This window comes from Cupriavidus sp. a3, from assembly GCF_051015765.1.
GTDB classification, from domain to species: domain Bacteria; phylum Pseudomonadota; class Gammaproteobacteria; order Burkholderiales; family Burkholderiaceae; genus Cupriavidus; species Cupriavidus oxalaticus_A.
Genome location: NZ_CP170643.1, coordinates 2,047,386 through 2,154,504 on the forward strand (window position 1 = coordinate 2,047,386; position 107,119 = coordinate 2,154,504).

103 protein-coding genes and 3 pseudogenes are annotated in these 107,119 nt (G+C 63.5%); 58 read left to right on the forward strand and 48 right to left on the reverse strand.

Annotated elements, in window-relative coordinates:
• Positions 1-80: 80 nt before the first annotated feature.
• Positions 81-1,103, reverse strand: a complete 1,023-nt coding sequence (locus ACAD63_RS09985; protein WP_240746059.1) for a helix-turn-helix transcriptional regulator — start codon at positions 1,101-1,103, stop codon at positions 81-83.
• A 116-nt stretch (positions 1,104-1,219) separates the two neighbouring features.
• Between ACAD63_RS09985 and ACAD63_RS09990 the strand changes: the two genes are divergently transcribed.
• From ACAD63_RS09990 to ACAD63_RS10020, 7 genes are all read left to right on the forward strand, one after another.
• Entirely contained in the window at positions 1,220-1,906 is a 687-nt protein-coding gene (locus ACAD63_RS09990) for a fumarylacetoacetate hydrolase family protein (RefSeq protein ID WP_434033858.1), read from the forward strand.
• Between the two features lie 24 nt (positions 1,907-1,930).
• Positions 1,931-2,809 carry a polysaccharide deacetylase family protein gene (locus tag ACAD63_RS09995; protein ID WP_434033859.1) on the forward strand — a complete coding sequence of 293 codons (879 nt, stop codon included), beginning with the start codon at positions 1,931-1,933 and terminating at the stop codon, positions 2,807-2,809.
• A gap of 62 nt (positions 2,810-2,871) precedes the next feature.
• Positions 2,872-4,122 (forward strand): MFS transporter, encoded by a 1,251-nt coding sequence (locus ACAD63_RS10000; RefSeq protein ID WP_010812571.1) that lies wholly within the window; start codon positions 2,872-2,874, stop codon positions 4,120-4,122.
• On the forward strand, positions 4,119-4,874 hold the full coding sequence (locus ACAD63_RS10005; RefSeq protein ID WP_434033860.1) for a sulfite exporter TauE/SafE family protein: 756 nt from the start codon (positions 4,119-4,121) through the stop codon (positions 4,872-4,874). The genes ACAD63_RS10000 and ACAD63_RS10005 overlap by 4 nt, the downstream gene beginning before the upstream one ends.
• Positions 4,875-4,917: 43 nt before the next feature.
• Positions 4,918-6,381: an amidohydrolase family protein gene (locus ACAD63_RS10010; protein WP_167884626.1), complete on the forward strand. Its 1,464-nt coding sequence runs from the start codon at positions 4,918-4,920 to the stop codon at positions 6,379-6,381.
• 235 nt (positions 6,382-6,616) lie between these two features.
• The gene (locus tag ACAD63_RS10015; protein WP_434033861.1) at positions 6,617-7,171 is read left to right on the forward strand and encodes a RidA family protein; all 555 of its coding nucleotides are present in this window, start codon (positions 6,617-6,619) and stop codon (positions 7,169-7,171) included.
• 254 nt (positions 7,172-7,425) lie between these two features.
• Complete coding sequence (locus ACAD63_RS10020) at positions 7,426-7,809, forward strand: c-type cytochrome (RefSeq protein ID WP_434033862.1); 384 nt, start codon at positions 7,426-7,428, stop codon at positions 7,807-7,809.
• A gap of 445 nt (positions 7,810-8,254) precedes the next feature.
• On the opposite strand, the gene ACAD63_RS10025 is transcribed toward ACAD63_RS10020, so the two are convergent.
• On the reverse strand, positions 8,255-8,593 hold the full coding sequence (locus tag ACAD63_RS10025) for a winged helix-turn-helix transcriptional regulator (protein WP_133098024.1): 339 nt from the start codon (positions 8,591-8,593) through the stop codon (positions 8,255-8,257).
• A gap of 90 nt (positions 8,594-8,683) precedes the next feature.
• Between ACAD63_RS10025 and ACAD63_RS10030 the strand changes: the two genes are divergently transcribed.
• Together ACAD63_RS10030 and ACAD63_RS10035 are read left to right on the forward strand one after the other, a co-directional pair.
• On the forward strand, positions 8,684-9,010 hold the full coding sequence (locus ACAD63_RS10030) for a nuclear transport factor 2 family protein (RefSeq protein ID WP_133098025.1): 327 nt from the start codon (positions 8,684-8,686) through the stop codon (positions 9,008-9,010).
• Positions 9,010-9,789 (forward strand): SDR family oxidoreductase, encoded by a 780-nt coding sequence (locus ACAD63_RS10035; RefSeq protein ID WP_434033863.1) that lies wholly within the window; start codon positions 9,010-9,012, stop codon positions 9,787-9,789. The genes ACAD63_RS10030 and ACAD63_RS10035 overlap by 1 nt, the downstream gene beginning before the upstream one ends.
• A 257-nt stretch (positions 9,790-10,046) precedes the next feature.
• Here ACAD63_RS10035 and ACAD63_RS10040 read toward each other — a convergent pair.
• The 3 genes and pseudogenes from ACAD63_RS10040 to ACAD63_RS10050 all read right to left on the reverse strand — a co-directional run.
• Positions 10,047-10,410, reverse strand: a pseudogene (locus ACAD63_RS10040) (DUF308 domain-containing protein); the annotation flags it as partial.
• Positions 10,411-10,484: 74 nt separating this feature from the next.
• On the reverse strand, positions 10,485-11,915 hold the full coding sequence (locus ACAD63_RS10045) for an amidase family protein (RefSeq protein WP_135706389.1): 1,431 nt from the start codon (positions 11,913-11,915) through the stop codon (positions 10,485-10,487).
• A 76-nt stretch (positions 11,916-11,991) separates the two neighbouring features.
• Positions 11,992-13,005: a Bug family tripartite tricarboxylate transporter substrate binding protein gene (locus tag ACAD63_RS10050; RefSeq protein WP_240746063.1), complete on the reverse strand. Its 1,014-nt coding sequence runs from the start codon at positions 13,003-13,005 to the stop codon at positions 11,992-11,994.
• Positions 13,006-13,178: 173 nt separating this feature from the next.
• Here ACAD63_RS10050 and ACAD63_RS10055 point away from each other — a divergent pair, with 173 nt between their 5' ends.
• Positions 13,179-14,093, forward strand: coding sequence for a LysR substrate-binding domain-containing protein (locus ACAD63_RS10055; RefSeq protein ID WP_133098028.1), 915 nt, complete (start codon positions 13,179-13,181; stop codon positions 14,091-14,093).
• Positions 14,094-14,823: 730 nt separating this feature from the next.
• Here the strand turns inward: ACAD63_RS10055 and ACAD63_RS10060 are convergent.
• Entirely contained in the window at positions 14,824-15,765 is a 942-nt protein-coding gene (locus tag ACAD63_RS10060; protein WP_133098030.1) for an AraC family transcriptional regulator, read from the reverse strand.
• A 187-nt stretch (positions 15,766-15,952) separates the two neighbouring features.
• On the opposite strand from ACAD63_RS10060, the gene ACAD63_RS10065 reads away from it, so the two are divergent.
• The 6 genes from ACAD63_RS10065 to ACAD63_RS10090 all read left to right on the forward strand — a co-directional run bounded on the left by ACAD63_RS10065 (position 15,953) and on the right by ACAD63_RS10090 (position 20,110).
• A complete protein-coding gene (locus ACAD63_RS10065; RefSeq protein WP_434033864.1) occupies positions 15,953-16,549 on the forward strand; it encodes a cysteine hydrolase in 597 nt (198 codons plus the stop codon).
• 114 nt (positions 16,550-16,663) lie between these two features.
• Complete coding sequence (locus tag ACAD63_RS10070) at positions 16,664-17,224, forward strand: cysteine hydrolase family protein (protein ID WP_135706392.1); 561 nt, start codon at positions 16,664-16,666, stop codon at positions 17,222-17,224.
• 195 nt (positions 17,225-17,419) lie between these two features.
• Positions 17,420-18,244, forward strand: a complete 825-nt coding sequence (locus ACAD63_RS10075; protein ID WP_133098105.1) for an alpha/beta fold hydrolase — start codon at positions 17,420-17,422, stop codon at positions 18,242-18,244.
• A gap of 80 nt (positions 18,245-18,324) precedes the next feature.
• Positions 18,325-18,822 (forward strand): hypothetical protein, encoded by a 498-nt coding sequence (locus ACAD63_RS10080; protein WP_434033865.1) that lies wholly within the window; start codon positions 18,325-18,327, stop codon positions 18,820-18,822.
• 18 nt (positions 18,823-18,840) lie between these two features.
• Entirely contained in the window at positions 18,841-19,143 is a 303-nt protein-coding gene (locus tag ACAD63_RS10085; RefSeq protein ID WP_135706394.1) for a hypothetical protein, read from the forward strand.
• Between the two features lie 31 nt (positions 19,144-19,174).
• Complete coding sequence (locus tag ACAD63_RS10090; protein ID WP_135706395.1) at positions 19,175-20,110, forward strand: alpha/beta fold hydrolase; 936 nt, start codon at positions 19,175-19,177, stop codon at positions 20,108-20,110.
• A 163-nt stretch (positions 20,111-20,273) separates the two neighbouring features.
• Here the strand turns inward: ACAD63_RS10090 and ACAD63_RS10095 are convergent, their stop codons facing one another.
• Both ACAD63_RS10095 and ACAD63_RS10100 read right to left on the reverse strand, forming a co-directional pair.
• Positions 20,274-21,704, reverse strand: a complete 1,431-nt coding sequence (locus ACAD63_RS10095; protein WP_135706396.1) for a catalase — start codon at positions 21,702-21,704, stop codon at positions 20,274-20,276.
• A 135-nt stretch (positions 21,705-21,839) separates the two neighbouring features.
• Positions 21,840-22,670, reverse strand: a complete 831-nt coding sequence (locus ACAD63_RS10100) for an alpha/beta fold hydrolase (protein ID WP_135706397.1) — start codon at positions 22,668-22,670, stop codon at positions 21,840-21,842.
• Positions 22,671-23,200: 530 nt separating this feature from the next.
• Between ACAD63_RS10100 and ACAD63_RS10105 the strand changes: the two genes are divergently transcribed.
• Entirely contained in the window at positions 23,201-24,064 is an 864-nt protein-coding gene (locus ACAD63_RS10105; protein WP_135706398.1) for an isochorismatase family cysteine hydrolase, read from the forward strand.
• On the opposite strand, the gene ACAD63_RS10110 is transcribed toward ACAD63_RS10105, so the two are convergent.
• Both ACAD63_RS10110 and ACAD63_RS10115 read right to left on the reverse strand, forming a co-directional pair.
• Positions 23,995-24,192: an integrase core domain-containing protein gene (locus tag ACAD63_RS10110; protein WP_434033866.1), complete on the reverse strand. Its 198-nt coding sequence runs from the start codon at positions 24,190-24,192 to the stop codon at positions 23,995-23,997. The two genes, ACAD63_RS10105 and ACAD63_RS10110, sit on opposite strands and share 70 nt — an antisense overlap.
• 58 nt (positions 24,193-24,250) lie before the next feature.
• Positions 24,251-26,065 carry a LysR substrate-binding domain-containing protein gene (locus tag ACAD63_RS10115; RefSeq protein ID WP_434033867.1) on the reverse strand — a complete coding sequence of 605 codons (1,815 nt, stop codon included), beginning with the start codon at positions 26,063-26,065 and terminating at the stop codon, positions 24,251-24,253.
• A gap of 235 nt (positions 26,066-26,300) precedes the next feature.
• Between ACAD63_RS10115 and ACAD63_RS10120 the strand changes: the two genes are divergently transcribed.
• Entirely contained in the window at positions 26,301-27,848 is a 1,548-nt protein-coding gene (locus ACAD63_RS10120) for a winged helix-turn-helix domain-containing tetratricopeptide repeat protein (protein ID WP_434033868.1), read from the forward strand.
• Between the two features lie 276 nt (positions 27,849-28,124).
• On the opposite strand, the gene ACAD63_RS10125 is transcribed toward ACAD63_RS10120, so the two are convergent.
• From ACAD63_RS10125 to ACAD63_RS10150, 6 genes are read right to left on the reverse strand one after another with little or no spacing between them, the layout of a single operon-like run.
• Positions 28,125-29,792: an acyl-CoA synthetase gene (locus ACAD63_RS10125; RefSeq protein WP_434033869.1), complete on the reverse strand. Its 1,668-nt coding sequence runs from the start codon at positions 29,790-29,792 to the stop codon at positions 28,125-28,127.
• Between the two features lie 28 nt (positions 29,793-29,820).
• The gene (locus tag ACAD63_RS10130; protein ID WP_135706402.1) at positions 29,821-30,963 is read right to left on the reverse strand and encodes an acyl-CoA dehydrogenase family protein; all 1,143 of its coding nucleotides are present in this window, start codon (positions 30,961-30,963) and stop codon (positions 29,821-29,823) included.
• 11 nt (positions 30,964-30,974) lie between these two features.
• Positions 30,975-32,105, reverse strand: coding sequence for an iron-containing alcohol dehydrogenase (locus ACAD63_RS10135; protein ID WP_434033870.1), 1,131 nt, complete (start codon positions 32,103-32,105; stop codon positions 30,975-30,977).
• Positions 32,106-32,131: 26 nt separating this feature from the next.
• Positions 32,132-33,700 carry an acyl CoA:acetate/3-ketoacid CoA transferase gene (locus ACAD63_RS10140; RefSeq protein WP_434033871.1) on the reverse strand — a complete coding sequence of 523 codons (1,569 nt, stop codon included), beginning with the start codon at positions 33,698-33,700 and terminating at the stop codon, positions 32,132-32,134.
• A 37-nt stretch (positions 33,701-33,737) separates the two neighbouring features.
• A complete protein-coding gene (locus ACAD63_RS10145) occupies positions 33,738-34,178 on the reverse strand; it encodes a MaoC family dehydratase (RefSeq protein ID WP_022538176.1) in 441 nt (146 codons plus the stop codon).
• A gap of 27 nt (positions 34,179-34,205) precedes the next feature.
• On the reverse strand, positions 34,206-35,327 hold the full coding sequence (locus tag ACAD63_RS10150; protein WP_135706405.1) for a glycoside hydrolase family 88 protein: 1,122 nt from the start codon (positions 35,325-35,327) through the stop codon (positions 34,206-34,208).
• A gap of 161 nt (positions 35,328-35,488) precedes the next feature.
• Here ACAD63_RS10150 and ACAD63_RS10155 point away from each other — a divergent pair, with 161 nt between their 5' ends.
• On the forward strand, positions 35,489-36,385 hold the full coding sequence (locus ACAD63_RS10155; protein ID WP_133098045.1) for a LysR family transcriptional regulator: 897 nt from the start codon (positions 35,489-35,491) through the stop codon (positions 36,383-36,385).
• Positions 36,386-36,417: 32 nt separating this feature from the next.
• On the opposite strand, the gene ACAD63_RS10160 is transcribed toward ACAD63_RS10155, so the two are convergent.
• The 8 genes from ACAD63_RS10160 to ACAD63_RS10195 form a co-directional block, all read right to left on the reverse strand.
• The gene (locus ACAD63_RS10160) at positions 36,418-36,651 is read right to left on the reverse strand and encodes a hypothetical protein (protein WP_133098046.1); all 234 of its coding nucleotides are present in this window, start codon (positions 36,649-36,651) and stop codon (positions 36,418-36,420) included.
• Positions 36,648-37,868, reverse strand: a complete 1,221-nt coding sequence (locus tag ACAD63_RS10165) for an ABC transporter substrate-binding protein (RefSeq protein WP_434033872.1) — start codon at positions 37,866-37,868, stop codon at positions 36,648-36,650. The genes ACAD63_RS10160 and ACAD63_RS10165 overlap by 4 nt, the downstream gene beginning before the upstream one ends.
• A 56-nt stretch (positions 37,869-37,924) precedes the next feature.
• On the reverse strand, positions 37,925-38,953 hold the full coding sequence (locus tag ACAD63_RS10170) for a branched-chain amino acid ABC transporter permease (RefSeq protein WP_434033975.1): 1,029 nt from the start codon (positions 38,951-38,953) through the stop codon (positions 37,925-37,927).
• A 14-nt stretch (positions 38,954-38,967) separates the two neighbouring features.
• Positions 38,968-39,855: a branched-chain amino acid ABC transporter permease gene (locus ACAD63_RS10175; protein WP_135706407.1), complete on the reverse strand. Its 888-nt coding sequence runs from the start codon at positions 39,853-39,855 to the stop codon at positions 38,968-38,970.
• Between the two features lie 21 nt (positions 39,856-39,876).
• Positions 39,877-40,581 carry an ABC transporter ATP-binding protein gene (locus ACAD63_RS10180; protein ID WP_434033873.1) on the reverse strand — a complete coding sequence of 235 codons (705 nt, stop codon included), beginning with the start codon at positions 40,579-40,581 and terminating at the stop codon, positions 39,877-39,879.
• Between the two features lie 2 nt (positions 40,582-40,583).
• A complete protein-coding gene (locus tag ACAD63_RS10185) occupies positions 40,584-41,363 on the reverse strand; it encodes an ABC transporter ATP-binding protein (protein WP_434033874.1) in 780 nt (259 codons plus the stop codon).
• A 315-nt stretch (positions 41,364-41,678) separates the two neighbouring features.
• A complete protein-coding gene (locus tag ACAD63_RS10190; RefSeq protein WP_434033875.1) occupies positions 41,679-43,670 on the reverse strand; it encodes a thioredoxin domain-containing protein in 1,992 nt (663 codons plus the stop codon).
• Between the two features lie 321 nt (positions 43,671-43,991).
• A complete protein-coding gene (locus ACAD63_RS10195) occupies positions 43,992-44,702 on the reverse strand; it encodes an SDR family oxidoreductase (RefSeq protein ID WP_133098053.1) in 711 nt (236 codons plus the stop codon).
• A 179-nt stretch (positions 44,703-44,881) separates the two neighbouring features.
• Between ACAD63_RS10195 and ACAD63_RS10200 the strand changes: the two genes are divergently transcribed.
• The 10 genes from ACAD63_RS10200 to ACAD63_RS10245 all read left to right on the forward strand — a co-directional run bounded on the left by ACAD63_RS10200 (position 44,882) and on the right by ACAD63_RS10245 (position 52,353).
• Complete coding sequence (locus ACAD63_RS10200) at positions 44,882-45,352, forward strand: SUF system Fe-S cluster assembly regulator (RefSeq protein ID WP_133098108.1); 471 nt, start codon at positions 44,882-44,884, stop codon at positions 45,350-45,352.
• 30 nt (positions 45,353-45,382) lie between these two features.
• Positions 45,383-46,831 carry a Fe-S cluster assembly protein SufB gene (gene sufB / locus ACAD63_RS10205; RefSeq protein WP_434033876.1) on the forward strand — a complete coding sequence of 483 codons (1,449 nt, stop codon included), beginning with the start codon at positions 45,383-45,385 and terminating at the stop codon, positions 46,829-46,831.
• A gap of 51 nt (positions 46,832-46,882) precedes the next feature.
• Complete coding sequence (sufC, locus tag ACAD63_RS10210) at positions 46,883-47,653, forward strand: Fe-S cluster assembly ATPase SufC (protein ID WP_133098055.1); 771 nt, start codon at positions 46,883-46,885, stop codon at positions 47,651-47,653.
• Positions 47,650-48,981, forward strand: a complete 1,332-nt coding sequence (sufD, locus tag ACAD63_RS10215) for a Fe-S cluster assembly protein SufD (RefSeq protein ID WP_434033877.1) — start codon at positions 47,650-47,652, stop codon at positions 48,979-48,981. Before sufC ends, sufD begins: the two co-directional genes overlap by 4 nt.
• Positions 48,978-50,246 carry a SufS family cysteine desulfurase gene (locus ACAD63_RS10220; protein WP_434033878.1) on the forward strand — a complete coding sequence of 423 codons (1,269 nt, stop codon included), beginning with the start codon at positions 48,978-48,980 and terminating at the stop codon, positions 50,244-50,246. The genes sufD and ACAD63_RS10220 overlap by 4 nt, the downstream gene beginning before the upstream one ends.
• On the forward strand, positions 50,246-50,692 hold the full coding sequence (gene sufU, locus ACAD63_RS10225; RefSeq protein ID WP_135706413.1) for a Fe-S cluster assembly sulfur transfer protein SufU: 447 nt from the start codon (positions 50,246-50,248) through the stop codon (positions 50,690-50,692). Before ACAD63_RS10220 ends, sufU begins: the two co-directional genes overlap by 1 nt.
• Before the next feature lie 4 nt (positions 50,693-50,696).
• Entirely contained in the window at positions 50,697-51,065 is a 369-nt protein-coding gene (locus tag ACAD63_RS10230; RefSeq protein WP_135706414.1) for an SUF system Fe-S cluster assembly protein, read from the forward strand.
• A gap of 1 nt (position 51,066) precedes the next feature.
• Entirely contained in the window at positions 51,067-51,381 is a 315-nt protein-coding gene (locus ACAD63_RS10235; protein WP_133098060.1) for a Rieske (2Fe-2S) protein, read from the forward strand.
• A 224-nt stretch (positions 51,382-51,605) separates the two neighbouring features.
• The gene (locus ACAD63_RS10240) at positions 51,606-51,896 is read left to right on the forward strand and encodes a hypothetical protein (RefSeq protein WP_135706415.1); all 291 of its coding nucleotides are present in this window, start codon (positions 51,606-51,608) and stop codon (positions 51,894-51,896) included.
• A 148-nt stretch (positions 51,897-52,044) separates the two neighbouring features.
• Entirely contained in the window at positions 52,045-52,353 is a 309-nt protein-coding gene (locus ACAD63_RS10245; RefSeq protein ID WP_434033879.1) for an EthD family reductase, read from the forward strand.
• Between the two features lie 29 nt (positions 52,354-52,382).
• Here the strand turns inward: ACAD63_RS10245 and ACAD63_RS10250 are convergent, their stop codons facing one another.
• A complete protein-coding gene (locus tag ACAD63_RS10250; RefSeq protein ID WP_434033880.1) occupies positions 52,383-53,291 on the reverse strand; it encodes a LysR family transcriptional regulator in 909 nt (302 codons plus the stop codon).
• Between the two features lie 128 nt (positions 53,292-53,419).
• Here ACAD63_RS10250 and ACAD63_RS10255 point away from each other — a divergent pair, with 128 nt between their 5' ends.
• From ACAD63_RS10255 to ACAD63_RS10275, 5 genes are read left to right on the forward strand one after another with little or no spacing between them, the layout of a single operon-like run.
• On the forward strand, positions 53,420-54,424 hold the full coding sequence (locus tag ACAD63_RS10255) for a Bug family tripartite tricarboxylate transporter substrate binding protein (RefSeq protein ID WP_434033881.1): 1,005 nt from the start codon (positions 53,420-53,422) through the stop codon (positions 54,422-54,424).
• On the forward strand, positions 54,369-56,498 hold the full coding sequence (locus ACAD63_RS10260; RefSeq protein ID WP_434033882.1) for an acetate--CoA ligase family protein: 2,130 nt from the start codon (positions 54,369-54,371) through the stop codon (positions 56,496-56,498). Before ACAD63_RS10255 ends, ACAD63_RS10260 begins: the two co-directional genes overlap by 56 nt.
• Positions 56,499-56,502: 4 nt before the next feature.
• Entirely contained in the window at positions 56,503-57,273 is a 771-nt protein-coding gene (locus ACAD63_RS10265; protein ID WP_434033883.1) for an enoyl-CoA hydratase/isomerase family protein, read from the forward strand.
• Positions 57,270-58,685: an aldehyde dehydrogenase family protein gene (locus ACAD63_RS10270; RefSeq protein ID WP_434033884.1), complete on the forward strand. Its 1,416-nt coding sequence runs from the start codon at positions 57,270-57,272 to the stop codon at positions 58,683-58,685. Before ACAD63_RS10265 ends, ACAD63_RS10270 begins: the two co-directional genes overlap by 4 nt.
• Positions 58,686-58,716: 31 nt before the next feature.
• Positions 58,717-59,535, forward strand: a complete 819-nt coding sequence (locus tag ACAD63_RS10275) for an enoyl-CoA hydratase (RefSeq protein ID WP_434033885.1) — start codon at positions 58,717-58,719, stop codon at positions 59,533-59,535.
• A 390-nt stretch (positions 59,536-59,925) separates the two neighbouring features.
• Here the strand turns inward: ACAD63_RS10275 and ACAD63_RS10280 are convergent, their stop codons facing one another.
• Positions 59,926-60,375 carry an HU family DNA-binding protein gene (locus ACAD63_RS10280; RefSeq protein WP_133098069.1) on the reverse strand — a complete coding sequence of 150 codons (450 nt, stop codon included), beginning with the start codon at positions 60,373-60,375 and terminating at the stop codon, positions 59,926-59,928.
• Positions 60,376-60,779: 404 nt separating this feature from the next.
• Here ACAD63_RS10280 and ACAD63_RS10285 point away from each other — a divergent pair.
• The 5 genes and pseudogenes from ACAD63_RS10285 to ACAD63_RS10305 all read left to right on the forward strand — a co-directional run.
• A pseudogene (locus ACAD63_RS10285) lies at positions 60,780-60,896 on the forward strand (transcriptional regulator); the annotation flags it as partial.
• Between the two features lie 188 nt (positions 60,897-61,084).
• Positions 61,085-64,345 carry an AAA family ATPase gene (locus ACAD63_RS10290; protein WP_434033886.1) on the forward strand — a complete coding sequence of 1,087 codons (3,261 nt, stop codon included), beginning with the start codon at positions 61,085-61,087 and terminating at the stop codon, positions 64,343-64,345.
• A gap of 121 nt (positions 64,346-64,466) precedes the next feature.
• The gene (locus ACAD63_RS10295) at positions 64,467-65,852 is read left to right on the forward strand and encodes an FAD-binding oxidoreductase (RefSeq protein WP_195429440.1); all 1,386 of its coding nucleotides are present in this window, start codon (positions 64,467-64,469) and stop codon (positions 65,850-65,852) included.
• A gap of 226 nt (positions 65,853-66,078) precedes the next feature.
• Positions 66,079-66,432: a hypothetical protein gene (locus ACAD63_RS10300; RefSeq protein ID WP_135706425.1), complete on the forward strand. Its 354-nt coding sequence runs from the start codon at positions 66,079-66,081 to the stop codon at positions 66,430-66,432.
• Positions 66,433-67,072: 640 nt separating this feature from the next.
• Positions 67,073-67,918 carry an SDR family NAD(P)-dependent oxidoreductase gene (locus ACAD63_RS10305; protein ID WP_240746064.1) on the forward strand — a complete coding sequence of 282 codons (846 nt, stop codon included), beginning with the start codon at positions 67,073-67,075 and terminating at the stop codon, positions 67,916-67,918.
• Between the two features lie 69 nt (positions 67,919-67,987).
• On the opposite strand, the gene ACAD63_RS10310 is transcribed toward ACAD63_RS10305, so the two are convergent.
• Entirely contained in the window at positions 67,988-68,746 is a 759-nt protein-coding gene (locus ACAD63_RS10310) for an SDR family NAD(P)-dependent oxidoreductase (protein ID WP_135706426.1), read from the reverse strand.
• A 199-nt stretch (positions 68,747-68,945) separates the two neighbouring features.
• The gene (locus tag ACAD63_RS10315; RefSeq protein WP_434033887.1) at positions 68,946-70,055 is read right to left on the reverse strand and encodes an AraC family transcriptional regulator; all 1,110 of its coding nucleotides are present in this window, start codon (positions 70,053-70,055) and stop codon (positions 68,946-68,948) included.
• A gap of 126 nt (positions 70,056-70,181) precedes the next feature.
• On the opposite strand from ACAD63_RS10315, the gene ACAD63_RS10320 reads away from it, so the two are divergent.
• Both ACAD63_RS10320 and ACAD63_RS10325 read left to right on the forward strand, forming a co-directional pair.
• The gene (locus ACAD63_RS10320) at positions 70,182-70,910 is read left to right on the forward strand and encodes an SDR family NAD(P)-dependent oxidoreductase (RefSeq protein WP_434033888.1); all 729 of its coding nucleotides are present in this window, start codon (positions 70,182-70,184) and stop codon (positions 70,908-70,910) included.
• A 94-nt stretch (positions 70,911-71,004) separates the two neighbouring features.
• Positions 71,005-72,063: an AraC family transcriptional regulator gene (locus ACAD63_RS10325; protein WP_434033889.1), complete on the forward strand. Its 1,059-nt coding sequence runs from the start codon at positions 71,005-71,007 to the stop codon at positions 72,061-72,063.
• A 128-nt stretch (positions 72,064-72,191) separates the two neighbouring features.
• On the opposite strand, the gene ACAD63_RS10330 is transcribed toward ACAD63_RS10325, so the two are convergent.
• From ACAD63_RS10330 to ACAD63_RS10350, 5 genes are all read right to left on the reverse strand, one after another.
• Positions 72,192-73,052 carry an SDR family NAD(P)-dependent oxidoreductase gene (locus ACAD63_RS10330; RefSeq protein ID WP_434033890.1) on the reverse strand — a complete coding sequence of 287 codons (861 nt, stop codon included), beginning with the start codon at positions 73,050-73,052 and terminating at the stop codon, positions 72,192-72,194.
• A gap of 35 nt (positions 73,053-73,087) precedes the next feature.
• Positions 73,088-74,107 carry an NADP-dependent oxidoreductase gene (locus tag ACAD63_RS10335; protein WP_135706429.1) on the reverse strand — a complete coding sequence of 340 codons (1,020 nt, stop codon included), beginning with the start codon at positions 74,105-74,107 and terminating at the stop codon, positions 73,088-73,090.
• A gap of 77 nt (positions 74,108-74,184) precedes the next feature.
• Positions 74,185-75,447 carry a serine hydrolase domain-containing protein gene (locus ACAD63_RS10340; protein WP_434033891.1) on the reverse strand — a complete coding sequence of 421 codons (1,263 nt, stop codon included), beginning with the start codon at positions 75,445-75,447 and terminating at the stop codon, positions 74,185-74,187.
• Positions 75,448-75,705: 258 nt separating this feature from the next.
• Positions 75,706-76,683 (reverse strand): tripartite tricarboxylate transporter substrate binding protein, encoded by a 978-nt coding sequence (locus tag ACAD63_RS10345; RefSeq protein WP_434033892.1) that lies wholly within the window; start codon positions 76,681-76,683, stop codon positions 75,706-75,708.
• A 259-nt stretch (positions 76,684-76,942) separates the two neighbouring features.
• Positions 76,943-77,953 (reverse strand): AraC family transcriptional regulator, encoded by a 1,011-nt coding sequence (locus ACAD63_RS10350; protein ID WP_135706432.1) that lies wholly within the window; start codon positions 77,951-77,953, stop codon positions 76,943-76,945.
• A gap of 167 nt (positions 77,954-78,120) precedes the next feature.
• On the opposite strand from ACAD63_RS10350, the gene ACAD63_RS10355 reads away from it, so the two are divergent.
• The 8 genes from ACAD63_RS10355 (at position 78,121) to ACAD63_RS10390 (ending at position 85,621) form a co-directional block, all read left to right on the forward strand.
• Positions 78,121-79,179 (forward strand): 3-keto-5-aminohexanoate cleavage protein, encoded by a 1,059-nt coding sequence (locus ACAD63_RS10355; protein ID WP_133098082.1) that lies wholly within the window; start codon positions 78,121-78,123, stop codon positions 79,177-79,179.
• A 110-nt stretch (positions 79,180-79,289) separates the two neighbouring features.
• Positions 79,290-80,036, forward strand: coding sequence for an SDR family NAD(P)-dependent oxidoreductase (locus tag ACAD63_RS10360; protein ID WP_434033893.1), 747 nt, complete (start codon positions 79,290-79,292; stop codon positions 80,034-80,036).
• Between the two features lie 76 nt (positions 80,037-80,112).
• Positions 80,113-81,084, forward strand: coding sequence for a quinone oxidoreductase family protein (locus ACAD63_RS10365; RefSeq protein WP_133098084.1), 972 nt, complete (start codon positions 80,113-80,115; stop codon positions 81,082-81,084).
• Between the two features lie 124 nt (positions 81,085-81,208).
• Positions 81,209-82,189: a tripartite tricarboxylate transporter substrate binding protein gene (locus tag ACAD63_RS10370; RefSeq protein ID WP_135706433.1), complete on the forward strand. Its 981-nt coding sequence runs from the start codon at positions 81,209-81,211 to the stop codon at positions 82,187-82,189.
• A 12-nt stretch (positions 82,190-82,201) separates the two neighbouring features.
• A complete protein-coding gene (locus ACAD63_RS10375; protein WP_135706434.1) occupies positions 82,202-83,050 on the forward strand; it encodes a TauD/TfdA dioxygenase family protein in 849 nt (282 codons plus the stop codon).
• Positions 83,051-83,222: 172 nt separating this feature from the next.
• Positions 83,223-84,380, forward strand: a complete 1,158-nt coding sequence (locus ACAD63_RS10380; RefSeq protein WP_434033894.1) for a porin — start codon at positions 83,223-83,225, stop codon at positions 84,378-84,380.
• A gap of 68 nt (positions 84,381-84,448) precedes the next feature.
• On the forward strand, positions 84,449-85,018 hold the full coding sequence (locus tag ACAD63_RS10385) for an RBBP9/YdeN family alpha/beta hydrolase (RefSeq protein ID WP_434033895.1): 570 nt from the start codon (positions 84,449-84,451) through the stop codon (positions 85,016-85,018).
• A gap of 99 nt (positions 85,019-85,117) precedes the next feature.
• Positions 85,118-85,621 (forward strand): hypothetical protein, encoded by a 504-nt coding sequence (locus ACAD63_RS10390; protein ID WP_240746066.1) that lies wholly within the window; start codon positions 85,118-85,120, stop codon positions 85,619-85,621.
• A gap of 29 nt (positions 85,622-85,650) precedes the next feature.
• On the opposite strand, the gene ACAD63_RS10395 is transcribed toward ACAD63_RS10390, so the two are convergent.
• The 8 genes from ACAD63_RS10395 to ACAD63_RS10430 form a co-directional block, all read right to left on the reverse strand.
• Positions 85,651-85,986, reverse strand: a complete 336-nt coding sequence (locus ACAD63_RS10395; protein WP_434033896.1) for a type II toxin-antitoxin system RelE/ParE family toxin — start codon at positions 85,984-85,986, stop codon at positions 85,651-85,653.
• Positions 85,986-86,270 (reverse strand): type II toxin-antitoxin system Phd/YefM family antitoxin, encoded by a 285-nt coding sequence (locus ACAD63_RS10400; RefSeq protein ID WP_133098090.1) that lies wholly within the window; start codon positions 86,268-86,270, stop codon positions 85,986-85,988. The genes ACAD63_RS10395 and ACAD63_RS10400 overlap by 1 nt, the downstream gene beginning before the upstream one ends.
• 225 nt (positions 86,271-86,495) lie before the next feature.
• On the reverse strand, positions 86,496-87,557 hold the full coding sequence (locus ACAD63_RS10405; protein ID WP_434033897.1) for a patatin-like phospholipase family protein: 1,062 nt from the start codon (positions 87,555-87,557) through the stop codon (positions 86,496-86,498).
• A 53-nt stretch (positions 87,558-87,610) separates the two neighbouring features.
• A complete protein-coding gene (locus tag ACAD63_RS10410) occupies positions 87,611-87,841 on the reverse strand; it encodes a hypothetical protein (RefSeq protein ID WP_207951294.1) in 231 nt (76 codons plus the stop codon).
• Positions 87,834-88,448, reverse strand: a complete 615-nt coding sequence (locus tag ACAD63_RS10415; protein ID WP_434033898.1) for an NAD(P)/FAD-dependent oxidoreductase — start codon at positions 88,446-88,448, stop codon at positions 87,834-87,836. The genes ACAD63_RS10410 and ACAD63_RS10415 overlap by 8 nt, the downstream gene beginning before the upstream one ends.
• Positions 88,445-88,585, reverse strand: coding sequence for a hypothetical protein (locus ACAD63_RS10420; protein WP_167884620.1), 141 nt, complete (start codon positions 88,583-88,585; stop codon positions 88,445-88,447). The genes ACAD63_RS10415 and ACAD63_RS10420 overlap by 4 nt, the downstream gene beginning before the upstream one ends.
• Positions 88,586-88,629: 44 nt before the next feature.
• Complete coding sequence (locus ACAD63_RS10425) at positions 88,630-89,139, reverse strand: DoxX family protein (RefSeq protein WP_207951295.1); 510 nt, start codon at positions 89,137-89,139, stop codon at positions 88,630-88,632.
• Between the two features lie 98 nt (positions 89,140-89,237).
• Positions 89,238-89,564 carry a BufA1 family periplasmic bufferin-type metallophore gene (locus ACAD63_RS10430; protein WP_133098092.1) on the reverse strand — a complete coding sequence of 109 codons (327 nt, stop codon included), beginning with the start codon at positions 89,562-89,564 and terminating at the stop codon, positions 89,238-89,240.
• Positions 89,565-89,905: 341 nt separating this feature from the next.
• Here ACAD63_RS10430 and ACAD63_RS10435 point away from each other — a divergent pair, with 341 nt between their 5' ends.
• Together ACAD63_RS10435 and ACAD63_RS10440 are read left to right on the forward strand one after the other, a co-directional pair.
• Positions 89,906-90,604, forward strand: coding sequence for a response regulator transcription factor (locus tag ACAD63_RS10435; RefSeq protein WP_133098093.1), 699 nt, complete (start codon positions 89,906-89,908; stop codon positions 90,602-90,604).
• A 54-nt stretch (positions 90,605-90,658) separates the two neighbouring features.
• A complete protein-coding gene (locus ACAD63_RS10440) occupies positions 90,659-91,672 on the forward strand; it encodes a sensor histidine kinase (RefSeq protein ID WP_240746104.1) in 1,014 nt (337 codons plus the stop codon).
• A gap of 2 nt (positions 91,673-91,674) precedes the next feature.
• On the opposite strand, the gene ACAD63_RS10445 is transcribed toward ACAD63_RS10440, so the two are convergent.
• Together ACAD63_RS10445 and bufB are read right to left on the reverse strand one after the other, a co-directional pair.
• On the reverse strand, positions 91,675-92,463 hold the full coding sequence (locus tag ACAD63_RS10445; protein ID WP_434033976.1) for an HvfC/BufC N-terminal domain-containing protein: 789 nt from the start codon (positions 92,461-92,463) through the stop codon (positions 91,675-91,677).
• Positions 92,447-93,307 carry an MNIO family bufferin maturase gene (bufB, locus tag ACAD63_RS10450; RefSeq protein ID WP_434033899.1) on the reverse strand — a complete coding sequence of 287 codons (861 nt, stop codon included), beginning with the start codon at positions 93,305-93,307 and terminating at the stop codon, positions 92,447-92,449. The genes ACAD63_RS10445 and bufB overlap by 17 nt, the downstream gene beginning before the upstream one ends.
• A gap of 296 nt (positions 93,308-93,603) precedes the next feature.
• Here bufB and ACAD63_RS10455 point away from each other — a divergent pair, with 296 nt between their 5' ends.
• Both ACAD63_RS10455 and ACAD63_RS10460 read left to right on the forward strand, forming a co-directional pair.
• Positions 93,604-94,866 carry a PAS domain-containing protein gene (locus ACAD63_RS10455; protein ID WP_434033900.1) on the forward strand — a complete coding sequence of 421 codons (1,263 nt, stop codon included), beginning with the start codon at positions 93,604-93,606 and terminating at the stop codon, positions 94,864-94,866.
• A 384-nt stretch (positions 94,867-95,250) separates the two neighbouring features.
• Entirely contained in the window at positions 95,251-95,481 is a 231-nt protein-coding gene (locus tag ACAD63_RS10460; protein ID WP_133098098.1) for a hypothetical protein, read from the forward strand.
• A gap of 65 nt (positions 95,482-95,546) precedes the next feature.
• Here ACAD63_RS10460 and ACAD63_RS10465 read toward each other — a convergent pair whose 3' ends face one another.
• Positions 95,547-96,404: a LysR family transcriptional regulator gene (locus tag ACAD63_RS10465; protein ID WP_240746068.1), complete on the reverse strand. Its 858-nt coding sequence runs from the start codon at positions 96,402-96,404 to the stop codon at positions 95,547-95,549.
• A 154-nt stretch (positions 96,405-96,558) separates the two neighbouring features.
• On the opposite strand from ACAD63_RS10465, the gene ACAD63_RS10470 reads away from it, so the two are divergent.
• Positions 96,559-97,731, forward strand: a complete 1,173-nt coding sequence (locus ACAD63_RS10470; protein ID WP_434033901.1) for a pyridoxal-phosphate dependent enzyme — start codon at positions 96,559-96,561, stop codon at positions 97,729-97,731.
• A 26-nt stretch (positions 97,732-97,757) separates the two neighbouring features.
• Positions 97,758-98,726 carry a tripartite tricarboxylate transporter substrate binding protein gene (locus ACAD63_RS10475; protein WP_434033977.1) on the forward strand — a complete coding sequence of 323 codons (969 nt, stop codon included), beginning with the start codon at positions 97,758-97,760 and terminating at the stop codon, positions 98,724-98,726.
• Between the two features lie 838 nt (positions 98,727-99,564).
• Here the strand turns inward: ACAD63_RS10475 and ACAD63_RS10480 are convergent.
• The 4 genes from ACAD63_RS10480 to ACAD63_RS10495 all read right to left on the reverse strand — a co-directional run bounded on the left by ACAD63_RS10480 (position 99,565) and on the right by ACAD63_RS10495 (position 104,160).
• Positions 99,565-99,849, reverse strand: a complete 285-nt coding sequence (locus ACAD63_RS10480) for a type II toxin-antitoxin system RelE/ParE family toxin (RefSeq protein ID WP_135706445.1) — start codon at positions 99,847-99,849, stop codon at positions 99,565-99,567.
• On the reverse strand, positions 99,836-100,132 hold the full coding sequence (gene relB / locus ACAD63_RS10485; RefSeq protein WP_022540171.1) for a type II toxin-antitoxin system RelB family antitoxin: 297 nt from the start codon (positions 100,130-100,132) through the stop codon (positions 99,836-99,838). The genes ACAD63_RS10480 and relB overlap by 14 nt, the downstream gene beginning before the upstream one ends.
• A gap of 480 nt (positions 100,133-100,612) precedes the next feature.
• Positions 100,613-102,076, reverse strand: a complete 1,464-nt coding sequence (locus ACAD63_RS10490) for a patatin-like phospholipase family protein (protein WP_434033902.1) — start codon at positions 102,074-102,076, stop codon at positions 100,613-100,615.
• Between the two features lie 281 nt (positions 102,077-102,357).
• A complete protein-coding gene (locus ACAD63_RS10495) occupies positions 102,358-104,160 on the reverse strand; it encodes a sulfatase-like hydrolase/transferase (RefSeq protein WP_434033903.1) in 1,803 nt (600 codons plus the stop codon).
• 229 nt (positions 104,161-104,389) lie between these two features.
• On the opposite strand from ACAD63_RS10495, the gene ACAD63_RS10500 reads away from it, so the two are divergent.
• The 3 genes and pseudogenes from ACAD63_RS10500 to ACAD63_RS10510 all read left to right on the forward strand — a co-directional run.
• Positions 104,390-105,088, forward strand: a complete 699-nt coding sequence (locus ACAD63_RS10500) for a hypothetical protein (RefSeq protein ID WP_434033904.1) — start codon at positions 104,390-104,392, stop codon at positions 105,086-105,088.
• On the forward strand, positions 105,066-106,493 hold the full coding sequence (locus ACAD63_RS10505) for a DUF2252 domain-containing protein (protein ID WP_135706449.1): 1,428 nt from the start codon (positions 105,066-105,068) through the stop codon (positions 106,491-106,493). The genes ACAD63_RS10500 and ACAD63_RS10505 overlap by 23 nt, the downstream gene beginning before the upstream one ends.
• A 130-nt stretch (positions 106,494-106,623) precedes the next feature.
• Positions 106,624-107,043, forward strand: a pseudogene (locus ACAD63_RS10510) (IS3 family transposase); the annotation flags it as partial.
• Positions 107,044-107,119: the final 76 nt, after the last annotated feature.

Sequence of the window (107,119 nt, forward strand, 5' to 3'; positions counted from 1 at the left end):
AAGAAGCTTGAAATAAAGAATAGTGGAAAGCCCCAACAATGCCAGTCTCATCGGCTAGCCCTCAGCTCACCACCGTGGTCTTACTCAACCCAAGTTCGCGCGCCCACGTCCTGGAATTGGCGTCGATATGCCAAAGGTGTCGAACCCACGATCTGCCGAAACCGCCTAGCAAAGTTATTTGGTTCACCGAATCCCGTGCTTTGCCCGATTTCTGCGGCCGAGGCGGATGTGAAAGCCAGCAAAGTCTTTGCCCGCTCGATCCGCCTTTCAGTCACGATCTCCAGAAAGGTCTTTCCGGTTTCACTTTTCAGCAGGTGGGCCAGGTGTGTTGCTGATACATGACTGGCCTGCGCAGCGTCGCCCAAGGTCAGTTCCCGCGAAAGGTTTTGGGTGATATACCGAATGCAGCGCAGCACGGACTGCTTGTACGACTGCAGCAACATCCCGTTGCTCTCGCAAAGACGAATCTTGTCACCGTGGCGTCGCCACACCATGCCAATCAGGTTTAGCAAGTGGCTGCGGATCAGCAAGTTGCTGGCCGTATCGTCACTGGGCGATTGCTGGGATTCTTGCGCCATGCGCTCGCATAGCTCCTGAAGGTACTCGGTGTCCAGTTCATCGAACTGAAAATCCAGACAATGCTGAAAGCGGAAGGGACCAAGCTCTGGCGCGCGCGCGAGCGGCACTTCCGACAACTCGAAGACATCAAGGTTAAGCGACGGTAGCAGATACTCTTTGCTGATGTTGATTACGTGGAACTTGCCGTCCGCTACGTTCGGAATGTAGTGAACCAGAAACGGCAGGACGAAGCTTACGGTGCCGGGGCGAATAGGCCGCTGCTGGCCCCCAATGTAGTGAGTGGTTTCGCCTAGTGTGTTGACGTAAATCTGGAAGTACTCGTGACGGTGCGGCACCGGGTTCGGCAGACAGTTGCTCTGATCGTGGATGCCAAAGTAGGCGCTCTGCGCCCGGGCCGCCATGGTGTAGTTCCGGATGACAGCGCCCTTTTTGCCCTCGTAGTCGAGGGGCGTCAGTGGGGCGTTCGAGGGATTCGCTCTGTGCATGGAAACGGTGAGGAGCAAAGGATCGTAAGGATTGCGCATCTTTTCGCAAGCCTGTGCGTTGAGGCCGAACGGCCGCGTCTCTAAACTCTAGCCACTCCGTTCAATAATCTTACACAGAGACAATCCTTATGCCTAGAGACAGTGCGGACAGCGTCGTGCAATCGACCAAGGTCCTGAGCGTTACCCCCGCCGTCATTGATATCGTTGACAGCGCTCAACGCTTCCCGGTACGGCGCGTCTATTGCGTGGGGCGTAACTATCTTGCCCATATCCGGGAAATGGGGGAGGGTGACGAACGCGACCCGCCATTCTTCTTCCAGAAGCCGGCCGATGCCATCGTGACCGATGGGCGCGTACCCTATCCGACGTTTACCGACGACTTTCAGTTCGAGTTTGAACTCGTCGTTGCCATCGGCAGCGAAGCGGCGGACGTGCCGCCGGACACGGCACTGGATCATGTCTTCGGCTATGCCGCAGGGCTTGACATGACTCGGCGGGACCGCCAACGAGAGTGCAACAAGCGCGGCCTGCCGTGGGAACTGGGCAAGTCTTTCGACCATTCAGCGCCATGCGGTCCCATCCATCCCGTGGCGAAGGTCGGCCATCTCCGCTCGGGCACACTTAGCCTGGCGGTAAACGGTGACGTACGACAGAACTCGGTCCTGGAGAAGATGATCTGGAACGTCCATGAAATCGTCAGCGAGCTGTCCAAACAGTACCGCCTGCTCCCTGGCGACCTGATCTTTACCGGCACGCCAGAAGGTGTTGGTCCGGTGCAGCGCGGTGACAGGCTGACCGGCTGTATTGAAGGACTCGATCCTTTGCAGGTCGAGATCGTCTGAGTCCCGGGTCAAAGGAAACACGCCATGAAACCACTCGAACGCATCTCATATTCGGCCATTTCCGAACGTCCCGCCCTGACGCTGCCGGCCAGCAAGCGCCTGGCTGTCTGGGTCATCGTCAACGTTGAGGAATGGGATATCAACGAGACCATGCCGCGCACGGTTCTCACGCCTCCAGCGGGCGGTTCACCTATGCCAGACATCCCGAACTGGGCTTGGCACGAGTATGGCAACCGCGTCGGCTTTTGGCGCATGCTGGACGTCATCGACGAACTCGGGATCAGTGCAACGCTCGCCATCAACGGCGCCGCCATCGATGCCTACGAGCCTATCGCCAAGGCGGCGAAGGCGCGTAACTGGGAGTTCATCGGCCATGGCTTTGGACAGCGCAACATGCAGAAGGTGCCCGACGAAGCGGTCGACATCGCAAAGACCACCGAGGCCATTCGCGCCTACACCGGGAAGCGCCCCCGCGGCTGGCTCGGACCGGGGCTCACCGAGACCTGGAACACACCCGACATCCTCGCGGAGCAAGGCTACGAGTACGTGTGCGACTGGGTGCTCGACGATCAGCCCGTGGAACTGAGGACGCGAGATGGCGGCTGTATCGTGAACGTGCCCTACACACAGGAGTGCAACGATGTAGCGATGATGCTGATCCAGCATCACAAGGCCAGCGAGTATCGCGACCGCGCTATCGACCAGTTCGAGCAACTCTACGCCGATGCGAAGGACTCAGCCCGCGTGATGGCGCTGGTCGTGCATCCGTACATCATGGGCGCGCCACACCGCCTGCGCTATTTCCGGGAGGCGCTGGCGCACATTCGGGCACATGACGACGTTGCCTTCCTGACGGGAGAACAGATCCTCGATTGGTATAAGGCAGCGCGCGCGGCCTCATAGCCGGATCCGTACATCGCCAGAAACTCGAACAAATCTCTCGCTTGACGAGAAGGAGACAACACGTGAATTCCTCGACTTCGGCCGGCCCGCTGACCGGAGACGTGCGCAGCGATGCGCCCGTCACGGCATTGGAGATTGGCATGTTTCTTGTGCTGCTTGCCTCCTATGCGCTCAACGCGATGGACCGGCAGATCTTTCCGCTGATCGCCGCAGATGTGCGAAGGGAGTTTGGGTTCGGCCTCGCCGACACCGGCCTGCTTTCGACCATCTTTACGCTCGGCATGGCACTAGCGGGGGTGCCGACAGGCTACCTGCTTGCGCGGTGGTCGCGCAAGGCCGTGCTCCAGATCGGCATCGCGATCTTCTCGCTTGGCACGCTGTTGACTGCCTACTCGAGCGGCTTTGCCGACATGATCCTCTACCGCGCCGCTACTGGCATCGGCGAAGCGATGCAGCTGACTGTGGTGATCGCCATCGCGGCGAGCTATTTCGCTCGCTTCCGCGCGACGGCCGTTGGGGCCATCAACTTCTCCTTCGGTGTCGGCGCCATCGTGGGACCGCTGCTCGGTGGGCACCTGATCGGCATTGAGCGAAACTGGCGCTTGCCGCTGGTGGTGTTCGGCCTGACCGGATTTGTCGCAATGGCGCTGATCGCGGCTACCGTGAGCAAGCGCATGACCGAAAAGGCCAGCGCGATCGCCACGCACATCGACACGCGCGGTGCAACCACGATGTGGAACCGCAACACGGCTCTCTTGACTGTGATGAGCATCATTGGCGGGTTGTGCATCTATGGCTACCTCGGCATGTACCCCACGTTCCTGCGCGAGCATCTGCACTACACGCCGTCGGACACTGGTCGCGTCATGAGTATCTTCGGGTGCGGCGTGTTCGCCTCCATCTTTGGCGGCTGGCTTGGCGACCGCTTCCACCCCAAGCTTGTGTTGTCGCTGAGCTTTGCGGGGACCGGGCTGCTCGGCTTCCTTCTGTTCTCGGGGCCGACGGGCATGTTGGTCCAATCGGTGCTGTCATTCGTGTGGGGGCTGGTGGTAAGTGGCGTGCTGTACGTGAACCTGGCCGGCTACCATATCAAGTCCGTGCGCTCTTCGCTCACGAATCGGGCCACCGGTGTCTTTGTCACGACGCTCTACGGCGCGGGCGCTTTCGCGGGCTACATCATCGGCGGCATCGCGGCGCGCTTTGGCTGGAGCACCGCCGGCTTTGCGCAGATCACCTTGCTATCGGTCTTCGGAATAGTACTCACCGTGCTACTGCGGACCGACCGGATGTCCTTGCCTGTGCGTAAGCCATGACGCCGGCCGAATGGGTGCTGCTCGGTGGCGCTGCGACTTTCGCCGGGACGCTGAATGCGGTGGCAGGCGGCGGTAGTTTCCTGACACTGCCGGCCTTGGCGATGGTCGGCGTGCCGCTGGTATCTGCCAACGCCACCGGGACCGCCGCGCTCCTGCCTGGCTATATGGCGGGTGCCTGGGCACAGCGCAAGGATCTGTCGGGGCCGATGGCACCCTCGCTTCTTCGGCTAAGCGTGCTGTCGGTGCTGGGCGGTGCGGCAGGCGCCACGTTGCTGCTGTCGACCTCGAACAGCGACTTCGGGCGCATTGTGCCATGGTTGCTGTTGGCCGCGACCCTTCTCTTTGCCTGTGGGCCAAGGCTTCTGCGCAAAGGAGCCGTTGCATCGCAGTCCCCCAGTGAATGGATCACGGACATCTGCATCGCTGCGGTCGCGATCTACGGTGGCTATTTCAACGGCGGTCTCGGCATCTTGCTGCTGGCGGTTCTCGCTGCGCTCGGGCACACCGACATGAGCCGGATGAACGGCATCAAGAACTTCGTCTCCGTGATCCTGACGGTGATAGCTGTCGCCATTTATGCGGCCAGCGGCGCCATCGCCTGGACGCATGCACTATGGATGGCGATCGGCGCCACAGCCGGCGGGTATTTCGGCGGCGTCATGGCTCGGCGACTTAAACCGGCCCTGGTGCGTGGCTTCGTCGTCCTGACAGGGCTGGCAATGACCGCAGCATTCTTTCTCGAGACGAGTTGACCACAACCGTCTTCCTGCAATCCAAATCGCATCGGAAAGGAACATGAGAACAACCAGAAGAGAATTCACCAAGGTCGCCGGCGCAATGATGGTCGCGGCAACCGGGATCCCCTCGCTTGTCGCTTCGGCATCGGCTTCGGCGGGAGGCGGCATGCCATCCGCAGCGTCCGGAGCCCGTCGAGGCACCTACCTGATCAAGAACGGCATGGTCATCACGGTCGACCGGAAGAATGGCGTCATGCCACGCGCCGACATCTTGATTCGAAACGGCGTGATCGAGAAGATCGGTCGGGGTCTGAGCACGTCCGGCGCGCAGACGATCGATGCCGCGGACATGATCGTCATGCCCGGCTTCGTCAACTCTCACTACCATATGTGGAGCGCGATCGGACGCAGCTTCACCGCGCGGAACGGCGGCTTCTCTTACTACCCGGCCAAGAGCGCCACATCCGCCTTGTACACGCCGGAGGACTTCTACAACAGCGTGCTCCTTGCGTGCGCCGAACTAGCGAACGGCGGGACCACTACCGTGCACAACTGGTCGCATAACACCCGCTCCGCGGCCCATGCGGATGCCGAACTTCGCGCGCACCAGCACTCTCTGCTGAGGGCCCGTTACTCGTATGGCCACATTGACAAGCTCCCGGTAGACGAGGTGAACAGGTTCGGCGACCTTGCGCGCGTCCAGCGCAAATGGTTCGGTGCAAACTCCCCATTCGAAGGTTTGGTGCACCTGGGACTGAATCTGCGTGGTCCGCAACAGAGCACCGATGCTGTCTTTCACGAGGAAATGAAGTTCGTCAAGAAGAGTGGGCTTCCCGTAGCGATCCACGCGCCGCAGGAGTCGCCCAACAATGTCGATGCTGTCGACTACGAGAGGCGCGGTTACCTCGGCCCCGATTTTATGATCGCGCATTACGTCCCGGCGACGACCGAGGACTTGATGGCGATGGCGCGCACGAAGACACCGCTCTCCTTTGCGACACATTCCGAGCTCCGGCTCAGCAGCACGGGCGATGCCCGGGCTGCGCTGTTCGCGATGCGTGCCGCGGGGCTGACTATCTCATTGTCGAGCGACGCGACGTCCATTGCCCCACCGGACATGTTCGAAATGATGCGTTTCACCTGGAACCTCGGGGTGCCCTGGGTTGGCACCCCCAGCGAGCGGGCAAGGGCGGTCAGCGTGCAAGAGGTGATCGAGATGGCGACGATCAATGGAGCCATCGCGATGGGGATCGGCGACATCACTGGATCGATCACTGAAGGCAAGCGCGCAGACATCATTCTGGTGCGGGCCAAGGATCTGAACATCTGGCCAATAGGCAATATCGAAACGGCGATTGTGCAGAGCGGCAGCGCCAGCAACGTCGACACGGTGTTAGTCGATGGCCGAATAATAAAGAGAAGCGGTCGCTTGCTAGCCTACAACGTGGACAGCATTGTTCGCGGTGCTCAGCAGTCCTCCAACCGGATTCTCAATGCGGCTGATGAGATGATGAAGTTATGAGTAGTCTAAAGAGTGAGTGGGACGAACGCCGCCTTCTGTTCGAGATGAAATGCACACCGAACTCCCTCCGTGGACCAGGCAGCGGGAGTCATTTGTCCGCCCAAGGGGCGACCACTCGATTTAGTCGAGACGAACGCGAGTACGTTCTTCGCATATGCGTTCTTCGTTTTGTACGGTCCGGCAAGGCAACGCCGCGTTGTCCGGACCTTCATCCTTTACTTCACAGGCCCTGCCCATGCGCACAGCACGCTTGCTATCATGTAGTTCTATCGCGGCCCTTGCCACCCTCGTTGTGCCGGCGCTCTGCATCGCCAATGCCAACGCCGCCGAGCAGATCGTCAGGCATCGCAACCCGGCGCACATGACCGAACCGTGGGCGCGTGAGTTCGCGGAGGTGATCGAGATTCCCGCCAATGCGCAGCTGCTTGTGCTCAGCGGCGTGGGGCCCACGGTGGCGAATGCCTCGGCGCCGCCCGATACGGCGGCCTCCTATGGCGACACCGCAACCCAGACCCGCAGCGTGCTTGGCCAGATCGAGCGCATCCTCCAGGATCGCGGCTATCGCATGGGCGACATCGTCTCCATGCAGGCGTTGATTGTGGCAGACCCGGCCACGGGCAAGCCAGACTTTACCGGCTTCTCGAGCGCCTATAAGCAATACTTCGGAACAGACAAGCAGCCCAACGTGCCGGTGCGCACGCGAGCCGAAGTCTTGCGGCTGGTGCCGCCAGGATGGCTAGTCGAAGTCACCGTCATGGCGAGCCGTGTGCCGTCGCGGCTGGCACGGTAGAAGACATAGGCTAACTAGCGGTGCGCCGCAACCGGGAGGGCGGAGCTTGAGTGGCCGGGCGCAGATAGTGGGACAGCGCACCTAACTCTCGGTGGAACATGACTGAGTGCGCCGAGCCGCCGCCTGCGAGGCGGGTTGCCCAGGAATCGGCTTGGCGGCCCGACGAGCTGTCGCGTGTCGTGGCCCTCATGTGTTGCAGTGGTGCTCCCCGGTATTTGCTCTCGATTATGATCTGATTTATACAATAAGGCTAAATGAAAGTAAGAGAGTTATGTATCGCTTCGCTAGGAGTTGTAGTGCTAACTCAAACATCACTATCCTGGGCGCAAAGTTTTAATGGGAAAAATCTCTTTACGCAGAGATGTGCCATGTGCCATGGAGCAGACCTCAAAGGCACAGGGCCATTGGCAAAGAAAAGCACTCCTCCCACACCTGATCTGACAACCGCCGCTTTCAAAAGACGACTCAATGATTATCCTGGTGTTATTGTTTCATCGGTGATACTTCGTCCAAATGGAGACTTGATTCCAAGAACTTTGCAAGAGAATGGTGTAAGACTGGCGCCGCACTCTTGGACTGTTCAAGATTTTCGAGATTTAAATAAATACATGAGTGGTTTGATTTCAAATAGCCGATGATCTTGAGGTACAAGCCGATACGAAAGTTCGATGATCGCGGCCACTTATCCTTGGGGCCGGCCGTTAGCCAGACGACATTCGTCTGGCGTGAAGGGCAGCCAGATTCAAAGTGACTGCTCTGGATTTGAACCGTCGTCTGCGCCGGTTCGTAGGCAGTTCAACTATGGATTGCGCGTTGACTGACTGTCTGCAAGGGGCCAACTCAGCGGTCGGTCGCCGGAAGGTTGGGCGGCCGAGAATGGCGGGACTTAGCCATCGGGCGGGTCAGGTGCAAGGGGCGTGGTAACAGGGCCGCTTCCGACCCAGTGCTGCCCCTGAAATAGGATTGACGACCGTCAGGTTCCGGCCCGACATGAGACGATCGCGGATGAGGCCACGTCGATGACTTGCGAAATCGGAGTTCTGGATGACAGGCTTCTTCTCACGCACGCAAGCTCGGCGCAGCCTACGGAAAGTCTTCACGGCGCTCCGCCCATGTCAGGATCGCATCCAGTGCCGGACACAACGCCTGGCCCCAATCAGTCAGGCGGTAGTCCACCTTCGGCGGCACCTGATGATAGACCGTACGCATCACGATGCCGTCCGCTTCGAGGCGGCGTAGCTGCTGGGCAAGCATCTTCTGTGTGATGCCGGGGATCAGTCTCTCGAGGTCCGAAAAGCGCTGTACCTGACCACCGAAAAGGTGAAACAAGATCACCAGCTTCCAGCGGCCTTCCAGCAGTTTGAATGCGGCTTCAACATCGATTGCGGCAGTCGCGGGAGTGTAGTTTTTTCGGTTAGCCAAGGGTTACTTACTTTCTTGTGCGTTCTTGCGATACGGTAACTGTAGCGCCATGATTGGGGCATGAAAACCTTCACGTTGAGGTGAACCCCGATGAACATGATGCTGCCCCCGCCACTGGATGCCTATCTACTCGCGGAAACCGTCACCGACTCCGCCCCTCTCTCGAACTGCTTTGCCGCCGATGCCGTCGTGCGGGACGAAGGCCGCACGATCAAGGGGCTGGAAGCCATCCAGGCCTGGAAGAAGGACAGCAAATCCAGGTACCAGTACAGCATTGAGCCGTTGGACGTATCCCAGGACGGCGCCACTGTGACGATGCACGCACGGCTCACGGGCACCTTTCCCGGTAGCCCAGTCGTGCTGACATATACGTTCGTCCTGGCTGGCGGCAGGATTGCGTCGCTGGAGATTCGCTAATGAACTCCGCACCCGAACTTCTGGGGCTTCGGGCGCTCGTTACGGGCGGAACCAAAGGCATCGGCAAGGCCGTTGTCGCACGCCTTTGCGAGGCAGGTGCGAACGTTCTGACGACTGCGCGTTCCCGTCCCGATGAACTTGCCGAAGAACGGTTCATCGGGGCGGACATCACAACGGCCGAGGGCTGTAACGCCATCGTCGACGCAGTGCACGAGCGGTTCGGTGGCGTCGATATAGTCGTGCACGTCGTGGGCGGATCATCTGCACCGGCCGGTGGCTTCAGCGTGCTAGATGACGATGAATGGAACAAGGCATTGAGCCTGAACCTATTCCCGGCAGTGCGCATCGATCGCGCGCTGTTGCCCTCGATGGTCGAGCAGCGTTCGGGCGTCATTATCCACGTCACGTCGATCCAGCGGCAATTACCGTTGCCGCAGGCGACGATTGCCTATGCCGCCGCCAAGGCTGCCCTGTCAAACTACAGCAAAGCCTTGTCCAAGGAGGTCAGTCCGAAGGGCGTTCGCGTCGTGCGTGTCTCCCCGGGCTGGGTCGAGACGGATGCCGCCGCAGGTCTCGTTGCCGAGATCGCCCGACAAGGCGGCATCGACACGGAAGGCGCCCGCAAGATCATCATGGATTCGCTCGGCGGCATTCCTCTTGGCCGGCCGTGCTCACCCCGGGAAGTGGCAGAACTCATTGGTTTCCTCGTCTCTGGCCGCGCCAGTGCCATCACCGGCACTGAGTACGTCATCGACGGAGGAACTGTTCCGACTGCGTGATCTGAGCCGCTTGCCCGGCCGCCCTGGTGTCGAACGTGTCTGCCTACGGACAGGCAGCCACGACCAAGCCTCTTCTGCGAGACAGGGCATCTGTTCGCGACCGCCGCAACGGTCTACGAGCCGAAGGTCACAGCATCATTGACGACCGTCTCTTCTCGGTCCGGGAGCGGGCAGTCGTGAAATTTCTTTGAGCGACTCAAGCTGGCCGACAACTGCCGTCCAAGCAAATCGGGCCGCCCCCAGCCGGCCACGGCTCCTTAGCGCGACTCCTGCGCCGACCCCTGCGAAGACCCACGCCCATCCCTGCCGTGAAACACCCACCCCCACGCAAACGGCCTCGGATCGACCAACGTGCTCATTGCCCGCGCGTAGTCGAGCATCAGCCCCGGCGTCCACGCCATCGTCGCCGCACGCTTGCGTAAGTGCGCAGCTACCCAGAGGTCAGTCGTCCAGCAGGCGGAACAGTGGCCACCAGCCGATGAGGCATGCCCACACGCGCGCGGCGCCGCCTTCCAGCGCGGCGTCGAGCGCGTGCGCCACAGTGCTGGAGCAGTTGCGGTGCATGAGGTTGTAGGTGGCATTCTGGCGACACTCGTCCCAGAATGCACGCTCACGGCAGGGCCAAGCGCCCGGTCACCGCTGCGCCGCATGCCCATAAGCTTCCGATGCGGCTCGAACACGGGGCGCTCCCTCAGTCAGGACCGGTTAGCCCGCATCTCGGCCAGCCCCGACCAGCCGGCGCACCGTTCGATGGCCTCGCCAGCCGCCAGGCAAAGCGCCTCCTGGAAGCGCCCCGCCACCAATTGCACACCCATCGGCGTGCTGCCTGCCATGCCGGTCGGCACCGACAAGCCCGGCAGGCCGAGCATGGCCGGCGCCAGCAGCGGGCTTTGCGCGTCCAGGATCTCGCGCATGGCGGCATCGCCCTGCTGGTCCGCGTCGACCGCAAACGGGCGCTGCCATGAAACCGGCATCAGCAGCAGCGGATATTGCGCAAGAAAGAGCTGCCAGTCGCGCAGCAGGTTGGAGCGCAGGGCCAGGGCGTCCATATAGCCCACGAGATCCAGATCCGGGGCCAGCCGGTACATGCTGCCGAAGGCGCGGCGGATTGCGTCATCGCCGTCGGTCTCTACGGCTTGCCGTACGCTGGCTTTGGTCTCGTTCATGGTGAGTGCCAGCCACAGCTCCGCTGCCTCGGTGAAGCGCGGCGGTGCGGCTTCCTCGACCGTATAGCCGGCCTGTTCCAACCATCGTGCCGCCTGCGCGACCGCAGCGACAACCTCGGGGTCGGCGCGGTAGCCCGGCAGCGAGGTACATACGGCCACTCTTGTACCAGGCTTGTAGGCATTGGCCGGCTGGGCAGCATCCAGCGGCGCGGGCGTCCACCACGGATCCCTGGCATCGGCCGCGGACATCGCCGCCAGCGCCAGGCGCAGGTCCGCCACGCTGCGCGCGAGCGGCCCCTGCACCGAGGTCATGTGCATGCCGATGGTGCGCTCCCGCGACTGGGACGGATTGAACGCCGGCACCCGACCGAAGCTCGGCCGCAGGCCTGCCACGCCGCAGGCATAGGCCGGATAGCGGATCGACCCGCCCTGGTCGTTGCCGTGCGCCAGCGGGCCGATGCCGGCCGCAACCGCTGCCGCCGCGCCGCCGCTGGAGCCACCGGGTGTACGCGTGGCGTCGTAGGGATTGAGCGTGCGGCCGTGCGGGGCGTTGTCGGTGAACCAGCGCATCGAGAACGCCGGCGTATTGTTGCGGCCGATGATGATGGCGCCCGCCTTGCGCAGGTTGGCGACCGCTGGGCTGTCGGCAGTGGCCACGGTGCTGCGGTAGGCCGCTACGCCATTGGTAGTGGCGCGCCCCGCCTGGTCCACGTTCACCTTGATCGTCACGGGCACGCCGTGTAGCGGGCCCACCGGCTCGCCGCGTGCCAGCATGGCATCGGCTTCGGCGGCAGTGTGCAGGGCCTCGTCGGCCAGCACCTCGACCACCGCGTTGAGGCGGGGGTTGACGTCGTCCAGCCGGGCCAGGCAGCTTGCCGCCGCCTCGCGGCACGAGATTTCCCGGGAGGCGATATGCCGCGCGAGATCGACGGCGCTCAGGCGCCACAGTTCGTTGCTCATGGATGGTCCGTTGTGGTTGTGGATGCGATGCAATCGGTGATGCGCACGGCTGCCCGGCGCGGCGGCAAGCGCGCGATCAGTCGGCCTTGATGCCGGCGCGCCTGACGGTGGCGCCCCAGCGGGGCACCTCGCTGCGGATCAGGCTGGCAAACGCCTCGGGCGTGGAGGGCATGGCCTCGATCGACAGCGCGGCATTCGCCTTGACCACGGCGGGATCTGCCAGGGCCTTGTTGAGCGCAGCGTTGAGTTTGCGGATGACGGGCATGGGCGTACCCGCCGGCGCTACCAGCCCGCCCCAGGCCACCACCTCGAAGCCCTTGATGCCGCTCTCGTCCACGGTGGGCACCTGCGGCAGCACCGGCACGCGCTGCAGGCTGGTCACGGCCAGCGCCTTGATCTGCTTGCCGGCAATGAACTGCTGGATGCCCGAGACGTTGTCGAACATCACATCGACCTGGCCGTTGACCATGTCGCCCAGCGCCTGCGCGCCGCTCTTGTAGGGCACATGCAGCATCCTGATGCCGGTGCTGCCCTGTACCAGCTCACCCGCCAGGTGAGCGCCCGAGCCGATGCCCAGCGACCCCATCACCACCTTGCCGGGGTGCTGCTTCGCGTACGCGACCAGCTCGGCAAGGTTGTTGGCCGGCAGGTCCTTGCGCGCCACCAGCACATAGGCGTTGCCAATTGCCAGACCAATCGGCGCGAGATCCTTTTCCGGGTCGTAGGGCAGCCTGGTGTAGAAGGTGCGGTTGACGGCCAGCGTGACCATATTGCCGTAGCCGATGGTGTAGCCGTCGGCGGCGGAGGTGGCCACCAGTTGGGTCCCGACGATGCCGCCGGCGCTGGGCCGGTTGTCGATCACCACCGGCTTGCCCAGTTCGCGGCCCATCGCCTCTGCGATCGGGCGCAGCGCCACGTCCACGCCCGCACCGGCCGCATAGGGCACCACCATCTTGAGTGGCCGCTCCGGCCACTCGGCCCGCGCCAGCAGTGGCGCGGTGCATAGGGCTGTTATCGCCAGGGCGGCCATTGCCCGCACGGCGAAACGGGTGACGACCGGTCGTTCTGTCGGGGTGCGCGTCTTCTCCATGTGTCTCCTCGCTGTTTTCTTTGCATTGGCATGGGGTTCGCAACAAGGCTACGCAGATAGAATGAAAGCCAAAAGACGCTAAATTCTTTGTGATGACAACTCAGGGTTGTCGTCATTATCGCCAGCAAGCGCAAGACATCCCGGCCCATGGACCGGGAAGCGAGGGAGACAACGTGAAGGACCATCACCTGAAGGCCTGGCTGAGCCTGGTGGAGACCGGCAGCATCCGCGGCGCGGCACGCGGCCTGCACCTGAGTCAAGCCGCCATTACCAAGGCCATCCGCGAACTGGAACAGGACCTGGATGCGCCGCTGATCGTGCGCAGCTCGCGCGGCGTGACGCTGACCGAATGCGGCCACCAGCTCACCCTGCGGGCGCGGCTGGCGCAGGCGCAGCTTGCACTGGCACGGCAGGACATCCGCCAGTTGCAGGGCGGCAAGCAGGCGCACGTATCGGTAGCGGTCACGCCGATGGTCTTCCTGAGCCTGCTGCCCGACGTAATCCGCGCCTTCCGCAAGCGCATGCCGCTGGCCGAGCTCACGCTGGAAGAAGGCATGATGCCGCTGGTGCTGCCCGCACTGCGCGACGGCACCGTCGACTTTGCCGTCGCCGCGCCGGGACAGCAGGCCATTGGCAGCGAGTTCGTCTTCGAGCCGCTGCAGACGCTGGAGATCATGGTCGCCTGCCGCCGTGGCCATCCGCTGGAACACGCGACCGAGTGGGAACAACTGCTTGAATGCGAATGGCTGATGCATCTGTCGCCAGGCAGTCACCACACCTATATGCTCGACCAGTTGCGGGAGGCTGGTATTCCCGTGCCGGCACGGATCATCAAGGCCAATACCTTTGGCGTGAGCTGGAACCTGATGACGCGCAGCGATGCGCTGCTTTCATGTCCGGCCGGGCTGCTCGGCGTGGAACCGTATGCGCAGCAGGTTAGCCGGGTCCCGTTGCGGATGCCGTTGCCGCCGATCACGCTGGGGATTCTGACGCTGCGGGATACGCCGCTGTCGTTGGCGGCGGAGACTATGGCGGAATTGTTCAGGAGGGAAATTGCGGTGAATGGAGAGAAGCTGGCGACGGGATGACGGGTTCAGGACTCGGCTGCAACAGCATCGAGCGAACCATCGGCAGTGCGGATTGTGCCGACGGTTCGAGCTGCCAAATCAGTCAGCGAAGCAAACTTTGGCTGAGAGCTGATCGAGCTGGGATTTGACCATTACCAGCAGGCAGTGGGTGCCGTGGATTTCTTCCGAGTGATCGCTTTGGGATTCCAGGAGGAAGAGGATGCCGGAGAGGCTGGCGCTGAGGTGGTGCAGGGCTGATGGAGGGCGTCGATAGGATGTTTCGCACTGTGCAATTTGCGAATGAAGTCCCAAGAGTGGAAGGCGCACCTCTCCGCTAGCGGATCTTGATAGCTTCCGGGCGCAAGACCGGCTTATCGCCAGAGAATGGTGACTGTAGAGCGCCACGAAGAGCCGTATGGCAATCATTCGCGAAGAATTGGCATATGGCGGCTTGCGACCCTTCTGAGCCGTTCGACTCCTCCACAACTCGGTGGCGGCTATCCGAGTCCAACAGTCATCCGCTTCCACTGTCGCTTTGGCAGTTGATCGGCCGACGCGGGCGATCGCTTGTCGACGGCTGCTCCGCATAGCCAATCCAGAGCATGATAAAGAGATCGCCGTTGTCCAGGCCCACGGTCCGCTCTATGTCAGGTTCGCCATATACCACGGCGTATTGGAGACGTTTGCGCCTGCTATCTCGCATTGCAGTCGCCCGTCCGCTGGTGCCCCCAACCTATCCACATTCTCCCCCTCATCCACGCCGGCGCTGTCGAAGCGTCTGCGATGGGAGAACGCCAAAGTGGGCGCGATAGAGCGCGGCGAACCGGCCAAAGTCCCAGACGCCAAATCGTCCGCAGATCGCGGATACCGTATCGCCCGGCCTCGCATTGCAGAGGGCTGCGCGAATGGCATGCATGCGGTACAGCGCTAGGTAGCGATGCGGTCCCATGCCCAGGTATCGATGAAACACGTTGCGAACCGTGCGTTCGGATGCATCGGCAGCCGCGCAGAGGTCGTCCACAAGGACCGTCGTTTCCCCAACGCACTTGAGGTAGCCCAGCGCCCTGCTCAGGATCTGACGATGACGTGGCTTGAGCCGGAGATGGGTCGCGCCATCGTCGACCGTCAGCACGGCGCGAAACACGAGGTTGATCAGTTCGGCGCGAGCCGTGAGCGTGGCGGCCGGATGGCGCAATTGGTCAGGGTCGTCGCGCTCGACGCGCAAGATGCGCCGAATCGTTGCCAGCAGTTGCGGCACGCCGTTTCGACCGGTGCAGACCAGATTGTTGGAGAGCAGCGTGGCGTCAAACTCGTCGACGTGCGTGTGGACCCAGTGCAGGACCAATGGCGCCGATATCGCCACCGTCAGCCAGCTTGCCGCCCGCTCCGCAACGATGTGGAACATCTGGTCGGGCGCCATCCAGCCGACCGTGCGCTCGTCGAAGGCATGGCCATCGACAATGGTGCATTGTTGTGCACTCAACGGCACGAAGATATTGAAGTAGTCGGGCATGCCGATACCCGAATAGGCCGTGGAGGCGCCCTCCCGGCCCATCATGATCGCCACGCCATCGAGGTCGATCACCTTGAGCTGCCAGTCTCGCTGCGGCCGGGACCGCAAGACATACCTTCCCTGGACGCCGTAAAGCGCCGCCTCGAATTCGTCGAACTCCGGGCAGACCAGCTTCGTCAATGGATTGCTCCCTGGGCGGCCCTTCACGGCGGGTTGCCATGCAAGTCCAGGCGACATTTGCCGATTTTACGTAGCCGGGGACCAAGGTTTCAAGAAATGATTAGCAGCAAATGGATGCGAAGGGGAGACCATGACGGAATCAAGCCAACCGGGGACGTATCCCGCGGCGTCCACAGGATTGCTGCTTGTGGATCCCTACAACGATTTCCTCAGTGAGGGCGGCAAGCTCAACGGCCGGGCAAAGCCGGTAGCCGACCAGGTCGGTACACTGGCCAACCTGAAAAGGACGGTAACCATCGTACGCGCAAGGGGCATCCAGGTGTTCTATGTGCCACATCATCGCGCGAGGTCTGGTGACTTCTCCACGTGGAGGCATCCCAGCCCGTACCAGTTGGGCGCCAGCCGTGCGCAGGTTTTTGCCGCGGGAAGCTGGGGAGGCCAGTGGCATCCGGATTTCGAGCCGCTTCCCGGAGACATCATGATTCACGAACATTGGGGCGGCAGCGGCTTTGCCAACACCGACCTTGACTTGCAACTTAAGCAGCATGGTATCCAGAAGGTCATTCTGGTCGGGATGCTGGCCAATACCTGCATCGAGGCGACAGGACGCTTTGCGACGGAACTCGGCTATCACGTGACGCTGGTGCGCGATGCCACGGCAGCGTTCTCGGCGGAGGCCATGCATGCCGCGCATGAGATCAACGGACCAACGTTCGCCCACGCCATCGTCACGACCGCGGAGTTGTGTTCGGCGCTGGGTGACGCGGGCGGCGTGCCACGGTAAGCAATCCTGAGATCGCCGCTTGCGGGGGAGCGGTGATTTTCTCCCTAACCTACGGGCAGGTGCCACTTGCACCGATCGCCGGAGCGACAGAAGACGTTCATAGCGAGGAATACTATGTCCAGGCGCGCACTTATCGTCATCGATATTCAGAACGACTACTTCCCGGGTGGCCGGTGGACGCTCTCGCAAATGGATCGGGCGGCCGACAACGCGGCTGCACTGATCGCGGCGATGCGCGAAGCCGGCGAAACGGTGATCCATATCCGCCATGAATTTCCCACTTCCGATGCGCCGTTCTTTACGCCAGGCTCGGCTGGCGCCGAGATCCATGCCAAGGCCAGTCCAAAGGAAGGCGAGGCGATCGTCCTCAAGCATCACATCAATTCCTATCGGGATACGCATCTAAAGCAAATCCTGGACGAACGCGGCGTCAATGAAGTCGTCATCTGCGGCGCCATGAGTCATATGTGCGTGGATGCCGCGACACGTGCGTCGAATGACTTCGGCTACCAATGCACCGTCGTCCATGACGCATGCGCGTCGCGCGATCTGGAGTTCGAAGGCGTCGAGGTGCCCGCCGCGCAGGCCCACGCGGCGTTCATGGCCGCGCTCAGGTTTGCCTATGCTCGTGTCATCTCGACAAGGGAATGGCTGGATGAGCAGCACCCTCGATAGGGGACCGTACTGACCGGACGCAAGGGGAAGCGCAAAATGAACGACGAAAATGGGTCGGTGATGACAGCGACGCGCCGTGGCGTCCTGAAGGCCGTCGCGTCAGTGGCGGCATTGTTCACGATGTCTCGCGCGGCGGACGCCGCCACCAACGCGACCGCCCCGGCGAGCAGGGGCAAACAACAAGGAGGGAATGCCATGCAAACAGTCAGGACGAAGGATGGTGTCGACATCTTTTACAAGGACTGGGGCAGTGGCCAGCCCATCGTCTTTTCCCACGGATGGCCGCTGAGCGCGGACGACTGGGACGCGCAGATGATGTTTTTCCTGAACCATGGATTCCGTGTAATTGCGCATGACCGGCGTGGCCACGGCCGGTCCACGCAGATCGCCAGCGGCCACGACATGAATCACTATGCCGACGACCTGGCAATGCTGACTGCCCATCTGGACCTGAAAAACGCCATCCACATTGGCCACTCCACCGGCGGCGGTGAAGTCGTGCGCTATCTAGCGCGACACGGCGATAGCCGCGTGGCGAAGGCAGTCCTGATCGCCGCTGTGCCGCCGTTGATGGTGAAGACGCAAGCCAATCCGGGCGGATTGCCAAAGGAAGTCTTCGACGGCTTCCAGGCGCAGGTTGCAAACAACCGGGCACAGTTCTACCGCGATATCCCTGCTGGTCCCTTCTATGGCTTCAACCGGCCGGGCATCAAGCCGGACGAAGGGGTGATTGGAAACTGGTGGCGCCAGGGCATGCAGGGTGGCGCCAAGGCGCACTACGACGGCATCGTCGCCTTTTCACAGACCGATTTCACGGAGGACCTGAAGAAGATCACTGTGCCGACGCTGGTAATGCATGGCGACGACGACCAGATTGTGCCCTATGCCGACTCCGCACCCCTTTCGGCAAAGCTGTTGCGCAATGGCATCCTGAAGACATACAAGGGATTCCCACATGGCATGCCTACCACGCATGCCGAGACGATTAACGCCGACCTGTTGGCTTTCGTTCGCTCCTGATTATTCCCCCCGCTCGCGCAGACGTGCTGCCGATACGGATCCTCCACGGCGTCTAAGCAGGCGAATCCCGGAGTGCCATCATGCTCAACCTCAGTCCGCTCGGAATACTCCACACCTCGATTGCCCTGGTGGCAGTGGCGTGTGGTCTGGTGGCGTTGTTTAAGCACGGCGAGATCGAGATGAGGACGCGATCCGGCCGGCTCTATATATGGCTGACGGCAGCGACGGCATTCACCGGGCTCTTTATTTTCCGCCATGGCGGATTCGGGCCGCCCCATGCACTGTCAATCCTGACGTTGGCAGTGCTCGCCATTGCCAGTGCCTGCGAGCGACATAGGGAAGCGGGCGTAGCACGCTACCTGGCCGTACTGGGCTACTCGCTTACGCTGTTCTTCCATCTGATCCCAGGATTGACGGAGACCGGCACGCGCATCCCGCTCGGCAATCCGGCCTTCAGCGGTCCGGAAGATCCGACACTGAAGGCGATGGTTGGCATCGGCTTCCTCGTCTATCTGACTTGCGCGACGGTCCAGGCGATGCGTATCCGCCGCGCCCACCGACAGACGGTCACCCCCTGAATCTCTGTTGCCCTTGTGATGAGCCAGCCAGAAGAAGGACAGCCGGGGCTATCTGCCCAACTGCCGCTGCTCGACGGCATTCTTGAACAGCATAGGGTGCAACTCGGCGCCGGCACCGAAGGCGACTTGGTCGATATGTTCCGGCAGGCCGACTGGGTAGACGTGACCGGCGGAGTCATCACCGCGTCGATTCCGAAAGGATTTCTGGCCGACGTATTCGCGCTGTTTCCCAACGCCGGTTTCCACCGCTGTCTTCTTCGACTGACATGCCGGCACGCCGTCCTGCACCCGCTCAAGCCACTCCCAATGATCCGGTGGTGAGATAGCCACCAACTTTCCAGGAGATGCAGTCATGAAGCGTTTGTTCGCCCAACGCATGCCGGCCTTCGGTGTTCTCCCCACTGCGGGCCACGCGGCTGCCGCCGATGCCGCGGTCTCCGCGGGGACCGCCCCGACCTCCTACGTGACGGTCGAGGGCGACAGCATTGCCTACCGCAAGATAGGGCAGGGACCGACGATCATTCTCGCCAACCGCTTACGCGGGACGCTCGATACATGGGATCCGTTGTTTCTTGACGGACTAGCGTCGCGGTACACCGTCGTCACCGTCGATTATCCCGGCATCGGTTACTCGACTGGCAAACTGCCCGACTCCATGGCATCGGCGTCGAAGTTCATCGATGAGTTCGCCAACGCAATCGAGGCCGATCGTTTCGTCATCCTCGGCTGGTCGTGGGGAGGACTTGTGGCTCAGACCTATCTTCTGGACCACGCGCAACGCGTTACTCAGGCGATCCTCATCGGAACCAACCCACCCGGACATAACGATATCCCACTGCAGCAGGTGTTTCTCGATCGTGCATTCAAGCCTGTGAACGATCTGGCGGATGAGGAGGTTTTGTTTTTCGAGCCCGCCTCCCAGGCAAGCCGTGCGCAGGCCAAGGCATCTCACGAACGCATCTACGCAAGGGCTGACGTTACCTCCAGGATACCCTCCAGGCCCGACGAGTTGGCGCCGTACTTTACGGCGGCAGAGGGCTTCCGCAAGGATGAGGAGCACCGGCGCGATCGCATGGGGCAGGTGAATGTGCCGATCCTGGTAATCGCAGGAGACCACGATACGAGCACCGCTGGGCAGAACTGGTTTCCTTTGATCGGGAAGATGCGACAAGCACAATTCATCTTCTTCTCCGAAGCGGGGCACGCACCACAGCACCAACACCCCGAACTTATTTCCGACTACATTCACGATTTTCTCGTTAGGACCTCTCGCGACGGCGAGAGATGAACTCTGCGCCGGGCGGCCTTCTTCCGCGACAGTCGTCGACCATGGCTGACGTGAGGTCAACTGTCAGTGTCAGGTCGGCCGTAGCGGCCGATCGGACGAAGCCGCTCGCGCGGTAGGAGGCTCAGTTCCAGTTTGAAGGGGTGTTGGAGGTTCCGGTCCCTGACTAGCGGTTCTTCAGCGCCTCGGCAACCCCTGCGCCATAGGCGCGATCGGCCATCGTGCAATTGCGGATATGCCGTTGCTGCACGTCCTCGCTCGCGCCGCCGAGCGCGCGCGCCGTGTTGTCGAAGAGCTGCAGCTTCTGCTCGGGCGACATCAGTCGGAACAGCGCCCCCGGCTGCGAGTAGTAGTCCTCGTCCGCGCGATGGTCCCAGTGCGCGGCTGCGCCCGAGAGCGGCAGTGGCGGCTCCGCCAGCCGCGGGCTGTCGGCCCACTCGCCGCGGCTGTTGGGCACGATGCCGGGCAGCCCGCCCTGGTTGCCGTCCACGCGCATCGCGCCGTCGCGGTGATAGCTGTGCACCGGGCAGCGCGGGGCGTTCACCGGAATCTGGTGCGCGTTCACGCCTAGCCGGTAGCGGACCGCATCGCCGTAGCTGAACAGCCGCCCCTGCAGCATCTTGTCCGGCGAGAAGCCAATGCCCGGCACGATGTTGGCGGGCGAGAACGCCGCCTGCTCCACATCGGCGAAGTAGTTGTCGGGGTTCCGGTTGAGCTCCAGCACACCCACCTCGATTAGCGGGTAGTCGCCGTGCGGCCAGACCTTGGTGAGGTCGAAGGGATTGAACGGGCAGACCTGCGCCTGCTGCTCGCTCATCACCTGGATGCACAACGTCCAGCGCGGGAAGTCGCCGCCGTCGATCGCCTCGAGCAGGTCGCGCTGCGCGCTCTCGCGGTCGTTGGCGACGATCGCGGCGGCCTGTGCGTCGGTGAGGTTACGGATGCCTTGCCGGCTGCGCAGGTGAAACTTGACCCAGCGCCGCTCGTTGTCCGCGTTGATGAGGCTGAACGTGTGGCTGCCGAAACCGTGCATGTGGCGATAGCCATCGGGCAGGCCGCGATCGCTCATCACGATGGTCACCTGGTGCAGCGCCTCGGGTAGCAGCGTCCAGAAGTCCCAGTTGTTCTGGGCGCTGCGCAGGTTGCTGCGCGGGTCGCGCTTGACTGCGTGGTTCAGGTCGGGAAATCGCAGTGGGTCGCGCAGGAAGAACACGGGCGTGTTGTTGCCCACCAGGTCCCAATTTCCTTCCTCGGTATAGAACTTCACCGCGAAGCCGCGGATGTCTCGCTCGGCATCCGCCGCGCCTCGCTCGCCGGCCACCGTGGAGAAGCGCACGAAGACGTCGGTCTTCTTGCCGACGCCGGAAAAGAGCCTGGCCTTCGAGTACGCCGTGATGTCGTGCGTCACCGTGAAGTGGCCGAAAGCGCCGGAGCCCTTGGCGTGCATGCGCCGCTCGGGGATCACCTCGCGGTCGAAGTGGGCGAGCTTCTCGAGCAGCCAGATGTCCTGCAGCAGCGCGGGGCCGCGCGCACCGGCGGTCTCGATGTTGAAGTTGTCGACAACGGGGGCGCCGTTGGCATGAGTCAGTTTGGTCATGGCAATTTGGGCAAAAAGAGGGATTCAGCGGAGCCACTTCTGGAGGGAGGACTGGACGTGCAGAGTGGGAGTCGCGTCGATGGCCCCCACTTAAAGGTGGACCGGCCATCGACGGTGCCGACTGATTCGACGCAATCAGGCCTTGATAAAAGCCAGCAGGTCCGCGTTGATGAGGTCCGCGTGCGTTGTTGGCATGCCGTGCGGGAAGCCCTTGTAGGTCTTCAACTTGCCGTTCTTCAGCAGCTTGACCGACAGCGGCGCGGAATCGGCGTAGGGGACGATCTGGTCGTCGTCGCCGTGCATCACCAGCACCGGCAGTCCGATCTTCTTCAGGTCGTCGGTGAAGTCGGTCTGGGAGAACGCGACGACGCCGTCGTAGTGCGCCTTGGCGCTGCCCATCATCCCTTGTCGCCACCAGTTCTGGATGATGCCTTCCTGCGGCTTCACGCCCGGCCGGTTGAAGCCGTAGAACGGCCCGGCGGGAATATCGCGGTAGAACTGCGCCCGGTTCGTGGCCGTCTGCACTTGCAGGCCGTCAAACACGTCCTTCGGCAGGCCGCCGGGATTCGACGCGGTCTTGACCATCAGCGGCGGCACGGCGTTAATGAGGCAGGCCTTCGCGGCCCGCTTCTCGCCGTGGCGAGCCAGATAGCGCACGACCTCGCCGCCGCCGGTGGAGTGGCCGATGTGGATCGCGCCCTTGAGGTCGAGATGGTTCACGACCGCGGCGAGGTCGTCGGCGTAGTGATCCATGTCGTGGCCGTTCCAGACTTGCGCCGAGCGGCCATGCCCGCGCCGATCGTGCGCGACGACGCGATAGCCCTTGGAGAGGAAGAACATCATCTGCGCGTCCCAATCGTCGGAGCTCAGAGGCCATCCGTGCGAGAAGACGATCGGGGTGCCATTGGGGGGACCCAAATCCTTGTAGAAGATCTGGACCCCGTCTTTGGTGGTGACATAGCTCATGGGTGGATTTCCTTCCGGAGTTTCAGCGCCGTTCGGCGCAGTAGGAGCAGCGGACGCTGCGAATGGCAAAGCCGCTGCTGCTGCAGTGCCTGCCCCAAGGACCAACAACTGACGGCGCGTGACTCGAGCGAAGCCAGGCCGTGTTGGCGCGGGATCAATTTTCATGGGTATAGATCTGAGTGGAGACGCGATCAGTCTAGCCATGGTCTCCTCGCCATGCGATATGCATCACGGGCAATTCGATGTTGCCGGATCTTCACCAATGTCGCGGCAACGCATCCGGCGCGTGCCGCTGGGTCGTTCACCGAGCTTAGCCATCCGCGCGACAGGATCTTCAAATGCGCCGGCTCATTCTTGACGGACTCTGGCTGAGCGCGATTGGTACTTCGCGATCAACAGATTTGTCCATACCCAGCCCCTAGTGCAGGCGGGCATTTGCTTCTAGATTTCAACGCATCACGTCAGCATCGATGCATCGGATCGAGACCCTCGCGGCGTGTTCGTTGTCCACCCCAGTCCGAGGAACCAACATGACCCAACGCAGTAACTACCAACAGCAGTCGTCGGAGCCTTTCAAGAACCGTGACCACCGATGCGTTGCTCGCGCCACGCTTCGGTTGACGGCCGCGCTTGCGATGGCCGTTGCAAGCATCGCAACCGCCACGGCACATCCACATCCGGTACAACCGGCGCAGTACACCGACCCGACCGAGCGCGCCATGCCCGTTCCCACGATGACACTCGATCTGGAACGCACCGCCCTGGTTGTGATCGATCCCCAGATCGACTTCATGAGCCCGAAGGGCGCCGCCTGGTCCGCTGTGGGTGAAGCCGTCACCGAGCAACGGCTCGTGCCGAACCTGCTGCGCCTGTTCGAGTCCTCGAAGAGGGCGGGCATCGTCGTCGCGATCTCGCCTCACTACTACTACCCGCACGACCACCAATGGAAGTTCCAGGCCCCCGCCGAGCTCTTCCAGCACAAGATCAAGATCTTCGACAGGCCCAGCGCACTGAGCCTGGATGGGTTCCGCGGCTCGGGCGCGGACTTCATGCCCGAGTTCAAGCGCTACATCGAGGACGGCAAGACGATCGTCGCTTCGCCCCACAAGCTCTACAGCCCGCAGACCAACGATCTCGCGTTCCAGCTTCGCAAGCAGGGGGTCACCAAGATCGTCCTCGCCGGGATGCTGGCCAACCTGTGCGTGGAGTCCCACTTGCGTGAGTTTGCGGAGCAGGGCTTCGAGGTGGCCATCGTGCGTGATGCGGTCGCCGCCCCGAAGCTGCCTGAGGGCGACGGCAATCTCAGCGCACTGATCAATTTCCGCTACATCGCCAACGCGCTGTGGACGACCGACGAGGTCGTCGCCAGGCTCGCGAAGCCCACCGCGCGGTGACCTGTGATTGCCTCGCCCTCGCATCGGCGGGCGAATCCGGTGGGGGTGGCCCAGTCCGGCGCAGAGTGGGGTCGACTCTCGTTGTGGTGGGTCCGCCAGGCAGAGATCTTGGCCCTGGCGTCGTCCACTCCTGGCGCAGCCGCTCATTGAAGCTCTTCGCGCGCGTTGTCAGTCGTCTTGCCAAGGCTATTGATCCCGCAGGGGCACCAATGGTGCCAAGGCGACCTGTCGATCCTCAGGCGGTAGTGAGAAAGCACCCGCGCATTGAAGGTCCAGCGCCCGGATCGCTGCCGTCATGTGGTCGACGAACACGCGGATACGCGACGGCAGGTGCTGACGGCTCAGGTAGCAGATGTAGTGGCCCTGGTCATCGGGTGCGTACTGTGGCATGGAGTGAACCAGTTTCCCCTCGCGCAGCAGATCGCAGATCAGGTACCCGCCCAACTGAGCGATGCCCTTGCCTTGGAGGACGGCCTCCAGTACGAGCCCGTCATCGTTGAACATGATGCGCGATGGCGGCGTCAGCTTTCGCAATCCCCCCTCCACCTTGAACTCCCATTCGTAGACGCGGCCCGACGGCAGACGGACGTTGATGCAGTCGTGCAGCATCAACGCGTCCGGCGACTCGGGCATACCGCGCCTTACCGCATACGCGGGCGAGGCGCACACCAAAGTCTGCATCGGGACGATCCGTTTCGCGACGATCCGGGAGTCGGCCAGGCGTCCGTTGAGAAACGAGACGTCGATGCGGTCCGACGTGAAGTCGCTCGCGACGCAGCCCAGGTGCAGCTCGATCTCGATGTCGGGGTACTTTTCCTGGAAGGCCCACAGCAGCGGCGCAACCACCTTGCGGCCGAAACCCACGGAAGCGGAGACCCGCAGGCGTCCTCGCGGCGGACCGTCGCGCAGATCGCGCAGGTCCTCCATCGCCTCCGTGATGAGAGCGACGCTGGGCTGGCAGCGGGCATGAAGGATCTCGCCTTCGCGCGTGAGCGAAATGCTGCGCGTCGTCCGACTCAGCAGACGCAAGCCGACCTGCGCCTCCAGCTTCTGGATGCAGCGGCTGACCGCGGAACGAGTGATCCCGAGCCGGTCAGCGGCCTTGGAAAAGCCGCCTTCGGCCACGACGGTGATGAAGGCGACGACTCCGGGATAGCTCGTCGCGAAGCTCGATGCAAGCGCCTCCGAGTTGTCCGCACCGGCAGTCGCCAAAAGAGGGGACTGCATGGCGAAGCAGGACTTAGCCTGGTAGCGACCGAGCCAGTCCTCGAACCGGATCGCGCCGATGCGGGGGTTCTCCCCGGGTGTGAGCGTCCGATCGGAGAGGAGGCCACCAAAGTAGCGCGCGTGGACGTCCGGCACGACCTTGCGCGTATCCTGCGTCGCCCGCAGGAAGCGCCTGACCAGTTCGTCCAGCGGCATCGCCTCCGGACCGGCGACTTCGACCGTGCCGTTGACTGGCGGCGCGACTGCAACCTCGGCGAGCGCCGCTGCCACGTCCGCTGAGGCGATCGGTTGGATCAGCGCCGGCGACAAGCGAATCTCCTTGCCTAAGGTGTCCAACGGGGCAGCCGACTGGGCAATGTCGCCGACAAACTCGTAGAACTGAGTCGCACGCACGATGGTGTAGGGAATGCCGGACGCCTTGATGAGGCTCTCCTGCGCGACCTTCGCCCGGAAATAGCCGCAGTCGGGAAGCCGTTCGCTACCAACGATCGACAGGGCCACATGGTGGCGTACGCCGGCGGCAGCGCCCGCAGCCAGCAGGTTGCGGCCCGATCGCTCGAGAAACTCGAGGGCCGTCTCGTCTTCCCATACTGGCGCATTCGCCACATCGACGACGACCTCGGCGCCGTCGAGCGCTTTGGCCAAACCCTCGCGGGTGATGGTGTTGACGCCGGTGTCAGGGGCGGGTGCGAGCACGTCATGGCCACGCTTGCGAAGGTTCTCCACAAGCTTCGTTCCGATGAGGCCGGTGCACCCGATGACGACAATCTTCATGTTTTCTCTCCGTCTCTCGACCGCAAGCCGTTGCAGTCAATGTGCGTGGAGATTGCCCGCGCGCTCCGGAGAGGTCCTTGCCTTCACCTTGAATTTCTCTGCAGGAGAGCTTGGTTCTTCGTCCAAGGGTTGCCCGATCGGGATGAGATGCTCTCACCACGGGTTGCAGTATCATCCATGGACGGAATTCGCCAGTTGCCCCCACCTGGGAGGCGAATCGGCCAGGGGATGTCAAGTGCAGTTCGTGTTTGGAGACTACGTGATCGACCCGGAACGCCGGGAGCTTTCGCATCGCGCGAAAGTCGTACCTGTCGGGCCGCAGGTCTTCGATCTGCTGCTGCATCTCGTCAGGAACCGCGACCGTGTCGTCAGCAAGGACGACCTGCTGCAGGCGGTATGGCGCGGCCGAATCGTCTCGGAATCGACGATCACCAGTCACATCAATGCGGTTCGCAAGGCCATTGGCGACACCGGCGGGGAACAGCGCCTGGTCAGGACTGTCGCCCGCAAGGGTTTCCGCTTCGTCGGCGAAATCGGCGAACACATCTCCAGGGAATCGAGGGAGCCGCCGTCGGCTCTCCTCCTTCCTGATAAACCCTCCATTACCGTATTGCCCTTCCAGAACTTGAGCGGCGATCCCGAGCAGGAGTATTTCGCCGACGGCGTGGTGGAGGACATCATCGCTGCGTTGTCGCGCATACGCTGGCTGTTCGTCATCGCGAGCGACTCAAGCTTCACCTACAAGGGCCGCGCAGTCGAGGTGAAGGACGTTGGTCGCGAGCTTGGCGTGCGCTACGTGCTGGAAGGCAGCATGCGCAAGACCGGCAACAAGGTGCGCATCACAGGGCAGCTCATCGATGCCAGGACCGGGACACATCTCTGGGCGGAGCGCTTCGAAGGCACGCTGGACGACATCTTCGAACTGCAGGACCAGGTTGCGGAAAGCGTGGTCGGCGCCATCGCGCCGCAGCTCGAGCGGGCGGAGATCGAGCGTGCCAAGCGCAAGCCGACGGAGAACCTGTGCGCCTACGACTATTACCTTCGCGGCACCGCGCAGGTGCACAGCGGAACGCGCGAATCAATCGAGGCGGCGCTGCCCTTGTTCTACAAGGCCACCGAGCTCGATCCGGATTTCGCATCGGCCTATGGCATGGCGGCCTGGTGTTATATCTGGCGCAAGATGAATGGCTGGATGACCGATCAGCCCCGGGAGATTGCCGAGGGCACTCGCCTGGCCCGACTGGCGGTGGAGCTCGGCCGGGACGATGCTGTGGCGCTCACGAGAGGAGCTCATGCACTTGGGCATCTGACCGGCGACCTCGACGGCGGTATCGCGCTGTTCGACAGAGCTTTGCTGCTTAATCCGAACCACGCACCTGCATGGTCCCTGTGTGGGTGCCTGCACGCTTGTCGCGGTGAAACAGACGCTGCGATTAAGTATTTGGCGCGTGCCGTTCGCTTGAGTCCATTGGATCCGGAAATGTTCAGGATGCAGGCTGGGATGGCGCTGGCGCATTTCTTCGCGGGACGCTTCGACGCCGCTTCGGATTGGGCCGAAAGGGCCAAATGCAATCTACCGAGTTTCCTTGCCCCGGCCGGCATTCTGGCGGCGAGTCATGCGCTCGCTGGCCGCATGGACAAAGCGAAGGAGGCGATGCAGCGCCTGCGCACGCTCGATCCGTCACTCCGCGTCTCCAATCTCAAGGACTGGCTTCCGATCCGTCGCCCAGAAGACCTGACCCAGTTTGCGGAGGGGCTGCGGCTGGCCGGATTGCCCGAATGACTACGGCACGATTGCTCCTCGCCGATGGCGCGTACCGGGCCGAGCAGAGCCCTCGACAAGGAGCGTGCCGCAAGTCTGAACGATATACCGACCGTGCCTGCCGTGCTGTAGTACCGCGCCAGTCACGCATCTCGCGAAAGATGTCGCCAAGGCGGTCGATCAAGCGGTCTTCGCTCCCAATGCGATGCCGGACACGAGTCTTCTGCTCCGCCACGACCGGGCGCTCTCGGATATCCCGAATGTGGGGAGCAGGCCCGGCCGGCCACCGAAACACATTCACGGGGGACGTCTCGCCGGTACGTGGCCGGGCCAGGGAGCGCCGGAGCTTGCTCGTTGCCTGAGGAGGAACTTCTGGATCTTGCCGGTCGACGTCCTGGGAAGGTGGCCGATGACTACTTTCTTCGGCGCCTTGAAGTGTGCCAAATGGGCGCGGCAATGTTCGATCAGTTCGCGCTCGCCAACCCTGGCGCCATCGACGACTTCGACAAAGGCGCATGGCGTCTCCCCCCAACGCTCGTCGGGCTGGGCGACGACGGCTGCCACGCGCACCGCAGGGTGCCGGTAGAGCACCTCTTCAACCTCCAGTGAGTTGATATTCTCTCCGCCCGAAATGATGACGTCCTTGGAACGGTCCCGGATCTGTACATAGCCATCCGGGCAGACGACTGCGAGGTCACCCGAGTGGAACCAGCCGCCGGCAAAAGCTTCCGCCGTGGCCTCGGGGTTCTTCAGGTAGCCCTTCATCGTCATGTTGCCGCGGAACATGACTTCACCGATGGTCTTCCCGTCCCACGGCACCGGCACAAGGGTTTCGGGATGCAGCACGGCCATGCCTTCCTGTGCGGTGTAGCGGACGCCTTGCCGTCCTTTTCGTTCCGCCAGCGCACCGATGCCGAGTTCCTCCCATTCGGGCTGCTCCACGCAAACCGCCGCGGGGCCGTAGACCTCGGTCAGCCCGTAGATCTGGGTGATCCTGATCCCCATGCGCATCAGGCCTTCGATCACCGGGATCGGCGGGGGGGCGCCGCCGATGAGTCCGTGGACCGGATGGTCGATGCCCGCCTTCCACGCTTCGGGTGCGTGGGCAAGCATCGCATGCACGATCGGCGCCCCGCAGTAATGCGTGACCTGGCACGCGCGAATCGCATCGAGCACGGCGGCAGCCTCCACCCGCCGCAGGCAGACGCTGGTACCGGCGTTGGCAGCCAGCGTCCAGGCGAAGCACCAGCCATTGCAGTGGAACAGCGGCAGCGTCCACAGGAAAACGGCGTGCCGGGGCATGCCCCAGTCGAGCATGTTCGACAGCGCAGCCAGATAGGCGCCGCGATGGTGGTAGACCACGCCCTTTGGGTTGCCTGTGGTGCCGGAGGTATAGTTGAGGGCGATGGCCTGCCATTCATCGGCAGGCTCGCCGCCCTCCCAGTGCGGATCGCCCCCGGCCAGGAAGCCCTCGTATTCGATCTCCGCCAGCCTGCGGCCCCCTTCGACGGCGGGATCGATGATGTCAATCACCAGCGGCTTGTCGTCGAGCAGCGTCAGTGCGGCTTCGACTACGTCAGCGTACTCCGTGTCGGTGACCAGCACCTTTGCATCCGCGTGCCTGAGCATGAAGGCGATGGCGGCCACGTCCAGGCGCACGTTTAACGTGTTCAGCATGGCGCCACTCATGGGCACGCCGAAATGCATCTCCAGCATCTCCGGCGTGTTGGCGGCCATCACGGCTACCGTATCGCCAGTCCTGACGCCGGCGGCCACCAGCGCCGACGCGAGGCGGCGGCTGCGCTCCAGCATTGCCCGCCAGCTCGTGCGGCGCTCGCCGTAGACGATGGCTGTACGCTCAGGGTAGACCTCGGCCGTCCTGCGCAGGAAGGAGATCGGCGTCAGGGGCACGAAGTTGACCGGGCTGCGCTCCAGCCCATCCGCGCTGTGTTCGACGTGTTCCATGGATTGCCTCACTGGCTGCAGCCGTGCGTCAGCGCATTACGTCGCGGGAGATGATCATCCGCTGGATCTCGGAGGTCCCCTCAACGATCTCGAGCACCTTGGCATCCCCGAACGCGCGCGATACCGCGTACTCCGTCATGATCCCGTTGCCGCCGTGGATCTGCACGGCCTGGTGGGCCGCCTCCATGGCCTTCTCGGTTGCGAAGAGCTTTGCCATCGAGGCCTGCCGATCGTAGGGCCGGCCCTCGTCCTTGGCCACCGCGGCGTCGTAGAGCATCAGGCGGGCAGCGTGCGCGTGGGTCGCCATGTCGGCCAGCTTGAACTGCAGCGACTGGAACTGGTCGAGCGTCTTGCCGAACGCTGTGCGCTCGCTCATGTAGCGGACAGAACGTTCCAGCGAGCCCTGCAGGATGCCCAGGCCCAGCGTTCCGATCAGGATGCGGCCGGTGCTCACCTGTGACAGGGTCTGCCGGAGGCCGGCCCCGACCTCGCCGAGCAGGTGCCCGGCAGGAATGGCGCAGTCCTCGAAGAACAGCTCGAATGTGGTCGATCCGCGCCAGCCGATCTTGTGCAGCTTCTTGCCATGGCTGAAGCCGGGCGTACCGTTCGGCACGATGAAGTTCGAAATCTCCTTGCGGCCGTCGGGCCGGGTTCCCGTCACCGCCGCAATGACGATCGGGCCGGTGATCTCGGAACCCGAGTTGCTGATGAAGGTCTTGGCGCCATTGATAACCCAGCAGCCATCCTTCAGCACGGCGCGGGTCTGGATATTGGCGGCATCGGAGCCGGCGTTCGGCTCTGTCAGGCCGATGCAGCCGACCTGCGTGCCCGCCAGGATCGGCCGCAGGAAGCGCGCCTTCTGGCCGTCGGTGCCGTAGTTGTTAAGCAGGCTGGCCGCCGTGGAGTTGGCCATGATGGCTACCGCCACGGCGCAATCGACGCGGGCGATCTCTTCCAGCGCAATGGCGAAGCCAAGCCAGTCGCCGCCGCTGCCTCCCCAGGCTTCGGGGTACGGCAGCCCGATATAGCCCAGTTCGCCGGCCCGGCGCCAGATCTCGTAGGGAAAACTCTCCTCCTCCCACAACCGGTGGGCGACCGGTGCGATCTCTTCCTCGGCGAAACGGCGCACCGCCTGCCGGATAATCTCGTGGTGTTCTGCGATGTATGACATCGTCTTTCTCCTCAATACGATTCCTGCAGCATCGCCAGGTAGTCGTCGACCGTGGCAGTGCGGGGATTGGTGGCGTGGCAGTGGTCCTTCGTGGCGGCGACCGCGATGTCCTCCAACACGTAACGCGGCACGCCCATGGCGCCGAGACCAGCCGGCAAGCCGAGACGGGCGTTGAGTTCGCTGATGGCCTGAGCCGGGTCCCCGCCGGCGGGCAGGCCCATGGCCTGGACAAGTGCGGCCTGCTTGGCTTCGGTCGCCGGCTTGTTGAAGCGCAGCACGGCCGGCAGCAGCACGGCATTCAGCGTGCCGTGGTGCAACGAGACGCCGGGCACCGCGCCCAGCGGGTGCGACAGTGCATGCACCGCGCCCAGCCCCTTCTGGAAGGCCAGCGCGCCTTCCATGGCGGCCATCATCATGTTCCAGCGCGCGTCGCGGTCGCAGCCGTCGGCGGTGGCCTTGCCGATATTGGCTATGCCGCGGCGCAGGCCGTCCAGGGCGATCGCTTCGGCTGGCGGGTTGATGGCCGGCGACAGGAAGGTCTCGATGCAGTGGGCGATGGCGTCCATGCCGGTCGCGGCGGTCAGGGCCGGTGGCAGGCCCAGCGTCAGTTCCGGGTCGCAGATGGCGAGCTTCGGCAGCAGGAACGGACTAAGGAGGCCGAGCTTGCGGCCGGACTCCATGACGATGACCGCGCCCCGGCCCACTTCGCTGCCGGTACCCGCAGTTGTCGGGATGGCCACCAGCGGGGCGACCCGGCTAGTGATCCGGCTCGCGCCGCCCTCCACCGCCGCGTAGGTCTGCAGCGGTGCCGGGTGGGTCGCCAGCAGCGCGGTGGCCTTGCCCAGGTCCATGGGCGATCCGCCGCCCACGGCCACGATGCCGTCGCAGCCGTTGCCCAGGTAAAGGCCGGTCGCGGCGGACACGGCGGCTTCCGTCGGGTTGGGAGGGGTGTCCTCGAAGAAGGTGGGAGTGCAATCCGGGCCCAGGGCGTCGAGCACCTTGTCGGCGATACCGGCGGCGCGGATGCCGCGATCGGTGACGATCAGCGGTCGCTGGATGCCCAGGCGCTGCAGCTCGGCCCCCAGCATCCGGATGGCGCCGAAGTCGATGTGGACGGTAGTCAGGTAGTTGATGACAGCCATGTTTTCCTCGTAGATAGGTCGATGCGTCAGGCGCGGAATAGCGTCGGGTCCATGCGCGGAAGCGGCTCCGCCACGCGCACCGGAGGGAAGGCCATCAGGTCTAGTACCTGGGACCTGACGTCTACACCGGGCGCAACCTCCTCCAGCACCAGTCCGTCTGCCGCCACTGAGAAAACTGCGCGCTCGGTGATGACCTTGGCCTCCTGGCCGCGCTCGGTCACGTTGCGCCCCAGTGGATAGGTGATCTCATCCACGCGCTCGACGAACTTGCGCACGCTCCCCTCACGCCCGACCGACAGGAAGCCGTCGGTAGTGTCGGCGACGAGGCCACCGGTGGAGAAAGTGCCGGTGAACAGCAGCTTGCGCGCGTTGTAGGCGATGTCGATGAAGCCGCCCGGCCCCGGATTGGCCGCGCCGAAGCGGCTCACGTTGATGTTCCCGGCCCGGTCGAACTGGGCAAATGCCAGTGCCGCCATCGGGCAGTTGCCGCCGTCGATGAAGTCGAACTGCGACGGGCCGTCGATCAAGGCCTCCGGATACTTGTTGGCGGAGAATTGCCAGCCGCTCATCACGACGCCGCCGAAGGGGCCGTGCTCGGTGGTAAAGCTGTAGCGACGCAGGCCGCCGTCGGCGAACAGGCCATCTTCCATCATCACCGTGGGCACGTCGGACGAAGCACCGAAGCCAAAGATGCTGACCTCGCCGGGCCTGATTTCCCGGGCCGCCCGCCGGGCGATCACCTTGTCGGCGCCGGGCGGCAGGCGGTCCGAGGCGCGGCCGTCGAAAAGCTGGCCGCCGAGATAGGCATCGTCGTACCGGATGTCGGTGGTCATCATGGCGTCGGGTTCCACCACGACGCGATCCACCAGCACGCCGGGAATCCGCACCGCGTGCGCCGGCCGGGCGTGGCGCGGCACCAGCTTGCGCACCTGTGCGATCACGATGCCGCCTGACGCCTTCACCGCCAGCGCCATGGCCAGCGCGCACGACGTGATCGGCTCGTCCTCGAAGCTCAGGTTGCCGTCCTCGTCGGCACTGGTGGCACGCAGGAACCCCACGTCGAGCGGCCAGCTCGGATAGAACAGGTATTCCTTCCCGTCCAGCTCCTGCACCCGCACCAGGTCGTCGGTGGCGCGCGCCGTATACTTGCCGCCCTGCTGGCGCGGGTCGATGTAGGAGCCGAGGCCGATGCGGGTCAGGTAGCCTGGGCTGCGCCGGGCGACTTCGCGCAGCCAGTGCATGGTGGCGCCGATCGGCCAGCAATAGGCTTCCACCCGATTCTCGCGGATCAGGCGCATGAACTCCGGGCGCTTGCCGGTGGCCGGATTCACCGCGTTGGTAAAGTTGCCCGCCACGATCCGCTTCATCAGCCCTTCGACTGCTACGTGATCCATGCCGCGGATGCCAATGCCGTCGCCGACACTGACCGGGAAGAAGAACGTCAGGTCACGGGGCGATCCCGTCTCGTGGAAGCGTTGCGCCAGCGCCTGGAACAACGCGTCCGGCGTCAGCCAGCCGATCACGCCGACGCTGCCCACGCTCTGACCGGGCCGGATATCCGAAACGGCCTGCGCCGCAGTACAGATCTTGCTCATGCGATCTCTCACCTTTCTCGCCGCTCGCAACCCGGGCTCAGGCCTGGAAATGGATGATGTGGGTACCGACGCAGACCGTCTCGCCCCGCTGGTTGAGTAGCGTCGCCTCGGCCCACAGGCGCTTCTTCTCGTCGTCGGCGCGGGCAATGCGGTAGTTCACGGTGAGGGTGTCTCCGATGCGAACGGGCTTGGTGAAGCGCACGTTGTCGTAGCCGTAGGAGACCGCCGGGCGCTGGATCATGTCGAGATACTTGGTCACGGCGCCGGCGATGAAACCGACCATCATGGCGCCCTGCGCGATGCGGCCGCCGAAGCCCATGCGCTTGCAGTATTCGTCGTCCATGTGGTTGGGGTGGTTGTCACCGCTGATGCCGGCGAAGGCATAGATGTCGTACTCGCCGAGGGTGCGGGTGTAGCTGGTGTGCGTGCCAATAAGGGTGGATACGTTGCCTTCGTGCGGGATCTTGATGTCGGACATGTGGGTTCTCCGGAAGTGGATTGGGGTTCAGACCTGGGTGGCGTCGATCCTGCTCGCGAGGATGAGCAGGGATTCGAGGAGAAAGTAGTCGCCCCAAACCAGTTCGTTGTCTACGGCGACGTTATTGCGCTTGTTGAAGCAGCCGCCGGTGAGGATGCCAGGCTGCCGTTCATCGCCTGGACCGATTGGGGTCAGGAAGCGGGTCACGACTTGCTCGATGCTGTTGACGGCAGCCTGGCGGTAGACCGCCGCGCGCTCCGGGACAAGCGCGGCCAGTTTGAGCAGGCTGGCGGCGGCGATGGCGGTGGCCGAGGTGTCGCGGTTAGTGTGCGGGATGGCGGGATCGTCGAAATCCCAGAAGGCCACGCGGTCGGCGGGCAGGTGCGCGACCCACCAATCTGCCACGCGGATCGCGTCGGATTTGAACGCCTGCTCGCCGCACGACAGCGCCTGTGCGAGGCCAAGCATGCCCCACGCCTGGGCGCGGGCCCACGTGCTGCTGTCATGGATGCCCTTGTGCGTGTAGCGCTTCACGAGCGAGCCATCGGCAGCGTTGAATGTGGCGGACTGGCAAACCGAGCCATCCTCCCGCACGCACAGGGCAATGTGCTGGCGCAGGTGCTGGCGGCCGATCTCGCCCGTACCTAGAGCGGCGTCGTGCCGCAGCAGCAGCGCCACGGTGCCCGGAATCGCATCGATGTTGACCTCGCTCGTCCCCACGCTGGAGGCCTCCTCGGCCTCGGTGCCGAGCGGGATCAGGCGGGCCGCTTCGCTGTACATTTCCGCCAGGCCACGGGTGCCGTCGAGGGCGAGCCCCGCGGCCTGCGGATCGGCCAGCAGCGAGCCGCCGAGTTGCGCGCCGTACCAGAAGAGGAATCCTTTGAACACCGACTTCGACGCCACCCGCGGCGCCAGCCGTGCGGACCACATGCGGGCGCTGTCGCGGTACTTCTGCTCGCCAGTGCGCAAGGCAGCCAGCCACAGCATCCCGACCCAGAAGCCGCCGGTCCAGTCGCCGGCCGGGGAGCGTGTCCAGGTGCCGTCGGCCGGATTGCCATAGTGCGGAAAGCCCGCCTCGTCCTGCGCGATCGTCGCATCGATGCGTTGCAGGATGCGATCGAGCGCATCATCGATCAGTCTGGAATCCATAGTTTTGTCTCCATGCATACATTGGCTTGTCCGGTCTTCGCTGCCAGCCTTGCGGACCTCGGCGTGGAGCGCGGAGCGGGGTATGCATGGAATCGTAGGGATTGCGCAAACTAGCGTCCAATATATAATTAATCGCTCTTTTATACTTACAGGATATAGCGATGGATCTTCGCCACCTCCGGTACTTCATCGCCGTCGCCGAGGAACTCAACTTCACGCGGGCTGCCGAGCGCCTGCACATCGCCCAGCCGCCGCTGAGCCTGCAGATCCGCCAACTCGAGGAGGAGATGGATGTGACACTGCTGAACCGCTCGCGTCGGCACGTGGAGCTGACCGAGGCGGGTCGCATTTTCCTGGAGCAGGCGCGGCAGATCCTGCGCGCTACCGAGAGTGCGGTCATCCAGACGCAGCGCGCGCATCGCGGTGAGACTGGCCGGCTGACGGTCGGCTTCTTCGAGCACACGTCCTATACGCTGCTGCCGCCCATCCTGCGCGCCTACCGGGAGCGTTTTCCCTCCGTGGAAATCCTGCTGCGCTGGTTTCCGGTCGTTGAACAGGCAGAAGCGCTGCGGCGGGGTGACGCGGATATCTCCTTCATGCGGCCCGTGCCCGACCTCGAGGACGTGACGTGGGAAACCATCCTCGAAGAGCCGTTCGTGCTGGCTGTGCCGGCAAGGCACCCATTCGCGAACGCGGAGTCAATCTCGCTGAAGGATTGCGCGCAGGAGCCCTTCATCATGTACATGCCCGAGGCGGCGCCGGACTTCCACGCCATGAACATGCGCATGTGCGCGTCGGCGGGTTTCGTGCCGAAGGTCGTGTCTGAAGTGGGGCAGGTCTACACGCTGGTCGGGTTGGTCAGCTCCGGTGCGGGCATTGGCTTCGTGCCGGCATCGGTCCGGCAGATGAAGTTCGACCACGTCGTCTACAAGCCGATCAAAGGCCGGCAACCAACAGTCGAGATCATGCTCGGCTATAGCCAGCGCACCCCAACGCCGCTGATGACGGCTTTCATCGAGACGGCGAAAAGCATGCTCCCCGGGCCTCGCCCGCTGTAACGTTGGCGAGGCCCGGAGAATGGCGCGGCCGTTCAGTCGCGCCGGGCTGCCGGCAATAGGCGGCAGCCGTAGGTGGCGGTCGAACGCCAGCGAGTTGCCGTCGGCCAGGGCGGCCCGCAACAGGCGTGAGAGGAAGTTCTGATAACAGGGCGGTCTCGGCCATTGCGCTCGGTGAGGGCGTAGCCCAGCCCTTCGATGCCGAGGTCGATGGCCTCCCGGAAGCTGGCGCTCGCCTCGGGCGTCGTCTCGCGACAGGTGATCTTCATGACGTCTTCTTCCCAACCAGCGGGCAGCTACCTTCTTCCATCGGCCGGAACGCCTCGTTGGCGGGAATGGAGGCGATGAGCCTGTAGAAGTCGCCCGCATACTTCGATTCCGACGGCTTCTTCACCTCGAACAGATAGAGCGGGTGGATCTTCCGGCCGTCTTCGCGAATGCTGCCCTTGCCGAACAGCTTGTCGTCGGTGGGCATCGCCTTCATCTTCGCTACCACGGCGCCGCCGTCGCCATCCGCCTTCATCGCCGTTACTGCCTTCAGGTAGTGGATCACAGCCGAGTACGTACCCGCCTGCGCCATGGTCGGGAACTTGCCGTTGTTGGCGGCGGCGAATTCCTTGCCAAACCTGCGGTTCTCGTCGGTCATATCCCAATACCAGGTCTCGCTCAGCAACAGGCCCTGTGCAGCCTTGAGGCCGAGCGCCTGGACGTCGCTGCTGAAGACGAGCAGGCCTGCCAGCTTCTGACCGCCGGCGGTCACGCCGAACTCGGCGGCCTGCTTGACCGCGCCGATGGTGTCGCCCCCGGCGTTGGCCAGGCCCACTACCTGCGCCTTCGAGGCCTGAGCCTGAAGCAGGTAGGAGGAGAAATCGTTGCCCGGGAAAGGATGCCGGACCTTGCCGAGGACCTTGCCACCGTTCTTGACGACAACGGCCTCGGTGTCGCGTTCGAGCGAGTGGCCGAAGGCGTAGTCGGCAGTCACGAAGAACCAACTCTTGCCCCCCGACTTGACAACCGCCTTACCAGTCCCATTCGCCAGTGCCCACGTGTCGTAGGCCCAGTGGATCGCGTTGGGCGTGCAGGCCTTGCCGGTGAGGTCGGAGGTGCCGCCGCCGGTGACAATCATCACCTTGTTCTTCTCCTTGGCCACCTGGTTGACCGCCAGGACGACCGACGAGGTCGGCACGTCGACGATAGCGTCCACCTTGTCCACGTCGAACCAGCGGCGGGCGATGCTCGCCCCGACGTCCGGCTTATTCTGGTGGTCGGCGGCCACGATCTCAACCTTCAGACCATGCTTCTCGGGCGCAAAGTCCTGGACCGCCTTCTTCGCGGCCCAGACCGAACCGGGACCGGCCAGCCCGGCATAAACTCCGGTCTGATCGTTGAGCACGCCGATCCGGACCACGCCGCCCGTGATCTCGGCCTGCGCCGTCGAGGCCGCCAGCAGCGCGGCGAGCGAAAGCAGCTTGATGCGATTGTTCATCCTGTGTCTCCTCTACTGTGGGGATATATATGGGGTGTTCCGTTCAGCGCTTGATTTCATGCCTTTCCTTCCACGCGCCGGGCATGCACGCCCGCTCCGGCGGGCGTTTCGTCATGACTTGGTGCCGGCACGGCAGCGCGGCGCGGTGCGGGCCGGACGCGGCGGTTGCCCACGATGTTCTGGCACAACGCGTTCAACTCGCCGACGATGCCGCGGCGGAACGCAAGCACGCACACGACGAAGATGCTCCCCATGATCACGGTGATCATGGAACCGACCTTGTCCGCCAAGGCGTTCTGGATGGCGACCACGATGCCCGCGCCCACCACCGGGCCGAAGGCAGTGCCAAGGCCGCCCAACAGCGTCATCAGTACGACTTCGCCGGAGGTGTGCCAGTGCGCGTCGGTCAGTGTGGCGAACTGAAAGACAAGGGTCTTGGTGGCCCCGGCAAGGCCGGCCAGGCCCGCCGAGAGGACGAAGGCCAGCAGCTTGTAGCGCGCGACGTCGTAGCCCAGCGAAGTGGTGCGCGCCTCGTTCTCGCGGATCGCCTTCAGAATCTGGCCGAAAGGCGAATGGATGATGCGATGGATCAGCCAGAAGGTGCACAGGAAGATCGCCAGAACGAAGTAGTACATGCGCAGGTCCGACGCCAGGTCGAGCAGGCCGAACAGCCTGCCTCGCGGAATGGCCTGCATGCCATCCTCGCCGCCTGTGAACGGCGCCTGCAGGAACAGGAAGTACAACATCTGTGCCAAAGCAAGCGTGATCATCGCGAAGTAGATGCCCTGTCGGCGAATAGCGAGCGCCCCGACGACAAAGCCCGCGGCAGCCGAGACGGCCGTGCCGAGCAGAAGGCCGAGTTCCGGGGTGAGCCCCCAGGTCTTCATGCCATAGCCCGATATATAGGCCGCGGTGCCCAGGAACGCCGCATGGCCGAACGAGAGCAGGCCGGTATAGCCGAGCAGCAGGTTGAAGGCGCAGGCGAACAAGGCGAAGCACAGAACCTTCATCAGCATCACCGGATAGAGCACCGCCGGGGCCGCCAGCGCGCCCAGCAGCAGGACTCCGTAGCCAAGATTTCTCATTTTCATACTTGACCTCACTTTTCCTTGCCAAACAGGCCTGCCGGCCGAACCATCAGTACGATGACCATGATCACGAAAACCACCGTGGCCGACGCCTCTGGATAAAACACCTTGGTCAGTCCTTCGACCACGCCCAGTCCCAGTCCGGCGACGATCGCGCCAAGGATGGAACCCATGCCGCCGATCACCACCACCGCGAACACGACGATGATCAGGTTCGACCCCATCAGCGGACTTAGTTGCCCCGTCGGTGCTGCCAGCACGCCGGCCAGCCCGGCCAGGCCCACGCCGAAGGCATAGGTCATCATCACCATCACCGGCACATTGATGCCGAAGGCTTGGGTAATGCTTGGGTTCTCGGTGGCGGCGCGCAGGTAGGCGCCGAGGCGGGTCTTCTCGATCGTGAACCAGGTCAGCAGGCACACTGTGAGCGAGCCGCCGATGACCCACGCGCGGTATTTCGGCAGAATCATGAAGCCGAGGTTGAAGGCGCCGGCCACCTCGTCGGGAATCGAATACGGCTGCCCCGAGACGCCGAACTGGAAGCGGAACAGACCTTCGATAATGAGCGCCAGCCCGAAGGTCAGCAGCAGCCCGTACAGGTGGTCGAGCTTGTACAGCCACCGCAGCAGGCCGCGCTCGATGGCGATACCCATCAGCCCTACCAGCACCGGCGCCGCCAGCAGCGACCACCAGTAGCTGACGCCGAGATACTCCAGGCCCGCCCAGGCGACAAATGCGCCCACCATGAACATCGCGCCGTGGGCAAAGTTGATGATGTTGAGCATGCCGAAGATCACGGCAAGCCCGAGGCTGAGAATCGCGTAAAACGAGCCGTTTACCAGCCCGAGCACGAGTTGCCCCAACAGCCCCTGTAGCGGGACTCCCAGAATCGTTGTCATGTTGTCTCCTCCGCAGCGGTCTCAGACACCCAGGAGTTCCTTGAGCAGGTGCTGCTTCTCGTGAATCTCGTGCTGGTGGATCTCCGCGGCGATTTGGCCGTGCTCCACCACGTACATGCGGTCGGCCAGCGGCGCGGCGAACCGGAAGTTCTGCTCCACCAGCACGATCGTGTAGCCCTTCGCCTTGAGGTCGCGGATGACCTCGGCGAGCTTCTGCACGATCACCGGCGCCAGTCCCTCGGAGATCTCGTCCAGCAGCAGCAACCGCGCTCCGGTGCGCAGGATGCGCGCCATCGCCAGCATCTGTTGCTCGCCGCCCGAGAGCCGCGTGCCCTGGCTATGCCGCCGCTCGTGGAGATTGGGGAACATCGCGTAGATCTCGTCGAGGCTCATCCCGCCGCCGCCCACCTGCGGCGGCAGCAGGAGGTTCTCCTCGCACGAGAGGCTGGAGTAAATCGCCCGCTCCTCCGGGCAGAAGCCGACGCCGAGACGCGCGATGCGATGGGCCGGCATGCCGATTGCCTCGCGGCCGTCGATCATGACCGAGCCGGCGCGACGCCCCGTCAGGCCCATGATGGCGCGCAGGGTGGTGGTACGGCCTGCCCCGTTGCGGCCGAGCAGGGTCACGCACTCTCCCTCGTTCACCAGCAAGTCGATGCCGTGCAGGATGTGCGATTCGCCGTAGAAGGCATGGAGGTCGGTGACCCGCAGGTATTCCGTCGCCATGATCAATGCCCTCCCGGCTCCACAAGCGCGGCATCAGCGCTGCCCATATAGGCCTCGATGACCTGCGGGTTGGCGGAGACTTCCGCGTATGTGCCCTCGGCCAGCACGCTGCCGCGCGCCAGCACCGTGATGGCGTCGCAGATGCCGGACACCACTTTCATGTTGTGCTCCACCATCAGGATGCTGCGATTGGCCGAGACCTTCTTGATGAGCTGCATGACGCGGTCAACGTCTTCGTGGCCCATGCCCTGCGTAGGCTCGTCGAGCAGCATCAGCTCGGGGTCGAGGGCCAGCGTGGTGGCGATTTCCAGCGCCCGCTTGCGGCCGTACGGCATCTCGGCGGTCGTCATGTCGGCGAAGTCCTCCAGTCCGACGTCGGCGAGCAATGCCATGGCCCTGTCATCGAGCGATGCGAGGACTTTCGGCGAGCGCCAGAACTGGAAGGAAATCCCGAGCCTGCGCTGCAGCGGGATACGCACGTTGTCAAGCACGGTCAGGTGCGGAAACACCGCCGAGATCTGGAAGGAGCGCACCACGCCCCGGCGCGCGACCTGCGCCGGCTTCTCGCCGGTGATCTCGGCACCGTTGAACCGGATGGTGCCGCGCGTGGGATCCAGGAACTTGGTAAGGAGGTTGAAGCAGGTGGTCTTGCCTGCACCGTTCGGACCGATCAGTGCGTGGATGTGCCCACGCCTGACCTTGAGGCTGACGTCGTTTACGGCGACGAATCCCTTGAACTCCTTCCTCAGTCCGACGGTTTCAAGAATGAGATTGCTTGCCATGGTCATTTCCGCGCCCGTTGTTGGGGTCTGCTGGAGAATATGGCTGCAGCTAGATCACGTCCAATATATTATTGGTTAGCTATTGACACTTTTTGTGTATATATGTCGGAGGCGCGCAACCTGGGTCGCGTGCCTGCGCACTATCCGCCGCTGCACGCTGCGCTATGCGCTCGAGACCGAGCGCATCGAGGGCTGGTTGCTGGAGGGCCGCCTGCAGGAAACCGGCGCTCGCGCTCGAAGCGGCGTCATGAGCAATCCCAATTTGGTTTGCGGACCCCCAGGAATCGCGGCAAAGGCCGAGTCGCATCGTGACAGTCACGCCATGCAGCGTTCAAGGAGCGCCTGGCCACTGGTTACCGGTGCGGTACAGGTGCGATGTCGGCACACGTAGGCTGCCGGCCGGCCGTCGACCGGGTGCCGCCCCTGGCCGACCGGAACGTCTTCGGCGAATGCCAGGACGCGTGCCGGAAGGTAGGCACGGTGAACGCTTTTTACCAATGGGGCGGCAGCCGCCTTATCGCCGGCAAATATGATCCCGAGCGCGCCGCGCTGCGCGAAGTCCCTGGCGGCCAGGAGGTGCACGAAGCCGGCCGGGGCCGCGGTGGCGGCAGCCCCATATCGCTGGAACTCTTGCTCGGCGAAGTCGCGATAGCGATCCTCGCCGGTGAGTTCATGCAAGCGCAGGAAGGAGAACACGCTGGCTGAAATGCCCGACGGCCAGGCGCTGTCGTACGGCGCGCGAGGCCTGTGCACCAATGGCTCGGCATCGTGGGACGTGAAATAAAGCCCGTCTTCCCAGAACTTATCGAGTATCAGTGCCACCAGTTCGGCTGCGCGATCAAGGTATCGCCTGTCGAAGCAGGATTCGTAGAGGTCGATCAGAGCATTGGCCAGGAAGGCATAGTCCTCCAGGAACCCTGGTACCTTGACTGTGCCGTCCTTCCAGTACCGGTACACGCCGCCGTCCGGCATGGCGAGCTTATCCTCGATAAAGCTGGCGGCACGCCTTGCGGCGCAGAGGTGTGCGGGGTTGCCCGTCGCCTGGTAAGCCGCGCAGAGCCCCTGGATCATGAGACCGTTCCAGCCGGCGAGAATGTTCTCGTCACGGCCGGGGCGCACACGCTGGGCGCGTGCTGCCAACAGCCGATTGCGCCAGCCTTCGAGTCGCGCCTCCTCCAGGGCGGGCAGCGTGACCGCACGGTGGAGCACCGATCTGCCGGGTGCAAAGTTCCCGCCGTCGGTCACGCCATAGGCGCGACATGCCTGGGCCCCCTCGGATTCGCCCAGGACAGCCTTCACCTCGGCCGGCGTCCAGGCATAAAAGCGGCCTTCCTCGCCTTCGCTGTCGGCATCTTCGCCAGCGTAAAAGCCGCCATCGGGGTGCGTCATGTCCCGCAGAATGTATGCGATAGTTCCCTCGAATACGCGGCGCCAGGCTTGCTTGCCGGTCAGGCGATAGGCGTCCGCGTACAGTTTGACGAGCTGGCCGTTGTCGTAAAGCATCTTTTCGAAGTGGGGCACGACCCAGCGTTCATCGACACTGTAGCGGGCGAACCCACCACCGAGCTGGTCATGGATGCCGCCGGCCGCCATGCCGTCGAGCGTGCGCTCCAGCGCTTCAAGCAGCGCGGGTTCACCAGTTCGTTGATAGATGCGCAGCACGAGGTCGTAGGCGCTTGCGTTGGGAAACTTGGGCGCTCCGCCTAACCCGCCGTGGATCGGATCCGTATTTCGCGCGAGGGCGAGGGCTGTCTGCGCGGGCAGATCCTCGACTTCCGCGGCTTCACGGCTGAGGTCCGCGTCTTCTAGCTGCCGGAACCCCTGCTGAAACCGCGCGATGGTGTCGTGCAGTTCCTCGCGCCGATGCGTCCAGGCTTCGCTCAGGCTCAGCAGCACACGTTCCAAGCCGGGGCGCCCGTAGCGGTCATCCGGCGGAAAGTAGGTGCCACCAAAGAACGGCTCTCCTTGCGGCGTCAGGAACACCGTGAGCGGCCAGCCGCCCCCCTGTCCCATCATCTGGGGAACTTTCTGGTAAACGTCGTCGAGGTCGGGGCGTTCCTGCCGGTCAACCTTGATGCTGATGAAACGCTCGTTCATCAGGCCGGCGATCCGGGGATTCTCGAACGATTCGTGCGCCATGACATGGCACCAATGGCATGTGGCGTAGCCGACGGAAAGCAGTACCGGCTTGTCCTCGTCGCGCGCGCGGCGAAACGCCTCTTCGCACCAGGGATACCAGTCGACCGGATTCTCCGCGTGTTGCCGGAGGTAAGGCGAGGTTTCTGTGGCGAGCCGGTTTCTCGTCATGATCTTCAGGCAGGCCAGTGGGGACAGCTGTGACGCAGAACAAGGCGCGCGGCAAGCGCGAGGCTCCCCGGCATACCTCGATGAACCATACAAAAAAGCACCTGCTACAGGTGCTCAGTGCTTCCAACCGTGGGCGTCTGCGTCCGAACCGGGTCAGCAACTCATGATCCGGTTCGGACCTGCAGGCTTGTGAGGCCTGCACGATCACGCTTCATATAGGAAACACGATCGTTTCGCTGACCTACCTTCGCTTTGTCAAAGCGTGTCTCAGTCAGCACTTGAATTATAGGACGGGAGACAATCAGGTCAATCCGAATCTGGCTACCATGGAATCGACTGGCGATCGCGGAAGAAGCCACCGGTGGGGCCATCGTCGGGCAGCGTTGCCAGCCACACCACGGAGTCGATGCCCTGCTCGGGCGAGCGCGGCGCATCGGGGCCGCCCAGGTCGGTGCGACACCAGCCGGGGCACACTGAGTTGACCTTGACGCCGCTGTCGGTCATTTCGGCGGCCAGGATGCGTGTGACGGCGTTCAGCGCCGTTTTCGAGATTCGGTAGGCTGGCACGCCGCTCCCCATTTCCGCCAGCTGTCCCATGCCCGAAGCCAGGTTGACCACCCGGCCGGCGCGGCTGGCGCGCAGCAGCGGCGCTAACGCCTGTGTGATCCGGAGCACGCCGAAAAGATTGATATCCAAGGTACGGCGCAGCGTCTCGAGCGGCATTTCGAGCAGGCTGGTGTCGTAGTGGTCGAGCGATACACCAGCGTTGTTGATCAGCGCGTCCACGCGACCGAAGCGTTCGGTCAGCCAGCTGGCCAGCGCAGCCGCCGAACTGTCTTCCGTAACGTCAAGGGGATGGCAAGCGATCGGATGACCCGCAAGCCGGAGCTCTGTCTCCAGCAACTCGAGGTCCGTCGGCCTGCGCGCCGTGGCGACGACCAGATGGCCTTCCACGGTGGCCAGCCGGCACGCGGCCGCGCGGCCCAAGCCGCGGCTTGCGCCAGTGATGACGGTAACAGGTTGGTTGACCATGTCTGAGTCTCCTCGCCGCTCTCGGGGCTCGCATGCCCCCATAGCTGCGGCTACTCATCTATACACCGTCGACGGTGACCTGATGATAGCGGATCCAAGATCCTGGCCTGGCGCGAAACAGGGATGCTGGAACAATTGAGGACTGATTTGGTTCTAATTGACAAATACTGGTGGCGACGATGCTCAGACTCAGCAAGCTGACCGACTACGGCACGGTGATCATGACGCACCTGGCGCGAAACCCGGGCCGGATTTACAGTGCCGCCGAACTCGCCGCCGCAATCGGCGTGTCTGTACCGACGGCAAGCAAGATCCTGAAGACGCTGGCAAGGCACCACTTGCTGCAGTCATTGCGCGGCGCCAATGGCGGCTATCTGCTGGCACGACCGCCGGAACAGATTTCGATCGCACAGGTGATCGACGCCATGGAAGGCCCGGCCGGCGTGACCGAGTGCAGCGTCGCTGCCGGCCTGTGTGCGCAGGAAGGGCTGTGCGCCATCCGCGCCAACTGGCAATCGATCAATAGAGTGATCTTTATGGTGCTTGACGGCGTGACACTGGCAGATATGGCACAACCGGTATTGCACGCGGTAGATATTGGCGCCTTGCACGCCCGACGCGCACACGGGCCGCAAGCTGGCATTTCGTGACGTCGATAACAGTGGCAAGCGAAGCAGAACATGGCAACCCCGGCACGCAAGCTCGATGAACTGATCAGCCAAGGCTATAAGCATGGCTTCTACACGCCCGTGGAGACGGACACGGTGCCGTGCGGGCTGAATGAGGACGTGATCCGCATGATCTCGGCCATCAAGGGCGAGCCGGAATTCATGCGGGAGTGGCGTCTCAAGGCCTTCCGCCACTGGCTGACGATGTCCGAGCCGCACTGGGCGACGGTCAAGCACCCGCCCATCGACTACCAGGCGATCGCATACTATGCCGCGCCGCGCTCCCAGAAAGCGGGACCGAAGACGCTGGACGAAGTCGATCCGGAGTTGTTGCGTACCTACGAAAAGCTGGGCGTGCCCCTGCACGAACGTGAACTGCTGGCAGGCGTGGCAGTGGACGCGGTATTTGACAGCGTCTCGGTGGCCACCACCTTCAAGCAGAAACTGGGCGAGCTCGGCATCATCTTCTGCTCGTTTTCCGAGGCGGTGCGGGAGCATCCGGCGCTGGTGCAGCAGTATCTCGGCTCGGTCGTGCCCTATACCGACAACTTCTTCGCCTCGCTCAACTCCGCCGTGTTCAGCGACGGCTCGTTCTGCTATATCCCGCCCGGGGTACGCTGCCCGATGGAGTTGTCGACCTACTTCCGCATCAATGCCAGCAACACCGGCCAGTTCGAGCGCACCCTGATCATCGCCGACCAGGGCACTTACGTCAGCTATCTGGAGGGTTGCACCGCGCCGATGCGCGACGAGAACCAGCTGCATGCCGCGGTGGTGGAGCTGATCGCGCTGGAAGATGCACAGATCAAATACTCGACCGTGCAGAACTGGTATCCGGGCGACAAGGAAGGCAAGGGCGGCATCTACAACTTCGTCACCAAGCGCGGCGATTGCCGCGGCGCGCGCTCGAAGATTTCCTGGACCCAGGTGGAGACCGGCTCCGCCATTACGTGGAAGTATCCAAGCGTGATCCTGCAGGGCGACGATTCGGTCGGCGAGTTCTATTCGGTCGCGCTGACCAATCACTACCAGCAGGCGGACACCGGCACCAAGATGACCCACCTTGGCAGGAATACGAGGAGCACCATCCTTTCCAAGGGCATTTCGGCCGGTCATGGCCAGAATGCCTACCGCGGGCTGGTGAGGATGGCCAGGAGCGCAGTCGGCGCGCGCAACTACTCGCAGTGCGATTCGCTGCTGCTTGGCGACAAATGCGCTGCCCACACCTTCCCTTATATCGAGGTGAAGAACGCCACCGGCCAGGTTGAGCACGAGGCATCGACTTCGCGCATCGGCGAGGACCAGCTGTTCTATTGCCAGAGCCGCGGTGTCAGCGCCGAGGATGCAGTGTCGATGATCGTGAATGGATTCTGCAAGGAAGTATTCAAGGAGCTGCCGATGGAATTCGCGGTGGAAGCCCAGAAGCTGCTGGGCGTGAGCCTGGAAGGCAGTATCGGGTAAGGGTGGCGCGCACGAGGCGCGCTGCAGGCGCATCGGAGGAAGAAGCCAGCCATGCTTGAGATTCGCAAGCTGCACGTCAGCGTAGACGACAAGCCCATCCTGCACGGCATCGACCTCAGCGTGCAGGCCGGCGAGGTGCACGCCATCATGGGCCCCAACGGTTCGGGCAAGAGCACCCTGGCCCATGTACTGGCCGGGCGCGACCGCTTTACCGTGACTGCGGGCGAAGTCCTTTACGACGGCACGAACCTGCTTGGGATGCCACCGGAAGAGCGCGCCCGCGCGGGCATCTTCCTCGCCTTCCAGTATCCGGTGGAAATCCCCGGCGTCTCGAATATCTACCTCCTCAAGGCGGGGCTCAACGCGATCCGCAAGCACCGCGGCGAGCAGGAGCTGGACGCCATGGATTTTCTCGCCCTGGTCAAGGACAAGCTCCAGCTCATGGAGATGGACCAGGACCTGCTTTACCGCTCGGTGAACGAGGGCTTCTCCGGCGGCGAGAAGAAGCGCAACGAGATCCTGCAGATGGCGGTGCTGGAGCCCCGGCTCGCCATTCTCGACGAGACCGACTCCGGCCTCGACATCGATGCGCTCAAGATCGTCGCCAGGGGCATCGAGGCCATGCGCAGCCCGCAACGCGCCATTGTGCTGGTCACGCACTACCAGCGCCTGCTCGATTACATCGTGCCGGACCAGGTCCACGTGCTTGCGCACGGCCGCATCGCCAGGTCCGGCGGCCCCGAGCTGGCGCGCGAACTGGAGCGCACCGGCTATGCCGCGATGGAGGCGCAAGCCGTCACCGGGATGGAGTCTTCAGCATGAGCGCAAGCGGACTGGAGCACTATCTCGCCGAGTTCGACCGCGTCGAGGCCGCGCTGCCGGGCCGTCGCCTGAGCTGGCTCGAGCACGCGCGCCGGCAGGCGCTGGATCATTTCGCCCATACGGGGTTCCCCACGCTGCGGCAGGAGGACTGGAAATACACCAACGTGGCGGCACTCGAGAGAAGCCGTTTTGCCGTGGCTCTGCCACAGGCCGCAGACGGCCTGGACACTGCAGTGGCGGCGCAGATCGAGGCGTTGGCCCTGGCCGGCGCGCACCTGATGGTGTTCGTCAATGGTGTGCACCAGCCGCAATGGTCGCGCATCGCTGCCCTGCCTGAGGGGATGGAGCTCGCCAGCCTCGCCGCCATGCTGGAGCGCGCACCGGACTGCCTGGAAGCGCTACTGCTGCGCGGCGCAGGCGACTACCCGTCCGGTTTCGCCGCCCTGAACATGGCGTTCATGACCGACGGTGCCTATATCCGCGTGGCGGCCGGCACCGTCCTCGAACAGCCGATCCACTTGCTGTTCCTCGCCACCGCCGGCGAACTGGCAACCCATGCGCGCAATGTGGTGGTGGCGCAAGCCGGCAGCCGGGTCTGCATTGTGGAGCACCACGCGGGCCTGGATGGCCTGGGCTATTGCACCAATACCATCACTGACATCGTTGCCGAGCGCGATGCGCAGGTCGGACATCACAAGCTGCAGCAGGAGAGCCTCAAAGCCTTCCATATTGCCGGGGTGCACCTCGACCAGCAGCAGGGAAGCCGCTTCGACTCCAGTTCGTTTGCTCTCGGCAGCGCCCTCGCGCGTGTTGACATCGAAATCGGGCTGAATGCCGAGCATACCGAGTGTTCGCTGGACGGGCTGTATATGACCGCCGGGCGGCAGCATATCGACCACCACACCCGCATCGACCACGCCAGCCCGCACAGCAAGAGTCGCGAGTTGTATAAGGGCGTGCTGGCGGGCGCCTCGCGCGCCGTCTTCAACGGCAAGGTGGTGGTGCATGCCGATGCCCAGCACAGCGATGCCCACCAGTCCAACCGCAACCTGCTGCTGTCCGAGCAGGCCGAGGTCGACACCAAGCCGCAGCTGGAGATCTATGCCGACGACGTCAAATGCGGCCACGGCGCCACCGTCGGCCAGCTCGATGCCGAGCAGATCTACTACCTGCGCTCGCGCGGGATGGACGATGCCGCGGCGCGTGCCCTGCTGACCTTTGCCTTTGCCGAAGAGGTCGTCAAGCGGCTCGGCTCTGCCCCATTGCGCACGCGGCTGGAAGCGCTCCTGCGCGGCAAGCTGCCGGAGCCTGTGAAGGAGTTGCCATGAACACGGCAGCGCATGAATTGATGGCCGTGGGGCGCGCGGTGCCGCCCGCCGGCCTGGAGGTAGAGCGGCTGCGCCAGGATTTCCCCATCCTGCGCCAGACCGTCAACGGCAAGCCGCTGGTCTATCTGGACAACGCCGCCACCACCCAGAAGCCGCAAAGCGTGATCCATTGCGAAGCGCGTTACTACAGCGCGCTCAACGCCAACATCCACCGCGGCCTGCACACCCTGAGCCAGCGCGCCACCGATGCCTACGAAGCCGCGCGCGACGCCGTGCGAGACCTGATCAACGCGGCCCGGCGCGAGGAAATCGTGTTCGTGCGCGGCACCACCGAGGCGATCAACCTGGTGGCGGCAAGCTTTGGCCAGCGCCTGCGCCCGGGCGACGAGATCCTGATCAGCGCGATGGAGCACCACTCCAATATCGTGCCGTGGCAACTGGCGTGCCAGCGCACCGGCGCCTTGCTGCAGGTCGCGCCGATCAACGATGCCGGCGAGTTGATGCTGGAACAGTTCGCGCAATTGCTCGGCCCCCGCACCAGGCTGGTCGCGTTGGCGCACCTCTCCAACGCGCTCGGCACGGTCAACCCGGTGCGAGACATCATCGAGCTGGCGCATGCCCGGGACATCCCGGTGCTGATCGATGGCGCCCAGGCGGTGCCGCACCTCGAGGTCGACGTACAGGACCTCGATTGCGATTTCTACGCCTTCTCCGGGCACAAGCTCTACGGCCCCACCGGCGTCGGCGTGCTCTATGGCAAGGCTGTGCTGCTCGATGCCATGCCGCCTTACCAGGGCGGCGGGGACATGATCCGCGAGGTCACGTTCCATAAAACCACTTACAACGATATTCCCTACAAGTTCGAGGCCGGCACCCCCAATATCGCCGGCGTCATCGGCCTTGGCGCGGCCATCGGGTATGTGCGCGCGGTCGGCCTGGAGGCCATCGCCGCTCACGAGCATGCGCTGCTCGCGTACGCCAGCGCGCGGGCGGGGAAGGTCTCCGGGCTGCGCATGATCGGCACGGCTGCCAGCAAGGCGAGCATCCTCTCGTTCACCCTGGACGGCATCCATGCCCACGATGTCGGCACCATCCTCGATCAGCACGGCGTGGCGGTCCGTGCCGGCCACCATTGCGCCATGCCGGTGATGGAGCGTTTCGGCGTGCCTGCCACGGTGCGCGCGTCCTTCGCGCTGTACAACACGCGTGAAGAAGTGGATGCGCTGTTTGCTGCAGTGCGCGCGGCGCAGGAGGTATTCGCCTGATGTCCGACCTGCGCAACCTCTACCAGGAAGTGGTGGTCGACCACAGCCGCTCGCCGCGCAATTTCGGGCGGCTGGCGGTAGCGAACCGCAGCGCCGAGGGCTTTAACCCGCTGTGCGGCGACCGGCTGACGCTGTACCTGAGCATCCGCGACGGGGTGATCGAGGACGCCAGCTTCGAGGGCTCGGGCTGTGCCATCTCCACCGCCTCGGCCTCGCTGATGACAGAAGCGCTCAAGGGCAAGACCGAGGCAGAGGCACGGGCGCTGTTCTCGGGCTTTCACGCGCTGGTGACCGGCGTGCCGGAGCAGGCCGGTGTGCCGATGGGCAAGCTGGAGGTCCTGGCCGGCGTGCGCGAGTTCCCGGCACGCGTGAAGTGCGCGACCCTGGCCTGGCATACCATGCAAGCCGCTTTGGATAACACCACCAGGCCGGTCTCAACGGAGTGAAACAATGAGCATGATCGATTGGCTGCGCAAGGCTGAGGAACACGAAGACAGGCTCGAGCCCGAATCGGACAGCCTCGAGGGGCGGGTGATAGCGGCCTTGCGTACGGTGTACGACCCCGAGATCCCGGTCAACATCTACGACCTTGGCCTGGTCTACCAGTTATCGGCGGACGAAGCCAGCGGCAAGGTGGGCATCCGGATGACGCTGACCGCACCGGGCTGCCCGGTGGCGCAGGCCTTCCCGAGTGTGGTGCAGGACGCCGTGATGGAAGCCAGCGGGGTGAACGAAGTCGAGGTTGAACTGGTATGGGAGCCGCCCTGGTCGAGAGAACGAATGAGCGAGGCGGCCCGCCTGGAACTGGGGCTGATCTGAGATGAGCGAGTGGATCGATGTCGCCCGCGCCGAGGACTTCGCGCCGGGCACCTGCCGCAACGTCGATGTCGGTGGCGTAGAGGTCGCGGTATTCAATGTGGATGGCAATTACTACGCCATCGAGGCCCTCTGCTCGCACGAGGCCGAGCCGCTTTGCGGCGGCGACCTGGAAGGCCAGGAGGTCGTCTGCCCGCGCCACGGCTCGCACTTTTCCCTGCTGACGGGCGAGGCGCTGTGCCCGCCTGCCTATGAGCCCGTGGCGACCTTTCCGGTCCGGGTGGAGGACGGCAAGGTGCAGGTCAGGGACGAGCGCTGAGACGAGACTCTTCGAAACCCTGATGCAAGAATTGGGGCTGGACGTCCGCGAGATGAGTGTGGTTCAGAGCCTTGACGCAGCCTACCACGCTGCACAGACCTTCCTGGCGTTCAGCGCCGCAAAACGGGCTTTGGCAAGGCTCGTATCCCAACTAGACTGATGCAGTCAAAGCATTCCGTGATTGGCTGCGCAAAAACCGGGGCCATACGCTGGAGGGGCGGATCATGCACACTGTTATCAGAACCTATTCCGGAAGCGGCGCTAAGGAGCTATTTGCGCTGCTTGAAACACGGACAGCAGAGATTGAATCGTTGATGCGCTCGGTTCAGGGTTTCGTGAGTTACACCCTGGCGCGAACCGCCGATGGCGGCTTTTCCGTCACGACCTGCAATGACAAGGCCGGCGCGGATGAGAGCGTCAAGGTGGCGAAGGACTGGATCGCCACGAACGCTGCTGGCACGGCCGCCAATGCGCCGTCGATATCCGAGGGAACTGTCATCCTGCACGTGAAATAGTCGCGGGATAACGAGCACGGCAGACCGAAAATTATGCGATCGGTTGCTTGCAAGGCAACCGATCGTCTTATCAATCTACTGAAAGCACCGCTGCCGTGAGGCGTACCCCTGCGGTCCGCACTCAGAGGCGCGCGACAGGACGAACAAGATGGCAAAGCTTGTGGCACTGTACAAAAAGCCGGACGACAAGGCAGCGTTCGATTCGTATTACTTTTCGAAGCACGTTCCGCTGGCTAAGAAAATTCCCGGCTTGCGAGCTTACGAGGTGAGCGACGGGTCGGTGGCAATCCCTTTAGGAGAGTCCCCGTTCCATCTGGTAGCGTTGCTCAGCTTCGATTCTCTGGAGGCAATCCAACAGGGGCTGGCGTCGCCGGAAGGCGCCGCAACAGCGGCCGATCTAGCCAATTTTGCTGGGGCAGGCGTGGACCTTTTGATCTTCGATACCAAAGCGGTCTAGCCGGCCTAGACGGGACGCTGTCAACAGCCTCATGCGCGCTTCGCGCTTGCGACACGTGGCACCAATGCGCGAAGCCGGGAAAGAACCAGCCGGGCCGCACGGGACAGCGGGTGGTGCTGCGTGACGCCGAGCGCGATTGACCTGAGCAGGTCGGGGTCGACGATCTCGACCGCTGCCAGCCGGCCCTCAGCCACTTCGTCATCGACGGCAAGCAAAGGCAGGATCGTCATGGCATGCCCGCACAAGGCGACTTCCTTCATGGTGTTGAGCGACTCCACCTCAAGCGCGACGTCAAGGACAATGCCTTGCTGGCGCGCATGTTGGTCAAGGATGGAGCGAAGGCCATTCGGCGTAGGCGGCAGGACCAGGGGTACGCCATGCAGTCGATGGAAGGCGACAGTCGGCTCGCCAGCCAAGGCATGCTGGGGCGGACATACCAGGTAAGTTGAAACAGTCGCCAGGATATCCTCGGCCTGCCGCGGTCCAGGACCATAGCGGTTAATGACTGCGATATCGAGGTGGCCGGATTCCAGCTGCTCATCGAGTTGGCCGCTGAAGCCTTCCGTCACGCGCAAGCGAACGCCCGGTGCGCTCGCGCGCAGGTCGGCAAATAAGGCGGGAACGAGCCGGCGCGTCATAGATGGGAGGATGCCGATACGTACCACCCCGAACGGAATACCGGCCGCGTTCCGGACTTCATCATTGAGTCGCGCCGACTGAGCGAGCAGAAGCTCAATGTGCGGAAAAATCCGCTTCCCGAACTCTGACAGCACCACCCCACGACCAGTCCGGTCGAACAACCTGTCGCCCCACTCCGTCTCAATCTGAGCAATGGTGCGGCTTACCAGGGACTGAGCGATTCCCAGCGCACGCGCGGCACGCGACAGTGACCCGACTTCGGCCACCAGCGCCACTGTCTCCAGTTGCTTCAGGTTCACAGCGCTTCCCATCTATAAAGTCGATATCAGGTATCGCAGATTCTACTCTTTTGCATTGGCCATGGACTCCATACACTGCAATCAGCCCTTCCCGCAGGAGGAGGGCGCCAGACAGATATGGAGACAACATGCCCCATTTTTCCTCTTTACTCAGCGCATTCCGGCGACCGCTGTGCGCGCTGATGCTTGCCACGGGTCCACTCGCATTTGGTGCCGTGGCCGGCGCTGCGACCGGGTATCCCACCAAGCCGATCCGCCTGGTCGTGCCCTTCCCGGCCGGCGGCCCCACCGATGCCATGGCGCGGCTGATCGGCCAACACCTGTCGCAGCAGCTTGGGCAGCCAGTAGTGATCGACAACCGCGGCGGGGCGGGCGGCACCATCGCCACCGAAGCGGTCGCGCAGGCGGCGCCCGACGGCTACACGTTGTTCTTTTCCACCACGGGCACCATGGCGATTAACCCGGTGCTCTATCGCTCGCTGAAGGTGGATCCGCTCAAGTCGTTCGAGGCCGTGGGCTCGGTAGCCTCGACGGTAAACGTGCTGGTGGTCCCGAACAGCTTGCCGGTCAGCAACGTCAAGGACCTGATGGCGTTAGCCAGGCAGAAGCCGGGCACGCTGACATTCGGTTCGGCTGGCAACGGCAGCTCCAATCACCTGTCGGGCGAGCTCTTCAAATCGATGGCCGGCATCGATATCGTCCATGTGCCATACAAGGGGTCGGCAGCGGCGTTCACCGACCTGCTCGGCGGTCGCATCTCGATGATGTTCGATACGGTATCGAGCCAGGTGCAGTACATCGGCAGCGGCAAGGTCAAGGCGCTGGGCGTCACGGGCACCAAGCGCTCGGATGCGCTGCCCAAGGTGCCAACGATTGCGGAAGCTGGCCTGCCCAGCTTCGACGTAACGATTTGGTTCGGGCTGTCCGCGCCAAAAGGCACCACGCCAGAAGTGATCCGCCGCCTCAACAGCGAACTGCAGACTGTGCTCGCACAGGCCGAGGTACAGAGCCAGCTGGCCGCGCTTGGCGCGCGCCCCTTGCCTGGCACGCCGGCTGATTTCTCCACGCTGATCCAGCATGACGCCGGCAAGTGGTCGCCGGTGGTTAAGGCCTCGGGAGCGACCCTTGACTGAAACTTTCAACGCATTGTTCGCGCCCGCATCGGTGGCCGTCGTCGGCGCCTCGGACAATCCCAACAAGGTAGGTGGCCGGCCGGTGCACTACATGCGCACGTTTGGCTACACCGGTGAAGTCTTCCCTGTGAATCCGGCGCGAGACACCATACAGGGCTATCGCGCGTATCCGGATCTCGGAGCCATTGGCAAGACGCCGGACGCAGTCGTCATTGCCGTGTCAGGCGATGCCACGCTGGAGCAGGTGCGGCAATGCGGCGCGGCCGGTGTCAAGGCGGCGGTGATCATGGCGTCGGGGTTTGCCGAGACCGGCACGGCCGGCCGGGAGCGCCAGCAGGAACTGGTGAGCGTAGCCAACGCCAGCGGGATGCGGCTCGTAGGCCCGAATGCACAGGGCACGGCGAACTTCGCCAGTGGGGCGGTCCTGAACTTCTCCACGATGTTCATGGAGGTTGCGCCAAAGGATGGCCCGATAGCGATCATTAGCCAGAGTGGCGCGGCGAGCGTCATGCCCTATGCGCTTTTGCGGCAGGCCGGCTACGGCGTGCGCTATCTGGTGGCCACCGGCAACGACGCGGACCTTGATGCCTGCGCAATGGCTGCAGCCGTGGCGGAGGATCCCGAAGTGCGGCTGATCCTCGTCTACCTGGAATCGATCTCGGACCCCGCACAGCTTGCTCGGGCTGCGGACGTAGCGCGAGCACGCGGGGCCAGCATTGTGGCGATCAAGGCCGGCAACAGCCGCCGTGGTGCCCAGGCGGCGGCCTCCCATACCGGCGCACTGGTTGGTAACGACGCAGCCATCGACGCATTCCTCGCCCGCCACGGTATCTGGCGCGCGGGCGATATCGGCGAACTGGTCCGTGCCGTCCCCCTTTATCTGCAGGGCCGGGCGCCAGGGCAGGGCCGCACGGTGGTGATGAGCCACAGCGGCGCCGTTGGCGTGATGGCGGCCGATTTGGCCGAACAGCAAGCGCTGCCGCTCACCGACCTGCAGCCTGCAACGCTGCGCGAACTGGGCAAGATCCTCCCTGAATTCGGCACCGCCAGCAACCCGCTCGACATGACGGCAGCCTTGCTGGGCAAGGGCGATATGTTTCCGCGCGTGCTGCATGCGCTGGCAGCCGATCCGCAGGCAGACATGGTGATGGTTGGCATTCCGGTGGCGGGCCCAGGTTATGACGTTGAGGCGTTGGCCCGCGATGCCGCCGCGTTCAGCGGGCATTACGGCAAGCCGCTTGTCGCCAGCGCTCCGCAGCAGACCGTGCGCGAGGTGTTTGCACGCCATGGCGTACCGGCGTTTGTCACCGAAGCGGACGCCATCGCGGCGCTGGCGCAGTATGCCGCCCACCATCAGTTGAACGCTGTCGCCCTCACATCGCCGCGCCTGGAGCCATGTCCGCTCGACGGTCGCGGCATGCAGGATGAAGCAAGGAGCCTGTCGCTGCTTGCCGAAGCAGGCGTGCCGGTGGTGCCATACCGCTTCTGCGCGAGCGTCGACGAGGCTGTGACGGCGTTCAGCGCATTGGGTGGCGTGCCTGTGGTGGTCAAGGGCTGCGCAGCAGCCGTGCCGCACAAGAGCGAGCACGGCCTCGTGCATCTTCGCCTGACCGATGCCGCCGGCGTCGCCCACGCCGCGCAGGACTGTTTCGACAAGCTGCAGCGGCTTGGCGTGGCATCGCCGCGCGTGGTGGTCGCGACGATGGTCAAGGGGCGCCATGAGTTCGCGCTAGGCGTATCGATCGACCCCGTGTTCGGCCCGCTGGTGATGATCGGCGAGGGGGGGACGCTGCTCGAACTGCGCAAGGACATCGTCACGCTGTTGGCGCCCTTTAGCGCCGATGACGTAAAGGCAGCCTGTGCGCGGTTGCGGCTGGCGCCGTTGTTCGAGGGCTACCGCGATATCCCGGCGCTCGATCTCGAAGCACTGGCGTCTGCCGCCGTCGCACTCGGCAACTGGGCGTTGCGTCATCGCACGGCGCTGAAATCTGTCGACATCAACCCGCTGATGGTGATGGCTGCTGGCGAAGGGGTCAGCGCCGTCGACGCCGTCGTGGAACTGCAGGGAGCCTGAGGACGTGGAAGCCATACGGATTGAACAGGATCGCGACATCAGCATCGTCACACTTGACTGCCCCGCGCGAATGAATGCGGTCAACGATGTCCTGCGAGGCCAGTTGATTGACGCGCTAAGCCGCCTCAATGCGGACCCCGCGGTGCGCGCCATCGTGCTGAACGGTGCCGGGGAGCGCGCATTCTGCGCCGGGCAGGATCTTGAAGAAGCGGCAGGCGTGACATGGCAGCAAATCGTGCCCTGGCTGAACCGGCAACGGGCCATGTACCAGGCCGTGCGCGACCTCGATAAGCCCTGCGTGGCCGCCGTACGCGGCGTGGCCGCGGGAGCGGGTTTTCAACTCGCCCTGTGCGCTGATTGGCGCTTGGCCACGCCGGATAGCCGCTGGGGCCAGCCTGAAGTGAAGGCAGGACTGGCAAGCATCGTCGGTTCGTACCTGATGACGCTGCACGTCGGGCACACCCACAACGTACAGATGTCGCTGTCCGGCGAATTGATCAGCGGCCAGCGAGCCTTCGATGTCGGGCTGGTGACCGGACTTAGCAGTGAATCGGACCTCATGGCGACGGCCGTTGCCCGCGCCCGGTCGCTCGGTGCATTGCCGCCGACGGCCATGCGCCTGTCCAAGCAACGTTTCCGGGCGATGACGCAACCGGGTTTTGACGAAGCTTGCATCGCCGGGATTCGGGCGCAGCTGGAGTGCTACGCCGATGGTGAGCCGCAGCGCGTGATGGCCGGATTCCTGGGCAAACGTAACTCAAGGGAATCACAGTGAAACAGTTGTCCGAACACTATATTGGCGGTGAGCGCACCCCGATCCGCAGCAACGAAACGATTCTGGTCTATGATGCCGCGACCGAAACTCCTTTGGTCGAGGTTCGTCTTGGCGATACCGATGACGTTGCTGAGGCGGTCGCGGCGGCCAGGAGGGCACTGCCGGCTTGGCATGGCATCGGTGCAACACTGCGGGCATCGTATCTGCGAGCACTGGCCGACGTACTGGAAACGGCCGCCGCAGAGCTCGCGCAGGACATCTCCCGTGAAGTCGGCATGCCGCTCAAGCTGTCTCGGCGGATCCAGGTCGACGCGCCGATCGCCGCGTGGCGCGCCACGGCGGCGCTAGCGGAGACGTTTTCGTTTGTCAGCACGGTCGGCAATTCGCGTGTCACGATGACCCCTGTCGGCGTGGTGGCGGCGATTACGCCATGGAACTACCCCCTGCACCAGATTACTGCCAAGCTGGCACCAGCATTACTGGCTGGCTGCACGGTCGTGCTCAAGCCGTCGGAGTTGGCACCATCGGTGACCGGGCGACTGATCGCCGCCTGCGAAGCGGCAAAGCTGCCGGCTGGCGTCCTCAACATTGTTTCGGGTGGTGCGGTTGCTGGTGAGGCGCTGGTGTCGCACCCCGATGTCCAGATGGTGTCGTTCACAGGCTCCACGGCGGTGGGACGCAAGGTGGCCGCGCTGGCTGCCCGTGATATGAAGCGCCTGTCGATGGAACTTGGCGGCAAGTCCGCAGCCGTGGTGCTTCCTGGCGCTGACCTGGCGAAGGCGGTCAAGGCGACGGTCAGTTCTTGCTTTCTCAACTCGGGACAGACCTGCAGTGCGACAACCCGGCTGATTGTTGCGCGTGAGGACTACGCGCTTTGCAGGCAGTTGCTTGCCGATGCGGCGGCAGCGATGCGGCTTGGTGATCCAGCCGATCCGGATACGCGCATCGGCCCCTTGTTGTCGGCGCAGCAACGTGACCGCGTGCGGGCGCATATTGCGGAGGCACAGCAAGCAGGGTTCGATCTCATCGCTGGCGGAGTTGACGCACCGGTGCCGGACGCAGGCTATTTCGTTGCCCCGACAATCTTCGGCAGCGTTGCTCCCGACAGCCGCCTGGCAAACGAGGAGATCTTCGGTCCGGTGCTTGCGGTATTGACCTATGAGACGGTTGACGAGGGCGTCACCTTAGCCAACGCCACATCCTATGGACTGGCGGCGGCGGTCTGGGCCGCGGACGACGCCACGGGTATGACTGTGGCCAATGACCTGCGGGCAGGGCAGGTCGACGTCAATGGTGCGCGGTTTAACCCAGCGGCGCCGTTCGGGGGCTTTGGCATGTCCGGTGTCGGGCGAGAAGGGGGCGTCTATGGGCTCGAAGAGTTTCTGGAGCCGAAATCGATTCAGCTTCCGTAATCCACAAGCAATGTATTGACAGGAACACGACATGGAAAGCCAGATTAACGTTACTCGCGCCGGCAAGAGCGAGCACATTGCCGTCGTCACGATGAACCGCCCCGACAAGCTCAACGCACTGACCAAGGTCATGGAGGCGGAACTACGCGACACGATGGAAGCTGTTGACCGCGACGATAACGTCCGTGTGGTGGTGCTGACCGGCGCAGGGAAGGGCTTCTGCGCAGGGATGGACATCAATGAACTTGAAGTGCTCCCGCCGGGCGACATCCGCGCCGAGCAATGGATGCGGCCGTTTGACATGAACCGGCGAGCCGATTACCAGACCCGATATGGTTATTTCCCTGCGATGCGAAAGCCGGTGATTTCTGCCATTAATGGCGCAGCTGCCGGGTTGGGCCTGGTATTTGCCCTATACAGTGACATGCGCTTTGCCAGCAGCAGCGCCGCGTTCAGCACCGCTTTCTCTCGCCGGGGCCTGATTGCCGAACACGGTATCTCGTGGCTGCTGCCGCGCGTGGTGGGCCCCGGCCATGCAGCCGACCTGCTGTATTCCGCGCGCAAGGTGCTGGCGGAAGAAGCCTTGCGGATTGGGCTGGTGGACCGTGTGTTTGATCCGGATGCGCTGATGGCGCAGACGCTCCACTATGCCGACGATCTTGCCCAGAACGTCTCGCCACGTTCCATCCGGGTGATGAAGCAGCAGTTGTGGGAGCAACCCTTCCAGTCGCTGGCCGACGCCACGCGCATGGCCAACGCAGAAATGTTCGACAGCATCCAGAGCGAAGATTTCACCGAGGGCGTCGCACATTTTATTGAGCGTCGCCCAGCGAAATTCACGGGAAGGTGAACGCGATCTTTCTAACTGTGCTGTCCGCGAAGCGATCCGGCGGCTAGTCAGGTGGCCGATACCTCTCCCGCATCAGTCAAAGTAGTGTCGTCGTTGGGGCTACCGGCGTACTTCGCGTGAAGGCAGGCGAACAGACTGACGTGGTAGCCAATCGCCAAGGAATAGACGCCATGTCCGACGGACGAGCGGTGACGATTGGACTTCCCGGCGAACTGGATTGCCGAGACTGATATCGGGGAAGGTTCGATCACTGCTTATGACATCTACAAGTGGTCGCGCGGCTTAGGGCCGTAGCTGTGGGCAGCAGTGCCCGCGCTGCGGCGTTCTTACGCCATTCTCAGTAAAAAAAGCCCCATCGGGGCTTTTTTTCTGCTTGTGGAGCCGTCACGATTACGCTGCAGCGTCCTTCAGCTTTTTCATTGCGCGAACCTTCACCTTCACGCTGGCCGGCTTGGCGGCGAACCACTGCTCCTGGCCCGTGAACGGATTCTTGCCGAAGCGCTTCTTCGTGGCCGGGACCTGGATAGCCGAGACCTTGAACAGGCCGGGGAAGGTGAATTCGCCGGCGCCCTTCTTGTGGATCGCGCTCACCATGGTGTTTTCCAGGTGGGCCAGAACGGTTTGAACGGTCTTTTTGTCCAGTTCGGTCTGGGCGACCAGGTGGGCAAGGAGGCTCGACTTGTTGAAGGTGTCCTTCAGCGGCTTTGCGACCGGGGCCGCGGCAGCAGGCTTCTTGGCAGGAGCGGCCGGCTTTGCTGTCGCAGCCTTCTTAGCCGGGGCAGCTTTTTTCGCTGCGGTCTTCGTTGCAGTCTTTGCTACGGGTTTCGCTTTCGTGGCCATAGTCGTGTCTTGGTAGATTTATGCGCGCCTGACAGCAATTTTTGGATGTGGCGCACCGGCGAAGAATAGCAAAAGCGGCCGCGTATGCAAGAGGGATGACGGAAATTTGTTGAAATCGCTTGGGAACTGTGGGCGCATGTTGCGCTCCGAAGCAAGCGAAACGCCTGGCACGAGACCGGCACCACTGTCGGTGGAGCGGTGAATCGCATTGCGCTTGCCATGAGCTGCCGGCCAATACCGGTTCCGCGTAATGAATCATCTACGATGAACCAAGAAAGCTGGGCGAGACCCCATTCGCCCAAGGCTTGTTTAGGCGCTTCGTTCAGAACTACCGATCACCCGAAAATTAAGCAGTAGAAACCGGTTGCTTATGCTCCGACGACCCGGCTGAAGGCAGCATGCTCCGGCAGTGCCTGATTACTGTCCTGCCAGGTGATCGGATCCGTCTGCGCGTCATGCGCGATTTTGACTGGCTGCCTGATGGCCCCATACGCGATCTCTTCAGGGAAGAGGGGCTGAACGGCGGGGGGAGGGAGTGAACTGCTTGTCCCGCTGTTGCCCGGATGGGACGCACCAACGAGAGTATAGTCACGAATGACGCTCGCGCAGGCTGGGGGCGTTGGAGAGTTCCGCACGAGCGCTACAGCAGTGCGCACCGCAAGCCGCCTGCAGGAGTTCCCCATCGCTATGTGCCGCATTGCGCTCCAGCATGACTGCCCAGGCCCGCTTCTCCGTCCATTTGTTTGGCGAGTTCCAGCTCGACGGCGCTGACGCGCCCCGGTTTAACGCAAACGCGCCCCGCTTGCAGTCGCTGCTCGCCTGCCTTGTCCTGCATCGTGACGCACCGCTGACGCGGCAGCAGCTCGCCTTACTGTTCTGGCCTGATTCCTCGCAGACGCAGGCGCGCAACGCCCTGCGTCAACTGCTGTTTCAGCTGCGCAAGGCCTGGCCGGAGGCTGATCAGTTTATCCATGCCGATGCGCAATCGGTGCGATGGCTGCCCGATTCGGCGCTCGACGTCGACGTGGCGCAGTTCCAGTCCGCGCTTGCGGCTGCGGCAAGGGCCTTGAGGCACGGCGACGCAGGCGCTGAAGAAGCGCTGCTGACGCATGCCGCGGATCTCTATCGCGGTGACCTGCTGGCCAACTGCTATGACGAGTGGATCCATCCCGAGCGCGAAAGGTTGCGCGAACAGTGCATCGCGGCGCTCGCGCGCCTCGGTCAACTGAGTGAGGAGCGGCGAGACTATGCCAAGGCGTTGAAGTACACACAGCAGTTGCAGCGGCTCGATCCGTGCCGGGAACCCACCTGCCTGGCGCTGATGCGCCTGCATGCGCTGAACCACGATCACGCATCGGCCATGCGCGCCTATCGTAGCTGTGTGGAGACGCTCGCTCGCGAACTGAGCGTCCTGCCGGGCGAGCCCCTGCGCGAGGCCTATGCACGGCTGGCTGCGCAGGACGCCTCAATGCAGCGCCAGCGCCCGCGGGACGCGATGCTGCCAATGATCGGCCGGCATGACGAATGGCGCCGGCTGCTTGAAGTCTGGCAGCGCACCCAGCTGGGGGACAAGCAGTTTGTCCTGATCCTGGGCGAAGCCGGCATCGGCAAATCGCGCCTGGCGGAGGAATTGCTCGTCCACCTGGCCGAGCAAGGCATCACTGTGGCGCATGCGCGCGCCTATGCGGCCGAGGGCCAGCTCGCGTTTGCGCCGGTGACCGGCTGGCTGCGCAGTCCTGGCCTGAGTGGCGCAATCGGCAAGCTCGACAGGGTGTGGCTGACCGAAGTCACGCGCCTGTTGCCCGAACTGCTCACGCAGCAATCCGGACTGTCGCCGCCGTCGCCTCTTACCGAATACTGGCAGCGCCAGCGGTTCTTCGAGGCGCTTGCACGGGCGGTGCTTGCACCCTGCGGGCCGTTGTTGCTGCTGCTGGACGACCTGCAATGGTGCGACGGCGAGACGCTCGAATGGCTGCGCTTCCTGATGCGTTTCGACGCGGCCGCAAAGCTGATGGTGGTCGCAACGGCGCGCCCCGAGGAAATCATGCCGCGACACGCTTCGAACCGGCTGCTGGACGCACTACGCCGCGACGATCAGCTCATCGAGATCTCATTGGCAACACTCGATGCCGCCGAAACGGCAAAGGTAGCAGCCCAGATCCTGAACCGACCGCTGGCCGACGCGGAGGCAACCCGGCTGTTCAAGGAGAGCGAGGGTAACCCGCTGTTTGCGATCGAAATGATGCGGGCTCGCTCCGACACGATGCCGGTCGGGAACGCACAGGGCGGCATGGCGTCGAAGTTGCCGCCCAAGGTTTACACCATTATCTCGAACCGGCTGGCGCAGCTTCCCCCCGGCGCTCGCGATATCGTCGGGGTTGCCGCAATCATTGGACGGGCATTCACGACCGACATCCTCGCCCAGGCCAGCGACCTCGGCGATGATGCCCTGGCAGGGGCCCTGGACGAACTGTGGCAGCGGCGCATCGTGCGCCAGACCGACGGTAGCGGCCTGGCGTTTGACTTCAGCCATGACAAGATCCGCGACGTGGCATACGCCGAAGTAAGCCCGTTGCAGCGCCGCCGCCTGCATTTGCGCGTGGCGCGAGCGCTCGAGCAGGCGCCGGGCGATGGGCCCGACGTGGCAAGCGCGCAGATCGCGTGGCACTATGCGCAGGCGGGCCTGCCAGCCGAGGCGGCGGCATTCTATCGGCGCGCGGCGGCCGTTGCGCAAAGTGTTTATGCCTATGACGATGCCATCGCATTGCTGATGCGCGGCCTGGTGCAAGCGGACCGGATTGCCGATCCGCAGGAGCGCGCCAGTCAGTCGCTGGCCCTGCAACTCGACCTTGCGCCACCGATTCGCATCGCCCGGGGCTGGGCCGCCCCCGAACTGGAGGCGCCGCTGCGACGCGCGGTGGAACTGAGCCGGCTGGCGGGTGACACCAGCCAGCAGGCACGCGCCCAGGTCAGTCTTTCATTTTTTCTGGCGGTGAGGGCGGAACTTGCACAGGCACGCAGCCTGAGCGAGGAACTGATTGCGAGGTTGGGGCCGCTGGGCTCCGATACTTACTCGGTGATGGCATGGACCAGCGTCATGGGTAGCCTGGTCCAGCAAGGCGACTGGATGGCCGCCGAGCCCGCATATCAACGTGCGCACCGCGCTTATGACGAAACCCAGCACGCGGAGCATACGTCCCTGATGGGCGGTAACTTCGGCGTGCTGGCCGCAGCGTGGTCGGCGCACGCATTGTGGTTCGGCGGGCTTGCCGATCAGGCCCTTCAGCGTGGACACGAAGCGCTGGGGGCGGCGAACCGGGTAGCGCACCCGTTCTCCCAGGCGCTCGCGCTGTCATACCTCGCGACGCAGCATGCGCTGCGACGTGAGCACGGTCTCACGCTGCGCTATGCCCGCCAGGCGCACGAGATTGCCGACCAGTACCACGTTGGCTACTACCTCGCGTGGTCAGGCATGCTGCTCGCCTGGGCCAATGCGAAACAGTCTCCTGGCGCCGACGCGGTGGCGTCGATGCAGGCGGCGATCGAGGATTTTCACGCGACGGGTGCACGCCTGCGCCTGCCGCTCTACCTGGCCATGCTGGCTGAATGCCTGGGCGACGCAGGCGAGACCGAGGCTGCGTTGGCGGCCCTTGACCAGGCGCTTGAATGCGCCGGGCGCACGGGCGAGCACTGGATGGATGCCGAACTGCACCGTCTGCGCGGTGAATTGTTGCTGCGCAGCAGTGCCGATCTTGCCGCAGCCGAGTCTTCGCTGATGCAGGCGATCGAGATCGCCACAGCCCAACGCGCGCTGCCGCTGGAACTGCGTGCAGCCCTGTCGTGGGCAACGCTGCGAACCTCGCAGGGGCGCGTCGATCCGCATAAGGTGGTCGAGGCGCCGCTTGCGCGATGCACCGAGGGCTTCGATCAGCCCGACATCGTCAGCGCGCGGGCGTTACTCGCGCGTTAGTTCCGGCTCGGCCACCGCGCGCCGGTGGAGCGGCAGAGTCCCCCATGTAACGGCTCACCTAACGCTTTCGAAACGCCCGGGTTGCTAAAACTCCTGCATACCAGCCGGACAGGAGGCAACCATGGCAGCTTCATTGAGCGAACCCGTCGCAACCGCACTCAAGGCGCATTTCCGGGGACAGCTGATTCAGCCGGGTGAGGCGGCTTACGACCAGGCGCGCGCCGTGTACAACGGCATGATCGACAAGCATCCCGCGATCATCGCGCGCTGCGTCGATGTGGCGGACGTCATCGCAGCGGTCAACGCCGCGCGCGACGGCCGGATGCTGCTGGCCGTGCGTGGCGGCGCGCACAATGGCGCCGGGCTGGGCACCTGCGATGGTGGACTGGTGATCGACCTGTCGCCAATGAAGGGCGTGCTTGTCGACGCCGCACGCAAGACGTTGCGGGTTGGCGGTGGCTGCACCTGGGGCGACGTGGATCACGCCGCCAGTGCCTATGGGCTGGCAACGCCGAGTGGTTTTATCTCGACCACCGGTGTAGGTGGACTGACGCTCGGTGGCGGCATCGGCTACCTCAGCCGCGCCTACGGCCTGACGATCGACAATCTGCTCAGCGCCGAGGTTGTGCTGGCCGACGGGCGCGTCGTCACCGCAAGCGAAGAGGAAAATGCCGACCTGTTCTGGGCGTTGCGCGGTGGCGGTGGCAACTTTGGCGCGGTGACATCGTTCGAGTTCAAGGCGCATCCCGTTGCGACGGTCTATGGCGGCCCGATGCTGTGGCCGATGGAGCAGGCACGCGAGCTGATGACATGGTGGCGCGACTTCATCCTGAGCGCGCCGCAGCACATCAACGGCTGGTTCGGTTTCGTCACCGTGCCGCCGGCGGCGCCTTTCCCGGAGGAAGTCCACCTGCAGAAGATGTGTGCCGTGGTGTGGTGCTACACCGGGCCGCTCGACCAGGCCGAAACGCATTTCCGTGCGATTCGCGAGGTCATGCCGCCAGCGGTGGACTTCGCCGGCCCAATCCCCTGGCCTGTCCTGCAGAGCCTGTTCGATGGACTGTATCCGGCTGGCTTGCAGTGGTACTGGAAAGCCGACTTCGTCAGCGACCTGAGCGACAAAGCCATCGATCTGCACATCAAGTACGCGCAGCAGTTGCCGTCGATGCACTCGACCATGCACCTGTATCCGATCAATGGTGCCGCGCATCGTGCCGGTTGCGGCGACACGGCCTTCAGCTACCGCGATGCCAACTTTGCCAGCGTGATTGTCGGCGTGGATCCCGACCCGGCCAACAACGATCGCATCGTGCAGTGGGCGAAGGACTACTGGCTGGCGCTGCATCCGTACTCTGCTGGCGGCGGCTATATCAACATGATGATGGATGAGGGCGATGACAACGTGAGGGCGTCCTATCGCGACAACTATGCGCGGCTGGCGCAGATCAAGCGCAAATACGACCCGGCCAACCTGTTCCGCGTGAACCAGAACATCAGGCCTGCCTGACACAACAAGCTAGCGCCCCGAGGAAGGGCCCGCCTTTCCCCGCGCATGCGTACTAACTGATCCATGATTCCGGCGCAACGCCGCTGCCACGAGATGGCAGCCGGCCCGCGCCAGGCAACGGCTTGCACGGCAGAGGCGATCCCGTGCGGCCCGCGACGTTCCCTGTGATCGCCTGTAGAAGAGTGCCGTCGCGGCAACGCCGCCGGCACCCCTGTTGGAGATAGCAATGCATAAGAAACTCGCCAAGACCCTGCTTGCCACTGCCGCACTTGCCGCCGGGCTCAGCCAGACCGCCCACGCCGGTTCATACGCTGATGCACTGATCGTTGCCATGCCGGAACACAGCGGCCAGCGGGACGTCTTTACCGAGGGCGCGCGCGGTCTGGCCAGCGAGGCCACCATGCTGCCCGTCGTCGCATATCAGGGCAGGTTCGTGTGCGCGGTCCGTGGCTTTGATCCGTACCGGGACGGCATGCGCAAGCCTGATCCTTACACCGATGGCGCCCGCATCAGCTCGCGCGACGGCTTCACCGACGGCGCGCGCGGCGAGGCGCGCGACAGCGGCGAGTGCCTGACCTGAGCGGGGCAAGGCAATGGAGCAACGTTCAGCCCGATGTCCGTCGGGCTTTGGCGAGGACAATCTGCCTACCTAAGGGAGCACTTAGGGGCGGCATGCATCACTGACCAGGGCGGAAAACACCGTGCGCGTCTTGCCATTATTGACCACATAGGGATCAGGTCTTGTCGTCTGGACTTCTATCGCCGTGACAACTACCCTGCTTGGAATCGCCGGTCCGCCGTTGCGGCGACCGGCGCTTCTTTTTCCGCATATGGGGAGCAGGGGGCCGACGTCCTGGTCATGGGACACATCCCATCACTTGCCCTGCCCCAAACTGTCAATCCTGTGCCCCGGATTGTCAACTCAAGTGGTCGTCATCCCCGGATACTTGCTGGGCTTGCATGCGATGGCGCGTCTCGTTGCGCCCTCCGCCTGACTAGCCATCTTCCGGCCGGCATGGAATTTCCCATCCGAATCCGCGGAAGGAGACCCATGAGCAAGACAAGCAGCGAGCCGACGTACTTGCCAGTTTCGAACGTGTCGCTGCGCTGGCGGGACTGGGATCTCGCGGCTTTCGGGACGTGATGCCGCGGCATCACGCACTGTATCCGGCCGCCACTAGCGGCGGCCCGACCCACAACACGCGCGGCACGCGCACGGCATGGATCCGGCGCAGCTTCGCAAGGAGACGACATTGGAACTGAAGGACAAAGTAGCCATCATCACCGGGGCTGGCCAGGGTGGCGGCGAAGGCATCGCGCACGTGCTGGCGCGGGAAGGGGCCAGGATCGCCGTGGTTGACCTGAACCTTGAGGCGGCCCGGCGTGTCGCTTCCAGCCTCGATCCGGAGGGAAAGCGTGCCATTGCCATCCGCGCCGACGTCAGCAAGAAGGCCGAAGCGCAAGCCATGGCCACCCAGACCCTCGAGGCGTTCGGTGCCATCGACATCCTGGTCAACAATGCCGGCGTGGGCGGGGCCTCCGCCCTGGTCTGCGACGTGACCGAGGAGAACTGGGACCGCGTGATGGGGGTGAATGCCAAGGGCATCCTGTTCTGCTGCCAGGCGGTCATCCCGGCAATGAGGGCGCAGGGAAAGGGCAAGATCGTCAATATCGATTCGATCGCCGGCATTCGCATGGCGTACTTCAGCAGCGTCGATTACACCGCCTCCAAGCATGCGGTAACGGGACTGACCCAGCATCTTGCATGGGAGTTGGCCGACCAGCGCATCAACGTCAATGCGGTATGTCCCGGCGGCATCCGGACGCCTGCGATCGAAGCATACGCAAGCCCCGAAAAGCGCGAGGCCCTGATCCGGCGCACGGTACCGCTGGGCCGGTTCTGCGAGCCCTCGGAGATCGGTGAAGCGGTGTCCTTTCTCGCCAGCGAGCGCGCGGACATGATCACGGGCCAGATGCTGGCGGTGGACGGCGGCACCCTTACCGGCTACGGCGAGGATCTGCGTGCGGTGTTGCGCCAGCGGCTCCAGGAAGGCAACAGCCACTGAGGCCGGCAGCAAGCCGCGGGCCCCGCTTCGTCCAGGGGCCCGCAGGTCAACCCGCCGATGGCGGCGAAGTCAGTAGTGGATGATGCCCGGCGTCCCGCCGCCGACTGCGATGGCCTCACCGTTGATTGCCACGCTCAATGGCGAGGCGAGGAAGGTCACCACGCAAGCGACCTCGCTGGCATCGACCATGCGGCCAAGGGAACTCCTGGTCGCCGCCCATGCCTCGGTTGCCGCGTCGGTCTTCTCGGTGCGCGTTGGCCCGGGATGGACCGCCGTGACATTGATGCCCTTCGGGCCAAGTTCGTCAGCAAGGTTCTTGGTGATGGCCGCCACGCCGACGTTGCGCAGCGTGGCGACGGGCCGGCCCGTGTGGTAAATCGCCAGGCCACCGATATTGATGATGCGGCCCCAGCCATTCGCGGCGAGATGCGGGGCCAGCGCCCGCGCGGTGCGAAGGTAGCCGATGACCTTGATGTCGATGTCTTCGAGCGCTTGCGCATCGACGATCTCGTCGAGCTGCGTGGCTGGTGAAATGCCGCCCGGCATGGCCGCAGCATTGATCAGGATATCGATGCCGCCCAGGGCTTCAATGGCCCGCGCCACCATGGCGTCGACAGAAGCCTTGTCGGCGGTGTCGACCGTGAGCGGCACAATGCGGCGGCCGGTCAGCGCCGCAAGTTCCGCGGCGGTCGCTTCCAGCGCTTCTTTCGCGCGAGCGGCGAGCACGACGTCCACCCCTTCCTGCGCGAGCTGAAGGGCAATCGTCTTGCCAATGCCGCGGCTGCCGCCGGTCACGATTGCACGCTTGCCTTCTAACTTCAGGTCCATGATCTCTCCGATTTCCTTCAATGGCTTTGGGGCGATCGTGCCATGAACACGTCGCCCCCTGGTCGCTTTGCGTCAACGCGTACACGGCCATCCGTTTCGTCGAGCGGGACCAGCAGGTGGCGGCACGTGACGACGTCGGCATCGGGACAAAGGTGGCTCATGTCGGCACCCCGACCAGCACACGCCCTTGCTCCAGCGCTCACGCGTCCGTGATTTGCATCGAATACACCTCGTGTTCCGTTTCGACCCGGACGCATGCTAGCCGCGGCGCACCTGATGCCACTGCGCACCGCTGGCGCGTATTTTCCGGTGCCGGTGGTTGACGGCGCCACGCCGACACGCTGCAGCCGAAGCGCATGGAGAACCACCGGGAGAAGGCACTGAGCGAGGAAAAGCCCATCAGGATCGCAACCTCCGACAGCGGTCGTTCGCTGTTTTTCACGTACCTCGTGACGAGATCGACCCTGACTGCATCGACGACGGCCAGGTAGTTCTGTCCATAGGCAGCCAGATGGCGATGCATCGTCTTGCGGTCGATGCCAAGCTGCCGGGCCACCTGTTCGGCCCCGCACTCGCCGGCTGGCAACAGCGCGAATACCAGCTTCCGTACCTTGTCGGGCATGGTGGAGCCGGATTGCGCCAGCTTGATATCCAGGAATTCGCGCGCATGCCGGCCCAGCGCCGGATCCGAGGCTGCGCCAGCCACGTCGAGATCGGAGGCAGCCAGCACGATGCCATCGAAATCCTGGCGGAATCGCACCGGTACACCGAACACGCGCCGATGCGTGGCAAGGCTGGCTGGCGCGGCGTGGCTGAAGCAGACGCTGCGTGGCTTCCATGCCGATCCGGCAAGCAGCTTGAACAACCGGAACCAGAGGCAAATGACGAATTCCGTCGATTGCTGCATAGAACCTTCCACGGACACGAGGAGTTCAAGCCTGACAAGCGCGGCGTCCCCGACCGTCTCGATGCGCAAATCGATACCTTCGTTGAGCAAATGCAGATAGCGCGCCATCGCATCCAGCGCATTGCGCAGCGTGGCGCCCTCGCGCATCACCGTCCACAGGGGGCCCTGTGTTGTCAGTTGACGGGCTTCCGCCACGCGTAGCCCAAGATCTTCCAGGCCGGCAAGCTGCGCCGAATCTTCCAGCAACTGCGTGACCGACTTCGCCGGCACCCGCATTTCCGGGTCCACCAGGGCCGTCGGGCTGATACCCGCCTGCCGGAGTTGGCGGTAGGGATCCAGGCCGAGTTGGCGGGCCACGTCGACAAACTCCGTCAGGTTCACGTGTTGCAGCAGCGTCGACATAGGAGTTCCCCCAAGGTGCCCCAAAATGTAAAGTCGCTGCCCCGGAATGTCAATGCATCGCGCGCCGGTTCTTCAATACTTGCATCGACCCTTCTGCTTCCGCAAAGCGAGACCGAGAGACTGACAATGAGCCAGATCGACCCCAACCTGCTCAAGGACAAAGTTGCCGTGATCACCGGCGCGGGCCGCGGCATCGGACGCACCATTGCACTGGCCTATGCCAGCGCCGGTGCTGCGGTGGTATGCAGCTCCCGCAGCGAAGCCGACATCGGGCAGACAGCCGCGCTGATCCGCGAAGCGGGTGGCCGGGCCATTGCCCAGACCGTAGACGTGGCGGACTACGAGACCGTCGCGAGCCTGTTCCGGCGCGCCAGCGATACCTTTGGCGGTGTCGATATCGTCGTGGCCAATGCCGGTGTCGCGCTCGAGCAGCGCAGGATCGCTGACGGCGATCCCGCGCTCTGGCGCAAGACCATCGATATCAACCTGACCGGTGCCTACCACACTGCCCATGCCGCCATTCCCCACCTGCGGCGCCGCGGCACCGGCAAGATCATCATGATCGGTTCCGGCCAGCGCAAGCGGCCCAACGCGGGCTTTTCGGCCTACTCGTGCTCCAAGAGCGGCCTGTGGATGCTTACCCAGTCGCTGGCGTTGGAGCTCCAGGAGGACAACATCAGCGTCAATGAGCTGATACCGGGGCCGGTCAGGACGGACATGACGCGCGACGTTGCCGCGCCGCCCGGCGAATGGTTCAAGGATCCCGCGGACGTCGTCCCGCTTGCCCTGTTCCTGGCCGGCATGCCTGATTTCGGCCCCAGCGCGCAGAGCTACAGCCTGATGCGCCGCGCCTGACGCCAAGGTGGGCGACAGACCCGGCGCAGACACAGTTCCCGCGACAAACGCCGGCTGCAATGGCCTTGCAGCCGCTGCCCGTGCAAGGAGGCCCATGAGCCGTTTGGTCCGCAGTGCCACGCTGACGCGCTATACCGAGGTGGCCCGCTCGGTTGGGGTGGATCCACTGCAAATCCTGGCAAAAGTGGGGCTGCCGCCAAGCTGCCTGGACGCCGGCGACAACCTGGTCTGCGCCAGCGCAGTCTGCCGGCTTCTCGAAATGACCGCCGCAGCCTCCGATGCCGAAGACTTCGGCCTGCGCATGGGGGAGGGCCGTCAACTATCGGTTCTCGGGCCCCTCGGCATGGCCGTGCGTGATTCGCGGACGCTGCGCGATGCGCTTGGTGCGATGGTGCGCTACATCACGCTGCACAGCGAGGCTCTGTTCCTCGGCGTGGAGGAACGGGAGGGCGCTCTTGTCATCCGCGTGTCGCTGATGGTCGAGCATTCCGGGCCGACACGCCAGGCCGACGAAATGGTAGTGCTTTCGCTTTACCGGATGCTCCAGGAACTGATCGGTCCACGGTGGCGCGCGCGCCGTATCTGCCTTTCGCATGGCGCCCCAAGCAATCCGGCATCGCACGCGCGCGTGTTCGGCCGGCCGGTGGATTTCGGTTGCGACTTTAACGGCATTGTCTGCGATCTGAAGGACATGGAGGCAGTGCCGTGCTCCGCGCGCCCGGAGCTGGCGCAGTACGCCCATGCCTATCTGGACTCGCTGACTGCGCGTGCGGCCCTGTCCATGACCGAAAAAGTCCGGCGCATGGTGCTGTCCTTGCTCCCTTCGGGAAACTGCAGTGTGGAGCGCGTCGCCAGCCAGCTTGGCGTCGACCGGCGCACGGTCCACCGCAAGCTGCTGCAGGAAGGCTCGACCTTCAGCAGCATTCTCGATGAGGTCCGGGCCTCGCTGGCGGTGCAGTATCTCCGGCATGCGGAACGCCCGGTCAGCTACGTGGCCGTGTTGCTCGGGTTTTCGATGCAGAGCGCGTTCTCGCGCTGGTTCCGCGATCATTTTGGCTGCAGCCCCAGTGCATGGCGCAGCGATGGCGCGCAGTCGGCCGGGCCTGTTGCACGGCAAGTGCTGGTGGCGGCAAGCACGGAGCAGCGCGTCTAGAACCGAATTGCCCAGGCCACCTGTGCCTTGACTGATTCGCGCAAGAGCGGCGAGCACGCCGCTGCCTGCAGCGCCGCATCTTCCGCGGACCAGACCTGCGCCTCACCGTCGAAGCGCGGCTGGATGGATCATGCCGGGAGCGCTCCGGTGGCGATGGCAGGTGCGCGCTCCAGTGCGCCGAGAATCCGCGCGAATCGCGCTTCCAGCCGCGGCCGCATGCGTGTCGGCGTGAAGATATAGAACTCGCCCGCGCGAATGGCCTCCAGTGCCTGGCTGGCCACCAGTTCCGGCGCCGTGCCAGCGGCAATACTGGCCTTGAACGATTCGCTGGCATGGCTTGAGCGTGCGGCGATGAGGGTCTTCACCGGACCCGGACAAAGCACCGAGACGCCAATGCCGGTGCCGTCGAGCTCCTGCTCTAGTGCCTCGCAGAGGGCCACGACGCTGTATTTGGTGGCTGCGTACGCTCCCATCGGAAAGTTGCCGTTCACCCAGAAGCCAGCGCCTGACGCCGTTGCGACGAAATGGGCTGGCTCGCCGTGCCGCCGCAGCAGCGGCAGGAAGTGACGGATGCCGTGAATCACGCCAAACACGTTGATGCCGAACGCGCGTGTCCAGTCCTGCTCGGACAGCGATGCCAGTTCGCCGCTCATATCGATGCCGGCATTGTTGAAGACCAGGTGGATGCGCCCCAGTTTTGCCGCGAACTCCGCCGCCGCATCGCGCACGTCCGCGTCGGAGGAAACATCCAGTACGCGCGTGCAGATGCGCCTGCCGGTCGATGCGAGCCGCTCGCGTGCAGCGTCAAGTCCGTGCGCGTCGATGTCGGCCAGCGCAAGGTCGGCACCGCGCGCCGCCAGTGTATCGGCCAGTGCGAGGCCGATGCCGGACGCGGCGCCCGTGATGATTGCCGTCTTGCCCTGAAAGTCCTGAAGGCGGGGTCGCGCGTCCGGCAGGGATTCGTAGCTGTCGATGTCAGGATGAATCATGGATGTCGCAAGTAAGGACTGAGGGGCCGCGGCATTCAGCCGATGACGGATTCGGGGGCAAGGCGGACAAGCTGCTTGCCGATGTTCTTGCCGGTAAACAGGCGGTTCAGGGCGGCGGGCGCCTGCTCGATGCCCTCAATGACGTCGACCCGGTACTTGAGCTGGCCGTCCCTGACCCATTTCGCCATGGCTTCCACGGCTTCGTGGAACCTCGGCCGGTAGTCCGAAATGAGGAACCCTTCGATGCGGGCGCGTTTCATGATGACGTTGCGGAACATCTTCGGGCTCCACCAGTCACCGCTCGCGTTGTAAGTCGAGATCATTCCGCATAGCGCGATACGGGCACCCGGGTTGATCAGTGCCAGCACGGCGTCCATGGTGTCCCCGCCCACGTTCTCGAAATCGATGTCGATGCCGTCCGGGCAGGCGGCGCGAAGGTCGGCAAGCACGTTGCCCGCCTTGTAGTCGATACAGGCATCCAGGCCAAACTCATCCATGACGAACCGGCATTTGCCCTGGCCGCCCGCAACGCCCACCACCCGGCAGCCGAGTATCTTGCCGATCTGGCCGGCGATCGAGCCGACGCCGCCTGCGGCGGCCGACACCACAATGGTTTCGCCAGCCTTGGGCCTGGCAATGTCGAGCATGCCGAAATAGGCCGTCATGCCGGAGCTGCCCAGCACGCTCGCATAGGCATGCAGGGGCAGGCCGTACTCCACCGGGACGCGCCGGGCAGTTCTTGTTACCGAATACTCTTCCCACGCCATGCCGCCTTCGACAATGTCGCCAGGCTTGAAGTCCGGGTGATGGGACTCCACGACCACGCCCATGGTGACGCCGCGCATCACCTCGCCAAGCGCCACCGGGGCCATGTACTGGTCGATATCGCTCATCCAGACACGGTTGGTCGGCGCCACCATGAGATAGATGTTGCGCACCAGGATCTCGCCGTCCCGCGGTTGTGGCAGCGGCGCTTCCACGAGCTGCAGATCGTTGTCGCCGATATCGCCGACGGGGCGCTGCCTGAGGATCCAGCGCCGGTTCATTGTCTTCATGCTTGCTCCTCCGTAATTCGTGCCTGGCGCCGTGTGTGCGCGGGCCGCACTGCCGGTCGCCGCAATGCGCTCGCTGCTCAGTCTTCCAGCGCGCCGTATACGATGTTGCGTAACAGGGACCGGTATCCGACGCGCGTCGCCAGGTCGTTTTCCTGAAGCATCAGGATGGCGAGCAGCTGCTCTTGCGGATCCGCCCAGAAATAGGTCCCGAGCGCGCCGCCCCAGTAGAAATCGCCGACCGAACCCGGCACCGGGCTCAACCCCCGCGCGGTGCGCACACCCACTGTCAGGCCATGGCCCTGGCCGAGTTCGGGCAATGGTGCGTTGATGCCGAGCCCTGTTGTCGAATTGCCAAAGCGCGTGGACCAGGGCAGGTGGTTGCCAAGCATCAATTCGACGGTCTTCCTGGAGAGCAGGCGCACGCCATCGAGCACACCGCCGTTGAGCAGCATCTGGCAGAACCGCGCGTAGTCGCCGGCCGTGGACAGCAGGCCGGCGCCCCCGGAATGCCAGCGAGGCGGGTCCTGCTCGTCGTAGTCGAACAGGGCGGTGGATTTGCCGGATGCGCCGGAGGGCAGCGCCAGGCCCGCGCCGTCCTGCCTGATCAACCGGAAGCCTGTTGCATGCATGCGCAGTGGCCGCGCCACGCGCTCCGCGACGAAGCGAGCGAGGTCCATGCCCGAGACGATCTCGACAATGCGGCCAAGCACGTCGGTGGACATGCCATATTCGAACACCTCGCCCGGCTGGCATTGCAGCGGGATGGCCGCCAGCTTCGCGACCATCTCGGCATTGGTCTGTCCGGGATCCATCAGGCCGCTATCGCGATACTGGCGCTGCACCAGCGAATCGCCGAATTGCCCGTATGTCAGACCGGAGGTGTGCCGGAACAGGTCGTGAACGTTCATGGCGCGGCGCATGGGCTCGAGCGCAAGGCGGCGCTCCCCGGTATTCGCATCGGCCGACTCGACGCCGACCTGTAGGCGGGCGAACTCGGGGATGTAGCGCTCGACCGGGTCGTTCAGGGCCAGCCGGCCCTCTTCCATCAATATCAGCGCCGCCACGCCGACGACGGGCCGCGTCATCGCTGCAATGCGGAAGACCGAATTGCGCTGCATCGGACGCGACGGGGTATCCGCATGCTCGAAGCCAAACGCATCGAACCAGGCGATGCGGCCTTTGCGCGCAACAAGCACGACAGCGCCCGGGATCTTGCGCCGGTCGACATCCGCATTGATCACCAACGAGATCGACTGCAGCCGCCGCGCGGACAGCCCCACCTCTTCGGGGGTGTCGGCATAGTCCAGGGCATGGGTGAGAGGCAAAGCAAGCTCCTGCAAGGTTCGGCGGACTGAGAGGCGGCGGTGCGCGGTGCGCTGTGCCGTGAGGTATGTGTGCCGATTCTAGGCAGACGGTCGGCCTGGCGATTGATGATAGGGGTCTTTGCCGTGACCGCCGGGGACATTGCGCAAGCGGGTGTCGATGGAGATCGGGGAGGAGGGAGCGATCGGCGAAGGTTGAAGAATCGCGCCGATCGTCGCGATGGCCTAAAGCTCCGGCAGGAAGGAAACAGCCAACGCCGCCGGAGCCGCTGACAGTCAGGGCTGGATGTTATTGGCCTTCACGATGGCGGCATTGCGATCGTATTCGGCGCGCAAGGCCTGACCAAGCTGAGCCAGGGTTTGCGCTGGCACGGTCTCGAAGCCGAGCCCGAGAATCCGGTCCTGCACCTTGGACGTCGAGGCTGCCTTGTAGACGGCAGCCTGGATCTTCTGGACCACGTCTGACGGCACCCTGGACGATACGAACACGCCCGCCCAGTTGTTGAAGTCAATGTTCGGATAGCCCAGCTCGGCAAAGGTCGGGACCTGTGGCAGCAGCGGCGAACGCTGTTTCGCGGCCAGGGCATAGGCCTGCAGCTTGCCGGCCTTGATCATCGGCAGCGAGGTCACCATCCCGTCGTACATCACGGCGATCTGTCCGCCCATGACCTGTGTCAGCGCCGGGGGAGAGCCGGCAAAAGGCACGTGCTGCAGATCCATGCCAGCTCTCTGGTTCATGATCAGACCGGCATAGTGGGCGACCGTGCCTGCGCTGTAGGAAGCAAAACTGAGCTGGCCCGAATGGGCCTTCGCATAGCTGACCAGGCCTGGCAGGTCCTTGGGCGGCAGGCTCGTCGACCCGACCAGCACGAGGGTCGACCTGGCCACTGCGGCCACGGGCTTCACGTCCTTTATTGGATCGAAGGACGTCTTCATCACATGCGGGATTTCCGTGAGCACGTTGGTGGTCGACACCAGGATGGTCTGCCCGTCAGCCGGCGCCGCCAGCATGGTGTTGATCGCAATGCTGCCGCCGGCGCCCGGCTTGTTATCGACCACCACGGGCTGGCCCAGTTCCGCCGTGAGCGCTTCGGACAGCACGCGTGCCAGCACATCCATGGTGCCGCCGGCAGGCGCAGGGATCAGTACCCGGACCGGCTTGTTGGTCCATGCCATGGCGACGGGCATGGACAGGGCCAGGACAGCGCAAACGGCGGCGCGGCGCACGCAGTTCAGGGCAGGGCGGATTTGCATAGATGTCTCCCCGTTATGGGTGTGGGCTCGAAATGGGTGCCATTGACGACGGAAGTCGTGCGAGAAGTATGAGCGGTCGATGCAAAGCCTCTTAACATTCGGGGGCAAATACTTGACATTTCGGGACAGTTAGGGAAAGCCCAATGGGGGCCTTTCGGGCCGCGTGCAGGAACACGAGAAGATGCCGGCGAACATGATCGCCACCGTTAGTTGAGAGACCGGCGTCGGAGTGGCGAATAAAGCCGCATAGGCACGCGGCTCATCTCAAGCTTCGCAGCTTCATGCTGCGCCACTGCGTCGGCGTCATGCCGAACTGCGCCGTGAACCAGCGGACGAACGAGCCATAAGCAGAGTAGCCAAGCGATTCGGCAATGCGTCCAAGCGAGTAAGTTCTGTTGTCCATATAGTGGGTAACGAGATCGCGCCTTACGCCATTGACCATGTCTGAGAAGACCTTTCCAGCGCCTTCGAGTTGGCGCTGCAGTGTACGCACGTTCATCCCCAGGCCCTGAGCAACCTGCTCGATCGTCGCGCGTCCTGCCGGAAGCATCAGATAGATGGCCTTGCGCACCTCGAGCACAATCGACGGCTCGTTGGCGCCCGGCAGGCCTGCAAGCAGGCGTTGCGCATGGCGTGCCATGACCGGGTCGGCAATCGGGTTGGGCAAGTCCAGGTCGGCAGCGCGGCAGATCAAGCCATTGAAAGCGCTTGCAAACTCCAGCTTCCCCCCGAAGATGCGGCGGTGCAGCCGCAGATCATCGGGAGCGTCATGAGTGAAATGGACGCTGAGGGGATGCCAGGACGTGCCGATCAGTGTGCTGCACATGCGTGACAGTGTGCCCAGTGCCAGCTCGACGGACTGCATGGTCGGCCCGGCCTCATCCGCGACGACGTCCTCACGCACGATGACCTTCCTGCCGGTCTCCTCAATACGGATGACCAGGAATTCATTCATCAGGTGGCGATACTGAACCATGGTTCCAAGCGCGTCGCGCAGCGTTCTTTGATGCGTGAGCAATACGCTGACGACGCCGAGGTCGGACAGCTGCCACAGGTCGGCCATACGCAGCCCGAACGTCGGGCATTGCGTGAGTCGCGCTGACTCTTCCAGCAAGGTTACGGCGGCACTCCCGGAAATCCAGTGTTCCGGGTCTGCAAGCATCTCGCTGCTCAACCCCAGCTTGCGCAGCAACGGCCGCGGTTCAAGGTCCAGTTGCTTCGCAACCTTGAAATAGTGGGTCAGCACGCCAGTGCGAATCAATGTGCTCATTGCCTCTCCTTCACCCGGTGTAGCCCGGATCCATTCGTTCCGGGGAAACCCGAATGCCTCGGCATTCTGTCACGAAATGAGACATGAATGTCGTGAAATGAGAGACAACGTCCAACCCGGGATTACTAGACTAATCCCGTGAATCGACGATGAACAAGGAGATAGAAATGCAATTTCTGGATGACTCGCTGCACCCCGAGAACATGGACAAGGTGGTCATCACCGTGGCTCCGTACGGCCCGGAGTGGATGCCGGAAGATTTCCCCGAAGACATCCCCGTGACCATGGAAGAGCAGATCCAGAAAGCGGTGGATTGCTATGAGGCCGGCGCCAGCGTGCTGCACCTGCACGTACGTGAGCCGGATGGCAAGGGATCCAAGCGCCTGTCCATGTTCAACGAACTGATCGCCGGCGTGCGTAAGGCGGTGCCGGACATGATCATCCAGGTCGGCGGCTCGATCTCGTTCGCACCGGAAGATGAAGGCCAGGCCGCGAAGTGGCTGGATGATGACACGCGTCACGCGCTGGCGGATCTCGACCCCAAGCCGGACCAGGTGACGGTAGCACTCAACACCATCCAGATGAACATCATGGAGCTGATCTACCCGGAGTTCTACGAGAACACGCACATGGCCAACCCGGCCGTCTACGACGCCTACCGTGAAATGATCGTTCCGGCCGGCCCGGCCTGGGCGGAAGAGCACCTGCGCCGCCTGCAGGAAGCCGGCATCCAGCCGCACTTTCAGCTGGTGGGCATGCATGCGCTCGAAACGCTGGACCGCATGGTGCGCAGGGGCCTCTACAAGGGCCCGCTGAACCTTACCTGCATCGGCATCGGTGGCGGCCACCACGGACCGCATCCGTACAACCTGTTCGACTTCATCCAGCGGGCGCCGGACGGCTGCACCATCACCTCGGAGTCATTGTTCAAGAACGTACTGCCGTGGAACACGATGGCGCTGGCAATGGGTATGCACGTGCGCTGCGGCATCGAGGACACCCTCATCGATCAGCACGGCAATCGCTTCACCTCGGTGCAGCAGATCCAGCAGACCGTGCGTATCGCCAAGGAGTTGGGCCGCGAGATCGCCGATGGCAAGGAAGCGCGGGAAATCTACCGCATCGGCACCTGGTACGACGATGTCGATGAAACCCTGGCCGCCAACGGCATGACCCCGAACCGCAAGCCTGGTGTCAAGAACGTGCCGCTGCGCAACGCAGCCTGAGCCGCCGGCTACGGCGCAGACAATGAATCGATCCGGTTGATGTGTGCACTCCAGCCTGAATTGGTGCAACTGGATCGATCTGTTTTGACTTGATTCAAATAGGGAATGTCATGACTCGTACCGTCGTTCTCGTTACGGGAGCCACGTCTGGAATCGGCCGCGCAACCGCGCTTGCATTTGGCCGTGATGGGGCACAAGTGGTTTGCTCCGGCCGCAATGCCACCGCAGGCGCCGCACTTGTGTCACAACTCCGGGAGCTCGGTGCCGAAGCCGAGTTCGTGCCCGCTGACGTACCTAATGAGGAGCAGGTCCGCCAACTTGTCGAGCACACCGTCAACCGCTTTGGACGGCTCGATGTCGCAGTGAACAGTGCCGGGACGGAAGGCACGCCAGGGTCGATCGTTGACCAGACGGTGGAATCCTATGCAGCGACCTTCGACGCCAATGTCCTTGGGACGTTCCTGAGCATGAAGTACGAGTTGCGCGTCATGCTGGAGCAGAAGGAGGGCGTTGTGATCAACCTCTCCTCCACCATGGGAAGCCGCGGCAACGCACAGAATCCGATGTATGTGGCCAGCAAGCACGCAATCGAAGGCTTGACCAAGGCCGCAGCACTCGATGCGGCCAGATCGAATGTACGAGTGAATGCGGTTGCCCCTGGACCGATCGAGACCGGGATGCTGGATCGCATCGCGGGAGGCGCCGAGAAAGTTGCGGCAGTTGCCGCGAGTATCCCGGCGGGTCGCATCGGGACCCCGGAGGAGGTCGCCGACGCCATCGTGTTCCTGGCCTCCCCACGGTCCAGGTACATAACGGGCCAGATTGTCGCAGTCAATGGCGGCAAGACAGCGATGTAGTCGCTGACGCGCTGGGCAGTGGGATTGCCCCCGGCGCGCTCAGAGGCAATAAGCAAAGAATTTCAGGAGACAAGTCATGGCAAAAGCAATCCGGTTCTACGAGACGGGCAGCGCAGACGTGCTCAAGCTCGAGACCGTGGAAGTCGGCAACCCCGGCCCCGGCCAGGCGCGCGTGCGGCACAGCTACATCGCCGTCAATTTCATCGATATCTATTTCCGCACCGGCCACTACCCGCTGGACCTGCCCAATGGCCTCGGCTCTGATGCCGTGGGTGTGGTCGAGGCAGTGGGCCCCGGCGTCACCGACATCCGCGTGGGCGACCGCGTGGGCTACCTGCTCGGCCCGCAGGGCGCCTACTCGGACGTGCGGGTCATGCCTGCCGAGTGGCTGATCCCGCTGCCGGACGGCGTCTCCGACCGCGTCGCCTCGACGCTCATCATGAAGGGCATGACGGCGCAATACCTGTTCCGCCAGGTCTACCCGCTCAAGGGCGGCGAAACCATCCTCTATCACGCCGCAGCCGGCGGCGTGGGCCTGATCGCCTGCCAGTGGGCACGCGCGCTTGGCGTGAACATGATCGGGACGGTCAGCACCGACGAGAAGGCGGAGCTTGCCAGGGCCAACGGCTGTTCGCACGTCATCGTCACCTCGCGCGAGAACATCGTCGATCGCGTGATGGAAATTACCGACGGCAAGAAGGTTCCGGTGGTGTTCGATTCGGTCGGCAAGTCGACGCTGGACGCCTCGCTGTCCTGCCTGCAGGTGCGCGGCACGCTGGTCAGCAACGGCACGACTTCTGGCCCCGTCGAGATCGACAGCCGCACGCTCGCGGCGAAGGGCTCGCTCTGGGTCACGCGTCCGGCCATGGTCCACTATGCCACCCCGCGCTCGCACATGCTCGCCATGGCCAGCGAGGTGTTCGACATGGTGATAGCCGGAAAGATCACCAGCGAGCCGAAGCAGCAGTTTGCGCTGGAAGAGGCCGCGCAGGCCCATCGCGCGCTGGAAAACAGGCAGACGAGCGGTGCCACCGTACTGGTGCCGTAAAGCCGTCCCGTAGTCCCTCCCATGCAGCGGTCGCATTTTCCCCCTCGCCGGGGCGAGGGTTGGGGGACGGCTGCGCCCTCGAAAGCAAGTTCACATTGCTGGAAACACCGAGATGGAGACAAAGATGTCAGTCCGACCTGCCGTTCTGCGCGTGCGCCGCGTCGTCGCCGCATCGATCCTTGCACTTGCCATGCCCGCCGCCATGGCGTGGACCAACAAGCCGGTGCGCGTACTGGTGCCAGCGCCTGCCGGCGGCACGATGGACGTGATGGCCCGCATACTGTCCGAACAACTCACGGCAGACCTGGGCCAGCCCGTGGTTGTCGACAACAAGCCGGGTGCCGGCGGCGCCATCGCGGTCGGCGCATTGCTGGCGGCGCCGCCCGATGGCCAGACCATCCTGGTGTCGGCGACCAACGTGTTCGCGGAAATCCCGCACGCGATGAAGGTGCCCTACGATCCGATGAAGGACGTGAAGCCGGTTGCGGCCGCGGCCAGGTCGACCCTGCTGCTCGTCAGCGCGCCCGGCCTGCCCGCCAAGGACCTGCCGGGGCTGATCAGCTACGTGAAAGCGCATCCGGGTAACCTGAGCTTTGCCACCTACGGCCCGGGCACGGCCTCGCAGTACGCCGGCATGATCATGAACCAGAAGGCGGGGATGGATCTCCAGAACATCCCGTTCGCGGGATCGCCGCAGGCCCTGACGCAGGTGATGGGCGGGCAGATCGCCGTGATGTATGACGGCATGGTGACATCGCTGCCATACCTAAAGGCGGGCAAGCTCAAGGCCTATGCCGTGGCCGCCAGGCAGCGCTTGCCGATGCTCCCGCAGGTGCCGACCTTCGCCGAACTGGGCTATCCGGAGGTTGACTTCAGTAACTGGACCGGCGTGTTCGTGTCATCCAAGGTGCCGGCAGAGCTGACCGAGAAGATCCAGGCCGCGGTCCACAAGGCAGCCTCCAGGGCCGGCGTGCAGGAACGGATTGCCGCGCTCGGGTTCGAGCCGCTGCAGCCGCAGAGCCTTGGCCAGCTCAGCCACGATCTGCGCGCCGATTTCGATCGCAACGCCCGCATCGTGAAGACCTTCAACCTCCAGCCGCAATGACATCCATCGACCATGCGAGTTGAACAACTTACCTGTGCGATCGGCGCGGAACTCATTGGGGTCAGCCTGGCCGATGCGATCCATGATGATGGCCTGTTCGCCGGCATCCGCGAAGCGCTGCTCAAACACCGCGTGCTGTTCCTGCGCGACCAGGACATCACGGCTGCCCAGCACGTGGCCTTTGCGCGCCGCTTCGGGGAGTTGGAGGATCACCCCGTGACGGGCAGCGACCCGGAGAATCCGGGGTTGGTGCAGATCTACAAGACGCCGGCCAACCCGCCGGATCGCTACGAGAACGCCTGGCACACGGATGCGACCTGGCGCGAAGTGCCGCCGCTTGGCGCCGTGTTGCGGTGCCGGGAGTGCCCGCCAATCGGGGGCGACACCATGTGGGCCAACATGGTGCTTGCGTACGAGAACCTGCCCGGCCACGTCAAGGAGCAGATCGCCGACCTGCGGGCGCGTCACAGCATCGAGGCGAGCTTTGGCGCCGCCATGCCAATCGAGCGGCGCCTGGCGCTGAAGAGCCAGTTCCCTGACGCCGAGCACCCGGTGGTGCGGACCCACCCGGAGACTGGCGAGAAGGTGCTGTTCGTCAACGGATTTACCACTCACTTCACCAACTTCCACACGCCGGCGCGCGTGCGCTTCGGGCAGGACCACAGCCCCGGCGGCGCCGACCTGCTGCGCTACCTGGTCACGCAGGCCTATATCCCCGAACACCAGGTCCGCTGGCGCTGGACGAAGAACAGCGTGGCCATCTGGGACAACCGTTCGACCCAGCATTACGCCGTCATGGACTATCCGCCGTGCCACCGGAGGATGGACCGCGCCACCATCGTCGGAGACCGTCCTTTCTGATCACAGCAGGCCGCCGCATACCGGGAGGGTGCTGGCTGCCGATCGTTGAACTGGGGGGCGGATTGCAAGACCCATCCCCCCTGTAGTAGCGGCGCACCAGACGCCGGAAGTCGTAGTGACTGAGCCTGAGAACAATCAAATGAAAACGATGAACCATGGAGGATGGGAGTAGATGAAAAGAGCATTTCTTGCCCTGGCCGCCGCGATGGCATGTGGTACGGTCCAGGCGCAGTCCAGCGTAACGTTGTACGGCGTGATCGACGTCAACCTCGAATACGTCAATAAGGTCGGCGTCGTGCCGTCGGCGGCCAACGGCTTCAATCCCGGTACGGGCAATTCGGTGTTCCGCGAGAACTCCGGCGGCTACTCCGGCTCGCGTTGGGGCCTGCGCGGCACGGAAGACCTCGGTGGCGGGCTGAAGTCCATCTACGTGCTGGAAAGCGGCTTCAACGCCGATACCGGCACCCAGCAGCAGGGCGGGCGCATGTTCGGCCGCCAGGCTTTTGCCGGCCTCAAGTCGGACTACGGGCAGGTCACCTTCGGCCGCCAGTACACTTCGCTGTTCGTGTCGTTGGCCAACTTCATGCCGGCCCGCTTCGCCACGCAGTATGAACCGGCGGGCGTCATCGCCGGCGCGAACTTCCGCGAGGACAACGTGGCGCAGTACACCGGCACGTTCGGTCCCGTGACCGCCATGGCGCACTGGTCGTTCGGCGTCGGTACGACGCTGCCGCAGATCAATCCCGGTATTCCCACGTTGGGCGGCAACGGCGAAGTGCCGGGCCAGTTCCGCCGGGATTCGGCCTACGGTGCGGGCGTGACCTACATGAACGGCCCGCTCGGGCTGGGCGTTGCCTACGACCAGTGGAACCCGACGATCGGCACGAGCAACGGCACGTTGAAGAAGGCGGCCGTCATGGCCAGCTATGCGATTGGCGCGGGTAAGTTGATGGGCGGCTACCGCTGGGGGCAGAACAAGGACCAGACCGGCAGGGAGTTCCTGCGCGACGACTTCTACTGGATCGGTGGCCAGTACCGCGTGTCGGCTGCGCTGGACTTCACGCTGGAGTATGACTACCAGAACCTGAAGAATGTCGGCGGCAACACGCACGCGGCAAATCCGTGGCAGATCGCTCTGATCGCCGACTACGCGCTCTCGAAGCGGACTGACGTGTATCTGACCACTGCGTATACCCGCAACGCAGGCCTGACCATGGACTCGGCAGCGAGCGGCTTCGCTACCAGCCTGGCGCTGGGCAATAGCTACTCGCTGTCCAATGGGCAGAAGTCCATGTTCGGTGCGGCCGTGGGCATCCGCCATATCTTCTGACCGTTGCGTACATCCCGCAGGGCAGGGAGCGATCACGCTCCGGATCTCAACCGAGGAAATCGATTTCCATGACTTCTACCAACCTGCCGACGGTCGTGATTGTTCCCGGTCTTCGCGACCACATGCCGGAGCACTGGCAAACGCTGCTCGCCGAACAACTGCAAGCGCAGGGAAGGGCTGTGCAGATCGTGCCGCAGATCGACCACGACAAGGCCCTGCGCAGCGCCAGGGTGGCGAACCTCGAGCGCGTCGTCAGCGGCATCGAAGGGCCGATCGTCCTGGTGGCCCATAGCATGGGATGCTGCATCGCCGTGCACTGGGCGCAGCAGACGACGCGCGAGGTCCAGGGCGCTTTGCTCGCGGCCCCCGCCGACCTCGACACGCCCCTGCCCGCCGGCTACTCCGATCCGCAGACGCTGGCTGCCAACGGCTGGACGCCGCTGCCCAGGGCGCGCCTGCCGTTCCCGAGCATCGTGGTCGGCAGCCGCAACGACCCGATCGGGGGATTCGAACAGGTCCACGCCCTTGGGCAAGCCTGGGGTAGCCGCTTCGTCGATGGCGGCGACATCGGCCACCTCTCGCCGCTCGACGGATATGGCAACTGGCCGAAAGCCGCGGAGTTGCTCCGCGAGCTGTGACATTCATCATTCATTGCGTCTCCACTCCGGGTGCCGACCTCCGGTCCTGATGACACTTTCCACGGCAGCCGGGCTTCGGAGGTTCCACAGGCAACGCCTGTGGAACCTCTTCTTTGTTTTCAACAGGCTGTCGCGATCGAAGCGGTGGACTGCCCCCGGCAGGATCCGGGGCGAACGCGGTGGCGAACCTTAACGGTGCGGTATATTCAGAGCTTCGAGAACACGCGCAAGACAGACGGCATGGCTCACAAATCCATTCGGGTATCGCATGTTGGCGTACCCGGTGACCTAAGCGTCCTGAAACTGAAGGGCTATCTGAAATCCGCACTCGCGGGTGTGGCGCAAAGCGCCGCCGACGATGAGATCCTGCTGGTCAAGGTACTGGTGCCACGATCGCTCGGTCTGCAAGCCGGTGAAAAACTATTGGACAAGATCTTGCAGGGGATCGTTGACAGAGATCCACGCGTAAGCCGGGTATCAGTGGAATTTGTCGACGGCGAAGTCACACCAGAGAAGATCGCGGAAAGCCAGGTGCGAACGCAAAAGGAAATTGACGCCTACGGCCACCTGCTTCAGTCGACGGACAACGAACAACCGGATTGACCAGGGTTCGCGACGCTGGTCGTCTCTTCTTACACCTGCAGGATGATTTTTTGTAGCAGGGCAGTCAGATCTCGACGCTGATCTATGATCAAGTGCACAAAAATGGTGTCATCCCTGACTTCATAAATAATGCGATTTTTTCCGCAATGCACTTCGCGGAACCTGTTCGCGGTTAGCCCACTGAGTTCATCGACAATGTGCCCGCATTCGGGAAACTCCCGGATGCGAGTCATGGACGCCTGGATCTGAGCATATGAGTCTTCCCAGACGGCCATGCCAAATGCGTCCACCACATAGCGGCGCACCCGCTTCAGTTCGGTTTTACCGCTGTCGAGAAGCTTTGCCTTCAGCAATTTGGAGGCCATCAGCGCTGCTTCTCTTTCCGGTCCAGTTCGTCCAGCTCTGCGAACACCTCATCGATGTCGGAAAACTTCTCCTGCTCGATCTGCTTCTGCCCCAGGGCCAGAATCTTTAGCAGGGCTAATGTCTGCCGGTCGGATTCGTAGCTGCGCACGTCTTGGACAACGAGCTTGGCTTCGCCGTTCTGGGTGATGATTAATGGTTCACCGGATTCAGCGAGGTCCTTGACGATCTGCGCGGCTTCACTCTTGAGATAGCTGATCGGCTTGACGTGATCGGCGATTCGCATCGCACCCTCCTGTGGATGACATGACTGGACCGAATATAGTCCGTTAACAGTCTTTCGTCAACTTTGCCCGACTCGACGCCGTACTCGGGCGGCCGCGCGGTTCCCCCAAAAATCAAAGTCACTCTCCGCGTTGAGGTCACCTCGGAGTATGACGAAACCGCCACATTTTAGGTGCGTAACTGAAGAGATCGGCGCCGTCCGTTGCGGCAGCGCTGCGTGGTTGGATCAAAGAAATTCCTGTTGCAGGTCGACGGTGCCCCGTTCACCGATGGCGTCATAGTTCTGCTGCAACCAGCGCCCCGCCTGGTCCCGGCCCTGGTCGCGCAGGTAGCAAAGAAAGTCCCAGTCCGCGTTGAGCTTGCTGGAGACGCCGAGCGCCATCATGGTCTGGTCGGATCGGATCGAGTGGATCAGCATTTCCTTCATGTCCCCGCCGCGGACCTTGCCATCCTGGATCAGTCGGGTGACAAAGCTGATCGCGCGCAGTTCGCGGATCAACGAGGAATTGAAGCTGACCTCGTTGATGCGGTTGAGGATCTCCGCGGCGGTCTTCGGCACACCCTTGCGCACGATGGGATTGATATGGACGATCACCACGTCACGTGCGCCGCAGTTGTATATCAGCGGGAAAATGGCCGGGTTGCCGACATAGCCACCGTCCCAGTAGTGTTCGCCGTCGATTTCGACGGCCTGGAACAGGAACGGCAGGCAGGCCGACGCCAGCACCGCCTTCAGTGAGATGTCGTCGCGTGAGAACACGCGTATCTTCCCGTTCTCGATGTTGGTCGCGCACAGGTAGAGCTGGATCGGGCAGCGCTGGTTCAGCGCGTCAAAGTCAACATGGCGGGCTAGTACATCGCGCAGCGGGTTGAAATTGAGCGGGTTGAACTGGTAGGGCGACAGCACCCGCAGCGTGATGTCCGTCAACAAGTACATCGGCGAGTAATCGAGCCCATAGCCACTGGACAGCCAGTATTCCCATGGCAGCTTGCGGAACGGGCTGTGGACGCGCGCGGTGCTGGCAATATCGCGCCAGAAGTCGTGCAGGGCGGTGCGGGCGCGGGGCGGGCCGCCCTGGAGCAGGCCGTACGCGAGTACCGCGGCGTTCATCGCGCCGGCACTGGTCGCGCTGACGCCCTCGATCGCCAGCCGGCCGTCTTCTAGCAGGCGATCCAGCACGCCCCAGGCAAAGGCACCATGGGCTCCTCCGCCCTGCAACGCCAGCGTGACCGGCTTCACGGCCTGGCTGGGTTGGCCGGACTCTTGCACTCCAGTATCGGTCGGCATGGCGTGTCTCTAGTGCTGTGTCCAGCCACCATCCATGGCGAGCTCCGTGGCGGTCATGGAGGCGGCATTGTCTGTTGGATGCCTGCGTTATTGACGATGAGGTCAACCTTGCCGAACTCGGTAGCTGCAAATTCCGCCATGTCGCGAACCGGTTTAGGCCGGCGCGCCGGCGAATAGCGCACAACGCACGCCGTACCCGCGCCGTGGATGGCAAAGGCGTGCGCAACGCCAAGCACGATACCTCTGCTGTAGCCGGTAACGATAGCGGATCTTCCTTTAAGCATGTTGATCTCCGGTTAGCGTCGGGGTAGGGTGGGGCGCCCGCAGTACGCCGGAAGCTTTATGCTTTGCCATGTGGGCCCAGAGACGCAGCTTGCGGCCGAGGGTCGGCATACGCATCAGGTATAGCGCACGCCAGGCCAGCCAGGCCGGCAAGCCGGAGAAGCTGAAGCCATAGACCTGGGCAACGCCCTTCATATGCCCGATGCTGGCCATTGCGCCTTTGCTCTGATACGAGAACGGCTGACACGCACGCTGTTCGAGGTAGGCGGCGAGGTTATGCGCGAGCTGGCGCGCCTGGGCCACGGCGAACTGCGCGGTGGGCAGCGAATCCCGATCGGTGGCGGCATTGGCCACGCGTGCGCAATCGCCGATGGCCCACAGTCCGGGCATGCCGCGCACCGACATATCCGGGTTGGTCTCGATGCGTCCGCGCCGGGTGGCCAGCGCGAGATTGCGCTCGAGCGTGGCGACCAGCGGATTCGGCTTGGTGCCGACCGTGCAGATCACCGTCGCGCCCTCGATCCTTTCGCCGTCTGCGAGCACCACGGTGTCGGCTTCGCAGCGGGCGGCGCGGGCGCCGAGCCTGAGCCGGATGCCGCGCGCGGTCATTTGGCGTGCCGCGGCCAGGCCAAGCGAGGCGGGCAGCTCGGGAAGGAGTTGTGCGGTGTCCGCTTCTCCAGCGCCTGGGCCTGCGTGGTGCCGGCGAATCCGCCACCGACAATGACGATGTTGTTTTCTGCAAGCATGACGGTTCCTTGTTCGCCCTGGGACGGCGCGTGTGACTGTCGAGCTAGTGGCTGGCTTTGCCGCGCAGCAGGAAGCGGTCGATCAGGTGGTCCAGCGACAGCTGCCCGGGGCCATGCAGCAGCGTGACCAGCAGCAGGAGCCCCCAATACTGGTGGTCCTTCAGGCCAACTTCGCCCAATCCGGGATACGAGATCACTGCGACGATGTTGAAGACGAACAAGGCCAGCGCGGCGGCCCGCGTGCCGAGCCCGAGCACGAGCAGCACCGGCAGGCTCAGCTCTGCGGCGGTACCAAGATAGGCGGCCAGGGCCGGGTTCAGGAGCGGCACGGTGTACTCGCTTTCGAACAGCGCAAGCGTGGTGGACCAGCTGGCGAGCTTGGTCAGCCCGGACTGGAAGAACACCAGGCCGATCAGGACACGAATGCCGAGATCGAGCACGGGAGCCAGGGTTTGCAGCAGGCGGATTGCCGCCTGTGCGGCGGTAATGATGCGCGAAGACTTTTTGCCGCCCACATCCAGCGGCGCGGACGACAGGGGGGTAGTGCATTTCATTTTGGGCCACCTTGCGAAGCGGTCAAGGACGGGGGCAGGCCGGGGTAGCCGTGACGCGGTGACGCGTCACGGCATTCCGCTGCAGGCTCGGGTGCCGTTCAGGCCGGGGAGGCCGCCTTGGCGGTCGGGCTGAGCTCGCCGCTCTTGCCACCTGGCTTGGCGAACTCGGACGTCTGCAGCCGGCCCCCGGAGATTTTTTCGCAAGTGCCCTTGGGCACGAGGATCCAGGCCTCCGCGTCACGATCGACCTTCGCTGTGGCAGCACAGGAACTCTTGCTGGTGCCGCAGTCGTTCTTGCCGGCCTTGGCAATGCCGGCGCATTTTTCATGGCTGCCCGCCGCGGCCATGGCCTGGGAGGTGGCGCCGGCAATACCAAGCGCCAGCATGCCCGCAATGGCACCGCGGATGATTTGATCGCTGTTCATGATGCACACTCCGTATTCGGTTGGGTTCAGGACAGGAGGGATACCTGTCTCTGGATGGCAGTATGGAAAGGCGAATTCACGCTGGTTTCCCTCAGATCTCAAATATTCGTCACGAGGCACGGGCGAGAGCGGTTGAGGGTGGGTGCGGGCGGCGGGGGACGACGGGAGAGCAGGCGAGGCCGGGCGTCACGCCGACGGATGGCTTTCCATCCACGAAATGCGTTCTAGAATGATCTAGTGTCTGACGTCTGACGGACACGCGGGGCCGCGCGGGCCGCAAGCCAGGAGGCCCGCGACGGTCTCGCCGACATGCCGCACGTTTTCAACGATGAGGTGACACCATGTCGCGCCAGGTGCTGGTGATCGAGGACGACGCGGATATCGCCGAGCTGGTACGCCTGCAGGTGAGCGGCCTGTCCTGCGACGTGAAGGTGATCAACCACGGCCGGGCGGGACTGGACGAAGCGCTCAGCCATCCCTATGACCTCGTTATCCTTGACCTGATGCTGCCGGGTGCCGACGGGCTGGAGATCTGCCGGCGCCTGCGCGCGGAGCCGCGCTATACCCCGATCCTGATGCTCACGGCACGCTCCACCGAACTCGACAGGGTGCTGGGACTGGAGATGGGCGCCGACGACTACCTGACCAAGCCGTTCAGCGTCCTCGAGCTGACCGCACGGGTCAAGGCGATCTTCCGTCTGGTCGACACCCTGGTCAATCCGCCATCGGATCGTCCCAGAACGGTGCAGGTCAAAGCCCTGCACATTGATATCGACAAGCGCGAAGTGAACGTGCGTGGCGCGCCTATCTGCCTCACCGCCAAGGAATTCCAGCTGCTGCTGTACTTTGCCAGCAATCCGGGACGCGTTTTCAGCCGTGCCCAACTGCTGGACCAGGTCTGGGGCTATAGCCATAGTGGCTACGAGCACACTGTCAGCTCACATATCAACCGGCTGCGCGCCAAGATCGAGCTCGATCCCAATGCGCCGGAGTACATCCAGACCGTATGGGGCGTGGGCTACAAGTTCAGCAACACGTAAGGGGCAGGGGGCCTCATGTTCCGAACCCTGTACGGGAGAGTGGCAATCGTGCTGATGGTGGTGTTCATCACCATTGGCGCGCTGATGATCCTTGCCTCACAGAAGATGATCGAGACGCAGCGCCTGCTCGAACTGGCGACCGACCTCATCATCGGGACGGTTGCCTTCAGCCTTGTGGCGGCGCTGATCGTGTTCCGGCTGTTGACGGTGCGTTTGCGCGTGCTGTCCGACGCCATTGAGGCATTCCGCGCGGGCGGGTTTTCCACGCCGGTGCGACTGGCGCAGGGCAGCCGTGCGGACGACGAGATCCAGAAACTCAGCACGGCCTTCGAGGAGATGTCCGAGCGGATCGTCACCCAGCTTGCGCAGTTGGGACAAGTGGATCAGCAACGGCGCGAGCTGCTTGCCAATGTTTCGCACGACCTGCGTACGCCGCTCGCATCGATGCAAGGTTACCTGGAAATGCTGCTGCTGAAGGCAGAAGAAATGACGCCCGATGACCGCAACCGCTACCTGCAGGTGGCCACCAGGCACTGCGAGCGCCTTGGCAAGCTGGTGCAGGACCTGTTTGACCTGACCAAGCTCGAAGCTCAAGAAGTCCAGCCGCGGCTGGAACGCTTCCCGTTGTCTGAACTGGCGCAGGACGTGGTGCAGAAGTTCGCCCTGGCGGCAAACAAGCGGGGGCTGGCCTTGCTGGCGACGTCGGGTCCGGGCTGCCCTCCGGTGAACGCCGACATCGGCATGATCGAGCGGGTGCTGGAGAACCTGATCGAGAATGCCATGCGCTATACGCCTGCCGGCGGCAAGATCAGCATCGATGTGCAGCCGGTGGGGGAGCGTGTGGAACTGACCGTGCGAGACACCGGCGAGGGCATCGACGCGAGCCAGGTGCAGGGTGTCTTTGACCGTTACTATCGCGTGGAGCGTACGGAGTCCGATAATGGCAGCCATGTCGGCCTGGGCCTCGCCATCAGCCGGCGTATCGTACAGTTGCACGGCGGCGAGATCCGCGTGTGCAGCGCGCTCGGCCAGGGCACTGCCTTCACGATCGACCTGGAACGAGGATAAGGTCAGGCGGCGCGTATTTCAAAATCATGGATCGTCGCGTCCAGGATGCGACGCTCAAGAAAGCCGGCCAGCGCGAAGTCGGGCGCGACTTGCAGCGCCTGTCGATAAGCCGGCTCCAGCGCGGCACCGCCATGCAGCGCTTCGAGCATGGCGTATTCCCCAACCTCCAATGACTGCGCTTCAACCGCAAAGCCGCTGCGCCTGACCAGCAACCAGTCGCCGCCGCTGCCGGCGTCGATCTCTGCGTCCTCCTCGGCGTCCGGCTGGTTCGACTGCCAGATGCGCAATACGGGGAACGGCGACGCGAGCAAGCGGCAGGCCGGGGCCAGCCGCAGCTGCAGGCACGTCGCCTCGGCCTCGGCGAGTGTGCCTAGGGTGGCGAGGCGATCGAGCGTCAGCGGCGCCGCGTCGGCAGCATGAAAGGCTTCATGCATGAGCCATTCCAGCCTGGCCACATCAGGCAGGTAGCGCAAGCCAGCAGCCGGCTCGAATTGTGCGAGGAAATCTGGAAAGCTCTGGCCGAAGCGCTGGATATCACCGCTGGTGGAGGGGCAGGCCCGGATATACCGGCCAGCCGTGGCATCAAAGAACGGCTGGCCCACCAGGCACGAAATCACGGGGAATACGGCGCCCAGGGCCTCGCACAGGTTCTGGTGTACGTTGCCCGCGTAGACGTCGAGGCATCGTTGCGCGTCAATGGCCCCATCGACGATATAGCCGGCGAGAGCTGTCGGGTCCTGCCCGAACAGCGCCCGGGCAAAGCGGGTCTGGATCTCATGCAATGAAGGCATCTTCAATCTCCAGCATCTGATCGGCCCTGCGGGCTTCGTCCAGCAGCACTGAGAGCGCGGGAATGTCGGTATCCCACTCGATCAGCGTGGGCAGCGGGCCAAAGCGGGCGAGCGCATGGCGGTAGAGATGCCATACGGGCTCGGCCACGCGCTGGCCGTGGGTATCGATCAGCATGCCATCGATGACGTCAAAGCCAGCCAGGTGGATCTCCCTCACCACGCCCAAAGGGATCGCATCGATATAGCTCAATGCATCGCTACCGTGGTTCATCGCGTTCACGTAGATGTTATTGACGTCGAGCAGGATGCCACATCCTGTCCGCGCTACCAGCGCCGCCAGGAATTCGGGTTCGGCAATCGTGGAGTGAGTGAATCGGAGGTAGCTGGTGATGTTCTCCACCAGCAACGGCTGTTGCAGGTAATCCTGGACTTCCGCCACATGGGCGCACACGATCGCGAGCGATTCGTCGGTGTAGGGGAGGGGCAGCAAGTCATTGAGGTAGCGATCACCGATGCGGCCCCAGCTCAGGTGTTCGGATACCAACCCTGGCTCGAAGCGCCGGATCAGGGCCGCCAGACGACGCAGGTGATCGCGATCAGGCCGATCCGTCGCGCCCAGGCACAGGCCTACGCCATGCAGGCTTAGCGGGTAGGCGGCGCGCACCTGCGCGAGGTAGTGCAGGGGCTGGCCGCCGTCACCGAAGTAGTTCTCACTATGGACTTCGAACCACCCTGTGCGCGGCGTTTGCGCGAGGACCTGGCGATAGTGTGGTGCGCGCAGGCCGATCCCGGCCCGGGGCGGGACGGCGGCGCCGAAGTCAGGCAAGGGGCTGGTGGATCGCATCGCAAGTCCTGTCGGTCGTGGTTGTCCTCCGTACCACTCTCGCCGACAAAGATCACGAAACCCTCACGGCGCCTTCAATTAACTCCGCCGATCGCAGGGGGAAAGGGCGCTGGCGATGCCGCCGCACTGGTTGGTGACGAATTCGTGGACTATGTTAGGTAGGGCTTGCGGCGACGCGTCACGAGGTACGGAGCCGGCATCGCGTGTTTCCACTGAGGCCGCTTAAGCTGTCAAGCAAAAAGCACTTGTTGTGGATGCCAGGCCGCACCGGTTGGCGCCACAGAAAGAGAGCCAAGATGGGCCTGAAAGCAAAGCTGCTGCTGCCGCCGGCATTGATCAGCCTGGCGCTGGTGGCTTATCTTCTGGTCGGCTGGGTGCCCGGAGCCGGCCCTCCCGGCACGCGTTCGGGCATTGTGCTGGTGGTTGCGGTCGGCTTGGCACTTATGCTCGGCATCCTCGCGCTTGCCGTTCACGCCTTCTGGCGACGTCCGCTGGACGCGTTGTTACGCTCTTGCGTCACCTCCGTGGCCTCACGCAATGCGGGCGCCGGGCAGGACAGGTTCCCTGATGAGTTCGAGCAGATTCGCCAGGTCGTTACGGATTTGCGCGCGTGCGTCGAAGCCGCGCAAACCGAACTGGCGTTGTCCGTGCAGCAGCGCCGGCAGCAGGAGGTCGCGCTGCGCTCGAGCGAGGAGCGCTACGCCCTGGCCATGCGTAGCGCCGACGATGGCATGTGGGAATGGAATCTCCAGACCAACGAATTCCATCTCTCCGAGCGCTGGAAGGCCATGCTCGGCTTTGAGGACGACGAACTGCCGGACACCCTGCAGGCCTGGACGGAACGGCTTCATCCCGCCGATCGGGTCGCCGTTGAGCAGGCAATCGCGCGGCACGTCGAGGGTGCGAGCCCGCGCTATCAACAGCAGTGCCGGTTGATGCACAAGGACGGACACTACCGGTGGGTCAATTCCCTGGGCAGCGCCATCCGTCATGCCAACGGCAAGCCATTGCGGTTAATCGGCATGGATACCGATGTGACGCGCATCAAGCGTGTCGAGGACATACTCAGGCACATCGTCGAGGGGACTTCCGGCACCTGTGGCGACGAATTCTTCCGCGCGCTTGTCCGCCATTTCGCTGCCGCGCTCGATGTCCCGTGCGCTTTCGTGACGGAATGCACAGGGTGGCCACCGCGGCGGGTCCACACGCTGGCCTTCTGGTTCAAGGACGCGTTCCGCGACAACGTCGAGTACGACCTGGCCGGCACCCCTTGCGAGGCGGTGTTCGAGCAGGGCTTGCCTGTGTTCTACCCAGAGGGTATCGGCAAGCTGTTTCCGCGGGAGCAGGGCTTCGAATGCTATTACGGTTTGCCGATTCAGGACAGCCAGGGCAAGGTCATCGGCCACATGGCCTTCCTCAACATTCGAAAGATGCATGAGGAAGAAGTCCTGATGGACTACGTGTACCGCATCTTTACCGCGCGCGCCGCCGCAGAGATAGAGCGCAAGGCGGTTCTCGAACACCTGACCCGCACGCAGGTGGCGTCCGCTGACCGGTAGCGCAGCGACGCACGGCGCGAGACCGACGCACTCGCGCGCGCGATGTCCGAGCGCCAGACGGCCCCCGCTAGCGCCCCCGCTAGCGCAGGCTTAAGTCCGTTCTTGCCACCGTCCCACGCCCACGTCGCATGGCAGCCCGTTGATCGCTCCTGGAACGCGATGCGGTGGCACCTCGCATGCCATGGTGCGCCGTGACAAAAATTTGATCTTTAACGGACAAAGCCGTGAGGTCCGTTGCGCACACTACGTACCAAGGACAGGCGATTAGCCTGTTCGAGGCTAAACCCGTCGCGGATCGTCATCAGGCTATCCCAGGCTGCTTGAGTTGCAGCGCACTGATCATATCGGACGGCACTAGGTAGTTGCCTGAAAAGGAGATGGAAAATGTCAAAGCAAATCTTGTTGCTGATGTCGGCGGTTGCCGCCTTCGGCGGCGCCGGTGTCGCGCATGCTGGCATCGGCATGCGTGATGTCTATACCGATGGCGCCAGGATTGGGACGCAAGATATCTATACCAATGGCGGCAGAGCAATCATCGATCGCCCAGACGTGTTCCTGGATGGCGCGAGAATTACTAACCGCGATGGCTTGATCGAGGAAGGCGCTCAAAGGTAATTGCCGCCTGATCAGAACAAACTACGGGGCGCTCCGCATGAGCGCCCCGCGTTGCTACGCAGTTATCACTGCAGAGCAGCCAGGCGCTGACGGCACAGGCTTACGAACTGCTGGGCCGCAGTGGATTGCCCTTGGGTCGGATGAAAGGCAAGGATTGCCCGGAACCGAACGGGCGCGGAGAGTGGTACGCTTCGCAGCCCGAGGGCTACGTAGATACGGGCCACCAATGGATTGGTGATCGCGAGGCCAGCGCCGGCCAAGGCGAGGGAACACTGCGTGTGGCTATAAGGTGTGGTTGCCACGAAACGCGGCTCGATGCCGAGCTCGGCAAAGCACGCTTGCAGCCGGCGTTGCGCAGGATCCGCAGCGTCCAAGCCGATTAACGGTACGTCGATCAGATCCTCGATTCCGACCTTTGCGCGCGTCGCGAAAGGATGCGTCGCGGGCGCGACGCAAACGGCCTGCACTGAATAGAATTCGGACGCAGTCAGACCACTGGTGTCCGCCTCGTCGCCCATGAACGCGATATCGAGTTCGCGTTGAAGCAAGCGTTCGCGCAAGCCCCGCGAGCTGTCGACCTCCAGCTGGCAACGAACGCGGGGATAGCTGTGAATGAAATCGGCCACCGAAGACGGTATCACGCTGGACGCCATGGCGTGCAAGGCCCCCACGCGCAGGACCGTGTCTTCGTGGGAACGCAATTGATCGATCTTGCGTTGCACAGCGTCAAGCCCGACATAGACGCGCTCGACTTCGTCCATCAGCGACGCCGCCTCCGGTGTCGGCACCATACGGCCTTTGGTTCGATCGAACAGTCTTAACCGCGCTGCGTTTTCCAGTTGTAGCACGATCTGTGTCACGGCGGGCTGGCTGATGTGCAACGCTTCGGCGGCCCGGCGCGCCGATCCCAGACGCATCACCATGCGAAACACCTCGATTTGCCGAGCGCTGATCACGATGTCGGCGGCTGTTCCCATATCCACCCTATAAGTTTTACTTAACTTGATTATCGAAACGCCCGCGTTGCCCCAGGGTGCCTTCGCATAGACTCAGGTCACTATCACCTGGGCTTCTACCATGCGCGCCAGCCACTCTCCGCATCTCACCGAACCGCTTGTCAACCCGGCGATGCACGCCCTGCAATGCATTACGTGTCACGCCCAATATCCGGTCAGTGACATGCCGGAAGGGTGCACGGCCTGCGCAAGCGCTGGCCGGCCAAGCAGTCTCGAAGTGGCCTACCATCTCCAGGCCCTGGATTTTGCACCAAAAAGCGGAAGTTATATGTGGGGGCATTGGCAGCCCTACCTGGAAGGCGTGTCGCTGGGAGAGGGCGCCACGCCATGCGTGCCGGTTCGAACCCTTGCTTCGCTAGCAGACGTGGCCTCCATCTGGCTCAAGAATGAAGGCGCAAATCCTACGGGATCGCACAAGGATCGCATGTCGGCGCAGGCCGTAAGCCGGGCTCTCGATATTGGCGCGAGCGAGGTGGTACTGGCGTCAAGCGGCAACGCCGCAGTCTCGGCCGCGGCCTATTGCGCCGCCGCGGGTCTGGCCTGCGAAGTCGCGACCTACCAGGCGCTTCCATCCGTGTTTGACGCGGCCTTGCGCTATTACGGCGCACGGCGTGTTATTTGCGACAACGGTCACGCGCGATGGGAACATGTCCGCCGCCGCGTCAAGGAGGCGGGAGCCTTTGCGCTGACCAACTATAGCGTGCCCGCAGTGGGCAGCCCGGTATTTGGTGTTGAAGGTTACCGCGCTGTCGCACTGGAGTGGGTGGTTCAAGGATGCCGCCCCGACCATGTCATGGTGCCAACAGCGCGGGGGGATTTGTTGTGGGGCATCTATAGCGCGCTGCGGGACCTCGTCGCCCTGGGGCACGTCTCGAAGATGCCTCGCCTTTGGGCGATCGAGCCGTTTCCACGGCTTTCGCGCGTGCTGGCGGGCGCGTCGCAGCAGTCCGACTTCCCAGGCACGACCCAACAATTTTCCACCGCCGGGTCAACCGTTACTGCCCAGCAGGTCCACGCAGTCAGGCAATCGGGAGGTGGCGCGGTGGTCATCGATGACGCTGCAGCACGCGCGGGCACCCGCCAACTCGCTGCCGCCGGTTTTTGGGTCGAACTGTGTGCGGGGGCGGGGCTGGCTGCCGCGCAAGCGCTGCGTGCCGACGGGCGCATCGACAAAGCGGAAGCCGTCATGCTGATGCTGACTGCACGCGGCGAACGCGATCCGGGACAAGCATGATTTCCAAACAACCTGCGGGGCCACTCATGAGCTTGCGTTCTCCATTTATTGCCATCACTTTTTGCCTCTCGGCGCACGTGCCGTCGGCCCTGGCCGCCTATCCTGAAAAGCCGATTCGATTGATCGTGCCCTGGGCTGCCGGTGGCAGTACCGATGCACTGGCCCGTGCGTTGGCACAACGCATGAGCGAAACGATGGGCCAGCCTGTCGTTGTCGACAATCGCGCGGGCGCTTCCGGCCGCATCGGCGCCGACATGTTGGCAAAGTCGGCCCCTGACGGCTACACGCTGGGTGTCATTGAACTGGCGCATACCGTTGCACCGTCCGTGTTCCGCCAGATTTCATACGATGTGTTGCGCGACTTTGCGCCCGTTTCATTGCTTGGCGAGGCACCCCTTGTCTTGTTCGTGGATAGCACGCACTACCGAGCAGGCGACATCCAACGGTTCCTTGCGGACTCACGCAAGGCAGGAATGCCCCTGCAGCTTGCCACAAGCGGGAACGGCACAATTAGCCATCTGGCCGCCAAGATGCTGGAAACCCAGACTGGGATCCCGGTCGATGCCGTGCCATATCGGGGCTCGGCGCCGGCGCTGACCGATGTGTCTGCGCAACTGGTCAAAGGCCATTTCGCAACGCTGGCAAGCGGCAGCAGCCTCCTTGGTGGCAGTAAGATCTCGGCGCTGATGGTGACTGGTCCGGCGCGTGTGTCTTCGCTTCCTGGCGTTCCCACTGCGGCAGAAGCCAAGCTTCCGGGATTGCAGGTCAGCCAATGGTGGGCCCTGGTGGCACCCGCGCGAACACCGTCGACCGTCGTGAGCAAGCTGGCGGGCGAAGTCCGCTCGGCATTGGCGAGTCCGCAGACCAAAGCACGGCTCGACAGCCAGGGTATCGATCTCAAAGCATCGTCACCTGCTCAACTCGGAGATCGGCTTCGCGAAGAGGTGGATCGTTGGGCGAGCCTGGTGAAACAAGCTGGCATTCAACCCGAATAAGCGGCGTCGGCTGCTTCGTCGCACCCGCCCCCCGCCCCAAGTGATGGACCGCGTCCCGGGGGTAGCTGGCCGCAACCTACCGGGTTCCGTGCCCGGCCAGCACTAGAACGGGAAGCGCGCACAGCGGCCGTGGTGCCTGGGCTGGGCAGGCCACGATGGTGGAGGGCGCCCTTGAAATCCCCCGCGAATGCCTGGCGACTCACCGGTATGCCTGCGGGGCGCCAGCGGCGGAACAGCGGACGTCGTGCATTGAGAGTGGCGTGCTTCACCGTCGGTTGCCGGCCGCGTTGCCCGGCATGCCTGTTGGGAACATCGGACCGGGATGTTCCCGAGCGCTTTGAGCACTGATGGGATTAAGTCCTTATAAATGCAATTAACTGCCCACTAGCGAGTTCTCCAGACTTTGTGTTGAGTCAGGCGAGCTGCGGGCCGCCTGACTCTCGGCGCTCTCCCAGGCAGCGCGCAGATCCATCGCGCTCGGCTGGTCACGCCGCACCGACGACGCCAACCGCTTCGTGTACACGTCTGACGACGATGCGGGGTATATCGCCGCCTGCCGCTTTTGGCATCGACGACGGTCTGGTCCTGGCTGCTGCAGGAATACGGCGAGCCTCATGATGGTGCAATCTCAAGAAGGCAGTCGACGAGCTGCCGCGACGATCAGCGTCGAAGCCGGCGCGCCGTGTTTGCGCGTCCTGGACGCGACGTCAGGCAGCGTTAGTGCTTGGATGTTTCAGGTGGTCTGTCACGCAAAAGGCTGGTGGGTTCGCCGAGGGCGAAGCCGAAAGCGCGTAGCGGCAGGGCGGCGCACCCATTTTTTGGTCAGTCCTCGCCTGGCTCAACCGGGCGACGGCCATTGCTGCGCGGCATGGAGTACCCGCAGGATCCGGATGGAGGTGGCATCCACGGCGTACACGACCAGGTAGTTGGCCGCCACGACCATCTCGCGCGTGCCCGCGACGCGGCCGGCTCGGTAGAGCTCGGGGTGTTCCGGCAGCCGTGCCGCTTTCGCTTCGAGGTCGTCCTTCAGGCTCTGGGCCGCATCCGGATTATCATCCGAGATGTAGTCAACGATGGCGAGAAGATCGGCCCTGGCCCACCGCGTCCATTCAACCGCGCGCACGGCGTTTCCGGTCGATCAGCGCCTGAACGTCGTCCATGACCTGGTCATGCGGGAGCGGCGGGGCCGGGTCGGTCAGCGCTTGCTGGACCTTGGCGCGGAACCAAGCATCATAGGTCTCGGGATCCGTCGTCAGACCGGGCGGCAGCCCGCCCTCCTTGGCGATCCGTGTCAACAGGATGCGAACTGCGTCGGACACGGTTAGCCCGACGCTGGCAAGGTTTTGCGTGGCCCGGGCTTTAAGGTCGTCGTCCACCCGGATGTGCAACATTGAAGTATGCGCCATGGAAATCTCCTATGCTTGGACCTGCATTATGCATCTCAATTGAGATACAACCAAGGGGTGAGCGCGGGACCGTGGTATCCGCATGCGCCACGCCACGTTCAGGCGCGATCACGGTGCCAAGGCGGGGCACTCGAGCTGGGCTGGAGGGGCTGCGGTCGCGCATCTGGCCGCCTCGCCGCGGCCTCCTTGGTCTAGCCCATGGGGCCAACGGGCCCAGCCGACGTCCAGCCAAAATGTGCCCTATTATCAACATAAGGCCAGAAGAGCGATTTTTTGCCGGCTGCCGGAAGGTTACGTTAATGGGCAGGGCGGACGTTTGTTGGCGCCGCCAGCCCCTCAGCCGGCCGTCGACGCACCGGGCTCGAAAGAAACGGCAGCATCGAAATGCGCTGGCGAGAACATCTGACGCTCTAGGGCGCAGGCGAGCGGCAGGAAATAAATTATCTGGATGTGGACGCAATTGTTGCCGCATCGCAGTCATTAGGGTTGTCCGGCGCCTTGCTCGCTTGGGGGCACAATCGTGGCCCCGACATCCCTTAGCAGCCGCTGGAAATCGGGCGACGCCAAGATAATCTTGCCCGCGGCTGCCCGAAGCCGGTCGACGGCCTCGGCTGACAGGGAGAACGAGGTGGGCAGTTGGTTCAGGTAGTCCAGCTCCGTCTTGTCTGTCAACTGCGCGAACGATACATCGATAGCGTAGATGGTCGTGTCCGGCGTGCGCAGCGTCTTGGCTATGGCAGCATCCTTGTTCGCCGCGAAGGCGGAGGACTGACGGACCTGGCGCATGGCATGCCACCGCGCCTGGCTGTCCTTCAACAACTCGGTGGCCTCATAGGAATAGTGGTCAATCGGAACGCCCGTCGCTTTGACCAGTATTTCCAGCGTACCGGGCGGAGACTCGGATTTGTCCCACGCTGTCCTGGGCGTGGAGAGCGAGTTGACGACAAAAACAACGATCCTGCGTGTACGGTCGAGCGGGCTAGGCTGGCCGACCAGATGCAGCGCTTCGATCAACTCAAGGGAATCCAGCACGCTGCGCATGCCCAGATTGTCGGAGACACCGCCATCGACGAGATGAATGTAGGGCCGCTCGATACTGTTTTCCAGTTCCGCCTCCTCTTTCAGGTGGCGGGTCGCACGCGCAGCCGGCCGCGGTGCATCGTTCGTATTGATAAACGGCCTGACCCATTCGGGTGCAGCGTAGCCACAGTTGCCCCCGTAGTTGTTGAGCGTCACGGGCGTCAGAACGACGGGGACTGCCGACGAGGCGGCCGCGGCACGCGCAAGCCGTACTGCATTCAGGTCCGAGCACAGTACGTCGAAGGTGGTCTGGGTGAAGGCCAGGCGGGCGCCTGTGGAAATGTCGGTGGCAGAGGCGATGATGAACGGGCCGTTCGCGCGATTCAGGTCGCCAAAGGTCGCACCGTTGAACAGTATCTCGTCGTACAGATCGGCCGCAAGCTCAGAGCGGCCCCAGCCTCCCGACCACAAGGATGGCCAGTAGGCAGGGTTGAGTGTGCGCCAAGTAATCTCTCCCTGAACGTCGCGCTTGAGGAATCGCTGTTCGTAATCGTCGAAGAGCTTTTCGCCATAGAGCCCATAGGCAAGAGCGGTAAAGCTGCCGCCAGACACGCCGGTAATGACGCCGACATGGTCAAGCAGGCGCGATCGGTTGCCCCTTGGTCCAACGACTTCCGTGTTCCGCAGGAATTCGAGCACGCCATAGGAGAAAGCAGCGGCGCGAGTGCCGCCACCTGAAAAGGCCAGGACCACCAGGTTTTCGCTAGTGGCCGAATACTGCGGGCGCGTGGTGAATCGATAGCCGGCATTGGGGTCGGCATGGGCCAGCGGCGGGTTGACTGGCCGGCTCGCGCAGCCGCAGATGAGGAGCGATGCCGCCAGTACCGCCAATACCGCCGATGCCGGCTTCGAAAGACGTCTCATGGATTCTCCGGCACGGCTCGATCGCGGCGAGCAGCAGACCGTATTTTTCCGGTCCACTGGGCTGTTGCGATACCACATGAGCGCACGCTGCCTGCGGGGATTTCTGTGACGAAGGGAGCGAGAAACCCAGTGAGCCGGAACTTGCAGGATTACGCCCGCAAACGCTCGCCCACACATCCGGGGAGACGTGGTGCATGGAAGCGTAGCAGGAAGCTAGCACTGCAGTTGAAAGCGCAGTGAGCCGCGGTGGCCCATCCCACTAACAAATCAACGCGTCAACGTCATGCGCCGGTCATCGTCTCTGCCGAGACTTCCCACCCGGCGTCGATACCACCTGGCAGCATCTGCCCACGGTCTTCACCAACCTCGACGTCTATCAGGCGATTCAGCTTATTGTTCATTGCGACGACAAGCTCGAGGTGTCTGCGTTCCGCAGCCAGATTATGCATTTCGAACGGGTCAGTCTGCAGGTCATAAAGCTCCACATCATTGAACCGATAGAGTTCTTCCGGTGTCGTGGGTCGGTTATGCTGCTTGGGCGAGAAGTAGCGAGCGAAACTATACCGTCCATCATGGATGGAACGCACGGCGCCTCGCTTCATCAAATCGGGTCGGATGCCGGCACTCTTTAGCTGGTCCGGTTTTCCGCCTTTCTGGATGTGGTCCACGGCTTTGAAGAGAAAGTCGCCATCGATGTAGGCGAGCATGTTGTAGCAGAACAGCGCACCGTCGCGAACGGTATTCGGATCGGCTTTCTCAGGGGCGCCAAGCACTCCCGAAAAATCCTTCCCGGCCAGCCCCTTGACGATGGAAGCGCGTCTATCGGGGGCAACGCCGGTCATTGCGACCAGCGTCGGCGCAATATCCAGGTGTGACGTTACGGCGCGACATTGCTTGCCACCGGGGTAAGCCGGGTGCGCAATGATCAAGGGAACATTGTTCTGTTCCCGATATGAGACGGCTCCCTTGGCGTGGAGCTGATGGGCGCCGTCCATATCGCCGTGGTCGGACGTCAGAATTACGATGGTCTTGTCGGTAAGGCCTCCCGCATCAAGCTCGGCCAGAATGGCTGCAATATTGCGGTCAACATCGCGCATGCAATTCAGGTAATAGTTATGCCGCCGGCGCCAGCGTGCGTCCTCGTTGGGAATCGCCCCGACCAAGGCATCGTGCGAGCGCAGGAAATCGCGGTGGGCTGGGGGCCGCCCCGGTGCGTCGAGGGCCTGCACCCGGCTTTCCGGGAGCGAGAAGCCCCACTGCCTGGCGTACAGCGGGTCGGCCGGGTCGCGGGCTACGTGCGCGAGACCGCGCATTGCCTGAACCTGGGTGCCGGGAGCGTCGGTATCGTAGAACATCACGTCATGAGGGTTGACGAGATTGACAGCGAGGAACCACGGCTTTCCCTGTGCCGCCAGCTCGCGCCCCTTTCCGCGCAACCAGCTCATGCCCATTGCAGATATTACGCCGTCATGCAGGTAACCGCCGCTGGTGTGGGCGATGATGTCGCCAATACCGATGTAATCGGAGAAGCCATAGGCCTCCATTTCGGCCGTAAAGATCCTGGTCGGCGTACCAAGCTTGTTGACTGTCTCGAATTCCTTGGTGAGATGCCACTTGCCTTTGTAAGCGGTGTAGTAGCCTGCATCGCGTAGCATGTCGCCGAGCGTCCGCATCTCGGTCGACATGCTACTTATCCAGGGGAAGTTGGTGTTGTCGAACATTCGCGTATGCTGGATGTGCTGCCCCGAGTAAATTACGGAACGGGATGGCGTACAGACGCAAGAGTTAATCCGATGGTTGACGAACGTCGTACCTTGCTTCATGAGGCGTTCGTGCGCAGGCAAGCTATAGCCCGCTGGCAATTCTCCCGGCCGGAAATGGCGCTCCTGATCGACAAGGATGAACAGGATATTAAACGGGCCAGGTGTGCGACCATTCTTGTGTAACGCCGAGTTGCTGGTGTCACGCGCTGCCGCCCACGTGTTGTCGCTCGAGCCGACGCTCAACGCCACGGCTCCCATTCCCGCTGTGCGCAAAAACTCCCGGCGGGTCAGCGCGAAACCCAGTTCCTTGTCACTTGCCATCTCCGCCTCCCTCATCTGTAGCGCGAGTCGCAAGGTGGACTTTCAAGTCACGGCATGCTGTCGGGCAGGTAGGACAAGAGCAGCCTAGCAATATCGCCCTTTGCCAACAAGCCGACTCCCGGCAGCTGCTGCAAGTGGAATGTGGGCTACCACACACAGGATCGGAAGACGTTTTTTGTAGCGTACGACCGGCCGGCTAGTATGGACTCTGCGGGACCAAGAGAATGAAGTGTATTCCTCGCTCCTTCTGGACCGGAAAGTGGCCGCCTTCTCGGCAATTTCATTCTCGTGCGGATCCGAGCCAGAGTACATGGTGTCGATGATCGCGTTCGCCACCATGCTACCGCTGGGAATCCTGAAGGGGGTCATCGTGGCGGTCCTGATGTCGATGCTGCTGCTGATCCGCCGCGTCGCCCATCCGCGCATGGCCAGTTGGGCTGCATTCGGGGTCCGGGCATCTTCACCGACATGGAGCGTCACCCCGCGAACCAGCCCCTTTCCGGTAGAGCTCGTGCGCCAAGCCATGCGGTCGCGCGTCCGGACCGGTGCCGGCCCGGTTCGGCTGGTGAATGGCGATCTCTCCCTCAGTCCCGTCGTCGACTTGGCGGGCGCGCGCATGCTTCTGGCCCGGCACAAGGAACAGCAGGCGGTCGGTGCCGTGCTGCGACTTGTCGGTGCACATGCCCCCACGCGCGACATGCTCCGCACCGAAGGAATGGAGAAGCAGTTGGATCGTCTCGAGCGCCACCTGACGGGGCGGACGCGGTCGATGTTTCCGGGCCGGCATGGGTGCGGTCACCGGACGCCATTGCGCCGGCTGCGGAAGCAGGGCAAATGTGCAGGGCGACAGCAAAAATCGATCAATCGATACAGCAGGTGCAGCGGATGCAGGGAAAGGACCAGCCATGAACAAGGCAGACAAACATAGTCGAGGAACGGAGAGCGAAGGGTATGCCGCAGGATCCTACCTGACCGCCGACGAACGGGCGGCAAAGGGGAGGCTGCTGCGCGACGCAGTGCCACGTACCTCACAAGCCGGATGGACCCCGGCGCCCGACCGCCGAGATCCGGTGACGCTGCTGAAAGAGTCGAATTCAGGTCGGATCATGCAACTAGTGCCCATCCGATTCGGCCGCATGTCTGCCTCGCCCTTCGCCTTCTACCGGGGTGCGGCGGCGATCATGGCGGCGGATCTGGCCACCACACCCAACAGCGGAATCCGGGTACAGGCCTGCGGGGACGCGCACCTGATGAACTTCGGCGGCTTCGCCACGCCGGAGCGCAACGTGATCTTCGACATCAACGATCTGGACGAGACGCTGCCGGCACCCTTCGAGTGGGACCTGAAGCGGCTGGCGGCGAGCATCGTCATCGCGGCGGACCATCTGGCGCTGCCAAAGAGTGACGCGGCCCGCGTGGTGACCGACGTCGTGCGCGAGTACCGCGAGCGGATACACAACTACGGCTGGATGCGCGCGCTGGACGTCTGGTACGACCGCATCGACCTGCAGAAGTACGAAGACCGCTCAGGCGACCCCGACGTCGTCGCGGCGGCGCGCAAACGACTGGCCCAGCGCATTGAGATAGAACGGCGCAAGTCCGTGCCCGATCACCTGTATCCCAAGCTCGTCTCGGAAGAGGGCGAGAGGCTTAGGATCAAGGACGAGCCGCCGCTGATCTTCCATCCGTCAGTAGAACTCGCCCCCGGGCTGACGTCGGGCTACGATGAAGCCATCGCATCATACCGAGAGAGCCTGGCAGACCATACACGGGTATTGTTCGACCGCTTTCACTTCTTCGACCTGGCCATCAAGGTGGTCGGCGTCGGCAGCGTCGGCACGATGTGCGGCGTGGGCCTGTTCATGGCCGCAGACAACGATCCGCTGTTCCTGCAGGTGAAGGAGGCGCGGGCGTCGGTGCTGGAGCCGTATGCCGGCAAGAGCGTGTATCCAAACCACGGGCAGCGCGTGATCGTCGGTCAGCGGTTGATGCAGTCTGCCAGCGACGTTTTCCTGGGGTGGACCCGCGGCAAGAACGGCCGTGACTTCTACATCCGCCAGTTGCGCGACATGAAGATGTCTGCCGTCATTGAGGACTGGGATACCGGCATGCTGAGGCAGTATGGCCGCATGTGCGCCCACGCGCTGGCCCGCGCGCACGCACGGTCCGGCGATGCCGCGATGATTGCTGGGTACATGGGATCAGGCCAGACCTTTGACGACGCGATCTGCGAGTTCGCCACCGAATACAGCTCGCAGAACCGAAGCGACTTCCGCGCCTTCATCGCCGCAATCCGTGAGGGGCGCATCGAGACGAAGGTCGAGGAGGAATAGGCCCGTTGATACCAAAGGGCGCAGAAGCAGGAAGTATCAGCTTTAATGATTGACCCACTGGAATAAACCGCTAGACAACATGTATGGACCGTGTCAAGTACCAAAAGTGTGGCCCCCCAAAGTTTGACGGGTCAAGGGCGCCTATGGCTCGCCGCGCATGACCGAGGAAATCCGCTCGCGAGGCTTTCCGGCCAGCAAAGCGCGAGTCGAGCGCCTCATGCGCGAGAATGGTATCCGGGCACGCCACAAACGCCGTTATCGAGTCACGACGGACTCCAAGTACAGGTTGCCGGTCGCGCCGAACCTGCTGGAGCGCAACTTCGCGCCGACGGCGCCGAACCAGGTCTTCACATCGGATATCACGTACATCTGGACCGATGAGGGGTGGCTGTACCTGGCAGTCGTCCTGGACCTGTTCAATCGGGGGGTTGTCGGCTGGTCGATCAAGCCGCGCATGAGCGCAGAGATCGTGACCGACGCGCTGACGATGGCCTGGTTCCGACGCAAGCCGACGCCGGGGGCCATGCATCATTCGGATCGCGGCAGCCAGGGCGGATTCAACCGGTCGTCGCAACACCGGTTAAGCGCTCATGATAAATGTTTGCCGAACACTTCGGAAGGTGTTT

Bases quoted from the DNA above. Each gene is read 5' to 3' on its own strand.
- ACAD63_RS10235 (WP_133098060.1), top strand. From the start codon at position 51,067: ATGAGCGAGTGGATCGATGTCGCCCGCGCCGAGGACTTCGCGCCGGGC.
- ACAD63_RS10430 (WP_133098092.1), bottom strand. From the start codon at position 89,564: ATGAACAGCGATCAAATCATCCGCGGTGCCATTGCGGGCATGCTGGCG.
- ACAD63_RS10155 (WP_133098045.1), top strand. From the start codon at position 35,489: ATGGATCTTCGCCACCTCCGGTACTTCATCGCCGTCGCCGAGGAACTC.
- ACAD63_RS10350 (WP_135706432.1), bottom strand. From the start codon at position 77,953: ATGAGCACATTGATTCGCACTGGCGTGCTGACCCACTATTTCAAGGTT.
- ACAD63_RS10335 (WP_135706429.1), bottom strand. From the start codon at position 74,107: ATGAAGACAATGAACCGGCGCTGGATCCTCAGGCAGCGCCCCGTCGGC.
- sufB (WP_434033876.1), top strand. From the start codon at position 45,383: ATGGCAACCCCGGCACGCAAGCTCGATGAACTGATCAGCCAAGGCTAT.
- ACAD63_RS10280 (WP_133098069.1), bottom strand. From the start codon at position 60,375: ATGGCCACGAAAGCGAAACCCGTAGCAAAGACTGCAACGAAGACCGCA.
- ACAD63_RS10385 (WP_434033895.1), top strand. From the start codon at position 84,449: ATGACTTCTACCAACCTGCCGACGGTCGTGATTGTTCCCGGTCTTCGC.
- ACAD63_RS10100 (WP_135706397.1), bottom strand. From the start codon at position 22,670: ATGAGCTATGTCACCACCAAAGACGGGGTCCAGATCTTCTACAAGGAT.
- ACAD63_RS10125 (WP_434033869.1), bottom strand. From the start codon at position 29,792: ATGGAACACGTCGAACACAGCGCGGATGGGCTGGAGCGCAGCCCGGTC.
- ACAD63_RS10115 (WP_434033867.1), bottom strand. From the start codon at position 26,065: ATGAAGATTGTCGTCATCGGGTGCACCGGCCTCATCGGAACGAAGCTT.
- ACAD63_RS10455 (WP_434033900.1), top strand. From the start codon at position 93,604: ATGGGCCTGAAAGCAAAGCTGCTGCTGCCGCCGGCATTGATCAGCCTG.
- ACAD63_RS10475 (WP_434033977.1), top strand. From the start codon at position 97,758: ATGAGCTTGCGTTCTCCATTTATTGCCATCACTTTTTGCCTCTCGGCG.
- ACAD63_RS10240 (WP_135706415.1), top strand. From the start codon at position 51,606: ATGCACACTGTTATCAGAACCTATTCCGGAAGCGGCGCTAAGGAGCTA.
- sufD (WP_434033877.1), top strand. From the start codon at position 47,650: ATGAGCGCAAGCGGACTGGAGCACTATCTCGCCGAGTTCGACCGCGTC.
- ACAD63_RS10035 (WP_434033863.1), top strand. From the start codon at position 9,010: ATGAACTCCGCACCCGAACTTCTGGGGCTTCGGGCGCTCGTTACGGGC.
- ACAD63_RS10245 (WP_434033879.1), top strand. From the start codon at position 52,045: ATGGCAAAGCTTGTGGCACTGTACAAAAAGCCGGACGACAAGGCAGCG.
- ACAD63_RS10400 (WP_133098090.1), bottom strand. From the start codon at position 86,270: ATGCGAATCGCCGATCACGTCAAGCCGATCAGCTATCTCAAGAGTGAA.
- ACAD63_RS10345 (WP_434033892.1), bottom strand. From the start codon at position 76,683: ATGCAAATCCGCCCTGCCCTGAACTGCGTGCGCCGCGCCGCCGTTTGC.
- ACAD63_RS10170 (WP_434033975.1), bottom strand. From the start codon at position 38,953: ATGAGAAATCTTGGCTACGGAGTCCTGCTGCTGGGCGCGCTGGCGGCC.
- ACAD63_RS10330 (WP_434033890.1), bottom strand. From the start codon at position 73,052: ATGATTCATCCTGACATCGACAGCTACGAATCCCTGCCGGACGCGCGA.
- ACAD63_RS10410 (WP_207951294.1), bottom strand. From the start codon at position 87,841: ATGCTTAAAGGAAGATCCGCTATCGTTACCGGCTACAGCAGAGGTATC.
- sufC (WP_133098055.1), top strand. From the start codon at position 46,883: ATGCTTGAGATTCGCAAGCTGCACGTCAGCGTAGACGACAAGCCCATC.
- ACAD63_RS10005 (WP_434033860.1), top strand. From the start codon at position 4,119: ATGACGCCGGCCGAATGGGTGCTGCTCGGTGGCGCTGCGACTTTCGCC.
- ACAD63_RS10275 (WP_434033885.1), top strand. From the start codon at position 58,717: ATGGAAAGCCAGATTAACGTTACTCGCGCCGGCAAGAGCGAGCACATT.
- ACAD63_RS10130 (WP_135706402.1), bottom strand. From the start codon at position 30,963: ATGTCATACATCGCAGAACACCACGAGATTATCCGGCAGGCGGTGCGC.
- ACAD63_RS10310 (WP_135706426.1), bottom strand. From the start codon at position 68,746: ATGGACCTGAAGTTAGAAGGCAAGCGTGCAATCGTGACCGGCGGCAGC.
- ACAD63_RS10165 (WP_434033872.1), bottom strand. From the start codon at position 37,868: ATGAACAATCGCATCAAGCTGCTTTCGCTCGCCGCGCTGCTGGCGGCC.
- bufB (WP_434033899.1), bottom strand. From the start codon at position 93,307: ATGCGATCCACCAGCCCCTTGCCTGACTTCGGCGCCGCCGTCCCGCCC.
- ACAD63_RS10300 (WP_135706425.1), top strand. From the start codon at position 66,079: ATGCATAAGAAACTCGCCAAGACCCTGCTTGCCACTGCCGCACTTGCC.
- ACAD63_RS10295 (WP_195429440.1), top strand. From the start codon at position 64,467: ATGGCAGCTTCATTGAGCGAACCCGTCGCAACCGCACTCAAGGCGCAT.
- ACAD63_RS10355 (WP_133098082.1), top strand. From the start codon at position 78,121: ATGCAATTTCTGGATGACTCGCTGCACCCCGAGAACATGGACAAGGTG.
- ACAD63_RS10325 (WP_434033889.1), top strand. From the start codon at position 71,005: ATGAGCCGTTTGGTCCGCAGTGCCACGCTGACGCGCTATACCGAGGTG.
- ACAD63_RS10370 (WP_135706433.1), top strand. From the start codon at position 81,209: ATGTCAGTCCGACCTGCCGTTCTGCGCGTGCGCCGCGTCGTCGCCGCA.
- ACAD63_RS10145 (WP_022538176.1), bottom strand. From the start codon at position 34,178: ATGTCCGACATCAAGATCCCGCACGAAGGCAACGTATCCACCCTTATT.
- ACAD63_RS10030 (WP_133098025.1), top strand. From the start codon at position 8,684: ATGAACATGATGCTGCCCCCGCCACTGGATGCCTATCTACTCGCGGAA.
- ACAD63_RS10135 (WP_434033870.1), bottom strand. From the start codon at position 32,105: ATGGCTGTCATCAACTACCTGACTACCGTCCACATCGACTTCGGCGCC.
- ACAD63_RS10085 (WP_135706394.1), top strand. From the start codon at position 18,841: ATGAGCCAGCCAGAAGAAGGACAGCCGGGGCTATCTGCCCAACTGCCG.
- ACAD63_RS10070 (WP_135706392.1), top strand. From the start codon at position 16,664: ATGTCCAGGCGCGCACTTATCGTCATCGATATTCAGAACGACTACTTC.
- ACAD63_RS10050 (WP_240746063.1), bottom strand. From the start codon at position 13,005: ATGGAGAAGACGCGCACCCCGACAGAACGACCGGTCGTCACCCGTTTC.
- ACAD63_RS10180 (WP_434033873.1), bottom strand. From the start codon at position 40,581: ATGGCGACGGAATACCTGCGGGTCACCGACCTCCATGCCTTCTACGGC.
- ACAD63_RS10305 (WP_240746064.1), top strand. From the start codon at position 67,073: ATGGATCCGGCGCAGCTTCGCAAGGAGACGACATTGGAACTGAAGGAC.
- ACAD63_RS10490 (WP_434033902.1), bottom strand. From the start codon at position 102,076: ATGAGACGTCTTTCGAAGCCGGCATCGGCGGTATTGGCGGTACTGGCG.
- ACAD63_RS10185 (WP_434033874.1), bottom strand. From the start codon at position 41,363: ATGGCAAGCAATCTCATTCTTGAAACCGTCGGACTGAGGAAGGAGTTC.
- ACAD63_RS10395 (WP_434033896.1), bottom strand. From the start codon at position 85,986: ATGGCCTCCAAATTGCTGAAGGCAAAGCTTCTCGACAGCGGTAAAACC.
- ACAD63_RS10140 (WP_434033871.1), bottom strand. From the start codon at position 33,700: ATGAGCAAGATCTGTACTGCGGCGCAGGCCGTTTCGGATATCCGGCCC.
- ACAD63_RS10075 (WP_133098105.1), top strand. From the start codon at position 17,420: ATGCAAACAGTCAGGACGAAGGATGGTGTCGACATCTTTTACAAGGAC.
- sufU (WP_135706413.1), top strand. From the start codon at position 50,246: ATGTCCGACCTGCGCAACCTCTACCAGGAAGTGGTGGTCGACCACAGC.
- ACAD63_RS10080 (WP_434033865.1), top strand. From the start codon at position 18,325: ATGCTCAACCTCAGTCCGCTCGGAATACTCCACACCTCGATTGCCCTG.
- ACAD63_RS10505 (WP_135706449.1), top strand. From the start codon at position 105,066: ATGAACAAGGCAGACAAACATAGTCGAGGAACGGAGAGCGAAGGGTAT.
- ACAD63_RS10090 (WP_135706395.1), top strand. From the start codon at position 19,175: ATGAAGCGTTTGTTCGCCCAACGCATGCCGGCCTTCGGTGTTCTCCCC.
- ACAD63_RS10360 (WP_434033893.1), top strand. From the start codon at position 79,290: ATGACTCGTACCGTCGTTCTCGTTACGGGAGCCACGTCTGGAATCGGC.
- ACAD63_RS09995 (WP_434033859.1), top strand. From the start codon at position 1,931: ATGAAACCACTCGAACGCATCTCATATTCGGCCATTTCCGAACGTCCC.
- ACAD63_RS10045 (WP_135706389.1), bottom strand. From the start codon at position 11,915: ATGAGCAACGAACTGTGGCGCCTGAGCGCCGTCGATCTCGCGCGGCAT.
- ACAD63_RS10380 (WP_434033894.1), top strand. From the start codon at position 83,223: ATGAAAAGAGCATTTCTTGCCCTGGCCGCCGCGATGGCATGTGGTACG.
- ACAD63_RS10290 (WP_434033886.1), top strand. From the start codon at position 61,085: ATGACTGCCCAGGCCCGCTTCTCCGTCCATTTGTTTGGCGAGTTCCAG.
- ACAD63_RS10150 (WP_135706405.1), bottom strand. From the start codon at position 35,327: ATGGATTCCAGACTGATCGATGATGCGCTCGATCGCATCCTGCAACGC.
- ACAD63_RS10495 (WP_434033903.1), bottom strand. From the start codon at position 104,160: ATGGCAAGTGACAAGGAACTGGGTTTCGCGCTGACCCGCCGGGAGTTT.
- ACAD63_RS10375 (WP_135706434.1), top strand. From the start codon at position 82,202: ATGCGAGTTGAACAACTTACCTGTGCGATCGGCGCGGAACTCATTGGG.
- ACAD63_RS10315 (WP_434033887.1), bottom strand. From the start codon at position 70,055: ATGTCGACGCTGCTGCAACACGTGAACCTGACGGAGTTTGTCGACGTG.
- ACAD63_RS10415 (WP_434033898.1), bottom strand. From the start codon at position 88,448: ATGACCGCGCGCGGCATCCGGCTCAGGCTCGGCGCCCGCGCCGCCCGC.
- ACAD63_RS10160 (WP_133098046.1), bottom strand. From the start codon at position 36,651: ATGAAGATCACCTGTCGCGAGACGACGCCCGAGGCGAGCGCCAGCTTC.
- ACAD63_RS10425 (WP_207951295.1), bottom strand. From the start codon at position 89,139: ATGAAATGCACTACCCCCCTGTCGTCCGCGCCGCTGGATGTGGGCGGC.
- ACAD63_RS10365 (WP_133098084.1), top strand. From the start codon at position 80,113: ATGGCAAAAGCAATCCGGTTCTACGAGACGGGCAGCGCAGACGTGCTC.
- ACAD63_RS10200 (WP_133098108.1), top strand. From the start codon at position 44,882: ATGCTCAGACTCAGCAAGCTGACCGACTACGGCACGGTGATCATGACG.
- ACAD63_RS10255 (WP_434033881.1), top strand. From the start codon at position 53,420: ATGCCCCATTTTTCCTCTTTACTCAGCGCATTCCGGCGACCGCTGTGC.
- ACAD63_RS09985 (WP_240746059.1), bottom strand. From the start codon at position 1,103: ATGCGCAATCCTTACGATCCTTTGCTCCTCACCGTTTCCATGCACAGA.
- ACAD63_RS10195 (WP_133098053.1), bottom strand. From the start codon at position 44,702: ATGGTCAACCAACCTGTTACCGTCATCACTGGCGCAAGCCGCGGCTTG.
- relB (WP_022540171.1), bottom strand. From the start codon at position 100,132: ATGGCGCATACTTCAATGTTGCACATCCGGGTGGACGACGACCTTAAA.
- ACAD63_RS10010 (WP_167884626.1), top strand. From the start codon at position 4,918: ATGAGAACAACCAGAAGAGAATTCACCAAGGTCGCCGGCGCAATGATG.
- ACAD63_RS10420 (WP_167884620.1), bottom strand. From the start codon at position 88,585: ATGCTTGCAGAAAACAACATCGTCATTGTCGGTGGCGGATTCGCCGGC.
- ACAD63_RS10470 (WP_434033901.1), top strand. From the start codon at position 96,559: ATGCGCGCCAGCCACTCTCCGCATCTCACCGAACCGCTTGTCAACCCG.
- ACAD63_RS10260 (WP_434033882.1), top strand. From the start codon at position 54,369: ATGACGCCGGCAAGTGGTCGCCGGTGGTTAAGGCCTCGGGAGCGACCC.
- ACAD63_RS10015 (WP_434033861.1), top strand. From the start codon at position 6,617: ATGCGCACAGCACGCTTGCTATCATGTAGTTCTATCGCGGCCCTTGCC.
- ACAD63_RS10320 (WP_434033888.1), top strand. From the start codon at position 70,182: ATGAGCCAGATCGACCCCAACCTGCTCAAGGACAAAGTTGCCGTGATC.
- ACAD63_RS10175 (WP_135706407.1), bottom strand. From the start codon at position 39,855: ATGACAACGATTCTGGGAGTCCCGCTACAGGGGCTGTTGGGGCAACTC.
- ACAD63_RS10440 (WP_240746104.1), top strand. From the start codon at position 90,659: ATGGTGGTGTTCATCACCATTGGCGCGCTGATGATCCTTGCCTCACAG.
- ACAD63_RS10445 (WP_434033976.1), bottom strand. From the start codon at position 92,463: ATGCCTTCATTGCATGAGATCCAGACCCGCTTTGCCCGGGCGCTGTTC.
- ACAD63_RS10190 (WP_434033875.1), bottom strand. From the start codon at position 43,670: ATGACGAGAAACCGGCTCGCCACAGAAACCTCGCCTTACCTCCGGCAA.
- ACAD63_RS10435 (WP_133098093.1), top strand. From the start codon at position 89,906: ATGTCGCGCCAGGTGCTGGTGATCGAGGACGACGCGGATATCGCCGAG.
- ACAD63_RS10405 (WP_434033897.1), bottom strand. From the start codon at position 87,557: ATGCCGACCGATACTGGAGTGCAAGAGTCCGGCCAACCCAGCCAGGCC.
- ACAD63_RS10460 (WP_133098098.1), top strand. From the start codon at position 95,251: ATGTCAAAGCAAATCTTGTTGCTGATGTCGGCGGTTGCCGCCTTCGGC.
- ACAD63_RS10220 (WP_434033878.1), top strand. From the start codon at position 48,978: ATGAACACGGCAGCGCATGAATTGATGGCCGTGGGGCGCGCGGTGCCG.
- ACAD63_RS10095 (WP_135706396.1), bottom strand. From the start codon at position 21,704: ATGACCAAACTGACTCATGCCAACGGCGCCCCCGTTGTCGACAACTTC.
- ACAD63_RS10230 (WP_135706414.1), top strand. From the start codon at position 50,697: ATGAGCATGATCGATTGGCTGCGCAAGGCTGAGGAACACGAAGACAGG.
- ACAD63_RS10020 (WP_434033862.1), top strand. From the start codon at position 7,426: ATGAAAGTAAGAGAGTTATGTATCGCTTCGCTAGGAGTTGTAGTGCTA.
- ACAD63_RS10105 (WP_135706398.1), top strand. From the start codon at position 23,201: ATGACCCAACGCAGTAACTACCAACAGCAGTCGTCGGAGCCTTTCAAG.
- ACAD63_RS10465 (WP_240746068.1), bottom strand. From the start codon at position 96,404: ATGGTGATGCGTCTGGGATCGGCGCGCCGGGCCGCCGAAGCGTTGCAC.